The sequence below is a fragment of the Anaerobacillus sp. ABA4_114 genome (assembly GCF_056159065.1).
On the sequence record NZ_JBSWUM010000001.1, the window covers coordinates 1,322,780 to 1,437,142 of the forward strand.

127 protein-coding genes, 1 other RNA gene and 2 other annotated features (2 of these 130 only partly in view) are annotated in these 114,363 nt (G+C 41.2%); of the genes, 102 read left to right on the top strand and 26 right to left on the bottom strand.

Annotated features, from left to right (window positions below; all coding sequences use genetic code 11):
• The 3 genes in view from ACXAEY_RS06470 to ACXAEY_RS06480 are tightly spaced (each overlapping or abutting the next) and all read right to left on the bottom strand, a layout consistent with a single transcriptional unit that may run on beyond the window.
• Window positions 1-1,347, bottom strand: partial view of a DUF7305 domain-containing protein gene (locus ACXAEY_RS06470; protein ID WP_474810909.1) — the 5' portion only. It extends 420 nt beyond the left edge of the window; the window shows 1,347 of its 1,767 coding nt (coding positions 1-1,347); it begins with the start codon at window positions 1,345-1,347; its stop codon lies beyond the left edge, outside the window.
• Window positions 1,337-1,825 carry a prepilin-type N-terminal cleavage/methylation domain-containing protein gene (locus tag ACXAEY_RS06475; protein ID WP_474810910.1) on the bottom strand — a complete coding sequence of 163 codons (489 nt, stop codon included), beginning with the start codon at window positions 1,823-1,825 and terminating at the stop codon, window positions 1,337-1,339. The genes ACXAEY_RS06470 and ACXAEY_RS06475 overlap by 11 nt, the downstream gene beginning before the upstream one ends.
• Complete coding sequence (locus tag ACXAEY_RS06480; RefSeq protein ID WP_474810911.1) at window positions 1,806-2,249, bottom strand: type IV pilus modification PilV family protein; 444 nt, start codon at window positions 2,247-2,249, stop codon at window positions 1,806-1,808. The genes ACXAEY_RS06475 and ACXAEY_RS06480 overlap by 20 nt, the downstream gene beginning before the upstream one ends.
• Window positions 2,250-2,390: 141 nt before the next feature.
• Between ACXAEY_RS06480 and ACXAEY_RS06485 the strand changes: the two genes are divergently transcribed.
• The 29 genes from ACXAEY_RS06485 to pheA all read left to right on the top strand — a co-directional run bounded on the left by ACXAEY_RS06485 (window position 2,391) and on the right by pheA (window position 27,677).
• Complete coding sequence (locus ACXAEY_RS06485; RefSeq protein WP_474810912.1) at window positions 2,391-3,719, top strand: hypothetical protein; 1,329 nt, start codon at window positions 2,391-2,393, stop codon at window positions 3,717-3,719.
• Window positions 3,720-3,738: 19 nt separating this feature from the next.
• Window positions 3,739-4,512 carry a PRC-barrel domain-containing protein gene (locus ACXAEY_RS06490; protein WP_474810913.1) on the top strand — a complete coding sequence of 258 codons (774 nt, stop codon included), beginning with the start codon at window positions 3,739-3,741 and terminating at the stop codon, window positions 4,510-4,512.
• A 13-nt stretch (window positions 4,513-4,525) separates the two neighbouring features.
• On the top strand, window positions 4,526-5,908 hold the full coding sequence (locus ACXAEY_RS06495; RefSeq protein WP_474810914.1) for a VanW family protein: 1,383 nt from the start codon (window positions 4,526-4,528) through the stop codon (window positions 5,906-5,908).
• Window positions 5,908-7,566: a GspE/PulE family protein gene (locus ACXAEY_RS06500; RefSeq protein ID WP_474810915.1), complete on the top strand. Its 1,659-nt coding sequence runs from the start codon at window positions 5,908-5,910 to the stop codon at window positions 7,564-7,566. Before ACXAEY_RS06495 ends, ACXAEY_RS06500 begins: the two co-directional genes overlap by 1 nt.
• An 8-nt stretch (window positions 7,567-7,574) precedes the next feature.
• Complete coding sequence (locus ACXAEY_RS06505) at window positions 7,575-8,609, top strand: type IV pilus twitching motility protein PilT (RefSeq protein ID WP_474810916.1); 1,035 nt, start codon at window positions 7,575-7,577, stop codon at window positions 8,607-8,609.
• A 5-nt stretch (window positions 8,610-8,614) separates the two neighbouring features.
• A complete protein-coding gene (locus ACXAEY_RS06510) occupies window positions 8,615-9,823 on the top strand; it encodes a type II secretion system F family protein (RefSeq protein WP_474810917.1) in 1,209 nt (402 codons plus the stop codon).
• A 69-nt stretch (window positions 9,824-9,892) separates the two neighbouring features.
• Complete coding sequence (locus tag ACXAEY_RS06515) at window positions 9,893-10,333, top strand: prepilin-type N-terminal cleavage/methylation domain-containing protein (RefSeq protein WP_474810918.1); 441 nt, start codon at window positions 9,893-9,895, stop codon at window positions 10,331-10,333.
• A gap of 91 nt (window positions 10,334-10,424) precedes the next feature.
• A complete protein-coding gene (locus ACXAEY_RS06520) occupies window positions 10,425-11,177 on the top strand; it encodes a prepilin peptidase (RefSeq protein WP_474810919.1) in 753 nt (250 codons plus the stop codon).
• A gap of 18 nt (window positions 11,178-11,195) precedes the next feature.
• Window positions 11,196-12,203 carry a type IV pilus biogenesis protein PilM gene (gene pilM / locus ACXAEY_RS06525; RefSeq protein WP_474810920.1) on the top strand — a complete coding sequence of 336 codons (1,008 nt, stop codon included), beginning with the start codon at window positions 11,196-11,198 and terminating at the stop codon, window positions 12,201-12,203.
• Window positions 12,187-12,771: a hypothetical protein gene (locus ACXAEY_RS06530; protein ID WP_474810921.1), complete on the top strand. Its 585-nt coding sequence runs from the start codon at window positions 12,187-12,189 to the stop codon at window positions 12,769-12,771. The genes pilM and ACXAEY_RS06530 overlap by 17 nt, the downstream gene beginning before the upstream one ends.
• Window positions 12,764-13,513, top strand: coding sequence for a hypothetical protein (locus tag ACXAEY_RS06535; RefSeq protein WP_474810922.1), 750 nt, complete (start codon window positions 12,764-12,766; stop codon window positions 13,511-13,513). The genes ACXAEY_RS06530 and ACXAEY_RS06535 overlap by 8 nt, the downstream gene beginning before the upstream one ends.
• A 121-nt stretch (window positions 13,514-13,634) precedes the next feature.
• Complete coding sequence (locus ACXAEY_RS06540; RefSeq protein WP_474810923.1) at window positions 13,635-14,636, top strand: hypothetical protein; 1,002 nt, start codon at window positions 13,635-13,637, stop codon at window positions 14,634-14,636.
• 229 nt (window positions 14,637-14,865) lie between these two features.
• Complete coding sequence (locus ACXAEY_RS06545) at window positions 14,866-15,456, top strand: Maf family protein (protein WP_474810924.1); 591 nt, start codon at window positions 14,866-14,868, stop codon at window positions 15,454-15,456.
• 22 nt (window positions 15,457-15,478) lie between these two features.
• Window positions 15,479-16,168, top strand: coding sequence for a RadC family protein (radC, locus tag ACXAEY_RS06550; RefSeq protein WP_474810926.1), 690 nt, complete (start codon window positions 15,479-15,481; stop codon window positions 16,166-16,168).
• A 101-nt stretch (window positions 16,169-16,269) separates the two neighbouring features.
• Complete coding sequence (locus tag ACXAEY_RS06555; RefSeq protein WP_270179450.1) at window positions 16,270-17,310, top strand: rod shape-determining protein; 1,041 nt, start codon at window positions 16,270-16,272, stop codon at window positions 17,308-17,310.
• 19 nt (window positions 17,311-17,329) lie between these two features.
• Window positions 17,330-18,208: a rod shape-determining protein MreC gene (gene mreC / locus ACXAEY_RS06560; RefSeq protein WP_270179449.1), complete on the top strand. Its 879-nt coding sequence runs from the start codon at window positions 17,330-17,332 to the stop codon at window positions 18,206-18,208.
• The gene (gene mreD, locus ACXAEY_RS06565) at window positions 18,205-18,726 is read left to right on the top strand and encodes a rod shape-determining protein MreD (RefSeq protein ID WP_474810929.1); all 522 of its coding nucleotides are present in this window, start codon (window positions 18,205-18,207) and stop codon (window positions 18,724-18,726) included. Before mreC ends, mreD begins: the two co-directional genes overlap by 4 nt.
• 65 nt (window positions 18,727-18,791) lie before the next feature.
• A complete protein-coding gene (gene minC, locus ACXAEY_RS06570; protein ID WP_474814750.1) occupies window positions 18,792-19,466 on the top strand; it encodes a septum site-determining protein MinC in 675 nt (224 codons plus the stop codon).
• Between the two features lie 19 nt (window positions 19,467-19,485).
• Window positions 19,486-20,286 carry a septum site-determining protein MinD gene (minD, locus tag ACXAEY_RS06575; RefSeq protein ID WP_270179447.1) on the top strand — a complete coding sequence of 267 codons (801 nt, stop codon included), beginning with the start codon at window positions 19,486-19,488 and terminating at the stop codon, window positions 20,284-20,286.
• A 123-nt stretch (window positions 20,287-20,409) separates the two neighbouring features.
• Window positions 20,410-21,144 (top strand): peptidoglycan DD-metalloendopeptidase family protein, encoded by a 735-nt coding sequence (locus ACXAEY_RS06580; RefSeq protein ID WP_474810931.1) that lies wholly within the window; start codon window positions 20,410-20,412, stop codon window positions 21,142-21,144.
• Complete coding sequence (locus ACXAEY_RS06585) at window positions 21,144-21,971, top strand: M50 family metallopeptidase (RefSeq protein WP_474810933.1); 828 nt, start codon at window positions 21,144-21,146, stop codon at window positions 21,969-21,971. The genes ACXAEY_RS06580 and ACXAEY_RS06585 overlap by 1 nt, the downstream gene beginning before the upstream one ends.
• A 33-nt stretch (window positions 21,972-22,004) precedes the next feature.
• Entirely contained in the window at window positions 22,005-23,153 is a 1,149-nt protein-coding gene (locus ACXAEY_RS06590; protein WP_474810935.1) for a ribonuclease E/G, read from the top strand.
• A 73-nt stretch (window positions 23,154-23,226) separates the two neighbouring features.
• Window positions 23,227-23,302, top strand: a sequence feature (ribosomal protein L21 leader region).
• 12 nt (window positions 23,303-23,314) lie between these two features.
• Entirely contained in the window at window positions 23,315-23,623 is a 309-nt protein-coding gene (gene rplU / locus ACXAEY_RS06595) for a 50S ribosomal protein L21 (RefSeq protein WP_224878599.1), read from the top strand.
• Window positions 23,624-23,634: 11 nt separating this feature from the next.
• Window positions 23,635-23,967 (top strand): ribosomal-processing cysteine protease Prp, encoded by a 333-nt coding sequence (locus ACXAEY_RS06600; protein WP_270179443.1) that lies wholly within the window; start codon window positions 23,635-23,637, stop codon window positions 23,965-23,967.
• A 13-nt stretch (window positions 23,968-23,980) separates the two neighbouring features.
• Window positions 23,981-24,271 carry a 50S ribosomal protein L27 gene (rpmA, locus tag ACXAEY_RS06605; RefSeq protein WP_224878597.1) on the top strand — a complete coding sequence of 97 codons (291 nt, stop codon included), beginning with the start codon at window positions 23,981-23,983 and terminating at the stop codon, window positions 24,269-24,271.
• Window positions 24,272-24,451: 180 nt separating this feature from the next.
• Window positions 24,452-24,985, top strand: a complete 534-nt coding sequence (locus ACXAEY_RS06610) for a Spo0B C-terminal domain-containing protein (RefSeq protein WP_270179442.1) — start codon at window positions 24,452-24,454, stop codon at window positions 24,983-24,985.
• Window positions 24,986-24,994: 9 nt separating this feature from the next.
• Window positions 24,995-26,278, top strand: a complete 1,284-nt coding sequence (gene obgE / locus ACXAEY_RS06615) for a GTPase ObgE (protein WP_270179441.1) — start codon at window positions 24,995-24,997, stop codon at window positions 26,276-26,278.
• Window positions 26,279-26,354: 76 nt separating this feature from the next.
• Window positions 26,355-26,804 (top strand): ACT domain-containing protein, encoded by a 450-nt coding sequence (locus ACXAEY_RS06620; protein ID WP_270179440.1) that lies wholly within the window; start codon window positions 26,355-26,357, stop codon window positions 26,802-26,804.
• Between the two features lie 9 nt (window positions 26,805-26,813).
• On the top strand, window positions 26,814-27,677 hold the full coding sequence (pheA, locus tag ACXAEY_RS06625; RefSeq protein WP_474810940.1) for a prephenate dehydratase: 864 nt from the start codon (window positions 26,814-26,816) through the stop codon (window positions 27,675-27,677).
• Window positions 27,678-27,750: 73 nt separating this feature from the next.
• Here pheA and ppdK read toward each other — a convergent pair whose 3' ends face one another.
• Both ppdK and ACXAEY_RS06635 read right to left on the bottom strand, forming a co-directional pair.
• On the bottom strand, window positions 27,751-30,417 hold the full coding sequence (gene ppdK, locus ACXAEY_RS06630; RefSeq protein ID WP_474810942.1) for a pyruvate, phosphate dikinase: 2,667 nt from the start codon (window positions 30,415-30,417) through the stop codon (window positions 27,751-27,753).
• Window positions 30,417-31,235, bottom strand: coding sequence for a pyruvate, water dikinase regulatory protein (locus ACXAEY_RS06635; RefSeq protein WP_474810944.1), 819 nt, complete (start codon window positions 31,233-31,235; stop codon window positions 30,417-30,419). Before ACXAEY_RS06635 ends, ppdK begins: the two co-directional genes overlap by 1 nt.
• A 336-nt stretch (window positions 31,236-31,571) precedes the next feature.
• Here ACXAEY_RS06635 and ACXAEY_RS06640 point away from each other — a divergent pair, with 336 nt between their 5' ends.
• On the top strand, window positions 31,572-32,804 hold the full coding sequence (locus ACXAEY_RS06640; RefSeq protein WP_474810946.1) for a threonine synthase: 1,233 nt from the start codon (window positions 31,572-31,574) through the stop codon (window positions 32,802-32,804).
• Window positions 32,805-32,807: 3 nt separating this feature from the next.
• Here the strand turns inward: ACXAEY_RS06640 and ACXAEY_RS06645 are convergent, their stop codons facing one another.
• Window positions 32,808-33,323, bottom strand: a complete 516-nt coding sequence (locus tag ACXAEY_RS06645; RefSeq protein ID WP_270179435.1) for a CBO0543 family protein — start codon at window positions 33,321-33,323, stop codon at window positions 32,808-32,810.
• 200 nt (window positions 33,324-33,523) lie between these two features.
• Window positions 33,524-34,063 carry a 3H domain-containing protein gene (locus ACXAEY_RS06650; protein ID WP_474810948.1) on the bottom strand — a complete coding sequence of 180 codons (540 nt, stop codon included), beginning with the start codon at window positions 34,061-34,063 and terminating at the stop codon, window positions 33,524-33,526.
• A 261-nt stretch (window positions 34,064-34,324) separates the two neighbouring features.
• Between ACXAEY_RS06650 and safA the strand changes: the two genes are divergently transcribed.
• The 11 genes from safA to yajC all read left to right on the top strand — a co-directional run bounded on the left by safA (window position 34,325) and on the right by yajC (window position 44,158).
• On the top strand, window positions 34,325-36,121 hold the full coding sequence (gene safA, locus ACXAEY_RS06655) for a SafA/ExsA family spore coat assembly protein (protein ID WP_474810950.1): 1,797 nt from the start codon (window positions 34,325-34,327) through the stop codon (window positions 36,119-36,121).
• Between the two features lie 181 nt (window positions 36,122-36,302).
• Window positions 36,303-37,001, top strand: coding sequence for a hypothetical protein (locus ACXAEY_RS06660; RefSeq protein ID WP_474810952.1), 699 nt, complete (start codon window positions 36,303-36,305; stop codon window positions 36,999-37,001).
• Between the two features lie 76 nt (window positions 37,002-37,077).
• Window positions 37,078-37,704, top strand: a complete 627-nt coding sequence (locus ACXAEY_RS06665) for a YhcN/YlaJ family sporulation lipoprotein (RefSeq protein WP_474810954.1) — start codon at window positions 37,078-37,080, stop codon at window positions 37,702-37,704.
• A gap of 113 nt (window positions 37,705-37,817) precedes the next feature.
• Complete coding sequence (locus ACXAEY_RS06670; protein WP_474810956.1) at window positions 37,818-38,567, top strand: YebC/PmpR family DNA-binding transcriptional regulator; 750 nt, start codon at window positions 37,818-37,820, stop codon at window positions 38,565-38,567.
• A 92-nt stretch (window positions 38,568-38,659) separates the two neighbouring features.
• Window positions 38,660-39,202 (top strand): BofC C-terminal domain-containing protein, encoded by a 543-nt coding sequence (locus tag ACXAEY_RS06675; RefSeq protein ID WP_474810958.1) that lies wholly within the window; start codon window positions 38,660-38,662, stop codon window positions 39,200-39,202.
• A 590-nt stretch (window positions 39,203-39,792) separates the two neighbouring features.
• Window positions 39,793-40,395: a Holliday junction branch migration protein RuvA gene (ruvA, locus tag ACXAEY_RS06680; RefSeq protein ID WP_474810960.1), complete on the top strand. Its 603-nt coding sequence runs from the start codon at window positions 39,793-39,795 to the stop codon at window positions 40,393-40,395.
• Between the two features lie 12 nt (window positions 40,396-40,407).
• Complete coding sequence (gene ruvB, locus ACXAEY_RS06685; RefSeq protein ID WP_270179427.1) at window positions 40,408-41,406, top strand: Holliday junction branch migration DNA helicase RuvB; 999 nt, start codon at window positions 40,408-40,410, stop codon at window positions 41,404-41,406.
• Between the two features lies 1 nt (window position 41,407).
• On the top strand, window positions 41,408-41,605 hold the full coding sequence (locus tag ACXAEY_RS06690) for a DUF2905 domain-containing protein (RefSeq protein ID WP_270179426.1): 198 nt from the start codon (window positions 41,408-41,410) through the stop codon (window positions 41,603-41,605).
• A 64-nt stretch (window positions 41,606-41,669) separates the two neighbouring features.
• A complete protein-coding gene (gene queA, locus ACXAEY_RS06695; protein WP_474810963.1) occupies window positions 41,670-42,716 on the top strand; it encodes a tRNA preQ1(34) S-adenosylmethionine ribosyltransferase-isomerase QueA in 1,047 nt (348 codons plus the stop codon).
• On the top strand, window positions 42,713-43,855 hold the full coding sequence (gene tgt, locus ACXAEY_RS06700; RefSeq protein ID WP_270179424.1) for a tRNA guanosine(34) transglycosylase Tgt: 1,143 nt from the start codon (window positions 42,713-42,715) through the stop codon (window positions 43,853-43,855). Before queA ends, tgt begins: the two co-directional genes overlap by 4 nt.
• Window positions 43,856-43,894: 39 nt before the next feature.
• Complete coding sequence (yajC, locus tag ACXAEY_RS06705; RefSeq protein ID WP_270179423.1) at window positions 43,895-44,158, top strand: preprotein translocase subunit YajC; 264 nt, start codon at window positions 43,895-43,897, stop codon at window positions 44,156-44,158.
• Window positions 44,159-44,200: 42 nt separating this feature from the next.
• Here the strand turns inward: yajC and ACXAEY_RS06710 are convergent, their stop codons facing one another.
• Window positions 44,201-44,587: a TIGR04086 family membrane protein gene (locus tag ACXAEY_RS06710; RefSeq protein ID WP_270179422.1), complete on the bottom strand. Its 387-nt coding sequence runs from the start codon at window positions 44,585-44,587 to the stop codon at window positions 44,201-44,203.
• 135 nt (window positions 44,588-44,722) lie between these two features.
• Here ACXAEY_RS06710 and ACXAEY_RS06715 point away from each other — a divergent pair, with 135 nt between their 5' ends.
• Together ACXAEY_RS06715 and ACXAEY_RS06720 are read left to right on the top strand one after the other, a co-directional pair.
• The gene (locus tag ACXAEY_RS06715) at window positions 44,723-46,006 is read left to right on the top strand and encodes an ArsB/NhaD family transporter (protein WP_333489723.1); all 1,284 of its coding nucleotides are present in this window, start codon (window positions 44,723-44,725) and stop codon (window positions 46,004-46,006) included.
• A 93-nt stretch (window positions 46,007-46,099) separates the two neighbouring features.
• On the top strand, window positions 46,100-46,771 hold the full coding sequence (locus tag ACXAEY_RS06720; RefSeq protein ID WP_270180599.1) for a DUF421 domain-containing protein: 672 nt from the start codon (window positions 46,100-46,102) through the stop codon (window positions 46,769-46,771).
• Window positions 46,772-46,828: 57 nt separating this feature from the next.
• On the opposite strand, the gene spoVB is transcribed toward ACXAEY_RS06720, so the two are convergent.
• Complete coding sequence (gene spoVB / locus ACXAEY_RS06725; RefSeq protein WP_474810967.1) at window positions 46,829-48,382, bottom strand: stage V sporulation protein B; 1,554 nt, start codon at window positions 48,380-48,382, stop codon at window positions 46,829-46,831.
• A 121-nt stretch (window positions 48,383-48,503) separates the two neighbouring features.
• On the opposite strand from spoVB, the gene ACXAEY_RS06730 reads away from it, so the two are divergent.
• The 6 genes from ACXAEY_RS06730 (at window position 48,504) to ACXAEY_RS06755 (ending at window position 52,981) form a co-directional block, all read left to right on the top strand.
• On the top strand, window positions 48,504-48,989 hold the full coding sequence (locus tag ACXAEY_RS06730) for a COG2426 family protein (protein WP_270179419.1): 486 nt from the start codon (window positions 48,504-48,506) through the stop codon (window positions 48,987-48,989).
• Window positions 48,990-49,008: 19 nt separating this feature from the next.
• On the top strand, window positions 49,009-49,275 hold the full coding sequence (locus ACXAEY_RS06735) for a post-transcriptional regulator (RefSeq protein ID WP_474810969.1): 267 nt from the start codon (window positions 49,009-49,011) through the stop codon (window positions 49,273-49,275).
• 104 nt (window positions 49,276-49,379) lie between these two features.
• Window positions 49,380-50,684 (top strand): protein translocase subunit SecD, encoded by a 1,305-nt coding sequence (gene secD / locus ACXAEY_RS06740; RefSeq protein WP_474810971.1) that lies wholly within the window; start codon window positions 49,380-49,382, stop codon window positions 50,682-50,684.
• Window positions 50,674-51,594 (top strand): protein translocase subunit SecF, encoded by a 921-nt coding sequence (gene secF / locus ACXAEY_RS06745; RefSeq protein ID WP_270179416.1) that lies wholly within the window; start codon window positions 50,674-50,676, stop codon window positions 51,592-51,594. Before secD ends, secF begins: the two co-directional genes overlap by 11 nt.
• Window positions 51,595-51,694: 100 nt before the next feature.
• Window positions 51,695-52,597: a cation diffusion facilitator family transporter gene (locus tag ACXAEY_RS06750; RefSeq protein WP_270179415.1), complete on the top strand. Its 903-nt coding sequence runs from the start codon at window positions 51,695-51,697 to the stop codon at window positions 52,595-52,597.
• Window positions 52,598-52,636: 39 nt separating this feature from the next.
• Window positions 52,637-52,981 (top strand): LapA family protein, encoded by a 345-nt coding sequence (locus ACXAEY_RS06755; protein ID WP_474810974.1) that lies wholly within the window; start codon window positions 52,637-52,639, stop codon window positions 52,979-52,981.
• Between the two features lie 625 nt (window positions 52,982-53,606).
• Here ACXAEY_RS06755 and ACXAEY_RS06760 read toward each other — a convergent pair.
• The gene (locus ACXAEY_RS06760; protein WP_474810875.1) at window positions 53,607-54,884 is read right to left on the bottom strand and encodes an IS110 family RNA-guided transposase; all 1,278 of its coding nucleotides are present in this window, start codon (window positions 54,882-54,884) and stop codon (window positions 53,607-53,609) included.
• A 355-nt stretch (window positions 54,885-55,239) separates the two neighbouring features.
• Here ACXAEY_RS06760 and recJ point away from each other — a divergent pair, with 355 nt between their 5' ends.
• The 4 genes from recJ (at window position 55,240) to dtd (ending at window position 60,917) form a co-directional block, all read left to right on the top strand.
• Window positions 55,240-57,591: a single-stranded-DNA-specific exonuclease RecJ gene (gene recJ / locus ACXAEY_RS06765; protein WP_474810976.1), complete on the top strand. Its 2,352-nt coding sequence runs from the start codon at window positions 55,240-55,242 to the stop codon at window positions 57,589-57,591.
• Window positions 57,592-58,104: an adenine phosphoribosyltransferase gene (locus tag ACXAEY_RS06770; RefSeq protein WP_270179412.1), complete on the top strand. Its 513-nt coding sequence runs from the start codon at window positions 57,592-57,594 to the stop codon at window positions 58,102-58,104. It begins immediately after the preceding gene.
• Window positions 58,105-58,272: 168 nt separating this feature from the next.
• Window positions 58,273-60,453: a RelA/SpoT family protein gene (locus ACXAEY_RS06775; RefSeq protein WP_270179411.1), complete on the top strand. Its 2,181-nt coding sequence runs from the start codon at window positions 58,273-58,275 to the stop codon at window positions 60,451-60,453.
• A gap of 20 nt (window positions 60,454-60,473) precedes the next feature.
• A complete protein-coding gene (gene dtd, locus ACXAEY_RS06780; protein WP_270179410.1) occupies window positions 60,474-60,917 on the top strand; it encodes a D-aminoacyl-tRNA deacylase in 444 nt (147 codons plus the stop codon).
• A gap of 38 nt (window positions 60,918-60,955) precedes the next feature.
• On the opposite strand, the gene ACXAEY_RS06785 is transcribed toward dtd, so the two are convergent.
• Entirely contained in the window at window positions 60,956-62,392 is a 1,437-nt protein-coding gene (locus ACXAEY_RS06785; RefSeq protein ID WP_474810979.1) for an N-acetylmuramoyl-L-alanine amidase, read from the bottom strand.
• 143 nt (window positions 62,393-62,535) lie between these two features.
• On the opposite strand from ACXAEY_RS06785, the gene ACXAEY_RS06790 reads away from it, so the two are divergent.
• From ACXAEY_RS06790 to ssrS, 4 genes are all read left to right on the top strand, one after another.
• Entirely contained in the window at window positions 62,536-62,709 is a 174-nt protein-coding gene (locus ACXAEY_RS06790) for an RNA polymerase subunit sigma-70 (RefSeq protein WP_270179408.1), read from the top strand.
• A 119-nt stretch (window positions 62,710-62,828) separates the two neighbouring features.
• Window positions 62,829-63,051: a binding site (T-box leader), on the top strand.
• 71 nt (window positions 63,052-63,122) lie between these two features.
• Window positions 63,123-64,409: a histidine--tRNA ligase gene (gene hisS / locus ACXAEY_RS06795; protein WP_474810980.1), complete on the top strand. Its 1,287-nt coding sequence runs from the start codon at window positions 63,123-63,125 to the stop codon at window positions 64,407-64,409.
• On the top strand, window positions 64,406-66,193 hold the full coding sequence (aspS, locus tag ACXAEY_RS06800; RefSeq protein WP_474810982.1) for an aspartate--tRNA ligase: 1,788 nt from the start codon (window positions 64,406-64,408) through the stop codon (window positions 66,191-66,193). The genes hisS and aspS overlap by 4 nt, the downstream gene beginning before the upstream one ends.
• 78 nt (window positions 66,194-66,271) lie before the next feature.
• Window positions 66,272-66,455, top strand: a non-coding RNA gene (gene ssrS / locus ACXAEY_RS06805) — 6S RNA.
• Window positions 66,456-66,516: 61 nt separating this feature from the next.
• Here ssrS and ACXAEY_RS06810 read toward each other — a convergent pair.
• Together ACXAEY_RS06810 and ACXAEY_RS06815 are read right to left on the bottom strand one after the other, a co-directional pair.
• Window positions 66,517-67,197: an RsfA family transcriptional regulator gene (locus ACXAEY_RS06810; protein ID WP_474810984.1), complete on the bottom strand. Its 681-nt coding sequence runs from the start codon at window positions 67,195-67,197 to the stop codon at window positions 66,517-66,519.
• 153 nt (window positions 67,198-67,350) lie between these two features.
• The gene (locus ACXAEY_RS06815; RefSeq protein WP_474810986.1) at window positions 67,351-68,694 is read right to left on the bottom strand and encodes an AAA family ATPase; all 1,344 of its coding nucleotides are present in this window, start codon (window positions 68,692-68,694) and stop codon (window positions 67,351-67,353) included.
• 142 nt (window positions 68,695-68,836) lie between these two features.
• Here ACXAEY_RS06815 and ACXAEY_RS06820 point away from each other — a divergent pair, with 142 nt between their 5' ends.
• From ACXAEY_RS06820 to ACXAEY_RS06905, 18 genes are all read left to right on the top strand, one after another.
• A complete protein-coding gene (locus tag ACXAEY_RS06820; RefSeq protein ID WP_270179403.1) occupies window positions 68,837-69,544 on the top strand; it encodes a YczE/YyaS/YitT family protein in 708 nt (235 codons plus the stop codon).
• Window positions 69,477-69,896, top strand: coding sequence for a cysteine metabolism transcriptional regulator CymR (cymR, locus tag ACXAEY_RS06825; protein WP_270179402.1), 420 nt, complete (start codon window positions 69,477-69,479; stop codon window positions 69,894-69,896). Before ACXAEY_RS06820 ends, cymR begins: the two co-directional genes overlap by 68 nt.
• 43 nt (window positions 69,897-69,939) lie before the next feature.
• Window positions 69,940-71,082, top strand: coding sequence for a cysteine desulfurase family protein (locus ACXAEY_RS06830; RefSeq protein WP_474810988.1), 1,143 nt, complete (start codon window positions 69,940-69,942; stop codon window positions 71,080-71,082).
• A gap of 46 nt (window positions 71,083-71,128) precedes the next feature.
• A complete protein-coding gene (gene mnmA, locus ACXAEY_RS06835; RefSeq protein WP_270179400.1) occupies window positions 71,129-72,244 on the top strand; it encodes a tRNA 2-thiouridine(34) synthase MnmA in 1,116 nt (371 codons plus the stop codon).
• Between the two features lie 105 nt (window positions 72,245-72,349).
• Window positions 72,350-73,018, top strand: coding sequence for a tetratricopeptide repeat protein (locus ACXAEY_RS06840; protein ID WP_270179399.1), 669 nt, complete (start codon window positions 72,350-72,352; stop codon window positions 73,016-73,018).
• A 26-nt stretch (window positions 73,019-73,044) separates the two neighbouring features.
• On the top strand, window positions 73,045-75,318 hold the full coding sequence (gene recD2, locus ACXAEY_RS06845) for an SF1B family DNA helicase RecD2 (RefSeq protein ID WP_474810991.1): 2,274 nt from the start codon (window positions 73,045-73,047) through the stop codon (window positions 75,316-75,318).
• Between the two features lie 129 nt (window positions 75,319-75,447).
• Window positions 75,448-75,636 (top strand): hypothetical protein, encoded by a 189-nt coding sequence (locus ACXAEY_RS06850; protein WP_270179397.1) that lies wholly within the window; start codon window positions 75,448-75,450, stop codon window positions 75,634-75,636.
• 22 nt (window positions 75,637-75,658) lie between these two features.
• Window positions 75,659-76,723, top strand: coding sequence for an AI-2E family transporter (locus tag ACXAEY_RS06855; protein WP_474810993.1), 1,065 nt, complete (start codon window positions 75,659-75,661; stop codon window positions 76,721-76,723).
• A gap of 361 nt (window positions 76,724-77,084) precedes the next feature.
• Entirely contained in the window at window positions 77,085-79,718 is a 2,634-nt protein-coding gene (gene alaS, locus ACXAEY_RS06860; protein WP_474810995.1) for an alanine--tRNA ligase, read from the top strand.
• A 77-nt stretch (window positions 79,719-79,795) separates the two neighbouring features.
• The gene (locus ACXAEY_RS06865) at window positions 79,796-80,059 is read left to right on the top strand and encodes an IreB family regulatory phosphoprotein (protein WP_270179395.1); all 264 of its coding nucleotides are present in this window, start codon (window positions 79,796-79,798) and stop codon (window positions 80,057-80,059) included.
• A gap of 9 nt (window positions 80,060-80,068) precedes the next feature.
• On the top strand, window positions 80,069-80,488 hold the full coding sequence (ruvX, locus tag ACXAEY_RS06870; RefSeq protein WP_270179394.1) for a Holliday junction resolvase RuvX: 420 nt from the start codon (window positions 80,069-80,071) through the stop codon (window positions 80,486-80,488).
• Window positions 80,489-80,500: 12 nt separating this feature from the next.
• Window positions 80,501-80,785 carry a DUF1292 domain-containing protein gene (locus tag ACXAEY_RS06875; RefSeq protein WP_270179393.1) on the top strand — a complete coding sequence of 95 codons (285 nt, stop codon included), beginning with the start codon at window positions 80,501-80,503 and terminating at the stop codon, window positions 80,783-80,785.
• Between the two features lie 189 nt (window positions 80,786-80,974).
• Window positions 80,975-82,132 (top strand): endolytic transglycosylase MltG, encoded by a 1,158-nt coding sequence (gene mltG / locus ACXAEY_RS06880; protein ID WP_270179392.1) that lies wholly within the window; start codon window positions 80,975-80,977, stop codon window positions 82,130-82,132.
• An 82-nt stretch (window positions 82,133-82,214) separates the two neighbouring features.
• Window positions 82,215-82,856 carry an O-methyltransferase gene (locus ACXAEY_RS06885; RefSeq protein WP_270179391.1) on the top strand — a complete coding sequence of 214 codons (642 nt, stop codon included), beginning with the start codon at window positions 82,215-82,217 and terminating at the stop codon, window positions 82,854-82,856.
• Window positions 82,857-82,917: 61 nt separating this feature from the next.
• Window positions 82,918-83,553 (top strand): uridine kinase, encoded by a 636-nt coding sequence (gene udk / locus ACXAEY_RS06890; RefSeq protein WP_224878548.1) that lies wholly within the window; start codon window positions 82,918-82,920, stop codon window positions 83,551-83,553.
• Window positions 83,554-83,637: 84 nt separating this feature from the next.
• Window positions 83,638-84,114, top strand: a complete 477-nt coding sequence (gene greA, locus ACXAEY_RS06895; protein ID WP_270179390.1) for a transcription elongation factor GreA — start codon at window positions 83,638-83,640, stop codon at window positions 84,112-84,114.
• Between the two features lie 116 nt (window positions 84,115-84,230).
• The gene (locus tag ACXAEY_RS06900) at window positions 84,231-85,946 is read left to right on the top strand and encodes a peptidoglycan D,D-transpeptidase FtsI family protein (RefSeq protein WP_474810999.1); all 1,716 of its coding nucleotides are present in this window, start codon (window positions 84,231-84,233) and stop codon (window positions 85,944-85,946) included.
• A 95-nt stretch (window positions 85,947-86,041) separates the two neighbouring features.
• Window positions 86,042-86,698 carry a YrrS family protein gene (locus ACXAEY_RS06905; RefSeq protein WP_474811001.1) on the top strand — a complete coding sequence of 219 codons (657 nt, stop codon included), beginning with the start codon at window positions 86,042-86,044 and terminating at the stop codon, window positions 86,696-86,698.
• A gap of 47 nt (window positions 86,699-86,745) precedes the next feature.
• On the opposite strand, the gene ACXAEY_RS06910 is transcribed toward ACXAEY_RS06905, so the two are convergent.
• Window positions 86,746-86,952, bottom strand: a complete 207-nt coding sequence (locus ACXAEY_RS06910; protein ID WP_474811003.1) for a YrzA family protein — start codon at window positions 86,950-86,952, stop codon at window positions 86,746-86,748.
• 170 nt (window positions 86,953-87,122) lie between these two features.
• On the opposite strand from ACXAEY_RS06910, the gene ACXAEY_RS06915 reads away from it, so the two are divergent.
• From ACXAEY_RS06915 to ACXAEY_RS06940, 6 genes are all read left to right on the top strand, one after another.
• Window positions 87,123-87,761: a class I SAM-dependent DNA methyltransferase gene (locus ACXAEY_RS06915; RefSeq protein WP_474811005.1), complete on the top strand. Its 639-nt coding sequence runs from the start codon at window positions 87,123-87,125 to the stop codon at window positions 87,759-87,761.
• A gap of 19 nt (window positions 87,762-87,780) precedes the next feature.
• Complete coding sequence (gene mtnN, locus ACXAEY_RS06920) at window positions 87,781-88,485, top strand: 5'-methylthioadenosine/S-adenosylhomocysteine nucleosidase (protein ID WP_474811007.1); 705 nt, start codon at window positions 87,781-87,783, stop codon at window positions 88,483-88,485.
• On the top strand, window positions 88,478-88,945 hold the full coding sequence (locus tag ACXAEY_RS06925) for an S-ribosylhomocysteine lyase (protein WP_474811009.1): 468 nt from the start codon (window positions 88,478-88,480) through the stop codon (window positions 88,943-88,945). Before mtnN ends, ACXAEY_RS06925 begins: the two co-directional genes overlap by 8 nt.
• 12 nt (window positions 88,946-88,957) lie before the next feature.
• Entirely contained in the window at window positions 88,958-89,881 is a 924-nt protein-coding gene (locus ACXAEY_RS06930; RefSeq protein WP_270179383.1) for a PLP-dependent cysteine synthase family protein, read from the top strand.
• A 2-nt stretch (window positions 89,882-89,883) separates the two neighbouring features.
• Window positions 89,884-91,017 carry a bifunctional cystathionine gamma-lyase/homocysteine desulfhydrase gene (locus ACXAEY_RS06935; RefSeq protein WP_270179382.1) on the top strand — a complete coding sequence of 378 codons (1,134 nt, stop codon included), beginning with the start codon at window positions 89,884-89,886 and terminating at the stop codon, window positions 91,015-91,017.
• 107 nt (window positions 91,018-91,124) lie between these two features.
• On the top strand, window positions 91,125-91,349 hold the full coding sequence (locus ACXAEY_RS06940; protein WP_270179381.1) for a YrhC family protein: 225 nt from the start codon (window positions 91,125-91,127) through the stop codon (window positions 91,347-91,349).
• 61 nt (window positions 91,350-91,410) lie between these two features.
• Here ACXAEY_RS06940 and ACXAEY_RS06945 read toward each other — a convergent pair whose 3' ends face one another.
• Both ACXAEY_RS06945 and ACXAEY_RS06950 read right to left on the bottom strand, forming a co-directional pair.
• Window positions 91,411-92,100 carry an OmpA/MotB family protein gene (locus ACXAEY_RS06945; RefSeq protein ID WP_270179380.1) on the bottom strand — a complete coding sequence of 230 codons (690 nt, stop codon included), beginning with the start codon at window positions 92,098-92,100 and terminating at the stop codon, window positions 91,411-91,413.
• The gene (locus ACXAEY_RS06950; protein ID WP_270179379.1) at window positions 92,097-93,638 is read right to left on the bottom strand and encodes a hypothetical protein; all 1,542 of its coding nucleotides are present in this window, start codon (window positions 93,636-93,638) and stop codon (window positions 92,097-92,099) included. Before ACXAEY_RS06950 ends, ACXAEY_RS06945 begins: the two co-directional genes overlap by 4 nt.
• Window positions 93,639-94,122: 484 nt before the next feature.
• On the opposite strand from ACXAEY_RS06950, the gene ACXAEY_RS06955 reads away from it, so the two are divergent.
• The 9 genes from ACXAEY_RS06955 to ACXAEY_RS06995 all read left to right on the top strand — a co-directional run bounded on the left by ACXAEY_RS06955 (window position 94,123) and on the right by ACXAEY_RS06995 (window position 98,294).
• Entirely contained in the window at window positions 94,123-94,269 is a 147-nt protein-coding gene (locus ACXAEY_RS06955; protein ID WP_270179378.1) for a hypothetical protein, read from the top strand.
• Window positions 94,270-94,297: 28 nt separating this feature from the next.
• On the top strand, window positions 94,298-94,444 hold the full coding sequence (locus ACXAEY_RS06960) for a hypothetical protein (RefSeq protein WP_270179377.1): 147 nt from the start codon (window positions 94,298-94,300) through the stop codon (window positions 94,442-94,444).
• A 108-nt stretch (window positions 94,445-94,552) separates the two neighbouring features.
• Window positions 94,553-94,684, top strand: coding sequence for a YrzI family small protein (locus tag ACXAEY_RS06965; RefSeq protein WP_474811014.1), 132 nt, complete (start codon window positions 94,553-94,555; stop codon window positions 94,682-94,684).
• Window positions 94,685-94,842: 158 nt separating this feature from the next.
• On the top strand, window positions 94,843-95,694 hold the full coding sequence (nadE, locus tag ACXAEY_RS06970) for an ammonia-dependent NAD(+) synthetase (RefSeq protein ID WP_474811016.1): 852 nt from the start codon (window positions 94,843-94,845) through the stop codon (window positions 95,692-95,694).
• A 174-nt stretch (window positions 95,695-95,868) separates the two neighbouring features.
• Complete coding sequence (locus ACXAEY_RS06975) at window positions 95,869-96,309, top strand: hypothetical protein (RefSeq protein WP_270179374.1); 441 nt, start codon at window positions 95,869-95,871, stop codon at window positions 96,307-96,309.
• 94 nt (window positions 96,310-96,403) lie between these two features.
• Window positions 96,404-96,850 (top strand): hypothetical protein, encoded by a 447-nt coding sequence (locus tag ACXAEY_RS06980; protein ID WP_474811018.1) that lies wholly within the window; start codon window positions 96,404-96,406, stop codon window positions 96,848-96,850.
• A 93-nt stretch (window positions 96,851-96,943) separates the two neighbouring features.
• Window positions 96,944-97,099 (top strand): hypothetical protein, encoded by a 156-nt coding sequence (locus tag ACXAEY_RS06985; RefSeq protein ID WP_270179372.1) that lies wholly within the window; start codon window positions 96,944-96,946, stop codon window positions 97,097-97,099.
• A 124-nt stretch (window positions 97,100-97,223) separates the two neighbouring features.
• Window positions 97,224-97,937 (top strand): RNA polymerase sporulation sigma factor SigK, encoded by a 714-nt coding sequence (gene sigK, locus ACXAEY_RS06990; RefSeq protein ID WP_270179371.1) that lies wholly within the window; start codon window positions 97,224-97,226, stop codon window positions 97,935-97,937.
• A 111-nt stretch (window positions 97,938-98,048) separates the two neighbouring features.
• On the top strand, window positions 98,049-98,294 hold the full coding sequence (locus ACXAEY_RS06995) for a WYL domain-containing protein (RefSeq protein ID WP_474811020.1): 246 nt from the start codon (window positions 98,049-98,051) through the stop codon (window positions 98,292-98,294).
• A gap of 40 nt (window positions 98,295-98,334) precedes the next feature.
• Here ACXAEY_RS06995 and ACXAEY_RS07000 read toward each other — a convergent pair whose 3' ends face one another.
• On the bottom strand, window positions 98,335-99,084 hold the full coding sequence (locus ACXAEY_RS07000) for a GDSL-type esterase/lipase family protein (protein ID WP_270179369.1): 750 nt from the start codon (window positions 99,082-99,084) through the stop codon (window positions 98,335-98,337).
• Window positions 99,085-99,195: 111 nt separating this feature from the next.
• The gene (gene yfkAB / locus ACXAEY_RS07005; protein WP_474811021.1) at window positions 99,196-100,305 is read right to left on the bottom strand and encodes a radical SAM/CxCxxxxC motif protein YfkAB; all 1,110 of its coding nucleotides are present in this window, start codon (window positions 100,303-100,305) and stop codon (window positions 99,196-99,198) included.
• Window positions 100,306-100,487: 182 nt separating this feature from the next.
• Between yfkAB and ACXAEY_RS07010 the strand changes: the two genes are divergently transcribed.
• A complete protein-coding gene (locus tag ACXAEY_RS07010; RefSeq protein WP_270179367.1) occupies window positions 100,488-100,664 on the top strand; it encodes a YjcZ family sporulation protein in 177 nt (58 codons plus the stop codon).
• A gap of 49 nt (window positions 100,665-100,713) precedes the next feature.
• Here the strand turns inward: ACXAEY_RS07010 and mnhG are convergent, their stop codons facing one another.
• Genes mnhG through ACXAEY_RS07040 form a run of 6 tightly spaced genes read right to left on the bottom strand, consistent with a single transcriptional unit; the run spans window position 100,714 to window position 105,965 of the window.
• Window positions 100,714-101,064 (bottom strand): monovalent cation/H(+) antiporter subunit G, encoded by a 351-nt coding sequence (gene mnhG / locus ACXAEY_RS07015; RefSeq protein WP_270179366.1) that lies wholly within the window; start codon window positions 101,062-101,064, stop codon window positions 100,714-100,716.
• Window positions 101,045-101,335 (bottom strand): Na(+)/H(+) antiporter subunit F1, encoded by a 291-nt coding sequence (locus tag ACXAEY_RS07020; protein WP_270179365.1) that lies wholly within the window; start codon window positions 101,333-101,335, stop codon window positions 101,045-101,047. The genes mnhG and ACXAEY_RS07020 overlap by 20 nt, the downstream gene beginning before the upstream one ends.
• Window positions 101,332-101,808, bottom strand: coding sequence for a Na+/H+ antiporter subunit E (locus ACXAEY_RS07025; protein ID WP_270179364.1), 477 nt, complete (start codon window positions 101,806-101,808; stop codon window positions 101,332-101,334). The genes ACXAEY_RS07020 and ACXAEY_RS07025 overlap by 4 nt, the downstream gene beginning before the upstream one ends.
• 5 nt (window positions 101,809-101,813) lie before the next feature.
• Entirely contained in the window at window positions 101,814-103,292 is a 1,479-nt protein-coding gene (locus ACXAEY_RS07030) for a Na+/H+ antiporter subunit D (protein WP_474811023.1), read from the bottom strand.
• Window positions 103,285-103,623 (bottom strand): Na(+)/H(+) antiporter subunit C, encoded by a 339-nt coding sequence (locus tag ACXAEY_RS07035; protein ID WP_270179362.1) that lies wholly within the window; start codon window positions 103,621-103,623, stop codon window positions 103,285-103,287. The genes ACXAEY_RS07030 and ACXAEY_RS07035 overlap by 8 nt, the downstream gene beginning before the upstream one ends.
• A complete protein-coding gene (locus ACXAEY_RS07040) occupies window positions 103,623-105,965 on the bottom strand; it encodes a Na+/H+ antiporter subunit A (RefSeq protein WP_474811025.1) in 2,343 nt (780 codons plus the stop codon). The genes ACXAEY_RS07035 and ACXAEY_RS07040 overlap by 1 nt, the downstream gene beginning before the upstream one ends.
• A 177-nt stretch (window positions 105,966-106,142) precedes the next feature.
• On the opposite strand from ACXAEY_RS07040, the gene ACXAEY_RS07045 reads away from it, so the two are divergent.
• Window positions 106,143-106,595: a hypothetical protein gene (locus tag ACXAEY_RS07045; protein ID WP_270179360.1), complete on the top strand. Its 453-nt coding sequence runs from the start codon at window positions 106,143-106,145 to the stop codon at window positions 106,593-106,595.
• Between the two features lie 39 nt (window positions 106,596-106,634).
• Here the strand turns inward: ACXAEY_RS07045 and sda are convergent, their stop codons facing one another.
• The gene (gene sda, locus ACXAEY_RS07050) at window positions 106,635-106,778 is read right to left on the bottom strand and encodes a sporulation histidine kinase inhibitor Sda (protein WP_270179359.1); all 144 of its coding nucleotides are present in this window, start codon (window positions 106,776-106,778) and stop codon (window positions 106,635-106,637) included.
• A 348-nt stretch (window positions 106,779-107,126) separates the two neighbouring features.
• On the opposite strand from sda, the gene ACXAEY_RS07055 reads away from it, so the two are divergent.
• From ACXAEY_RS07055 to ACXAEY_RS07090, 8 genes are read left to right on the top strand one after another with little or no spacing between them, the layout of a single operon-like run.
• Window positions 107,127-107,642 carry a YqeG family HAD IIIA-type phosphatase gene (locus tag ACXAEY_RS07055; protein WP_442865077.1) on the top strand — a complete coding sequence of 172 codons (516 nt, stop codon included), beginning with the start codon at window positions 107,127-107,129 and terminating at the stop codon, window positions 107,640-107,642.
• Between the two features lie 2 nt (window positions 107,643-107,644).
• Window positions 107,645-108,754 (top strand): ribosome biogenesis GTPase YqeH, encoded by a 1,110-nt coding sequence (gene yqeH, locus ACXAEY_RS07060; protein WP_474811028.1) that lies wholly within the window; start codon window positions 107,645-107,647, stop codon window positions 108,752-108,754.
• 10 nt (window positions 108,755-108,764) lie between these two features.
• The gene (gene aroE / locus ACXAEY_RS07065; protein ID WP_474811030.1) at window positions 108,765-109,604 is read left to right on the top strand and encodes a shikimate dehydrogenase; all 840 of its coding nucleotides are present in this window, start codon (window positions 108,765-108,767) and stop codon (window positions 109,602-109,604) included.
• Window positions 109,604-109,894 carry a ribosome assembly RNA-binding protein YhbY gene (gene yhbY, locus ACXAEY_RS07070; protein WP_474811032.1) on the top strand — a complete coding sequence of 97 codons (291 nt, stop codon included), beginning with the start codon at window positions 109,604-109,606 and terminating at the stop codon, window positions 109,892-109,894. The genes aroE and yhbY overlap by 1 nt, the downstream gene beginning before the upstream one ends.
• A 14-nt stretch (window positions 109,895-109,908) precedes the next feature.
• Window positions 109,909-110,475, top strand: a complete 567-nt coding sequence (locus ACXAEY_RS07075) for a nicotinate-nucleotide adenylyltransferase (protein WP_270179354.1) — start codon at window positions 109,909-109,911, stop codon at window positions 110,473-110,475.
• A complete protein-coding gene (gene yqeK / locus ACXAEY_RS07080; protein ID WP_270180597.1) occupies window positions 110,468-111,055 on the top strand; it encodes a bis(5'-nucleosyl)-tetraphosphatase (symmetrical) YqeK in 588 nt (195 codons plus the stop codon). Before ACXAEY_RS07075 ends, yqeK begins: the two co-directional genes overlap by 8 nt.
• Window positions 111,042-111,395: a ribosome silencing factor gene (gene rsfS, locus ACXAEY_RS07085; protein ID WP_270179353.1), complete on the top strand. Its 354-nt coding sequence runs from the start codon at window positions 111,042-111,044 to the stop codon at window positions 111,393-111,395. Before yqeK ends, rsfS begins: the two co-directional genes overlap by 14 nt.
• The gene (locus ACXAEY_RS07090; protein WP_474811035.1) at window positions 111,396-112,130 is read left to right on the top strand and encodes a class I SAM-dependent DNA methyltransferase; all 735 of its coding nucleotides are present in this window, start codon (window positions 111,396-111,398) and stop codon (window positions 112,128-112,130) included. It begins immediately after the preceding gene.
• A 77-nt stretch (window positions 112,131-112,207) separates the two neighbouring features.
• Here ACXAEY_RS07090 and comER read toward each other — a convergent pair whose 3' ends face one another.
• Complete coding sequence (gene comER, locus ACXAEY_RS07095; RefSeq protein WP_270179351.1) at window positions 112,208-113,044, bottom strand: late competence protein ComER; 837 nt, start codon at window positions 113,042-113,044, stop codon at window positions 112,208-112,210.
• 108 nt (window positions 113,045-113,152) lie between these two features.
• On the opposite strand from comER, the gene ACXAEY_RS07100 reads away from it, so the two are divergent.
• The gene (locus ACXAEY_RS07100; RefSeq protein ID WP_270180596.1) at window positions 113,153-113,740 is read left to right on the top strand and encodes a helix-hairpin-helix domain-containing protein; all 588 of its coding nucleotides are present in this window, start codon (window positions 113,153-113,155) and stop codon (window positions 113,738-113,740) included.
• 68 nt (window positions 113,741-113,808) lie between these two features.
• Window positions 113,809-114,363: the 5' portion of a ComE operon protein 2 gene (locus ACXAEY_RS07105; RefSeq protein ID WP_270179350.1), read on the top strand. The gene runs 12 nt beyond the window's last position; 555 of the gene's 567 nt are visible here — the first part of the coding sequence; its start codon is at window positions 113,809-113,811; its stop codon lies off the right edge, out of view.

Consider the following 114,363-nt stretch of genomic DNA (forward strand, 5'->3'; position numbering starts at 1 on the left):
TGCTTTCAATGTAGAGTATTGGATGTTTACATCACCTTTGACGTAAATGATTGCGTTAAATTCTACTTCGGCATTTTCAATTGATAGGTCTTCTTCCACAAAATAAGTACCGCTGATTTTTAATTTGTGCTTATTGTTACCATTATTTGAAGAGTAGTTTCCAATGGTTAGATTTTTTCCAATGTAAGCTCCATTTTTAATTGAAATAGAATTAAATGAAGACGAACTCCCAGATATAAATAGATTTCCATGAGTGCTAAAACGTTTGAAAGAATTATTACCAGTAAGGTAAAGATTGTTAAAATAGCTCTTCCAGAAGTAGTAATAATAGAAAGGATAAACATTACTATTTGGCATATTTTGATTACTAATCGTTGAATCTGAATATGCTTTGTGAGTAATAACTTCTCCATTTATCAAATTATCAGTCAAATCATATTTAAATGCACTTGCTCTTTCGTTAATATCAATTGGATCTCTTACTGGTTCTCTTTGTTCAATAAGAGGATAATCATTACCTAAAAAAGCACTATTTGCTTGAACCGTTTTATAAATATTATTTGTAGAGAAATCAGAGTTTAAGTTTGTAATATGATTACTATATTTGGGTTCACTTGTAAATTTATATATGCTTCCTCCTAACACCATCTTTGCTTTTTTTGAAGGCCCAGCCACACTCTTATTGATAGGGAGGAATGTATCGATCCAGTAATCGGTACTACCATAGCGAGCGTATCCCTGATCTGTTGTAATGAGATTACCATCCACGAGTAAATCTCCAGTTATGTCTACAGCACCGTGTAGAAATAAATTCCCTTCTCCTTGAACATCACAGCCTTGAACCCGCGGGCAAAGCTGGTATGCTCCGATTGCATATTTTAAAACTTCAGGGAATGAGTCAGGTCCAATTTCTAGTGTTTTCGTGACTGTTTTCACTTCGTTGTTTACTGTACCTGTACTTTCGACTTCGATTAGACGTCTTAGCACATTAGAAGTAGCTGATACATTCGTAATTTTTGCAGATGATTCCCCGGTATCATGGTTCAAGATAGTTGGATCCTTATAATTTCTTACCGTTCGATCGATCAATCTTGTAAAATCATCTTGCTGAAGTCCACTTGACCCGAGCCCTTTTCTCAAATCAGCTTGTATTGATTGAACGAGTTCGTCGACTCCTTTCTCTGCTACGAACGTTGCCTGTACATCGTCTTCCCGAAGTTCAGTCCGTTTTGTTCCGTTAACTGTTGCGCTAAGTAGAGATAAACCGAGAACAGTGAAAATCAATGTGACGAGTAATACTAGGACAAGGCTTGACCCACGTTCTTCTAACAATTGTTTAAGGTTCATCTGTACCCTCCGTAATAAGACCTATTTCGCTTATGAGTGTTAGTGGTTTAGCATGGTCAGTCGTTTTATCTTTAATTGTAATCCTGATTTGGAAATTACCTGAAGATGTTTCTTCAATAGACGACCCAGCTAGATCAAACGATGAAGCGTTTAAAGCAGTTCCGTTCAATAAGGCGTTCCCATTCTTAAAACCTATCGTAGTGGATTTGTTGATCGTAAGGATATACGTTTCTTTGTCTGGGTCGAAAGTTCTCGATGTAATTTCATTTTCTTTTACTGGGTAGAGCGTATTGATGAATGACGTCATCACGATATCAGCTTCATCACGGAATGCTGCTTCGGCACTGATCTTTTGATATGAATGAAGGCCATTAAACAAAAAAGCATAAATTGCTAATGAGACGATGGATACAAGAACGAGTGTGATGAGAAGTTCTGGGAGAGTTAGTCCTTTCGTATTACGGAGATATCGCAGCATGTTTAACGTACCCTTCTACTGAAGTTTCGATCGTTGGCTTCTTAGCCAACGTAACATCGACGCGGACGTCAATTAAATCTATTTCTTGTTCATTTTTATCCTGTGAAACAGAAACATTGATCGTATATTCATGGTTATTTATCTTAACTTGATAGTTTTCACACGATGGTTTTGATCGGTTTATACAATTTTTATAATTGTAAGGACCACCCGTTAGCCCATCAGTTATGTATGTGTCGGGTGATAGCTGAATTCTTTCGAGCGTAGCTCGTGCAAGATTTACAGCTACTAGTTTTTGATTGTTGTAGGAGGATATGGTGTTTGATTGGTTAAAAAAAGACGAAGCTACTAGTACGACAGACGTTAACAGTGTCAGAGAAACCAAAACTTCTATTAACGTAAATCCGTTATCGTTATTAAGCAATTTCCAAATACCCCCAATAAAAGAAATGATTAATTAATCAGAGTAATGTTTCCAATTCTTTAATACTATTATACAATAAACTACATAAATTTCTTTTTAATGTTAGATTTTGATAATATTTTTATTTTAGGAGGTGAGCCAGTGGATTATTTGTTGGCTTTAGTTGGGGGAGGCTTGCTTTTACTACTTTTGATGGTTACACCACTAGGAATCACACGTGCGCAACGTTTTGTTGTTGCGGGAATGGGCTCGCTATTAAGTCTACTTCTACTCGTGTTTAAATCGATTTATCCACTTCCAATGGCGATCTTACTAGTTATTCTTGTAGCGATGGTCATCATGTATGGCTTATGGAAGAAAGCGCATCATCTGTTGATCTCTTCAGATGGAAATAAAGAAGTATTAGAAGACTACTATAGTCGCTTGGATGTAGTAGAAGAGAAAGATTCTGATACGGAGCTAGTAAACAGTGAGTCAGAAGTTGTCGATGAACAAAGTGATGACCTTTTTCTAGAAGAAATCGATTTTGCTACATCTGAAGATCCTGAGGACATTGAAGGTGCTGACTCAGAGCACGTACTAGAAGAGACTGAATTACTAGAGGAAGAAAGCTTAGATCAGTCTAATATAGTGGACCGTGACAAAGATCTAGAATCTGATGCATGGCAGGACTTTGAAACAGAAGAAGGTTTTGCAGAGGAGGAGGCACACTCTGCAGAGGAATTATTGGAAAACATAGATGATGAATCACAGTTACTTATTGATAGTGAAGAAGTAGAAAACGACGAGGAAGTTGAAGAGATTGAAGGTATCGATTTCTCACTTAGACTCGAATCTGCCTTAGGCGATGAGGAGAATGACGCTACATCTGAAAGGCAGCAAGATGGAACAGATCAGAAAGCTTCTGGTCATTATTCTGAAGTTTCAGATAGTGTGCATCTCTTCGAATTCGATTCAGAGGAAGAGGTTGTTGGTGAAGTTGAAGATGAGAAAAACCCTCAAGAAGTTGACTTTGAAGGGATAATTAAAACAGAGACTTTTGAAGAGCTTGAAGGCGATGAAGAGCCATTAGACGAAGCAATTGAACATGCTCATGCTGAAGAAGAAAGCGTTCTGGAATTCAAGGATTCGTTAAATGGTTTTGAAGAAGCAGATACTGTGGATGAAGATGCGGAAGATCCTTCGGAAGAAATTGCTGGGCAAATCGTAACAATACTACGAGAACAAGCGAGATTTCTTAAGGACAGTGGAAACATAGAGGGCTATATCGATGTCACGGAACAGCTTCTAAGTTCACATTTAACAGATGATATCTATTTTGCAGTCGCAGCAGAATATCGAGAGTTTCTTATTGAAGAAAACGAATGGATGAAACTAAATAAACTTTTAGACGATATGAAGCAACGATGTGAATACCCAATCTTACTTGAAGAAATAAATTACTTACAATCGTTATACAAACAAAAATGAAACAGGTGTGTGATCAAGGATGAAGAAAAGTAATCAAATCGTAGGACTCCCAATTATTAGTATCGAAAGTGGCTCGGAAATCGGGCATGTTAAATCACTCGTTGTAAATGCTGCTGATAAATCGATCGATTTCTTAACAGTTGACCACCCAGACTGGGATGTTAGTGTAAAAGCTGTACCATTCCGCAAAGTCATTGGAGTTGGAGAGTACGCAGTTATGATCGAAGAAGAGAAGTCGATCTTTGATCTGTCTGAAATACCGATCGCAAACGAACTGGTTAAGAAAAAAATCAGTATTATTGGAACGAAGATCATCAACAGGAAGGGTCAGTTCCACGGAGAAGTTAGCGAGTATTTAATAGATGACAATACAGGGAGAATCGTCAGTCTCCAGTTCGATTCAAATGAATCAGAACAGTTTTTATCAACAGAGCATGTGATTACGTTAGGAAAAGATCTTGTGATCGTTGCAGAAGAGGCAATCGGTCATATCGTGACAGAGCCTGAAGAACTTCTCGACGGGAAGAAGACGTACTCATCTGAGAATTATTCAACGCAACCTAAAGAAGAGCTTCCAAAGGAAAAGGAAGAGCTACCTGCTGCAGAGGACAACGGCTTTAAAGAAAAGCAAATCGCAATTCTTGAAGGTAAGAAGTTGCTGAAAGATATCTATACTCCTTCAGGTGAACTCTTGTTTGAAGAAGGCAGCATTCTTACGAGAGGGGAAATTGAAAAAGCGCAGGAAACTGGTGTAGGTGTTGTGGTGGAAATGTCGATGCATGTATCAGGATAGAGGGGCGAAGTAAATGAGTTCTGAAACGAAGAAGGGTTTACTGAAAACTGCCGGTCTAATAGTCTTTTCAACTCTATTTGTTACGTCTTTTTCATTGTTAGGCTCGTTTACGTATGACGCAGCATTAGGTGAAGATACGTTGCCACCGGACGCATTGATCGGTAGTGTGTCAGTGTCAGGGCTAGAACCTCAAGAAGCAAGCGCAAAATTGACCGAATTGACTGAGGAATGGAAAGCATCTCAATTACTCTCTTTACGCTATGACGACCAATCAGTTCCACTTACAGGAGATATTTGGGAATTCCAAATCGATCAGACCGTACAAGAGGTTGCTCAAACGGAATCTAGTGATGTACCCCTTTACGTCTCGATCAACCAAGAGTTGCTGCAATCCAAAATGGAAGAGCTCGCAGTAGATCCCGCGAATTTTAGTATGGAGCTGCTGACGGAAGTGCTGATCGGCTATGCAGCTACACTTGAAAGTGATGACATTCCGATCGATCTATCGAACTATTATTCAGTAACGAGTGAAGTAGAGGAAATTTTCAAAAGTGAAGTGAAAGGCACATCTGAATTAATTCTTGTTCCAAGTCTTGTAGAAGAAATTGGTTCAGTGACGATAAAACCTGAAGAAAACTTTTCAGTACAACAAGTGTTAGCGAATGTAGGTGTGACGGATAAAGCAACTGATAGTCTCAACTTGTTTGCTTCAGCAATTTTTGAAGTTATCCTTCATACGAATTTTGAAGTGCTAGAAAGGCATACGACGCTCAACATACCGACCTACGGGGAACCAGGCGTGAATGCGGCTGTGAATGTTTCGAATCGAGATCTTGTTTTTTATAACCCTAATCCTACAAGCTACACGCTTCGGTTCGATTGGGAAACAGATACGCTGATCGCAACATTAACTGGTCCAGCGTTTCCACTGCAGTTTAGACCAAAAGTAGAAGAAGACATTTTATCACCTGACACGATCATTCAATACTCTGCATCTTTAAGTGGCAATAATAAAACGATCGTTGAAGAAGGAGAAAATGGTCTTTTGATTAAAACGTATCGAGAAACGCTTGATCAAGATGATCGTGTTATCAAATCGGAAAAGATACTAGAAGATTTTTATCCTCCTGTACATCGAGTTGAGAACAGAGCATATCCTGAACCTTCTACGCCTTCAGGAACTGACCCTTCTGGTAGCGGCAGTCAGGATGGAAGCGGCGAGCCTAGTAATGGCGAGGAACCTAGCGGTGGTGAACCAAATAGCGAAAATGATAGTGGAAGTGTTAACAGCTCAGGGGCATCAGAGAACAATGGTTCAGGAGAAAATAGTGGAGAGGAGGATGAAGAAAAGGGTGAAGTAATGAAGGGATTAGAATACAAGAGGGAGGGAGATTGATGAGACAAACAAAGAAAAGACTAGGTGATCTCCTTGTTGATTCCCGCTTCATCACGAGAGAGAAGATCGATGAGGTTCTCTCTCAAAAGCCTAAAGGTATGAAACTAGGTGACGCACTCATTGAACAGGGAATCCTTACAGAGCAGCAGCTCATCGAGGTACTCGAGTTTCAACTTGGCGTCCCACATGTGAGTTTATACAATTACCCGATCGAAACAAATGTGATCGACATCGTCCCAAAAGATATCGTAAAGAAATATAACCTTATCCCACTTAAAATTGAAGACGATAAACTGTATGTGGCGATGACTGACCCAATGGATTTCTTTGCAGTAGACGACCTTAGACTTTCTACAGGCTTTTTAATCGAGCGAACGATCGCAACAAAAGATGATATCAACCGAGCGATAAGCAAATATTATGAGATCGACGACTCAATGGATGAATTGTTAAGCGACTTGCCTCGAGCTGAACGAGAGGAAGATCAAATAACTGACGAAGATTCTCCAGTCGTGCGACTAGTAAATCAAATCATCCAGTTCGCAGTACAAAATAGAGCAAGTGATATTCACTTTGATCCACAGGAAACAAAATTGCTCATTCGCTATCGAGTGGATGGTCACCTCCGAACCGAAAGAAGCCTTCCAAAGCATATGCAAAATGTTCTTACTGCCAGGGTAAAGATTATTGCAAACCTCAACATTACGGAATCAAGAGTGCCACAGGACGGTCGTATCAAAATCAACATCAACCATAAACCGATCGACCTCCGTGTATCCACATTGCCAACCGTTTATGGAGAAAAGATCGTTCTACGTGTTCTTGATATGAGTAGTACGTTAAATCAATTGGGGAAGCTAGATTTTCATCCGATTAACGAAAAGCGGTTTCGAAAGATGATCGAGCAACCGAATGGCATTATCTTAATCACAGGCCCTACTGGTTCAGGTAAATCATCGACATTATATGCAACGTTAAACCATTTGAATCAGGAAGAGACAAACATCATCACTGTGGAAGATCCGGTCGAATATCGGTTAGAAGGAATTAATCAGGTTCAAGTGAACGGTGCCGTTGGGCTGACGTTTGCTAAAGGGTTGAGGTCGATCTTGAGGCAAGACCCTGACATCGTGATGGTGGGGGAAATTAGAGATGCTGAAACGGCTGAAATCTCTGTTCGAGCATCGCTTACTGGTCACCTCGTATTGAGCACGCTTCATACGAACGATTCGATCGCAACGATTGCAAGATTGATCGATATGGGTGTCGAGCCGTTCCTTGTAGCTGCTTCTCTCTCTGGAATCGTTTCACAGCGTCTCGTTAGACGTGTGTGTAAAGATTGTCTTCAACGGGAAGCAGCAACTGAGCGAGAGAAAGAGATATTCAGAAAAAGAGGTATCACAATTTCAGAAATATCGCGTGGACAGGGCTGCGGAAACTGCAATATGACCGGCTACAAAGGAAGGATCGCTCTTCAAGAGGTGCTCGTGATGGATGATGTTATTCGTAAGAAAATCATGAACAATGAAGACATGAGCAGTATTCGTCAATATGCGATTAAAAAAGGAACAATATTTCTGATCGATGATGGATTATTAAAAGTGAAGCAAGGGTTAACAACAACTGAAGAAATACTACGCGTTGCTTTTAAAGAGTAGGTGATGGTATGAAAGAGCAAATGGATAAGCTATTACGAGCTGCATGTAAGCTAGGGGCCTCCGATGTCCACTTAACGATCGGAGTTCCTCCTATCCTAAGGATTCATGGTGATTTGAAGCGTTATGGAAGTGAACCGCTTGAGCCAAGCACAACTGAAGAAATGGCGAGGCTATTGATACCAAAAGAACAATGGGCAACGTTTAAAGAAAATGGTGATTTAGATTTTTCGTATAGTTTAAAAGGCGTTTCAAGGTTCAGGATCAATGCTTTCCATCAAAGGACAAGCATCAGTCTCGCCATTCGTGTCGTTCCGTCTGTCATTCCTTCTCTAGAGAGCATCCATGCTCCAGAAATTATTAAGAAGCTCTCACTGAAACCTCAAGGGTTAATCTTAGTAACTGGACCTACAGGGTCAGGGAAGTCAACGACCCTTGCTTCAGCGATTAACTTCTTGAATCACACTGTTCAAAAGCATGTCATCACTCTGGAAGATCCGATTGAATACCTTCATAAGCATCGCAACTGTGTCATTGATCAACGGGAGATCGGGGCTGATGTTAAAAGCTTTGCAAGCGGCCTACGGGCAGCGCTCCGTCAGGACCCTGACGTTGTTCTTGTAGGAGAGCTTCGCGATCTTGAAACGATCCAAACAGCAGTAACAGCGGCAGAAACGGGTCACCTTGTGTTTGGTACGCTACATACAAGTAACGCTGGCGCAACGGTGGATCGAATCATCGACGTCTTTCCTCCTAGCCAGCAGCCGCAGATTCGAATTCAGCTCGCTTCCGTGCTCGTGGGGATCATTTCTCAACGGTTGTTTCCGACAGTTGATAAAAAGTCACGAAGGCCTGCTTTTGAAGTTCTTGTAAACAATCCGGCGATCGCGAACTTGATTCGTGATAGCAAAGTCTATCAAATTCCGAATGTATTACAAACTAGCAAATCGACAGGAATGGTAGAGTTATCAAGTTCGATCAGAACCCTGATCAAAAACGGTGTGATATCAAAAGAAGCTGCTGATCCTTATTTACAGGGGGAATAATGGCTATGAGCCAATTTCAATATGTTGGTAAAAATATGAACGGCAGAGTAAAGAAAGGCAATTTAACAGGAGCATCGAAGCGAGACGTGATCCTGCAGCTAAAAGACAAAGGTATTGCGGTGATGGAGATTCAAGAAGTTGAGCCGTCACTTCTAGCGAAAGACATCACGATAGGCAATCCTGTAAAGCTTAGGGATTTTGTCGTATACCTGCGTCAGTTCGCAACCTTACTACGAGCAGGGGTTTCAATCGTAGACTCAACAGGCATACTAGCTCAGCAAACGGAGAGTAAAGCGTTGAAGCACGCGCTTCAAGACGTAGAGATTGAGCTCAGGGGAGGAAACCCATTCTCTCAATCTGCTGCTAAGCATAAAAAGGTTTTTCCGCCGATGTTTATTAACATGATCTACGCAGGAGAAGTAAGTGGAAGTCTGGATAACGTGCTTGACCGTCTTGCGGTGTATTATGAGAAGCAACATAAAACAAGGCAAAAAGTCCTTTCTGCAATGACATATCCCGTCATAGTTGGATTCCTTGCAATAGGTGTGGTTATTTATCTATTAGCATTTGTTGTACCAACTTTTGCTGACATGCTGCAGCAATTAGGTGGGGAACTTCCGGGTATTACTAAATTTGTGTTAAGTGCGAGTGAGTTTGTAAAAGTTTTCTGGTGGATGATAATTATGGTTCTATTGTTAATATTAGGATTTATTTCTATAATTCGTAATAAACCATCTAGTAAGTATTATTTTGATTATGCTATACTTAAAACACCGATATTCGGGAAGATTTTACAGAAAGCGACGATGGCGCAGATGACGCGAACATTAAGCTCCCTATTCTCGAGCTCGGTCCCCATTCTGCAGTCGATTTCGATTGTGGAAAAAGTTGTAGGGAATGAGGTGGTGGTCAGAGTATTGCGTGAATCTAGAACATCGCTTGAACAAGGGAAGCGCTTAACAGAGCCGTTCAAGCAGCACTGGATCTTCCCGCCTCTCGTAACGCAAATGATTGCGATCGGAGAAGAATCAGGTTCACTAGACGCGATGCTTGCCAAAGTAGCAGACTTTTATGAAGATGAGGTAGAAAACGCGACAGATCGGTTGAAAGCATTGATCGAACCTCTGATGATTGTGTTTCTAGCAGCGATCGTAGGTGTGATCGTACTGTCTATCATCGTTCCGATGTTTGAGATCTACAACAATGTGGGGTAGAAGAAGTTTACTAGTTTTAGACATCATTGTTCTTATACATAATTATTATAATTTTTAGGGGGAAATTGGATGTTAAAACGCTTTTTAAAAAATGAAAAAGGTTTAACGTTGATCGAGCTTTTAGTTGTTATCGTTATTCTTGGTATTATTGCTGCAATTGCGATACCGGCGATAGGTTCATTAATCGATAACTCAAAGCGTGATGCTCATTTAGCAAACGCAGAACAGATGGCAAGTGCGGCTCGAATGGCTATTGCACAAGATGGAACTGGAGATAAAGATTTTACAATGACTGAGCTTATAAACATGGGTTATTTAGAAGCAATACCAGAGTCTCCGGGTAACTTGGGAGCATATGACGCTGGGACTTCACAAGTCGTAGTTGATAGAAGCGTAGATGATGATGGGAACCAACAGACCACGTATACAATTACTCTTGAAGGAGCAGATGGTCAGTATTTATCCGGTTTGTTGACTGAATTAGATAGAGATTCTGTAACTTTAGAGTAGTTGATTAGATAACCCTCCCTCGGAGGGTTATCTCCTTATTAGAACCGATTCATTAACAATTAATAAACTATTTCGATAGAGGATGGAACGTATGGGGGTCGTATTACATAGTTATTTATTCATAGTTGGCCTTGTACTGGGGTCATTTTTTAATGTTGTGGGACTAAGGATACCTGAGAAGCGTTCGATCGTTACTCCTCGCTCGTCATGTCCATCTTGTCAGCGCGTGCTCACACCAATCGAGTTAATACCGTTTTTTTCTTATCTTATACAAAAAGGGAGATGCAGAGGCTGTTCAGCTAAGGTTTCTCCACTATATGCCGGTGTTGAACTCACAACGGCATGTCTTTTTACGATCGCACCGCTCCTGGTGGGATGGTCAAAAGAGTTGCTTATCTCATATGGACTCATTTCACTTTTAATCATCATCTTTGTTTCGGATCTCACATACATGCTGATACCAGATAAAGTGCTACTTTTCTTTGGCGCTTACTTTATTCTGACACGAATTTTTGTACCGATGACGCCATGGTACAGTCCGTTTGTAGGCGCTGCGCTTGGTTTCTGTCTATTACTCCTCATCGCCATCGTGAGTAAAGGTGGGATGGGAGGCGGAGACATTAAGCTTTTCGCCGTACTCGGACTCGTTTTTGGTTATCAAGACCTGTTGATCGTTTTCTTTTTCTCTACCTTATTTGGAACGATTTTAGGAATTGGAGCTATCGCTACGGGTAAAGCGAAGCGAAAGCAGCCGATTCCGTTCGGTCCGTCGATCGCGCTCGGTGCTCTACTCACATATTTTTACTCAGAAAAAATCATAGATTGGTATATTAGTTTTCTGTAGTGACAGGGGGAAAGATAAATGAACTTTTTGGGATTGAAGCCTCAAACAAAACAAATTAGCCTTGCCCTGTATGATCACGTAATCCGTATGGTTGAGGTCAATAAAGGTGACATGTCACTTCGTACATATCATGAACAGTTCTTACCTGAAGACATTATTAAAAACGGGAAGATCATCGAACGAGATACGCTAAAAGATATCCTCATAGAATGTGTGGAAGAGTGGGGGATAAAAAAGAAAAAAGTACAGTTCCTCGTTCCTGATACCTATATGGTGCTTCGAAATGAAAAGATTCCGCTTACGGTCTCAGATGAAGAAATAAAGGGCCATCTTTACTTAGAAATGGGTTCGAGTATCAAACTTCCATTTAGCGAAGCGGTTTTTGATTATGAGCTCGTACGAACAACAGATGAACATAAAGAGATTTTATTGTTTGCCGCTCCGGAGAGTATCGTAACTGACATATCAACTCTATTAGAATCAGTATCCCTACGTCCAGAGGCTGCAGACGTGACGGCTCTATCTCTATATCGACTCTATTATCACCATGGACTCATCGATCAGTATGAACCTACCCTCGTTATCCATGCAGGTATTCAGGCGATGAACGTTAGCGTTTTCTATAATCATCAACCTGCATTCATCCGACAAATCTTAATGGATACTCCTTACTCGATGTGGGAAGTTCATTCGACTTCAAGAAGATCTGAAAGCTTAAAATGGTCTGGAGAACGAGATGATTTACAGGAGAAAATAGAAGAAAGCATTGCAGAGATCGAGCGGGTCATCAACTTCTACTACTATTCGATGAATCGGAGTGGAAAAACGATACAATCGGTTTTCTTATCAGGCGATTTTCCTGAAATCGATCTTCTTAACTTACGGTTAGAAGAAACGTTAGCGATTCCAGTTAAGAGCGAAACGAAAAGTGAAATCAAAGATGAAGATGGACTCGTGTTGCCGATGAAGTATTATACCGCGATGGGTCTTGCTTTGAAGGGGTGCAGTGATGCTGATCGAGATTAATTTACTCCCTAAGAAAACAAGACGATCTTTTTCTTTCATTTATATTCCTATCTCTGTTGCAACGGTATTACTAATTACCTTTATTATTTTTTTAGTCAACGCGAATCAATTGAACAATGAGCAAGCTGAGCTGGAACAAAAGCTTGAACGTTCGAACGAGCTCTTATCTGTCATGCAAGGGGACGATTCTGAAATCGTTAGCTCTGCGGATACGTTACAACAGTATGTTACTTGGCTAGATTCGATTGAGTTTTCTACGGTAAAACTGTTAGATGATCTAGTAGCTAGACTTCCTGAACGTGGATTTTTCATGGAATATGCTTTTGATGGTGATGAAACGGTGACAGTCACCGTTCAATTCGATCAGATGAAGGAAGTTTCTCAATACCTAAATGCTTTGAACGAATCTGTGAATGTTACGTCAGCTAGTGTTCTTACCGTGCAAACGGCTCAGCTAACCGAAGAAACGGAAGAAGACAGCAGAATTTTACCGAGGTACGTAACGGATTATAAAATCGTTATTAACAAAGAAAACCTAAGAGCGGAAGAGGAGGAGACCGATGGATAATCGCACACGTAATCTCTTAACATTAGTCGGTCTACTGATCCTTGTTCTCGGTGTAACAATGTTTTACTTCTATAGTGTTGCCCCTAAAAAGCAGGAAGTGAATAGGTTGGAAAGGCAGGTTGAACAGAACGAGGAACTTATAGAACTTCTCCAGGAGAAAGAAGAACAAAAGGTCGATGCGTTCGACACGACGCTATTACAGCGTAAAGTTCCCGTTAAACCGTTGGTCGATCAATTTATTCTCGACTTGAATCGCGCTGAGCTTGTATCGAAAAGCAGCATCCATCAATTGGACTTCGTTGATGATGTACTGAACACTGAAGAATTTTCGGAGGAAGGCGAAGAAGAAGCTGCTGAAGAAAGCACAGAAGAAAATGATATTCCAGAGGAACCAGCTGTAGCTCTTCCAGAAGGTATTCAAGCGGTTGACGTTAGCATGGAGATGACTTCTGACAACTACCCTTCTTTAAGAAAGTTTCTTCTCTCGATCGAAGAATTGCCTCGTATGGCTCTTATTAGCGGATTAACGTTTTCTGGAAAATCTGAGTCGATCCTTCCTGCAGATGAAGAGAACTTAGATGTTGCCTATATCGCGAATGTTGCAACTTTTTACATCCCTACATTAACGGATCTTGCTGAACAAACGCCGTCCATCGATTATCCAGAGCCTTCCGATAAAGATAATCCATTGTATGAAACGGTTGAAGAGGAAGAAGATGAGCAAGAATCCGCTTCAGAATAAAAGGAAGCTGCCGAACTGGCGGCTCTTTTTTATGCTTTGAAACAAATCTAGTAAGTCCTGTTCTAGCAAATCTCCCCATTTCATAGACTATAGTACAAGCCGCTAATGAGGGGGTAACGATATGAAAGATGGTAGAACCATTTCGATTCGTTTTAATGGTGAGAACAAGGATTGCAATCCTGAACTGCATAAAGAAGAAAGTGCAGCTGCTGAGGAGAAGGAATTTGAGTGGATTCTTCCTGAGCGAAGAGATTCGAAGAAGGTGGTCGACTTAAAGAAGCTTCAGCTTCAAAAGAAGAAACCTAGCGGGAAAAAACAAAAGCATATGTTGCCACTACGAAGGAAAAAGAAGAAGCAAAGAATAGTCTCAAAACCAATGGTCATACACAAGAATGTCATGATTTCAGTTGCCTCAGCGGTATTTTTAGGTGTGATGTTCGGGTTCATCTTATTGATGGTGTTCTCAGGAAATGAGAATGCTGCACCGGTAAGTGGGAGTACGACAGAGGTTCCTCCCAAAGCGGCAAATGTAAATACAGAAGAGCTGTCACTAAATCTTAAAGTTGTTCAGTCAGGCGTTTACAGTACAGAAGAATCTGCGCTAGAATTCCAGCAGAGACTTAAGGATAATGGGTTTCCGGCAGCAATTATTAATAGTGATAACTATTATTTACTGATCGGCGTATCTCAAACGACGGAAGGTCAGAACGCTCTCGCTGGTTATTTTGAGAATAAAGGGGAAGACGTTTACGCAAAAGAATGGAACATCAATGCGGAAGCCGTAAATGTATCAGAGGAAGGTGCTTCTCATTTAAAAGAAGGAAAAGAATTTATTGAACAGTTGGTGGCGATGGATCTAAATGGGTTAACTGATGAAGAGTTAACGGATGAGATGATAAAGAACGCAGAAGGCAGGTTAACCGAATGGAGTGAGAAGACCCCAGACATAGACGGGTGGACAAAAGGAGGAGGAGGAGAGGAGCTAGTCACCTCATTGAACGGTGCTCTTAATGAGATGAAAGCGTACACCTCTAATGAAACGATCTCATCTCTTTGGTTAGCCCAACAGCATTTACTAGATGCACTTGTGTCTTATCAGGAATTGGTTGATAGCCTTAAATAAGCACGTGTTTGCGGAGTAAAGGATTTAAATGTAGGATAAAGGGGTAGCTAGTCATATAAAGTTAACGATATTGGAAATAAAATGCTTTCTTATGCACATACAATGACGGAAACACACGAAAATTGTAAAGGAACGTCAAATTTTAAATTGTGGAAAGAAAAGGGATTTGATAAGCTGTTATCAAGCCCTTTTCCCACTTGTGAATCATTTACAAAAAAGGGTGGTATATATGAAGCACCTCGTTTTAGCCTCAGGCTCTCCGCGAAGAAAAGAACTTCTTGAGCAAATGAACCTCACTTTTGATATAATCGTAAGTCGTTTTGAAGAGCACATCTCACTTTCTGTTACACCGGCTGAACTCGTAGAACAACTTGCTTATGGTAAAGCGAGTGAAGTGTTTAACAGAACCCAGGATGCAGTGGTATTAGGATCTGATACAGTCGTCACGCTAGATGGTGACGTGTTAGTAAAGCCGGATAACCGCGAGCATGCGAGGCAGATGCTTACGGCTCTTTCAGGCCGTACACACACGGTTTATTCAGGTGTATCAATCTTATCAGAAGGTCAGCATTCCAGCTTTTCTGTTGCGACTGACGTTACATTCTGGGAATTAACTGATAGTGAGATCTCTCAGTATCTTGATACAGACGAGCCTTACGATAAAGCGGGAGCTTATGGGATTCAGGGCTTCGGTGCCGCCTTTGTTAAATGCATTCAAGGAGACTACTATAGCGTGGTTGGGCTTCCTATTTCTAGAACGCTGCGTGAACTCGCGGCTTTTGGAATTGTTCCAGAGATTCAGCATAAGTCAGACAGATAGATGAATCCAGGGAGGAAGCGTGTTGTTAAAAACACCACTATTAATTCGTGACTACCCAGAAGACGAACGCCCGAGAGAGCGTCTGATCAAGGGTGGTTCAGAGGTATTATCAAATCAGGAACTCCTTGCTATTGTTCTTAGAACAGGAACGAAGCAGGAGTCCGTCCTTGAATTATCTCATCGCATCATTCAACATTTCGAGGGGTTGCGCCTTTTGAAGGATGCGAGCATTGAGGAATTGACTTCTTTAAACGGTGTAGGACCAGCAAAAGCAGTTCAACTTATGGCTGCAATCGAACTTGGAAGGCGTGTAAGTCGTCTACAGCAAGAGGAACGCTACACAGTGCGCTCACCTGAAGATGGTGCGAACTACGTGATGGAAGATATGCGATTCTTATCACAGGAGCATTTTGTTTGCATTTATTTAAATACGAAGAACCAAGTTTTACATAGAAAAACAGTCTTCGTTGGCAGCTTGAATGCTTCGATCGTTCATCCGAGGGAAGTGTTTAGAGAAGCGTTTCGTCGATCAGCTGCATCGCTCATCTGTTTTCACAATCATCCGAGCGGTGATCCGACACCTAGTCGTGAAGATATCGAAGTCACGAAAAGGCTAGCTGAATGTGGAAAGATGATCGGCATCGATGTGCTCGATCATATTATTATTGGGGATCAAAAGTTTATTAGTTTAAAAGAAAAAGGGTATGTGTAAAACATCTCATTATGACACGTTTTCCCACTACCGTTTTCAATACTGATGCAGTATAATCATATTTATGAGTTTTGCTTGAACTGAAGGGAGATTTAACATAAATGTTTGGTGGATTTTCAAGAGATATGGGTATAGATTTAGGTACAGCGAATACGCTGGCTTATGTGAAAGGCAAGGGAGTAGTTGTACGTGAGCCGTCTGTAGTAGCGCTTCGTACGGATACAGGTTCAATCGAAGCTGTCGGTAATGATGCAAAGAATATGATCGGACGTACGCCTGGAAATATCGTAGCCCTAAGACCGATGAAGGATGGCGTTATCGCAGATTTCGAAACAACAGCGACGATGCTTAAATATTTTATTAAACAAGCTCAGAAGAATCGTTCTGTGTTTGCACGTAAACCGAATGTGATGGTATGCGTACCTTCTGGAATCACTGCGGTTGAAAAACGTGCAGTTGAAGATGCGACTCGTCAAGCGGGAGCACGCGAGCCGTACACGATCGAAGAACCATTCGCAGCCGCGATCGGTGCTGATCTTCCTGTGTGGGAACCTACAGGAAGCATGGTCGTAGATATTGGTGGAGGAACAACAGAAGTTGCGATTATTTCTCTTGGTGGAATCGTTACGAGCGAATCGATCCGCATCGCTGGAGATGAGATGGACGAGTCCATCATTCAATACATCAAAAAGACGTATAACCTTATGATCGGTGAGAGAACTGCAGAGCAATTGAAACTTGAAATCGGATCTGCTGGTTCAACAGAGGGAATCGAAGCGATGGATATCCGTGGACGTGACCTTGTGACAGGTTTACCTAAAACGATCAGCGTTTCAGCAGAAGAGGTGTCTGGAGCACTTAACGATACGGTCAACAGCATTATCGAAGCTGTAAAAGTAACCCTTGAAAAAACACCGCCAGAGCTTGCAGCTGACATTATGGATCGTGGCATCGTTCTAACAGGTGGAGGCGCATTGCTTCGAAACCTTGATCAGGTGATCAGTGATGAAACGAAGATGCCAGTCATCGTAGCTGAAAACCCACTAGAGTGTGTAGCGATTGGAACGGGTCGTGCACTTGAAAATATTCATCTGTTCAAATCAAGAGCTGGGATTACGTCCCGATCATCAAAACAGAAGTAGTTAGAAGGTGTTGTAAGGCATGCCGCAATTTTTTTCGAATAAAAGACTAATTGTTCTACTTGTCAGTATTATCGTTCTTGTGGCACTTATCGGTACCTCAATGAAAGAAAGAGATGCTTTGACGATACCAGAACAATTCTTCAAAGATTCAGTTGGTTGGCTTCAATCCGTCTTCTATAAACCCGCTAATTCAGTAGCGGGTTTATTTGAGAGTGTTGGAGAAATGAAAGATATGTATGAAGAAAACAAACTCTTGAAATCTAGATTGAATGAATTTGTTGCACTTTCTGAAGAGCTGAAAGAAGTAAAGCAGGAAAATGCTGAGCTCAAAAATGAGTTGAATATCGATCCCTCAACAGGGATATCTAACTATCAGACATTCCATGCGAACATGATCGCGCGTTCACCAGATCGGTGGAATGATTTATTGACGATCGATAAGGGTAAGCAAGATGGTGTAGAAGCGAATATGGCTGTGACGACACCAAAGGGCTTGATCGGCAAGATCAAAAACGTTCAGCCGTTTTCTTCCACTGTTCAACTTGTAAGTGATGTCGACCGAACAAACCGAATCGCTGCGATGACGCAGGAAGATAAGAATGTATTTGGTACGATCGAAGGGTATGACTCCGAAAAAGACATGTTGATCTTTGCTAAGATTCCGGTCGATACAAAAGTGAAAAAGGGCCAAACGGTGATCACTGCAGGAAATGGTGGGATCTTCCCAAGAGGAATCGTGATCGGTGAGATCATGGATGTAGAAACGGATAACGTAGGAACAACTCAAACTGCTTACGTTAAACCTGCAGCTGATTTGTACGATATCAACAACGTGATGGTCATCGACAGAGGAGCACAAACGGTTACGCCTTCATCTGAAGAAGGTGATGAAGAATGAAGCAGCTTCTTCTATCTGGAACGCTCTTCGTTCTTTTCCTCATCGAGGGAACCGTATTTCAAGTCTTTGCACCAGAGCAGTATGATTTAGAGTTTCAGCTGATACCGAGATTTGTAGCAGTTGTTGTGCTTTTGGTAGGTATGTATTTATCTCCTATGTTCGGAGTAATCTTTGGGGTGATCTTCGGGTTACTACATGATTTGATATACACTGATCTTGTCGGTGTGTATATTTTTGGAATCGCAGTCAGTGCATACATAATTGGATATCTTGCGAAGGTGTTCCATTTAAATTGGTTTATTTCGCTTGTACTTGTTTTACTTGGCTTTACTATGTTGGAGTTCTATGTTTATGAGCTGTTTTCGTTGATTAACATTACGAACCTTTCATTTAACTCTTTCATCCATGACCGTTATTTGCCCTCTTTGATCTTGAATGGTATTTTTATGCTCATTGTTTACTTTCCTGTGAAGCGTTTGCTGGAAGAATTGTCGGAAAGCCGTAGACAAGAAAATTAGGCCGAAAAGAGGATTTTCCTCTAGCTACGTTGAAATATTCTATGTTGAGGTGAATGAAATTGGCTATGGCACAAAAACAATCACAGCATTATGTCACGATAAAAGGTACGAAAGATGGCTTGAATTTAATATTAGATGATTCTTGCGCCTTTCGTGATGTCATAAATGATCTTGATGACAAACTTTCCGCTCGTCATATACAACAAACGGAAGGACATACGATTACTGTTACCATCAAAGTAGGAAATCGATACTTGACGGCTGAACAGGAAGAAACGCTACGAGATCTTATTCAATCCAAACAAAATCTTGAAGTTGATCGAATCGATTCCAATGTTATTTCTCGTGATGAGGCGGAAGAAGAAAGGAAGCGGACGACTGTTAAGTCCGTCGCAAGAACTGTACGTTCGGGTCAAATTTTAGAAGTAGAAGGAGATTTACTTTTAATAGGAGATGTTAATCCGGGCGGTACTGTGATGGCTGGGGGGAATATCTTCGTGATGGGAACACTTCGAGGAATCGCTCATGCTGGAGCATACGGTAATACGGATGCAGTTATCACGGCGTCTTTATTAAAACCTTCCCAACTAAGAATAGCAGATTTAATTAGCAGACCACCTGATCAATCAGGCATTACAGATGCAGAAGCAGAATGCGCATACATTAAAGAGGGTACGGAAATAAGCGTAGATCGCGTTCAAATACTAACTAAAATTAGACCGAATTTGACAAGGTTGTAGACAGAAAGGGGAATGTTGTGTGGGAGACGCTATAGTAATCACTTCCGGAAAAGGAGGCGTGGGGAAAACCACGACTACAGCAAACATCGGAACAGCTCTTGCACTAATGGGCAAAAAGGTATGTCTAGTTGATACGGATATCGGCCTTCGAAATTTAGATGTAGTGATGGGGCTTGAAAATAGAATTATCTATGATCTCGTCGACGTCGCTGAAGGCAGATGCCGACTTCACCAAGCTTTGATCAAAGACAAGCGTTTTGAAGCGCTGTATATGCTGCCTGCCGCTCAGACGAAGGATAAGTCGGCCGTGCAGCCGAAGGAAATGAAGAAGATCATCGAAGAGTTGAAGCAAGATTACGATTACGTTCTTATCGATTGTCCTGCGGGAATCGAACAAGGATTTCAAAATGCGATTGCTGGAGCAGATAAGTCTGTTGTAGTAACAACACCGGAAACATCTGCGGTTCGCGATGCTGACCGTATTATCGGCCTTCTTGAGAAAGAGGAAGGCATCGAGGCACCAAAGCTTGTTGTTAACCGCATTCGAAACCATATGATGCAGAGTGGTGAGATGCTCGATGTGGATGAGATCGTTTCGATCCTCGCAATCGATCTTTTAGGAATTGTCGGTGATGATGATACCGTTATCCGTGCCTCCAACAAAGGTGAGCCCATCGCACTCGACCCAAGTTCGAAAGCTTCTATCGCATATCGTAATATCGCTCGAAGAATTCTTGGTGAATCTGTGCCCCTTCTTTCTCTTCAAGAAGAGAAAGGTGTGCTTACAAAAGTAAAGAAATTCTTCGGAATGCGTTCATAAGAAACCGGCCATCGTGCCGGTTTTTTTGTTGGTGTCTTACCTCTCTTCTGTATAAATCCAATGACATAACCCCTCCGGACAAGTCATAGACTGAATACTACGGCTAGGAGGGAGGGGTGAGCGATGGGAAGGGATATAAATGAGGTCAGAAAGCGACTAAATGCAAGGAAGAAACATCGTCATCCGGTGAGGTCGACATCGCATAGCGAAAGAAATGGGGAGCAACCGCATTTCCATCAAACAGAGGTGACCTTTCATCCGTTATTTAATAAGCAGGCGTTTCTCATACGAGCTATGATTTCTGCTTGTTTGTTTTTAGGTGCAGGCATATTATTTAAATCCGAAAGTGAAAAGCTTCTACCAGTTAAGGGATATGTAACGAATATGATGGAGACTGAATTTCAGTTTGCAATGGTGAGAGATTGGTATGAAGGGAAGTTCGGTAATCCTGTTGCTTTGATCCCAGACGGGAAGGATACGACGACGGCGGGCGAAACACCTGTTTTTGCATTACCTGCAAATGGGAAGGTTCTTGAAGATTTCCAGTCCACTGGTAAAGGCATCATGGTAGAAACGGTCTTAAGTACAGAAGTAGAAGCCATCAATGCGGGTGTGATCACCTATGCTGGTGAAAAAGAAGGAATCGGCAATACGGTTGTCATCCAACATGCTGACGGAAGTGAATCTTGGTATGGCATGTTAGAGTCAGTCGATGTCTCATTATATGATTTTGTGAAAACAAAAGATAAATTAGGAAATGTGACGAACTCGGAAGATGGTAAAACAGGTACGTTCTATTTTGCAATAAAACAGAACGAGGCTTTCGTTGACCCTCTTCAAGTTGTCCCAATCGAATAATGCTTCGAAAGCTGACTATTCATCCGTTGTTTTGGGTCACAATAGGATTAGCGATCATAACGGGCAGATTCAGGGAGGTCATTTTACTCTTTAGCATCGTATTCATACACGAAATGGGTCATGCAGTGACTGCGAATTATTTTCGTTGGCGAATAAACAAGATTGTCCTCCTCCCGTTCGGTGGTGTAGCTGTTGTAGATGAGCACGGTAATCGACCCATCTATGAAGAGTTTCTCGTGATCCTTGCAGGACCATTGCAGCATGTATGGATGATTGGTGCAGGATTTCTCATCTTTGAGGCTGGAATGATCACCGAATCTCTGTTCGACCTTTTTTTGTTTCACAATATGATCGTTTTATTATTTAACTTGCTGCCTATATGGCCGCTGGACGGTGGAAAATTATTGTTTTTACTTTACACGATCCTCTATCCGTTTAAGGTTGCTCATCGATCGATGATCTACTCATCTGCACTGTTTTTACTCGTTCTTATCCTTATTACAAGTCTCTGGTTTCCTGAACAGCTGAGTTTGTGGATCGTGATGAGCTTTTTAGTCGCTGCACATATAAAAGAGTGGAAGCACCACCCTTATATTTATTTCCGGTTTTTACTCGATCGGTATACTAGGGTGTATGAGGGAAAAGAAGCAACGCTTTCTGTGATGCCGAATATGAGATTGAGTGAAGTTCTCTCGAAGCTATACAGAGGGAGACGGTACACGATCACAATAAAAGAACTCGATGTGTGTGCAGATGAAAAAATGCTGCTAGAAGCCTATTTCCAAAAAAATCAGCTAAGATGTGCAGTCGGTACACTTTTCAGATAAACTAAAGAAAACGATCAAAGGGTGTAAAAAGGAATGCAGTTACTTGTTCTTGAGAAAGACGATTCGAGAGTAGTCGCTATTCAAAAGGAAGGCGACTTCATCGACCTATGGATTGAGAAGCATAATCGTTTCAAACCATCGCAGGGCGATATTATTCTTGGTGTCGTCAATAATGTGGTAAAGGGAAAGAACGCAGCTTTTGTTTCGCTTGGAGGAGGAAAGCCAGGCTTATTGAACGGAAGTGAAACGATAAAAGCGCAGAGGAACAAGACAGTCGGCGAGACACCTCCGGCTGTTTCTGATTTTTTAGAAGTCGGACAGGCTCTTTTAGTTCAAGTAAAGCATGAAGGGTATGATCGGAAAGGTCCTCTCGTCACCGAGCTCATTCATTTAGCGAGTGATACATTGGTTTATATGCCTTATGCAGGCTACTCTGCTGTGGCAAAGTCTATCAAAGATAGAGATGAATTGTTATCGATCGCAACAGACCATTGCGTTGGTGAGGAAGGCGTCATCTTCCGTACGAAAGCAAAAGAGTTGAGTGCTGATCAATTGGTCGAAGAGCTTACATATAAAAGGAATGAATGGAAAACAATTTTAGAGAAAGCATCTAGTAGGAATCCGCCAGCAAGAATTGTGAAATCGAATGACAGACTTGAAAAGCTATACCCGCTCGATCGGATAGATCGAGTGGTGACGAATTCATCAAACGCTGCTGACGAGTTCAAACAACTTGGGTTCAATCCAAGTCTTATTGAGGTTGATGAAAGTCACACTAACATAAGACTACTGAAGGAAACGGTAGCTGAACTTTCACGATCAACCGTGAAGGTAGGAAAAGCGTTCGTTCATATCGAGTCGACTAGCGCCCTTACTGCAATCGACATCGACAGCGGGGGAGCGGCTTTTCAATCTATTGAAGAAACGCATAAAAGTGTAAACGAAGCTGCTATCCTTAAGATCTTGGAACAAATTAGATTAAGGAATATCTCTGGTACGATCCTGATCGATCCGCTCCCCATAGTAGAAAGTGACAAGAATGAGCTGTTACAACTTCTAAAAGAAGCCGCCAAAACGGACTCGAGAATGGTGGTAGGAGGCTTTACGAAATTTGGTTTGATCGAGCTTCAGAGAAAGAAGGATGGTTTGCCGTTTCATAAGCTTTTGTTAGAGCTTGATTAACTCGAAATAATCGCATTGACACGGTATTTTCAGCTATGGTATGATTTAGTGGTTAGTTCGTTTGGAAGCACCCAAAGAGCTACAACCGCTCAAAATCAGGTTTCTAAGCTAGTGTTCTAGCACCTGTAATGGCGAGTCTGAGTATTAGAGGAGGTGCACGTATGTACGCAATTATTGAAACTGGTGGTAAACAAATCAAAGTTACTGAAGGTCAGGAAGTTTACATCGAGCTTCTTAACACAGAAGCAGGTGAAACTGTTACTTTTGACCGTGTGCTAATGGTAGGTGGAGATGACGTTAAAGTTGGTTCTCCTATCGTAGAAGGCGCTACTGTAACTGGTAAAGTTGACAAGCATGGTAAAGGTAAGAAAATCACGGTTTATAAATATAAGCCAAAGAAAAATTACCGTCGTAAGCAAGGCCATCGTCAGCCTTACACAAAAGTAGTCATTGACAAAATCAACGCATAAGGGTTACTGACATGATTCGTTTCAAAGTGAAACGCGATTCTCATGACAGAATCATTTCATTTTCTCTCTCTGGACATGCAGATGCTGGACCACATGGTTATGATATTGTGTGTGCTGGCGTATCTGCTGTAACGTTCGGGGCGGTTAATGCAATTGAATCCCTTTGTGATGTAGAACTCATAATTGACATGGAAGATGAAGGGGGCTATCTCAGTTGTACAGTTCCTGCTCGTTTAGAGCAGCGTACAGATGAGAATGTTCAACTTCTTCTTCGAGGAATGGAAGTTTCTATTTCCTCAATTGCCGAAGAATACGGTAATCATATTCAAATCACTCACACATAGGAGGTGGGACATTATGTTGAAAATGAACCTTCAGTTTTTCGCATCCAAAAAAGGTGTAGGTAGTACGAAGAACGGTCGTGACTCAATCTCCAAGCGTCTTGGAGCTAAGAGCGCAGATGGCCAAATCGTATCCGGTGGCTCTATCCTTTTCCGTCAGCGTGGAACTAAGATTTATCCTGGTACAAACGTTGGCCGCGGTGGAGACGACACTCTATACGCGAAAATCGATGGCGTTGTTAAGTTTGAGCGCCTTGGACGTGACCGTAAACAAGTAAGTGTATATCCAGTTGCGAAAGAAGCGTAAGCAGCTAAGAAAAACTCTAACCGTTCGGTTAGAGTTTTTTGATACGATAGACTTTAATAACGAACAGTCGAGTGACGATGCACGATGAAAAACAACTAGGGATCGATTTCTTTTGAAAACAATATGAAATGCAATTATTGTTATAATGAAGGAAATGGATAGAGTATTGGGAGTGCAAATATGTCTAAAAATTGGAATACCTTTGAAGTACTGCGCCATTCTCGACATGATTGGTTGAATCGTCTGCAGTTAATCAAAGGGAACCTGGCCCTCGATCACATAGACCGAGCTAAGGAAATTATCGAAGAGATTATTATCCAGTCAAGACAAGAAGCAAAATTATCGAATTTAAATGCCCCAAAACTTACAGAATATATACTGACGTTTAACTGGTGTAACCATTTATTTCAGTTGGATTTTGAAGTCATCGGGGATGAATACGATATATCTAGCTATGAAACAGAACTGATTGAATTAGTTGCTCGGTGTACAGAAGCGATCGAAGGACAGGTGACCTATCCTGCAGATCATCACTTACTGTTGACGCTTCAGCTGTATCATGAAGAAATTCATCTAGTTTTTGATTTTCAAGGTGAGTATGCTAATTCACAAAAGCTCAAAGATGAATTCGAGAATTTTGAAATCAAAAGTGCTCATCTGACTCGATTTGAACACTCAGAAAATGAGCTTGTAAGCACGTTTTTGATTAAATGAGGTGAAAGAATGTTTGTAGATCAGGTCAAAATATTTGTAAAAGCTGGCGATGGCGGAAACGGCATGGTAGCTTTTCGTAGAGAGAAATATGTACCAGACGGTGGACCTGCCGGAGGAGATGGAGGAAAAGGCGCAAGCGTCATCTTCGAAGTTGAGGAAGGTCTCCGTACTCTGATGGACTTCCGTTATAACCGTCACTTTAAGGCAAAGACTGGTGAACATGGTCGTTCGAAGAACCAGCATGGCCGTGGTGCTGAAGATATGGTCGTTAAAGTTCCACCTGGAACGGTCGTTTCCTATGCAGATACTGGTGAACGAATTGCTGACTTAACTGAGCACGGTCAACGCGCTACAATTGCAAGAGGTGGTCGTGGAGGCAGAGGAAATACAAGGTTCGCTTCTCCATCAAATCCTGCTCCAGAGCTATCAGAGAATGGAGAGCCGGGAGAAGAGAGAGAAGTTACTCTTGAATTGAAGGTCCTCGCAGACGTTGGTTTAGTAGGATTCCCAAGTGTAGGGAAATCGACGTTATTATCAGTTGTTTCCGCAGCAAAACCGAAAATCGCTGCTTATCATTTTACAACGATCGCACCGAACCTAGGTGTTGTCGATACGAAAGATGGACGTAGTTTTGTAATGGCTGATCTTCCTGGACTTATTGAAGGTGCACATGAAGGTGTTGGCTTAGGACATCAGTTCCTAAGACACATCGAGCGTACGCGCGTTATCGTTCATGTCATCGATATGTCAGGGATGGAAGGCAGAGATCCATTCGAAGATTATGAAAAAATTAACGAGGAACTAAAACAGTATAAGATGCGTCTTATGGAACGTCCTCAGATTATCGTTGCGAACAAAATGGACTTGCCTGATTCTGAAGAGAATCTGAAGATCTTTAAAGAGAAGCTTCAAGAAGACTATCCGATCTATCCGATCTCAGCAGTTACAAGACAGGGGTTACAAGAACTCCTATTTGAAATTGCAGATAAGCTAGAAACGACGCCTGAATTCCCGCTCGACGAGGAGAAGGAAGAAGAAAGCAGAGTCGTTTACCGTCATGAGAAAGAAGCGCCTGATTTCTATATAACGCGTGATGACGACGGTACATTTATTGTGAACGGTCCTCGTATTGAACGACTCTTCAAGATGACAGACTTTGATCGTGAAGACAACGTTCGCAGATTTGCTCAACAAATGCGTAGCTTGGGCATTGATGAGGCATTGCGTGAACGAGGAGCGGAAGATGGAGACGCTGTTCGGATCCTTGAGTTTGAATTTGAGTTTGTAGATTGATCTAAGCAGAAGACTGTCCAAGTGGGCGGTCTTTTTTGCAAATCTACTTGTGATTAGGAGAGAGGTGAAAGAAGTAATGAGTAATGGCGAGAAAAACTTTTTCTTAGTACGTGAAGACGTCTTATCCGATTCCATGCTAAAAACACTTAAGGCTAAGCTGCTGCTCGAAAGTGGCGCTGCAGATTCTGTTAGAGAAGCGATCGATCAAGTAGGGGTGAGCCGAAGTGCTTTTTATAAATATCGGGATACGATCCTTCCATTCCATACGATGATCATCGAACAGATCTTCACGCTCTCGATTCACCTAGAAGATCGCTCAGGAGCTCTATCTAACGTTTTGAGCACCGTTGCATCACTTGGGTGCAATATCCTTACAATCAACCAGACGATACCTCTTCAAGGATACGCGACAGTTATCTTAACGATGGAAATAGGAGAATCAGACTTGCAATTGAATAGCTTAATCGATAGAATCAAACAGATTGAAGCTGTGAACAATGCAGAAATTATTGGCTCAGGAGCATAGGGGGAAGACATGAAAAGTCAATCGAAAATTGGTTTTTTAGGTCCTGAGGGGACCTTTACTGAAATCGCTGCTAAAACTTTGTTCGAAAAAGAAGATAGAATACCGTTTCCTACGATCAAGACTTGTCTTGAAGCGGTTGAAGAAGGTCGTATCGATTATGGAGTCGTGCCATTAGAAAACACGATTGAAGGCTCCGTCAATATGACCCTCGATCTACTGTCTCAACAAGTTTCACTTCCTATAGTAGGAGAGCTTGTACTACCGATTCGTCAGCATTTACTCGTCTTACCAGAACTAGAGAATTTGAGTGATATCAAGACGGTTCAATCCCATCCTCACGCCATTGCTCAATGTCATCATTTTCTTCAACACGCACTTCCTGAAGTTGAATTGAAGAATGTTGCTTCCACGAGTGCAGCGGCTGAGTTTGTAAGGGATTCAGGTGATACTCGTGAAGCTGCCATCGGAAATGATCTTGCTGCCGAAAAATACGGATTAAAGATAGCGAGGTCGAACATTCACGATACAGAAGATAATGATACTCGTTTTTTAGTCGTACATAAAACACCTGAACCATTACCGAGGACGTCCCTTTTTAGAGAAGATCGGGTCACGTATAAGATTATTCTGCCGTCCGATTATCCAGGTGCTCTTCATCAAGTGCTTTCTGCATTCGCATGGAGAAACCTCAACTTAACGAAAATTGAGTCCCGTCCGATGAAAACGGGCCTTGGGAACTACTTCTTCATTATCGATGTCGAAAGACCGAACAAAGAAATCTTGTTAAAAGGCGTAATGGAAGAGATTAAGGCATTAGGAATCGGAATCTCAGTGCTAGGTGAATATCCTTGTTTTGTAGTCAATGGGAAATAAAAAGGCAAGAGGGGAGCCCCTCTTGCCTTTTGTTTTTCTTAAGATTTCGGTGAAGTTTTCAATACTGTACTAGTTAATTGTATTGAAGACTCTTATTATTCTCCTTGCGGATGGTAGCCTGTGCGGCCGCAAGCCTTGCGGAAGGAACGCGGAAAGGTGAGCAGCTTACATAATCCAATCCCTTTTGGAAACAGAAATCGATCGACTCCTTTTCTCCGCCATGTTCTCCGCAAATTCCCGTTTTTAAAGTAGGTTTTGTTTTCCTTCCTAGTTTGACACCGTTTTCTACTAATTTTCCAACGCCGTCCTTGTCTAGTGAGACGAACGGATTTTTAGGGAGGATGTCGCTTTCCACATAATGTTGGAGAAACTTGCCTTCTGCATCATCTCGACTAAAACCATAGGTTGTTTGTGTGAGGTCATTCGTTCCGAAAGAGAAAAAGTCAGCTTCTTCTGCAACCTGGTCGGCTGTTAGTGCAGCACGAGGGGTTTCGATCATCGTGCCAACAAGATAGTTAAATTCTTGACCTGTTTCTTCCTGCAGCTTATTCCCAATCGTGACCACGAGCTGACGCATCTCTTTTAGTTCGTTCACATGGCTCACTAGTGGAATCATGATTTCAGGTTTCACACTTATTCCCTTTTTTATCACGTTTGCCATCGCGTTAAAAATAGCGATAACTTGCATTTCATAGATTTCAGGGTGGATCATTCCTAAACGACAACCACGATGTCCTAACATCGGGTTAGATTCCTCCAATACTTTCACTTTTCGGAGGAGATTTTGTTTCTCTCGTAACTCGTTTGAGTCTGGATCCGTAAGTTGTAGCTTAGTCACCGCAACAAGAAGCTCTTCTTTGTCTGGTAAAAACTCATGCAGCGGTGGGTCTAATAACCGTACTGTAATGGGGTGGCCCTGCATCGTTTCAAAAATTCCTTCGAAATCCTCTTGCTGCATAGGGAGGAGCTTTTCAAGTGCTTCCTTCCGTTCCTCAGTTGTTTCAGAGAGAATCATACTTCTTACAGTAGGAATGCGTGAAGCATCCATGAACATGTGCTCTGTACGGCAAAGTCCAATGCCTTTCGCTCCAAAATCGAGTGCTTTCTTTGCATCGATTGGATTATCTGCATTCGCTCGTACTTCCATATTTGCTTCTTCATCGGCCCAACGAAGCAGTAATAGGAAATCGTCAGATAGCTCAGGTTCGATCATCGGAATTTCACCGAGAAAGATGTGACCTGTTGAGCCATCGATCGTAATGGTATCTCCTTCATGAACGGTTGTGGAGCCTACCATAAATTGCTTCGCCTCAAGATTTATTTTTAATGAATCACATCCGCATATACAGGCTTTTCCCATCCCTCGAGCTACGACAGCTGCATGGCTCGTCATGCCACCTCTGCTCGTAACAGTAGCTTGAGCAGCCACGATTCCATGAATATCATCAGGTGTCGTTTCAGGACGAACGAGGATGACTCTTTCTTTATTCTTTGATCGAACCTCAGCTTCATCCGCATCAAAAACGACGATTCCTGTGGCTGCGCCTGGGGAAGCAGGCAAGCCGGTCGTTAACTGGCTACTCTTATGGTTAGGATCGAGGCGGTGGTGCAGAAGCTGACTTAGCTGTTCAGGATCGACACGTAACAGTGCTGTCCGTTGATCCATAATCTTTTCCTTTACCATTTCTACAGCAATTCGAATCGCTGCTTGAGCAGTTCTTTTTCCTGTTCGCGTTTGAAGGATAAATAGTTTTCCACGTTCAACAGTAAACTCAATGTCCTGCATATCTTTGTAGTGATCTTCTAATAGGTTGCACGTATCTACCAATTGCTTAAACACATCAGGCATTTCATCTTTTAGGGTGGAGATCGGGCGTGGAGTACGGATCCCTGCAACGACATCCTCGCCTTGCGCATTGATTAAATATTCTCCATAAAGCTTTGACTCTCCAGTGGATGGGTTGCGGGTAAAAGCAACGCCAGTTCCAGAATCTTCTCCCATATTTCCAAATACCATGCTTTGAATATTAACAGCTGTCCCAAGATGACCCGGTATGTCGTGGAGGCGGCGATAAAGGACTGCACGCTGATTGTTCCATGAATCAAACACGGCATCGATCGTAAGGAAAAGTTGGTCCTTTGGATCTTCAGGAAAGCTTCTGTTCGCTTGTTGACGTACAATTGTTTTGAATTCTTCGATCACTACTTTCCAATCTTCGGCTGTTAGTTCCGTATCAGATTGGTATTCTTGTTTTTCTCTAAAGTCTTCTAGCAGATGCTCAAAATGGTAGTGATCAACATCTAGCACGACGTTGCTGAACATTTGAATAAAGCGACGGTAAGAATCATAAGCGAAACGAGGATTATTTGTAAGTTCTGCCATGCCTCTTACTGTATCATCGTTCATTCCGAGATTGAGTACAGTGTCCATCATCCCTGGCATCGAATGAACAGCTCCTGATCGTACCGATACGAGGAGAGGATTGATCGGATTCCCAAATTGTTTATCAGTCTTGTTTTCAAGTGTTTTTAATGCTTCTAATACTTGTGATTTGACTTTAGGAGAAATCGTTTGTTCGGCATCATAGTAGGCTCTGCAAGCGGCAGTAGATATTGTAAAACCGTACGGTACGGGCAATCCGATACGCGTCATCTCTGCTAAATTTGCTCCCTTACCGCCGAGTAGTTCCTTGCCGCCATTTTTGGAATGATCAAATAAGAATACAAATTTGTTGTCCATTATTTAAAGCTCTCCCTTTTATTAATGATGGATAAGATAATATCAGCTGTCTCTTCAATCGCTTTATTAGAAACATCGATCACTGGACATCCTATTCGTTTCATAATGTTTTCAGCGCTTGTCATTTCATCGAAGATTCGATCGAGTGATGCATAGTTGGCTGAGTTTGTTAAACCAAGACTTTTTAATCGTTCTTTTCTGATCTCATATAGTTTCTCAGGTGAAATCATCAACCCGATGCATTTCTTTCTTGGTACATTAAATAATTCTTGAGGAGGAGGAACTTCTGGAATGAGCGGTATATTCGCTACCTTATATTGCTTGTTGGCTAAGTACATTGAAAGTGGGGTCTTCGATGTTCTAGACACCCCTACTAACACGATGTCTGCATGCTTTAGTCCCCAAACTTCCTGACCATCATCGTATTTTACAGCAAACTCAATCGCTTCCACTCGCTTAAAATAGTCCTCGTCTAGCTTCCGCATTTGTCCAGGTTGACGACGTGGCTCTATATTAAATTTCTTTGTGAAGGCGTCTAACAAAGGTTGCATCAAATCAACAACGACCACTTCTTCTTGATGTGCTTTTGCGTCTAGATGGTGCTTTAAATCCTCTAAAACGATCGTGTAAGCGATGATGGAATTACTGTACTTGGACGCAGTAATAACATTGTTAATGTCCTGTGTGTTCTCTACATAAGAAAAGTGTTTAATATTGACTTCTCGGCCAAAAAATTGGCTAGCTACAGCTTTCACCATTATATCGGCGGTTTCACCTACGGAATCAGATACAACATAGACCGTTTCCTTATTCGTCACTATCAATCTCCTTATCTCTTAGAATTTAAATTCGTATGGACTAGAGTTCTATGTATAGAAAATAACAAACTAATGTGTCACTATATAATTATAAAAGATTTAAATATAGTGTAATAATTATTATATAGTATAACACTATTAATAGTTTTGTGTATCCTAAAAGTCAATTGGTTTTCAATAATATTTAATGTTCAATCATTTATGCGTAATAAATATAGGGGCTAATATATTTCCTTATAAAAAATTTGTTCAATAGAACTGTAAAAATCGTTCTGTTATACTTGGTTATACTACTTATGTTCAGAAAATTCAAATAAAATTACTGGAGGATAATCGATGAAATACAGTTTTGTTTCTCATTTGTACTGTCCAAAGTGTGGTAAGAACTATGACACAGAGGATCAAAATCAGCTATGTAAATGCGGATCGCCGTTACTTGTTGCGTATCATATGGAAGAGCTTAAGAAAGTGTTGCGTCCTGAGCACCTTAATGAACGTCGCCCTGATTTATGGCGTTATCATGAGCTACTTCCTGTCAAAAGGGAGGAGAACGTCGTATCACTAGGTGAAGGCATGACTCCTATCATTAAGATGGATGTCATAGGAAAAGACATGAACATTCCAAATCTTTATATGAAAGATGAAGGCCTTGTGCCAACCGGTTCGTTCAAGGCAAGGGGGGCAGCGGTGGGTGTCTCAAAAGCAAAAGAAGTGGGTGTGACGGAGCTTGCGATGCCAACGAACGGAAATGCTGGGGCAGCCTGGTCGCTTTACTGTGCAAGAGCAGGTATTTCATCTACGATCGTCATGCCAGTTAACGCGCCGGAAGTAACAAAAAAGGAGTGCCTTGCGGCGGGTGCGAACCTTTTTCTTGTCGATGGACTAATCGGTGATGCTGGGAAAATCGTTGCAAACGCTGTGAAAGAGTATGGAATGTTCGATGCTTCAACCCTTAAGGAGCCGTATCGGATAGAAGGGAAAAAAACGATGGGGCTCGAGATTGCTGAGCAGTTTCATTGGGAAGTGCCGGATGTCATTCTTTATCCTACAGGTGGCGGTGTGGGGTTGATCGGTATATACAAGGCGCTTAGGGAGTTGCAAGAGCTAGGGTGGATCGATGAAATGAAAATGCCGAGACTCGTCGCTGTTCAAAGCGAAGGGTGTGCTCCAATCGTGAAAGCCTGGGAGGAAGGACAATCTTATGCAGAACCGTGGCAGGATGCCTCAACGATAGCCTTTGGAATTAACGTTGCGAAAGCGCTAGGAGATTTTCTAATTCTTGATGCGATTAGACAGACGGAAGGGTGTGCGATATCGGTTAGTGAAGATTCTATCATGAGTGAGTTGAGGACGGTTTCATCTTTTGAGGGCGCATTCGTATGTCCTGAAGGTGCGGCGGCGTTCGCAGCAGCGAGAGCCCTTCGTGAGCAAAATTGGATTAAGGAGAATGACAAGGTTGTCATACTGAATACAGGAGCTGGAATTAAATATCCTAATACGATTCAAGGAGATAGTAATGTGTTGCATCCAGAAGAGGCCTTAGTAATGGACAAGGATGTATCTCGTTAAAAGCTATCTCATTTTTACAAGCGGCACTTCAAAAATCATACATAACATTGCGATAAAAACGAAGGAAAGCACCCAAGTGAAGATCGGGTGACGCTGGTGCAGCGGGATAAAGGTAAACGTCGTCACGTTAAACAAAATCGACCACCATAATGACCAATCGTTATTGTATACAATATAATCTACCTGTAGAACGATCGCTTCAAGACCTGAGAAGATGCCCACCCACACGAGAAAACGGATCAATCGCTTTTTGAAGGAAGTTGGGTAGTTTGTTAAATAAATTAGGACGACAACAGGAAACTGAGTGAAAATGATCCAGAAATCAAGAAGTGTGTGATTAGGAAAAACACCCGTCACATCTTCCCACTCCCATGTCGGGTACTCGTATGTAATGACGTTATAAAGCACCGCATTGATGACCATATAAAGCATTGTTGGGTAGTACCGCTGCCAGTTCTTCCAGTCTCCGTAGCGGATGGAAGCTAGAAGAAAGAGTGCCGAAACAAAAATTGATATCATGATCTTCGCCTCTTAAACTCGTCGTTGCTTTTAGTATGCTCGAAAATAGAATCGATAGTAAATTATTTACAAATAAGCTTCGTGCAAAAGAGGCTGATCATCGGATAGGTATTTAAGGATTTGGAGTATTACGATTTGTATTGAAATAGCTCGGGGCACCCTTCTACAACAGGGTGCCCCTCATAAAAATATTTTTGCTCTTACTCCAAAAGGAAACCCTTTTTACGCAATGCGTTACAAACAGCTTCAATTTGTGCTTCGGAATTTGCTTCGATCGTGTGAAGGTGGATACCTGAAGTTAGTTCAGAAAGTAAAGAAGCATTTGTAGCAGATAATCTTGCCATGAATTGATCAGCCTCAAGTCGATTGCTTACAAACAGTGAAGCCTGTAAATCCCCATATAAAGGGTGTTCAACCGTTACGTCCTTAACCGTACCGCCATTATCTACGATTGTATAGAGTTCTTCTTTCGTTTCTTCATGAGAATGTTTGCATGCTACAATACGTTTTGTTCGTTCGTTTTGTTTATTGTTTTCAAACATCACATAGCCTTGTGATGTTGCTATGATCGGTTCATTTCTAGCTTTTAAAAGGGATATATCTTGAACGATTACTTGACGACTCACATTTGTCTTTTGTGATAAGTCGCTCCCAGTAAGCGGTCGATCAGCCTCTTGTAACCACTTTTTAATCAGTGAGCGCCTATCTTCTCCTAATATCTTTTCTCCATCTTTTGGCAAAACGAATACCCCTTTCTATCTAGTTCACCTTTATTATAGCTTCCACCATCATTAACTTGAATAAAAAATTGATGATACTATTATAGATAACTTATTTCGAAGAGGAAAGTGCTTATTTTTTTATACACGATACATATGAAAAGCCCTCACGGCATATTTATGTCATGACCTATGCCTAAAAAAAGGTAGCAATCTGCCTAGTAGTGCATACACTGTACTGAATTTCAATGTACTGACTTTGTACAGGAGGGAGTTTTCATTTTGAAAATACATGTCGTTCAAAAAGGCGATACGTTATGGAAGATCGCTAAGAAATACGGCGTAAATTTTGAAGAGCTAAAAGCTGTAAATACGCAGCTGAACAATCCTGATATGATTATGCCAGGTATGAAAATTAAAATACCTTCAGGAACAGTTCCTGTTAAAAAGAAAGAAATGCAAATGAAGAAAAAAGAGATGTTCAAGAAGAAAGAAGCACCTAAACAGGTGAAACCAAAAGAAAAACCATCTATTAATATGCCGATCAATAATGAATTAAATATGGGTCTTAATATGAATATCATGCCTGAGAAAGAAAAACCTAAACAAGTAAAGCCTGAAATGAAGAAACCGGAAGCGAAAAAACCAGAAGCGAAAAAGCCTGCAGCAAAGCCTGAGAAAAAAGCAAATGAAAAGGCAGCAAAGGGAAAAGCTGAGAACTTATTTTATCCAATGAGTGACGAAGAAGTGTTGAGTGAATTTGAATCTTCCTCAGGAATGGGGATGCCTGCACCTCCAAATGCCAACCTCGGAAATGTAGCAGGTGCTCAAAAGGGTAATGGAGGCTATCCAGGATCCGTAGCCGGAGCACAAATGGGGCAAGGGAACCAGGGCTATCCGAATTCAGTGGCAGGAGCGTATATGAATCATGGAAATCAAGGTTATCCGGGATCCGTAGCCGGAGCACAAATGGGGCAAGGGAACCAGGGCTATCCGAATTCAGTGGCTGGCGCATATATGAATCACGGAAATCAAGGTTATCCGGGATCCGTAGCCGGAACACAAATGGGTCATGGAAACGAAGGTTATCCAGGATCTGTGGCAGGAGCGTATATGAATCACGGGAATCAAGGTTATCCGGGAAATGTAGCCGGAGCACAGATGGGTCATGGAAACCAGGGTTATCCAGGATCAGTGGCAGGAGCGCATATGAATCACGGGAATCAAGGCTATCCAGGGTCCGTAGCTGGAGCTCAAAAAGGGAACTATTATGACGACATGGAAAGTGATGGTTCAGACGTAGCCGGGGCATATGAGGGCAATAACGGTTACCCAGGCTCAGTTGCTGGCGCATACCAAGGGAATAATGGGTATCCAGTAGCCGGAGCGCATATGGGCAATAATGGCTATCCAGGCTCTGTAGCAGGAGCGCATTCACCTAATCAGCAATTGGCAGGAGCTTATGGAAACAACGGTTACCCTGGTTCTGTAGCTGGTGCGCATATGGGTAGCAATAAAGAAAATTACTCCGGAGACATGGAAAGTAGTAACGGAATGGATGTAGCAGGAGCTTATGGAAACAATGGCTATCCAGGCTCAGTAGGAGGTGCTTACGGAAACAACGGTTATCCTGGAGCGGTAGCTGGTGCACACCAAGGTCCGAATGCGAATATGCCTGGTTATCCTTCCGTAGCGGGAGCACAGATGGGGAACCAGGGCTATCCAGGATCTGTTGCAGGGGCGTATAACTCTGGCAATCACCAATATCCAGGAGCAGTAGCTGGGGCGCAATCTCCATATGCTAATAAAGCGAATGAAGAATATCCAGAAGCAGTTATGGGCGCACAAGGAGGATATCCTAATCAAAACGTAGCTGGAATGATGTCCCCTTATCCAAATCAACCGATGGTTTCCCCTTATCAACAGCATGACTGTGGGTGTGGATCTCAGGTTTCTCCATACCAGCAAATGCCTTACGCAAACCCTTACTATGGGAACGCGAACATGGTGCAAGGAGCAAACAAAGCACCCATGATGGATTATATGGATATGGAAAGTAGCTATGCTGAGTCACGATAATCATCACGAGGAGCGTATCCTGCAAGGGATACGTCCTTTTTTTCATTCGATAACCTGTGTTAATTCAAATGTTTGCCGTGGTATAACTCATAATGGAAAGAATGTCTTCATAAAAGGAGCTAAAAGATATCAAACTGTATTGAAGCAGGTTTTGCTTTCACAAAAGTGTCCATTTTCGTTTATGAAAATTGTTCCTTTTGAGGATGGTGAATGGATAAAAGCTAGCGAAGGTCTCTTTTGGATTTGTACGTTAGCTGAAGATGGAAGCGCCCTTGATTACTCAAGAGTTGAAGAAAGAAAGCTTGCTGTTGAAAAGCTAAATCACTTTCACAAGGAATCATATGGTTTAAGAGGAGACGGTTTATTTCTCGTTTCATTGAAGAGAAAATGGATGAACAGATTGATGAAGTTTGAAGAAAGTGTACAAGGTGAAAATAAACTGATTAAGCTCTATACGAACATTGGGCGTCACGTTCTTGAAGAAATGGATGACGAATTGACTTACTTTGAGAATAAGGCGTTTGAAGAGGGTTGTATCGTTCATGGAGATCCTGCACATCATAATTTTATCTATAACCGAACGAAATTGATGCTGATCGACGGTGACCTCGTATCATACGCACCAAGAGAATACGATTACTTACAATTGATGATTAGAATGCTTCCTTTTAGCGAGTGGTCTCTTGATGAGTGGTTTTCTTATAACATCCCTAGTATCGAAAATATCTTGAACAACCCAACTTTTACAAAACTCCTTGCTTTTCCTGCAGATTTTTATCGTGAGTGGCTTAGCGATCCTGAAGGAAGAGATGAACTTATACGAAAGACACACGTTGAATATGATAAGAGATATCCAGCTATGCTACGCCTTTTGAGTTAGTCCCTTTCTTGCCAAGACATAACAGATTAATTTGGAACACCTCCTGCCATGCTAATAATGAAAGGAGGTATTTCAAATGAAAAAAACAGTAGTGACACTCTCCACATTGATGCTTGCTGGAGGTCTAATAGGGTGTACAGCAGATAACGAAGCTATGGACACACGTTATAACGATTCGGGTCGACCAATCGGTTATTATACGAGTGAAGATAATAATAACGATTATCGTGAAGGTGCATTTACTGACATGATCGACAGAGATTATGCCAATGGTGTAAAAGCTCCCGATGAGAAGCAGATCGATAAGCGTAATGGTTTGAATGGTCCTGGGTACATGCGAAACGGCGAGGATTATTCTGGTTATGATAACAACCTTTCACAGCGACTCGCAGATCGCATCGAGAAGCTTAAAACTGTCGAAGATGCGCGTGTCATCGTGTATGGAGATCAAATCATGATCGGTGTTGAAACGAACAGAGACGACCGAGAAGCTGTTAAAGATCAAGTTCGTAGTGAAGTAGCAAAGCTCGCGAAACAAAAGAATGTCTCGATCTCGACTGATAATGACGTTGTCAAAAGAATGGGCCGTGTTGATGATCGCCTCGAAAATGGTGACGGGTTCGAAGAAGTTCAAGCAGACGTTAACGGCATTTTAAATGACATTTCGAGTGCAGTTCAACGTCCGTTTCAAAACAATAGATAATATAAGAAGAACAGGGTTCTCCCTGTTCTTTTTGTATGATTCCGTTTAGTTTATCCACCTGATTTCATGTGTTATAGTATATGGACGAAATCAGTAGGAAGGGGATATTGACGATGGCAGGACATTCGAAGTGGAAAAATATACAACGAAGAAAAAATGCTCAGGATGCAAAACGTGGTAAAGTATTTATGAAGCTTGCGAAAGAGATTTTTGTTGCAGCCAAACAAGGTGGTGGGGACCCTGAGACAAACCCAGCCCTTCGATTAGCTGTTGATAAAGCAAAATCCTCGAACATGCCAAATGACAATATCAATCGTGCGATAAAAAAGGCTACTGGCGATTTAGATGGTGTTAATTATGAAGAGATCGTCTATGAAGGGTACGGTCCTGGCGGTGCTGCTGTAATGGTCGAACTCTTAACAGACAATAAAAATCGAACAGCTGCAGAAATTCGTCATGCGTTTAGTAAAAACAAAGGCAACATGGGCGAGAACGGATGCGTAGGTTTTTTATTCGATCGTAAAGGACTGTTTGTTATCGATCGAGCTGAAAATGATGCAGATGCTGATGAGTTGATGTTAGAAGTAATCGATGCAGGAGCAGAGGAAATGGAGACCCATGAAGATTCATTCGAAATCTATACTGATGCACAGGAGTATCAAGCAGTAAAGGAAGAGCTTGAGAAGAGAAATATTATCTTTTCGTCTGCAGAAATTACGATGATTCCTCAAACATACGCTCCTCTTGGGGAAGAAGATGGAGTCGATATGTTAAAACTGATCGACATGCTCGAGGATAATGACGATGTTCAAGAGGTATATCATAATGCTGAGATAAGTGACGAGGTATATGAGAAGTTTTGAAGAGCTACATGGTGATGTAGTTCTTTTTTTTGTACATATTATCTTCACTGCTGGGCACGCTAACAGAATCTAAAAGAAAGGTGCTAAAAATTGTGAAAAACCTATTCGGCTTTTTAGTAGTGCTTATTCTGATTATGGGTTCTTTGCCAGCACATGTACTGGCGGTTGAAAATGCCCAGAGTGAGCGTGAATTTGATGAAAAGCATTATCATATGAATGGACCTATGGTTATTGAAGTAATCCTAAGAACTAACTATGCAGATGGAGTTTCCACGGAGCAATCCATTCAAAAAACCGTCTGGTCTATGGAAGATTTCTGGAGTGAGTATGCGGGATGGCAGCTTGTTAACCAAGATCACGGTAAAATGGTCTTTGAACGCAAAATTGAAGATATTTCCCCGGCTATGAAGGAGAATGGTCATTTCGGACTTACAGATGATGGCGTTCTCACGATTTTTGAAGGAAAGCCAGATGAACAGAAAGTCATACAAACGTTCTTTCAAATCGACGTTGGTAAAGTAGAAAGCTCCAGACTTAAGGAGCTTGCTGAAGGTATTCCGATAGAGTCCTGGTATAACTTTGAAGACATGCTCCATACGTTTTATAAAATAAAGAAATCACAACCTGTCCGTTAGGATGGGTTGTTTGATTTTTAGAGTGAAATGTGAGACTCGCAGAAACTCCGATAATTCTCTCTTTCAACAGAACGCAAGTGTTCTATTTCAAGAGTTCCAATATCTCCGTTTCTAAACGCTCACCTACACTTTTCATGCCTAAACGCCCTCTTCCGCTTTTCATGTGATCCAGCTGCAGAGGGCAGGTCCTCGATCGCTTCACCCTTCAACCTGAACACAAAGAACGTGGTCATTTTGAAGGGCTCCAGCCCTTTTCGGACCTAATCGCCCTCTTCCGCTTTTCGTATGATCCAGCTGCAGAGGCCAAATACTCCGGTAGTTTCGAAATGTAGATTGAGACAAAAAGCGTCTCATTCTACATTCCTCCAACTCCCTGCGTATTTAAACGGCCTCTTCCGCTTTTCTTGTGATCCAGCTGCAGAGGGCAGGCTCTCGATCGCTTCACCTTATCAATTGAACACAAAGGGCGTGTTCATTTGATAAGGCTCCAGCGCTTGTCGAGCCTAATCGCCCTCTTCCGCTTTTCTTATAATATGATAAAATAAAAAGATATAGAAATGCATGTTCGTATGCGATGGGGAGAGAGTTTTTTGATTGAGTATATTAAAGGTAATGTTGAATATATAGATACTGAGTATATTGTTATCGAATCGAATTCGATTGGGTATAAAGTTTATTGTGGAAATCCTTTTACGTTTCAGAGGTATAGGGGGCAGTCTATTCAGATTTTCACGCATCATTATGTGAGGGAGGATCTGATTGCGCTTTATGGTTTTCCGACGAGAGAAGAGCGTCTTTTGTTTGAGAAGCTTTTGAATGTTTCAGGTATCGGTCCTAAGGGAGCGCTTGCGATTTTAGCTACAGGTGAGCCTGATAAAGTAGTTAGTGCGATCGAGTTAGAGGATGAGAAGTTCTTGACGAAGTTTCCAGGTGTCGGGAAGAAAACAGCTCGTCAGATCATACTTGATCTGAAAGGAAAATTAAAAGGATTCGGTGAGCCGCAGGAAGGTCTTTTCGCTGTGGAAGAGACAGAAGAAGATGGTACGCATGAACTTGAAGAAGCCATCGAAGCTTTGAAGGCACTTGGCTATGCTGAACGAGAAATTAAGAAAATAAAGCCTGGGCTTCAGGAAGAAGTGCTTTCGACAGATCAATATATTAAAAAAGCGCTTCAGCTTATGCTGAATCGTTAAGGAGGGGTCATAGTGGAAGAACGCATTCTATCAGGTGAGCAGGTCGGTGATGACTCATCCGTAGAATATAGCCTCCGTCCGCAGCGATTAAGTCAGTACATAGGTCAGGAGAAGGTGAAGCGTAATCTAGAGGTGTTTATTGAAGCGGCGAAAATGCGCGAGGAGCCACTAGATCACGTATTGTTATATGGTCCACCAGGACTTGGGAAGACGACTCTTTCTGCAATCATAGCAACTGAAATGGAAGTGAATCTCCGGACGACGTCTGGTCCAGCGATTGAGCGACCAGGAGATCTTGCTGCCATTTTAACGGCACTTGAACCTGGAGACGTTCTTTTTATCGATGAGATTCATCGCTTGCCGCGAAGTGTTGAAGAAGTACTGTACCCTGCTATGGAGGATTATTGTCTTGATATTGTTATAGGAAAGGGTGAGACTGCAAGATCGGTGCGTCTTGATCTCCCGCCTTTCACATTAGTTGGGGCAACGACGAGAGCTGGACTCTTAACTGCCCCTCTTCGTGACAGATTTGGAGTACTCAGTAGATTGGAGTACTATCAAGAGGATGAATTGCAAACAATACTCATGCGTACTGCTGATATCTTTGAAGTTGAGATGGATGAGGAAGCAGCTGTAGAGCTCGCTAGAAGATCACGCGGTACTCCTCGTATCGCCAATCGTCTTTTGAAGCGGGTAAGAGACTTTGCCCAAGTAAAAGGAGATGGAGTTATCTCGCTTTCCCTTTCTACTCAAGCATTAGAGATGATGCAGGTCGATCCTCTAGGACTTGATCATATCGATCATAAGCTTCTACTGGCTATCATTGAAAAATTCCGGGGTGGACCTGTTGGTGTCGATACGATCGCTGCTACGATCGGAGAAGAAAGTCATACGATCGAAGACGTTTACGAGCCGTATCTAATGCAGATCGGTTTCTTGCAGCGTACGCCAAGGGGACGCATGGTCACGCATCGCGTATATGACCATTTTGGGTTGAAGGAGCCTGAATAACATGGAGATTTCAAAGCTTTTTATTACGCTAGGAATCGTCTTTCTTGTTATTGGAGTGCTATGGTCATTCATTGGGAAGATGCCAGGCGATATCGTGATTAAGAAAGGAAATACAACGTTTTTCTTTCCGATCGTCACGTCGATTGTCGTGAGTGTCTTGCTTTCGCTTCTCTTTTTTATAATCGGCAGATTTCGATAATGGATGAAGCTATGGTAAGATCGATTGGTGGAATAGATATTTTTGAAGAACAGTGGTGAAATAAATGGACGTTAAAGATTTTGATTTTGAACTCCCTGAACATCTTATCGCTCAGACTCCATTGAAAGAGCGTGCTAAATCACGTTTGATGGTGCTTGATCCTGCAGCTGAAAAGATGGCCCACCGTGAGTTTTTAAATCTAGAAGAATATATTAAGCCAGGTGACTGTCTAGTATTAAACGATACGAGAGTTATGCCTGCAAGGTTATATGGTATGAAGGAAGAGACAGGAGCTAAGATGGAAGTTCTTCTTCTAAAGCAAATTGAAGGAGACCGATGGGAAACACTTGTAAAGCCTGCAAAGAGGGTGAAGCTTGGAACAAAGCTTACGTTTGGTGATGGCAGGTTAGCGGCTGAGTGCGTGGAAACATTGGAGCACGGAGGACGTGTCTTCGAATTCGATTATGATGGTGTTTTCTATGAAGTGTTAGACCAGCTTGGCGAAATGCCGCTTCCGCCGTATATTACAGAAACATTGGATGACCAGGATCGCTACCAAACTGTTTTTGCCAAGCATCGTGGTTCCGCCGCAGCTCCTACTGCCGGCCTTCATTTTACTGAAGAGATGTTATCGATGCTTGAAGAGAAGGGTGTTCACATTGCCTTTCTAACGCTTCATGTTGGGTTAGGTACGTTCCGACCGGTCTCTGTTGATAATATTTATGAGCATGAAATGCACGGTGAGTTTTATCAACTAACAAAAGGAACGGCCGATCTATTGAACCGAGTGAAAGAGCAAGGCGGTCGTATCATTTCTGTTGGAACAACTTCGACTAGAACGCTTGAAACAGTTGCTTCTAATCATAACGGTGTATTTGAGGAATCTTCTGGATGGACGGATATCTTCATTTATCCAGGGTATGAATTCAAAGCCATCGATGGATTGATCACAAACTTTCATCTGCCGCAATCCACGTTGATCATGCTCGTCAGCGCACTTGCAGGAAGACAGTTTGTTTTGTCTGCTTATAAAGAAGCGGTCGAAGAACAGTACCGTTTCTTTAGTTTCGGTGACGCCATGCTGATTTTGGAAGGGAGTTTGAAAGAATGACGGAACCAATCCGCTACGAATTAATAAAAACATGTAAACAAAGTGGTGCCCGCTTAGGGAAACTCCACACACCTCATGGAACGTTTGAAACACCGATGTTTATGCCAGTCGGCACACTTGCGACTGTTAAAACAATGAGTCCTGAAGAATTAAAAGAAATGGGCGCTGGGGTTATTTTGAGCAATACATATCACCTTTGGCTACGCCCAGGACATGATATTGTGAAAGAAGCTGGTGGTCTGCATAAGTTTATGAATTGGGACGGACCGATTCTTACCGATTCAGGTGGCTTCCAAGTGTTCAGTTTAAGCGATCTAAGACAGATTGAAGAAAAAGGCGTTCATTTTAGAAATCATCTTAGCGGTGAAAAGCTTTTCCTTTCCCCAGAAGGAGCGATGGAGATTCAAAACGCGCTAGGATCTGATATCATGATGGCTTTTGATGAATGCCCTCCATATCCTGCTGAATATGACTACATGAAGAGCTCTGTAGAACGGACAAGCCGTTGGGCAGAAAGATGTATCGCTGCTCATCAAAGAAAAGATGTTCAGGGCTTATTCGGTATTGTTCAAGGTGGAGAATACGAGGATCTTCGAAAGCAAAGTGCAGAAGACCTTGTGTCACTCGACTTCCCAGGCTATGCGGTCGGAGGTTTATCTGTTGGTGAACCGAAGGATGTCATGAATAGAGTGCTTGATTTTACGACGCCTCATTTGCCAAACAATAAGCCAAGATACTTAATGGGTGTTGGTTCTCCCGACTCCTTGATTGATGGAGCGATCAGAGGAATCGATATGTTTGACTGTGTGCTGCCAACTCGTATTGCGAGGAATGGTACATTGATGACGAGCAACGGTCGTCTCGTAGTCCGAAATGCTAAGTATGCTAGAGATTTCCGTCCTCTAGATGAGAATTGCGACTGTAATGTTTGCAGGAACTACTCTAGAGCGTATATTCGCCATCTCATAAAGGCGAATGAAACGTTTGGCTTCCGATTAACGACTTACCATAATCTTTATTTTCTGTTAAACTTGATGAAGCAAGTTAGGCAGGCGATTATGGATGACCGTCTCCTAGACTTTAAGGATGAGTTTTTTGAACAGTACGGATTTAATTTGCCTGGTGCAAAAAACTTTTAATCCATAGATTGCATCATTGCTAGAAAGGGGTGAAATGTTTTGGGATCAACTTTAACGAATTTAATTCCGCTAATTTTGATGTTTGCAATTTTCTATTTCCTATTAATTCGTCCTCAACAGAAGAGACAGAAGAAGACTAGAGAAATGCAAGCGAGCCTTGAAAGAGGGCAAAAGGTTATTACGATCGGTGGTATGCATGGAATCATCGATGCAATGGATGAAGGTACGATTACAATCCGCACTACTGATGGAACAAAGGTAGTCTTTGATCGTGCAGCCGTACGTGAGGCCATTACTGAATAATAGCATCAAAAAATAGCGTCCCATTGTGGACGCTATTTTTTATTACGATTGTGCCCGGCTGCCTCGCACGTTTACTCCAATGATTCCACCGAGGGTACATACACCGAGATATCCTGCATGAAAGACGAGTTGTTCTGTGTCCATTGTAGATCGATATCCTAGATACTGAACAAGAAATAATAGCACCATATACATAAGTGCAGTTCCTAGACCAAGCATCCACCCACGCTCTCCGCCTTTTCCTCCTGAAATAAAACCTCCGATAAAGAATGCAATGACTGTTGCTGTAATCACGATAGGAGCGATGCCTTGTTCGGATACTGAAGTAAAACGAAGAATAAGAGAAAGCAGTACGCTTGTTGCGAGAACCATCGTTACAATTGTGATCATCCCTGATCCCATCGCGCTGAATGCGTGTTTTGACCTCATCATAATCCCCCTTTTTTATATGAATGGTTTGTACATTCTATTCACACGTTCTTCATTTAGAAGTCAATCATGATTTAGGACAGCCCGTCATACGATTATAGAAAGTAGCTAGGAAAGGGGCAGCAGGGATTGGATATGAGTGTAGCACTGATTATTTTTGTTCTTGCTTATATAGGGATCATCACTGAGAAAATAAACAGAGCCCTGGTTGCCTGCGGAGGCGGATTGTTGATGCTCCTAGCAGGGATATCAACGGCTGATGAAGCATTTATGAAGCATATAGATTGGAATACGATCGCGCTTTTATTCTCGATGATGATTCTCGTTTCGATCACAAGCCAAAATGGAATTTTCGAATACATTGCGATTCAAATGGCTCAAAAGGTAAAGGGTCATCCTCTTCCCCTATTAGCAGTTGTAGGGATTTTAACTGCAGTTGGTTCAGCGCTTCTCGATAACGTAACAACAGTTCTTCTGCTCGTTCCAATTATTTTAACGCTTACACGAATATTGAAAGTAACCTCTATGCCATTTTTGATCACAGTCATACTTTCCTCAAACATAGGAGGAACTGCTACATTGATCGGTGATCCGCCGAACATCATGATCGGTCAGGCTGTAAAACATCTAGATTTCAATGATTTTCTCTTTAACCTCGCTCCTATCGTAGGAGTCATCTACGTAGTCATTATTTCTGGTCTTTTGCTTTTCTACAAAAAGCGGCTTGTCGTTGATGAGGCTCACCGTAAAGCATTAATGAAGGTGAACCCTGAGGATTACTTGAAAAAAGGACCACTGCTTGTAAAATCTTGTGTCGTACTAATCATGACCATTGTGGGATTTTTGCTTCATCCGATCCTTCACACAGACCTTACGAACATTGCAATGGCTGGAGCAGTACTACTCCTTCTCATTACTCAAAATGACCATAAGGTAGAAGAAGTATTTTCATCGATCGAATGGGTCACTCTGTTTTTTTTTATTGGGTTGTTCATTCTCATCGGTGGGTTAGAAGAAGTAGGTATCATTGATGAAATTGCGAGAGCCATCTTGCTTTATACAGAAGGTGACATGCCGAAGACATCGATCATCATTTTATGGGGATCGGGAATCTTATCTGCATTTCTCGATAATATCCCATTTGTAGCAGCGATGATTCCCGTCATAACAGAGTTCTCTGGATATGGGATGACGAATCTAGATCCGCTCTGGTGGTCGCTTGCACTTGGTTCTTGTCTTGGAGGGAATGGTACGTTGATTGGTGCTTCAGCGAATGTTGTGGTTGCGGGACTTGCAATGAAAGAAAACCATGAGATCAAGTTTGTACACTTTTTATTGATAGGACTTCCAGTTGTGGTTGTGTCACTACTCATTTCAACTGTTTACATTTATTTCAGATACTTACTTCCCTTTTACTAAAGGGGAGTTTTTTTTGTTTCCATTACCTTCCTTTATGTCGTGTGGATCCACTGGTCACACTAAGTATAAGAAAGTGAAAGGAGGCGATCTATGATGGAGTATTCAACGATGATCCTTAGAACACTGGTTTTGTATTTTGTTATCATACTCGTTTTTAGGATAATGGGTAAGCGAGAAATCGGCCAACTGAGTGTTCTAGATTTTGTGATCTCCATCATGATCGCTGAGCTTGCTGTGATGTCTATAGAGGATCCGAGTACGCCTATGATCAGTACTTTCATTCCAATCAGTGTGTTAGTTATTATTCAATTGATTATGGCACTTGTTTCTTTGAAGAGTGAAAAGATACGAGAGATTGTAGATGGAAAGCCTACGGTTCTAATCGAAAAGGGGAAGATCGATGAGCATGAAATGAAGAAGCAGCGCTATAATTTTGACGATCTCCTCGTCCAGCTTAGAGAAAATAATATTAGTTCCGTATCAGATGTTGAATTTGCCATTTTAGAACCGACTGGAAAACTCTCAGTTATCAAAAAAGACCAACAGGACACTGGTGATGAGGACTCATTCAGTTCGCTTCTGCCACTCCCTTTAATACTTGATGGAAAAATTCAGGGCGAGCATCTAGAGCGTTTAGGGAAGACGGAATTATGGCTTCGTCAGGAGTTGAGGAAAGTAGGTCAGAGGAATCTAAAAGAAATTTCGTTTTGTTCTCTTCATAAGAACGGAAATTTTTTTATCGATATGAAAAACGAGAAAAAGTAACCACAGAGGTTACTTTTTTATTTGGAGGTTTGATATCATTTGTAAGTGGCAGGGGTGTTAATGAACGTATTTTCCTATGACTGGCAGACGTCTAAGGTCATTTCTGTTGATAAGACCTAGTAGTAATAATAACAGGGCGTAAACAATCGTTGTAGAAATGATCGCAAAGATCGATCCAGGTATATCTGAAGGGGCATCGATCAACACTTTGTAGAAGAGGTGACCTGCATAACTTGCAAGAATGATGCTCGCGACGCCTTTCAAAACATCACTGACAACAATTGAAAACCCGATTGCTTTTACAAGTGTTGCAAAATGAAGAAGCGTTACGAGTAAAATTCCGATTACAATCCCAAGTGCAGCACCCATTATTCCTAGTTCCGGTCTGCTTGCTAAGAAGAAGATAGCAGCTAATTTCACCGCAGCACCGATAAAACTGTTAATCATAGCAGCCTTGGCTAAATCAAGTGCTTGTAATGCGGCGGCGAGTGGTCCTTGAAAATAGAAAAAGAAGAAGAATGGCGCCATCACTTGTACATAGATCGCAACGTGTGGGGCATCGTACATAATTTCAAGAAGTGGTTTCGCAAAGATATACATAATAACGACTGATAGCCCTCCTGCGACCATCGAGAGCCGTATCGCCTGACTTAAGCGGTGCTGAATTTGCTTATATTGTTTCTGAGCGTAGGCTTCACTGATGGCAGGGACTAGGGAGACTTGTAGAGAGAACGTTATAAAAGTCGGAAGAAAGAGGAGTGGAATGGCGAGCCCTGCTAAGTTTCCGTATTGTCTTGTAGCGATTGTTGTTGCTAAACCCGCTATTGCAAGACTGCGCACTACGATGATCGGTTCAAAGAAATATGAGAGAGATCCTATGAGCTGACTGCCTGTTGTCGGAAGAGAAATGGCCATGAGGTCCTTGAATGTTTTTCTTCCACCTTTCAAGTAGGAAAAGAAATTATTTCTTATTTTGATCCTCTTCTTCATCTTAAACATGGAGAACATATAGAGAAGTGACGCTAGTTCCCCTAAAACGACTGAGATCATCGCACCTGCAGCAGCAAACTCAACACCATAAGGCAAGAATGCCCCGGTAAGTATGGCGACTAAACAGATTCGAACGATTTGTTCGATCACTTGCGAGTATGCTGAAGGACGCATGTTTTGTAAGCCCTGGAAATAGCCACGAAGCACAGATGACATCGCAACGATCGAAACGACTGGTGCGATCGCAATCAGTGGATAGAATGTACGTTCATCTGTGAAGAATACCTTTGATAGAACAGGTGCGGCTAGTACCATAATCGTGGTGAACACGATACTCAATACGGCAGTTACAGATAAAGATACGATTAAGATGCGCTTGATCTTTTGCCTGTCACCTTCCGCATCTGCTTCTGCTACCATTTTCGAAATGGCTACAGGGAGTCCAAGTCTTGTTAGAGTAATCGTGAGGATGAGGGTAGGAACCGCCATCATGTATAATCCTACTCCTTCATCCCCCATGACTCTATACATAACGATACGATTGATGAACCCGAGAATCTTGGTGATCAACCCGGCGAATATGAGTAAAAGTGTGCCTCGTAAAAAGGTTTGCTTCGACATAAGTAAACCTACTTTCCATGCTTAGTATCCTTGCGAAATTATAGAAAAGCCTAGATATTTTTTATCACTATGTATATGCTTAGTAGGGGACAAAGCATGACAGGCATATGGGAGTGTTTTAATGAAAGACGAAATTAAACAATTTGTAGTAGAGAACCTCGATTTCCTTCCTCAAGAAGCGATCGTGGTAGTGGTTTCTGCCCTTCCAATCCTTGAACTTAGAGGCGGAATACCACTGGCGTATACATTTGATATCCCGTTCTGGGAAGCGTTTTTTCTCAGCTTATTCGGGAACGCATTGCCAATCATTCCGCTACTACTTTTATTCAAGCCGCTCAGTAATTGGTTGATGAGGTTTGGATGGTACAAGCGATTTTATGAGTGGTTATATCAACGTACGTTAAATAAGAGTAAAAATGTTGAGAAATATGGAGCGATAGGACTTATTTTATTTACTGCCGTACCTTTGCCTACTACAGGTGCTTATAGTGCTTGTGTGGCGGCTTCTTTATTTGCGATACGGTTTAAATATGCTTTTATTTCAATCTTAACTGGTGTAATCATTGCTGGCCTCGGTGTAGGTGCAGCGATTTATTCAATTTTTTAATAGGAGAGGAGACTGAAGGATGGAAGAGTGGAAGAACGAAGTATATCCTGCACTTGAAAGTAAGAGAGACGAGTTTCACCTATTAGGCTATGATAGGGCCACGATTGATGAGATCTGGAGTTGTCTCCTTGCACGATTAGAACGTAACAATGACAATGAAGAAATTAAGGTTCACCAATTAGTCAATGACATTATGAGGCTTTCTCCAAACGAGTATATGAACTGGTTGACTATTCACGCCTACAAAGGGACAGGCTGGATTAGTGAAGAAGAAGCGCATAATTAATCGAAAATTGACAGAAAAATCTATATTTCGGTATAATATGTAGTATTATGGCATTTTAACCTACATACGTTATTGCTGGTGGCTTAGAGAGGAGTTTTTATTCCATGGTAAAAAAAGGCCGGATAGTTACGTTCTTTTTAATTGTCCTTCTGCTAGGAGGACTGATTGGAACGACGGTCCTAGGAGTGACTAAAGACATTAAGCTTGGTCTTGATCTTCAAGGGGGCTTTGAAGTTCTATATAAGGTAGAGCCTGCTGACGATGGACAAGAACTTAGCAAAGACTTGTTGAATAGTACTGTAAGCGCACTTTATAAAAGGATTAACGTTCTTGGTGTATCAGAGCCTCGAATCACTATTGAAGGTGAAGATCGCATACGAGTTCAGTTAGCTGGTGTAAAAGATCAAAACCAGGCGCGTGAGCTTCTTTCTACACAGGCTGAGCTAACGTTCAGAACTGTAGAAGATGAGGAGAAAATGGGCGGAGCGGATCTAAAAGAAGGAGCTGCGAAAGTAGTCTTCCAAGAAAATCAGCCTGTCGTTCAGGTAGCTTTAAAGGATCCACAACAATTCGCAGAGATTACACGAGAAATCATGCAGAAGCCTTTTCCGGATAACAGATTAGTCATCTGGTTGGATTACCAAGAAGGTGACTCCTACAAAGAAGAAGCGCAAAAGCCCTCTGATGAGCAAAAGTTTATTTCCGATCCTTCCGTAAATGAAGTGCTGTCTCAGAATACAGTGATTATTTCTGGACCACCTTTTACAATTGAAGAAGCTGAGAATTTAAAGGAACTATTGAATGCTGGATCGCTTCCTGTAAAGCTTGATGAGATTTATTCAACTTCGGTAGGAGCACAGTTTGGAGAACAGTCACTCGATAAAACCGTAATTGCTGGTTTCATTGGAGTCGGTTTAATCTTCTTATTCATGCTTTTCTATTACCGTTTCCCAGGTATGATCGCGGTGATCACGCTGAGTGTCTACATTTATCTAATCCTTGTCGTGTTCAACTGGATGGGAGCAGTTTTAACACTTCCTGGAATCGCTGCATTAATTCTTGGAGTGGGGATGGCCGTTGATGCAAATATCATCACGTATGAACGAATAAAAGAAGAAATTCGCGCAGGTAAATCAATGATGTCTGCATTTAAAGCTGGTGGAAGACGATCGTTCACTACGATATTCGATGCGAATATCACGACATTGATCGCTGCTGGCGTATTGTTCGCGTACGGTACTAGCTCTGTAAAAGGGTTTGCTGTCATGTTGATCACAAGTATCATCGTAAGCTTTTTGACTGCTGTTTGGGGTTCACGAATCCTACTCGGACTGTGGGTCAAGAGCAGGGCGTTGAATAAGAAGCCCGGACTTTTTGGCGTGAAGGAGAGTGAGATCGATGAGCTCTAAAATAAGAAATATTGATTTTGATTTTGTGAAACACCGTAATAAATTCTTTATGATTTCACTTGCCCTCATTGTACTTGGAGGTCTCGTGCTTGCGATTTTTGGTCTGAATCTTGGTATTGATTTTTCCAGTGGCTCTCGTGTCGACATCATGTCCAACGAGACGCTAACTACTGAAGAAGTCACCTCTGAGTTGGATAGTCTAGGGTTTGATCCTGAGTCCGTAACGCTTGCTGGTGGAGGAGATATGGCTGTTGCGGCTTTCAAAGATGAACTAGAGAAGGAAGAAATCGGTGAGTTGAAAAATCACTTTACTGAATTGTACGGTGCGGAACCAAACGTAAGCACCGTTTCTCCTGATGTGGCGGTCGATCTAGCGAAGAACGCATTCATCGCAGTTGCGATTGCTTCTGTAGGGATCATTATTTATGTTGCGATCCGATTTGAATGGCTGCAAGGTGTTGCGGCGATCGTAGCACTTTTTCACGATGCGTTCTTTATTATCGCGATTTTCAGCTTGCTGCAGATCGAGGTTAACATTACATTTATTGCAGCTGTTCTAACCATAGTGGGTTATTCGATCAACGATACGATCGTTACGTTCGATCGGATTAGAGAGAATATGAAGTTAGAAAAGAAAGTAAAAACGTTTGAAGATGTCGCTAGGGTAGTAAACAAAAGTCTCGTTCAAACACTAGCTCGCTCGATCAATACAGTATTGACCGTCATCTTTGCAGCAGCAGCACTAACGATTTTCGGAGGAGAAGCGATCCGTCCGTTTGCGATCGCATTGCTGATCGGACTTGTTGCTGGAACGTATTCCTCTCTATTCATTGCCTCTCAACTTTGGGCAGTTTGGAAAGGGAAACAATTGAAAAAGAAGAAGTTCTCAACGGCTACAAATGAAGCTTAGAGAGTAAAAGCCATGGCTATGCCATGGCTTTTACAATCGTTTGTTTTGGATTGAATTCTATGGAAAGGCTATAGTGAATAGGCATAATAGGGGTGAAGGTATGAATAAAGAAGAACGTTTTCAAAAAGCCGAGGTAGCAGCTCTTATTGGAATAGTCGCAAATATAATTCTAGCTGTTCTAAAAGGAGTGATCGGATACATATCGAATAGTCGAGCGTTGATTGCCGATGCTGCCCACTCTGCTTCTGATGTTGCAGGTTCGTTCGCTGTTTTAATCGGATTAAGGGCTGCAAAACTTCCTCCTGACCGAGATCATCCTTATGGTCACGGTAAAGCTGAATCTATTGCCGCAATTATCGTAGCAGTATTGCTTCTCCTAGTTGGAGTTGAAATCGGTATAAGCTCAGGGAGAGCTTTATTTGCACCTATAGAAGCCCCAGGTCAACTAGCGCTTTATGCTGCAATCATTTCAATCGTCACAAAAGAAGTCCTTTTTCGCTATAAATACAGGTTAGGCAAGAAGATAAACAGTGATGCGCTTATTGTGAATGCATACGAGCACCGTTCGGATGTCTATTCTTCGATCGCTGTTCTGATCGGGATAACAGGGGCACTTCTTGGCAGTTTTTTCAATATGCCTTGGCTTGTTTATGCGGATCCTGTAGCGGGTATATTCGTCTCCATACTGATTGGAAAAATGGCAGTTAAGCTAGGTTTTGAGTCGATCCATACGACTCTCGACCACGTCTTACATGATGAAGATACGACTCACTATATAAAAGCGATCAAAGAGATGCCGGGGGTTCTTAACCTTGATGAGTTTTATGCTAGGGAGCACGGTCACTATGTCATTATTGATATCAAGCTTGGAGTAGATCCTAACATCACTGTAAAAGAAGGTCATGATATAGGAAAAGCTGTCAAAGATCATCTGTTAGAACAAGAAGAAGTCCATGATGTGCTGGTTCATATAAATCCTTATGAACCAAAGGAAAAAAGTTAATTGAAAAGAATAGACTTTTAATATGGGGAGGTTGAAACGATGAAGGGACAATGGGGACTGGTTGTTGCTCTTATTTTCGCATTGATTATAGCTGTATTTTCGGTGGTAAACGTTGATCCGGTTCAAGTAAATTATGTTTTCGGTACGTCTGAATGGCCGCTCGTGCTTGTCATTCTTGGTTCCGTTTTAATGGGAGCAATTCTCGTACTGGGGTTTGGAATGGTGAAGTACTACAAACTCAGTAGAGAAGTGAAAAGGCTTCGTAAAGAAAATCTTGCTCATTCAGAGCAACCTACACAAACACCTCAGCCAGAGGATACGCCTCCTGCTGAAAAAGTGGAGCCTGTAGACACTCATTCTAAGACTGAATCTGAGAGCAAATAGTAAGGACTCCTAAATATGCAGAGGTTTCGCAGAATGTTGAAAACTCTCAAGGGATCTGTTAACGAAGTGTTCCGTACATGTCGCATGTTGGGCAAGAGTCCTGGAGTCCATCATCCTTTAGCTTTATTTCGTGTTGTAAAAAGGTATTTTAGGTTGGGTAGACTTTCTTAATATGAGGCGGATAAAGTTCGTTAGCATATTAGATCGGAAAGTTTTATTTCATATAAATGTATTCTAGTAGGAGTGAAGACCTCTTGACTCCCTCCGGAAATGTTGATGTACCAGTGTTTAATAGGGTTAAAAATCTTTTTAAATTTCCCTGTAGGAACTAAGTCCCTACAGGGAATTCCTTATTTAGGAATATAAGGAAGTGGATGACGTGTTAACCTGCTGATCCATGTAATTTTTTTACAGAAATATATATGTGCACATTTGATCTCTGCTTGCTTATGAGGACGAACCCTCCCATGTCTCTTGACGTCATGCGTCTACATTCCTTCGTTAGGTCTCATCATAAGGCAGAGGCCGGCATTATTCTCCCGTATGAACTCTAGGTTGAAAGTCAAGATCTGCGCCAGCTTCTCTGTGTCATGCCTATGTGTTTGATCGAGCTTAAAAGTAGTCGCTACGATACGTTTTTAAGACAGTGGAGGTCATTCCTCATTCTATCTTCTCGAAAGTATACATGGTGGTTTGAAAGACCGAAAAAGATCTTAAGTAGCTTGCTGCATAACACAACCATCGCTTCCTTCTTTTTCAGAGGATTTTCCTTTCTCGAAATATAATACGAGTACAAATCAAAGAATACAGGGTTATTTTGAAGTAAAGGAAGAACAGCCTTGTAGAGGAGACTCCTCAACCTTTTCCTCCCTCGTTTGGATATTCTCTTTTGCCCCCTATGCTTACCAGAAGAGTTCTCACGTAATGTTAATCCCGCTAGCTTAATGAGTTGGCGTGGATTTTCATATTGTGTAAAGGATCCGGTTTCGGCAAGTAAATCAACAACCGTGTTTTCGCTAATTCCTGGAATAGAGACTAGGTACTCAAACTCGGTCATTTCTTGGGCTAATACAGATAAGCGCTGATTTAACTCTTCGAGCTGATCTTTGAGGAAGGTAAAACGATCCATCAAGCTATTTATTTCAAATCGTCCCATCTCTATACCATTCGTAACCCCAATAGAGTGCTCAGCTAATCGCTGTAGCTTCTCAATTTTCTTTTGAGACGGCGCATAGAGGCCTGCCTTGTCCTTATATACATTCGCAAGTTCTTTCGAACTTACTCCAACGATATCTTCTGGTAAAGGCGTATGTTTTAAGATGGCGCAAGCCAGCTGGCCAAAGCTTTTAAAGACCGTCGAAAATTCGGGGAAGTATTGATCCTGCCAACGAATCATTCGATTCTTTAATCTAGCTTGTTCTTCTTTTAGTTGCCATCTCAACGTAGATCCTTTCCTTAATTCAGCTTCAACGCCATCAGGTATTCTAGGAAAACTAAAGTGGCCACCTGTAATGAGCTTCGCTATAATTCTTGCGTCTTTTTTATCATGCTTTGTCTGAAGATTATCATCAAATTCTTTCGTTCGGTGGACGTGCATTGGATTAACGACCACAAAAGGAACATCATAATCTAAAAGAAACGAAGCTAGATTTAGCCAGTAATGACCTGTAGGTTCAAATCCAACTAAAATCTTATCTTTCTTATATTGCCGAAGTAAGCTATGAAGTTCATGATACAAGGAATGAAACCCATCCTCGCTTTGTTTGAACTTGAAAGGTTGATTTAATTCCCTCCCGCGATCATCAACTGCGCACGCATAATGAGTGTGTTTCGCGATGTCGATGCCAATGACGAGAGTTTGATTTGTCACTTGATTTAATCGTTGATTCCGTTTATTATCCAAAAAGAGCCCTCCTTTTGATGATTGTACTTTGGTTAGGTACGAATGCATCATAACGGAGGGCTTTTTTGTATGCAATAGAGGATTCCTTTTCTGACAGGAATTCTCCCGTGGTCCAACGGGCGTTCGAGACTCGGAGGGGACGGTTTTTGTCCGCTTTGAGGCTCGGGCGTTCGTCCACAGGAAAGCAAGAGGGATTCAAACTCCTACGGCATAGGGACAACAATATTCTGGATGTTCCCATATTGAGAACCTCTGCATATGCAGAGGTTTTTTGTTGATATAAAAGATTCATTCCCTAAACCTATGGTCAAATTTACGATAACTATATATAATAGACTGGTTAAGAGGTGATTCGATGTTAAAGTCTAAAACACGCTGGAAGCTAGCTGAATCGGATGAATCTAGCATCGATCAGCTCCAGAGTGAGTTAGGGATATCACGACTTGCTGCCTCTCTATTAGTGAATAGAGGGATTCAAAGTGTTGAGAAAGCCCGGAAATTTTTATATAAAGAAAATTTATCATACCATGATCCCTTTTTGATGGATGGAATGAAGGAAGCGGTTCAACGAATTAGAGAAGCCATTACGAATCAAGAAAAGATCCTGATCTTCGGCGACTATGACGCTGATGGAGTAAGTAGTACTTCTGTTCTTATCTATACCTTCAAAGAACTTGGAGCGGACTTCGACTACTATATTCCGAATCGGTTCACAGAAGGATATGGTCCTAACGAAGCTGCATTCCGAAGAGCAAAAGAAGAGGGTTATGACTTAATCGTAACGGTTGATACAGGCATTTCAGGTGTACATGAAGCTGAGGTTGCTAAAGAAATCGGAATCGATCTGCTCATCACAGATCACCATGAACCACCCCCCGTTCTTCCAGATGCCCTGGCGATTATCAATCCGAAGAAACCTGAGTGCAATTATCCGTTTAAAGGACTTGCTGGTGTTGGTGTTGCGTTCAAGTTAGCACAGGCGCTTCTTGGTCGAATACCAGGTCACTTGCTCGAAATTGCGGCGATGGGTACGATCGCCGATTTGGTTCCCCTACAAGATGAGAACCGATTGATAGCGAGCGAAGGAATCCGTGCCCTTCAGCATTCTGATAAAGCGGGAATAAAAGCTTTATTAGAAGTATGCGGTTTGAAGGGTCAGGAGCTTAATGAAGAACACCTTGGCTTTGGAATCGGTCCTAGATTAAATGCGGTGGGTAGACTCGAGCATGCTGGCCCGGCGGTTGAATTATTAACGACCGAAGACTATGAATATGCTAAGCAGCTTGCTGAAGAGATCGATTCATTAAATAAAGCACGTCAAGAACTTGTGAATACAATGACAAAAGAAGCGATAGAAGAAGTGGAGATGAATTACCCACTAGATGACAATCGCGTGCTGATCATTGCTCGTGAAGGGTGGAACCCTGGCGTTATCGGAATTGTCGCTTCCCGTCTAGTCGAGAAATATTATCGTCCTACCATCGTGATGAGTATCGATCGTGAAAAAGGAGTAGCGAAAGGCTCTGCCCGAAGTATCGAAGGATTCGATATGTTCATGAATCTATCCGAATGTCGAGATATTCTTCCACATTTCGGCGGACATCCGATGGCTGCAGGCATGACCATCGACTTAGAATATCTAAACGAGTTAAGAAGCAGACTGAACATACAAGCAAACGATAGCCTAACAGAGGCTGACTTAACGCCACTCACGAAAATCGATCTGCATTGCGGGATCGATGATATTTCCCTTGAGACGATTGAGGAGATGAATTTATTAGCTCCGTTCGGAGTAAGTAATCCGAAACCAGTCGTCATGCTAAAAGACGTGAATTTGGCTCAGATCAGAAGAATCGGTAGTCAAGAAAATCATTTGAAGGTTTCCTTGAAAGAAGGAGAATCGACACTTGATGGGGTTGGTTTCAACTTTGGTTATGTATTTGAAGAGATCGCTTCCCGTGCAGCACTTTCCGTTATTGGTCAGCTCTCTATAAATGAATGGAACGGATTAAAGAAGCCTCAAATTTTCGTTCATGATTTAGCTGTAGACGAATGGCAGCTTTTTGATTATCGAGGGATACGAGATCTCAGTAAAAGGTTAGAAAACCTCCCGCTTGAGAAACTTACGATGATTGCTTTTAGAGAGTCCACCGTTAGTAAACTAGGAATTCAACAATGGGAAGATTATGTGGTGCAGAACCCTCTTGAAGAAGAGTTATCCTTCGAGAATAACTATGTGATGTTGCTAGACCTACCTTATGTTGAAGAAGATCTTATCGAGCTTTTTCGTAAAGGTGGTATTCCAGAGAGAACGTATGCTGTATTTGAGCATGAGGAAGATCATTTCTTTTCAACACTTCCATCACGAGATGATTTTAAATGGTATTATGGATTTTTAATGAAACGGGGAAGCTTCCATTTGAAAGATGCCGAAAAGCTTGCAAAGCATAAAGGGTGGTCAAAGGAAACGGTCAACTTTATGTCACAGGTGTTTTTTGAGTTGAACTTTGTTAGAATGGAAGACGGACTTATTTCAATAAATCCACAATCTGTAAAAAGCGAACTTACTTCTTCTAAAACGTATAAGAGCAAACTTGAACAAGCTAAGCTCGAAAACGATTTTTGCTATTCATCTTATCACGCTTTGAAAAGTTGGTTCGATCGATCAGTAAATTGTTTCAGTAGCACTGAGGAGGCCATTAAATAAATGAATTACAAAGACTATATTGCAGTAGTTGAAGATTACCCTAAAGAAGGGATCCGCTTTAAAGATATTACCCCACTCATGCAAAATGGTGAGGCGTACAGAGGCGTTGTTAACGACATCGCTGATTTTGCAAAGGATAAGAACGTAGACGTTATCGTTGGACCAGAAGCACGTGGGTTCATCGTCGGATGTCCTGTTGCTTATATTTTAGGTATTGGATTTGTTCCTGTACGTAAAGAAGGTAAGCTTCCTCGAGAAGTTGTTAAAGTGGACTATGGACTAGAATACGGAAAAGACGTACTAACGATTCATAAAGATGCGATCAAACCTGGTCAGAGAGTTCTAATCACTGACGATCTACTCGCTACTGGCGGTACGATCAACGCTACGATTGAACTTGTTGAAAAGCTAGGTGGAGTTGTTGTTGGGCTTGCGTTTATGATTGAACTTTCTTACCTAGAAGGACGTAAGAACCTAGATCGCCATGACATCTTTACACTAATGACTTATTGATCACCATAGAGTGTCCGAAACATCTTTCGGGCACTCTTTCTCTTTAAAAACATGTGTGTCCACTTGTTTCCATCAATGAAAAGCGACATATTTTTCTTTATTACTTTACATGCAGGCTATTTTTAACGATAATAGAAGCTATATACCAACAGTAATTAAGGTGATTTCATGACCATAGAAGAGGTAATGCAAAGAGCGAAGCAGTATTTGTCGGAGGAAGATTTGTCCTTTGTACAAAGAGCTTACGAATACGCACGTGACTCACATGAAGGCCAATACCGTAAATCAGGTGAACCCTATATCATTCACCCGGTCGAGGTGGCTGGCATTCTTGTGAATCTTGAGGTTGACCCCGTAACAGTAGCTGGCGGGTTTCTTCATGATGTGGTTGAAGATACAGATGTAACCCTTGAAGAAATTTCGAACGAGTTCAGTCCAGAACTTGCTATGCTCGTTGACGGAGTAACAAAACTTAAGAAAATTAAATATAAATCAAAACGAGAGCAGCAGGCTGAAAATCACCGTAAGATGATGATCGCGATGGCTCAAGATATCAGGTGTATTTTGATCAAGCTTGCTGACCGTCTGCATAATATGCGAACGCTTAAGCATATGCCGAAAGAAAAGCAATTACAAAAAGCAAACGAGACGCTTGAAATTTTTGCTCCTCTAGCCCATCGATTGGGTATTTCGACGATCAAATGGGAGCTTGAAGATACGGCTTTACGTTATTTAAATCCTCAACAGTATTATCGTATTGTCAATCTCATGCAAAAGAAACGAGAAGAACGAGAAGGCTTCGTTCATGAGGTAGTTGGGGAAATACAAGATCGTGTTCAAGAAGTTTCAATCGATGCTGAGATTTCTGGACGTCCAAAGCATATTTACAGCATCTACCGAAAAATGACGAAACAGCACAAGCAATTCAACGAGATCTATGATCTACTAGCTGTTCGAATCATCGTAAATAGTATTAAAGACTGTTATGCGGTTCTTGGAATCATTCACACGTGTTGGAAACCTATGCCTGGTCGATTCAAAGATTATATCGCAATGCCTAAAGCGAACATGTACCAGTCTCTTCACACAACGGTTATCGGTCCGAAAGGTGATCCTCTTGAGGTACAGATCAGAACATCAGATATGCACAAGGTGGCGGAGTACGGTATCGCTGCACACTGGGCATACAAAGAAGATAACGATAGTGCAGTAAATAGTTCTTTTGAGAAGAAGCTATCTTGGTTCAGACAAATTCTTGAATGGCAAAATGATGTTTCGAATGCTGAAGAATTTATGGAGTCTCTTAAGATCGATCTTTTTAGTGATATGGTGTTCGTATTCACACCAAAGGGTGATGTGATCGAGCTTCCAACAGGTTCCGTCCCACTTGATTTTGCTTATCGCATTCACACTGAGATAGGAAACCAGTGTATCGGTGCTAAAGTGAATGGAAAGATGGTTCCGCTCGATTACAAACTAAAGACTGGTGATATCGTAGAAGTTCTTACGTCTAAGCATTCGTACGGACCTAGTAAAGATTGGTTGAAGATCAGTCAGAGTTCTCATGCTAAAAACAAGATTAAGCAATGGTTTAAGAAAGAAAAACGTGAAGAAAATGTTGATAAAGGCCGAGAGCTTGTAGAAAAGGAAATCAAGGGGCACGGTTTTGAACTTAAAGAAGTATTAACTTCAGAAAACATTGCCAATGTCTCAAATAAATTTAATTTTACAAGTGAAGAAGATATGTATGCAGCTGTAGGCTATGGTGGCATCACTGCAGCTCAAATCGCTACAAGACTTACGGAAAAAGCGAGAAAAGAAAAGACGAAAGAGCAAGAAGAAGAACTTGCGCGTTCCATTATCGAAGGGAAAACGCACTCTCCTTCTCAAGCACCAAAGCGTGCGGAGTCTGGCGTAAGGGTTAAAGGGATCGATAACTTATTGATTCGTCTATCTCGATGCTGTAATCCCGTCCCTGGAGACGATATCGTAGGATATATCACGAAGGGGAGAGGTGTATCCATTCATAGAAAAGATTGTCCCAACGTGAACGAAGATAACGCGAAGGAGCGACTTTTAGAAGTTGAATGGGAAAGTCATTCACCAAAAAGTTACAATGTAGATATCGAGATCAGTGGGTATGACCGAAGAGGGTTGCTGAATGAAGTTCTACAAGCTGTTGCAGAAACAAAGACAGATATGACGTCTGTTTCAGGACGTTCTGATAACAATAAGATGGCTACGATCAGCATGACGGTATCGATTCGAAATACCGCACACCTTCAAAAGGTTGTTGAACGTGTGAAGCGTATTCCGGATATTTATGCTGTTAGAAGAATCATGCAATAGCGTAAGAAAGGGAGTTCATAATGAAAGCTGTCGTACAAAGGTCAAAGTATGCGTCGGTTACAGTGAATGAAGAAGTTGTTGGTGAAATCGAATCAGGACTTGTTGTTCTGCTCGGTGTGACGCAAGAAGATACGGAAAAAGACGCTGCTTACTTGGCTGACAAAATAGTTAACCTTCGTATATTTGAAGATGAAAATGACAAGATGAACCTCTCTCTTAAAGACACTAGTGGTTCACTTCTATCGATTTCTCAATTCACGCTTTATGGGGATTGCAGAAAAGGAAGAAGACCTAACTTCATGAAGGCTGCAAAACCTGATGAAGCAAACGTTCTATACGAGAAGTTTAATGAGCTTGTCGTTGAAAAGGGAGTAGAGGTACAATCCGGTGTGTTTGGAGCGATGATGGACGTTCAGTTAACGAACGATGGACCGGTTACTCTTATCATTGATAGTAAGGAATAATAAAGCAGCAGGGCTAGTCCCTGCTGCTTATTTTTGTATTATCGGTTTTTATTAAGATAAGTGATGATACCGTTCGCAACGTTAGAGGTCATCGTTGCTTGATAATCGTTTTTGTTGATCTGCTGTTCTTCAAATGGATTTGACAAGAAGCCTAGTTCTAGTAGAACAGAAGGTGACGAATTATTACGTAGTACATAGTAATTTCCAAATCGCACGCCTCTGTCTCTAAGGCTGTTTGTATCAGCGATTTCCTCATGAATACTTGTAGCGAGTGACTGATGATGCTCATGATAGTAATACGTCGTAACACCACTTGCTGTAGGATCCACAGTGCTGTCGTAATGGACGCTAACGAATGCATCTGCCTGGTAGCGTTCAGAAAGCTCAGTACGTTCAGAAAGCGGCACATAACGATCGCCATCTCTTGTTAAGATAACGCGAATGCCAGCATCTTTAAGCTTTTCAGCAATCGTTTTAGTCGTTCGAAGCGTTATTAATTTTTCATATGTGAAAAGTCCTAGTGCTCCACTATCATGGCCGCCGTGGCCCGCATCTAATACGACAGTTTTTCCACGAGAATGGTTCGTACGAAGACCGAGCGAGGACCCTGTTGAGACGATCCAATCGGCGACAAAGGCAGTGGTCCCGTCCTGTAATGAGATTTCATACCATTCCTTTTCTTTTCCTACAATTTTGTATCTCTCATCTTTAGAACCTTGTAAAACAACGGGAAAGTCGATTCCGGGACCACTTCTAATGTTTGTAGAATGATAAAGTAACGTAAGATAGCTAGATGCAATGCTTTTAGACGTGTTGATTAAATACGTAGAATCGACCCAACCAGACTCACCGTTGCTGTATTGAATCAAGCTCCAGTCTCCTGATCGTTTCAGCTCAGAAACGACGGTACCCTCTGGTAGCTGAGTCAGAATGCTATTTTCTAAACCTGGTTGATCACGTACATTTAAGATTGAAGCAGCTACTTCTTTTTTTAAAGGTGTGGAAGATGCTTCTGTATCAGAAGAGCCTTCGATTAGCCATGTAGCCACCCACCCGATTCGGTCACCAAAGTGAATGGCTGTCCAATTACCTTCTGTTTCTGATACACGCCATTTTTCCCCCGGTTTTGTACTACCGATCACACTGTGGCCTTCACCTGGACCTGATCTTATTTGTAGATCAGATACAGTAGACTCAATCATCGCTATAGATTCATTAAGCTGAGCGGTATCGATCAACCATCCAGCAATCCAACCTTCACCAGTATCTAACTCTACTTGTAACCATTCACCTGAACTCCCTGTTATCGGTAGCGCATCACCGCTATGTACCTGTTTAAGAACGGGAGAAGAAAGCGATGGACCAGAACGAACATTGATTGTTTTTGTTATTTCAGCTTTCTTTTCAGCTGATACGTGAGCAGGGAGTTGGAATACTAGCAGTACTAACAAAAATACATAAACGAAATATTTCAACTTGCAACTCCTTTCCTTGCCTCTACAATTTTCACATATTGCGATATTTCTTTATCGGTCAAAAAGAATCCTTCGTGAAGTTGTAAATATCATATTTTTTGGTGAAACTAGTATAACACTTCATAAAAAAAGGATGATAACAGTTGAGATCAACGAATAAAGAAATGATGAACGTTACGAATCCTCAACCAGAATTTGGCGTCGATTTTCATGATTTTTTACAGAAAGAGCAATGTCTATCAAATATGGAATTAGCAGAAGAATTCGGGCTATCCCTAAAAAGCATCAAAATCATGAAACAAAAAATGAAGCGATAGACATGGTTTTACTAATGACAGTACAATATAACGATGGTGTAGATCTTTAACACTAAAAAATAGGCTTGACAAAAAAATCATGGACTCGTATGATAGAAAACAATTCAGTAAATAGATACGTTGCTCCAATGAGGGAGAAAAGTAAAAAATGATAGGATCTTCAGAGAAAGAATGTCGTAGGCTGAGAACATTCTTGATTCCACATTTTTGAAAGACACTTCCTGGGATTGTTTCCGAACAGACTGCTTAGTAGGGAACAACGTTTACAGGCGTTAACTGTTAAAGCGGAAGGAATTAACTCCTTCTATTAGGGTGGCACCGCGGGTAACTCTCGTCCCTGAATGTATATTCAGGGATGGGGGTTTTTTTTAGTCCCAAATTTTGGACTAGTTACGATTTAAGGAGGAGAAAAAATGGGTTTTCACATTCCAAGAGGTACACAGGACATACTACCTGGTACATCTGAGCTTTGGCAATATATAGAAGAAAAGGCAAGAGATATTTGTCGTAGATATAATTATCATGAGTTACGTACACCGATCTTTGAGCACACTGAATTGTTTCAACGAGGTGTAGGAGATTCAACGGATATCGTACAAAAAGAAATGTACACATTTGAAGATCGAGGTGGAAGAAGTCTTACACTTCGTCCTGAAGGTACTGCATCCGCTGTTCGAGCGTTCGTGAACAATAAGATGTTCGGGGTACCAGAACAGCCAGTCAAGCTATATTACATCGGACCGATGTTTCGATATGAGCGTCCTCAATCGGGAAGAATGAGACAATTTGTACAGTTTGGTATTGAGGCGATGGGAAGTAACGATCCTTCAATTGATGCTGAAGTTATCGCATTAGCGATCGATTTTTATAAAGAGCTAGGATTGAAAAACCTCAAGCTAAACTTGAATAGTCTTGGTGACACAGAAAGTCGTGAGGCACACCGTAATGCTTTGATGGCTCACTTTGAACCTCGCATCGGTGAATTTTGTAGCGATTGCCAAAATCGTCTAGAAAAGAATCCTCTTCGAATTTTAGATTGTAAAAAGGACCGTGATCATGAACTAATGGCAACTGCGCCTTCAATTCTTGACTACTTAAACGAAGAATCAGAACAGTATTTCAAGAATGTGAAGAAAGCATTAGATCATATGAAAATCGATTACGTTATTGATGAGCGTCTTGTAAGAGGGCTCGATTACTATAACCACACTGCATTTGAAATTATGAGTGAGGCAGAAGGCTTTGGAGCGATCACGACACTTAGCGGCGGTGGACGTTATAACGGCCTTGTTGAAGAAGTGGGAGGACCTACAACGCCAGGAATTGGGTTTGCGATGAGTATCGAACGCTTGTTGATGGCACTAGAAGCAGAAGGGGTAGAACTTCCTGTCGAAAAAACGATCGATTGCTATGTCGTTACGATGGGAGAAGAAGCACAGGCAATTTCAAATGGTCTTCTTCATGAATTACGAGGTGCTGGACTATCTGCTGAACGCGACTACCTCAACCGGAAAATGAAAGGTCAGTTCAAAGCAGCTAACCGATCGAATGCAAAGTATGTGGCGATCCTTGGTGATGAAGAGATTCAGAAAGATGAAATCACCATTAAAGAAATGGAAACGGGAGATCAGGAAGCAGTGCGCTTATCTGAGATAACTTCTTACCTAACAAAGAAATTGAAGGAGGAAACGGGAGAATGATTGGAAGAAGCCATGATTGCGGCAAAGTCCGTGAGAGCCATGTAGGCGAGAAAGTTGAGATAAAAGGATGGGTGCAAAAACGTCGTGACCTCGGCGGGTTAATCTTTATCGATTTCAGAGATCGTTCCGGAATCGTCCAGGTTGTTTTTAATCCTGAAGTTTCGAAAGAAGCACTTGAGTTAGCTGAAAAGGTGAGAAGTGAATATGTTCTTGCCATTACAGGTACAGTCGTAGAGCGTGCAAAGGAAACAGTAAACCCGAATATTCCGACTGGTGCAGTTGAGGTTCATGCTGAAAAGCTAGAAATATTAAATGCTGCAAAGAACCCACCGATCGCTGTTTCAGATGACGTTGAAGTTGGAGAAGACATTCGATTAAAGTATCGTTACCTTGATCTCAGACGTCCAGTAATGCAAGAAACGTTTAAGCTTCGTCATCGTACAACAAAAGCGATCAGAGATTTTCTCGATCACAATGAGTTCTTAGAAATTGAGACACCGATGCTTACGAAGAGCACACCTGAGGGTGCACGTGATTATCTTGTACCGAGCCGTGTTCATGACGGGGAATTCTACGCCCTTCCACAGTCACCACAGTTGTTCAAACAGCTTTTGATGGTTTCAGGTTTTGAACGTTATTATCAAATCGTTCGTTGCTTCCGTGATGAAGACCTTCGAGCTGACCGTCAACCGGAATTCACACAGGTGGATATTGAGACGTCGTTCCTACCAAAAGAAGATTTGATTTCTATGATGGAAGAGATGATGGCTCTTGTGCTTAAAGAAACGAAGGGTGTAGAGCTTCCTACTCCGTTCCCTCGCATGACTCATGCTGAAGCAATGCGCCGATACGGTTCAGATAAACCGGACACGCGCTTTGGAATGGAATTCGTGGATGTTTCAGATCTAGTCAAAGACTCGTCATTTAAGGTGTTCTCTGGAGCTGTAGCTTCCGGTGGTGCAGTGAAAGGAATCAATGCTAAGGGTGCTGCAGGTAATTATTCACGTAAAGACATCGATGCATTGACTGAATATGTAAAAACATACAAAGCCAAAGGACTTGCATGGTTGAAGGTTGAAGAAGAAGGTTTGAAAGGACCTATTTCTAAATTCTTTGATGAAGATATGTCTAGTAAACTGATTGAAGCTTTTGAAGCTGAAGAGGGAGACCTCTTACTATTTGTAGCTGACAGTAAAACTGTCGTTGCAGACTCCCTTGGTTCATTACGATTAAAGTTAGGAAGAGAGCTTGGATTGATCGATGAATCTAAATTCAACTTCCTTTGGGTCATGGATTTCCCTCTAATGAGTTATAACGAAGAATTAGATCGTTACTTTGCAGAGCATCACCCGTTCACAATGCCACTTCAAGAGGATCTGCACCTTCTAGAAGAGGAGCCTGGTAACGTTCGTGCTGATGCTTATGACCTTGTATTGAATGGGTATGAACTTGGTGGTGGATCTCAGCGTATTTACCAAAGAGATATTCAAGAGAAGATGTTCCGTGCTCTTGGCTTTACGAAAGAAGAAGCTAAGAAAGAATTTGGTTTCTTACTTGAAGCGTTTGAATACGGTACACCTCCACACGGTGGAATTGCATTTGGATTAGATCGTCTCGTGATGCTTCTAGCTGGAAGAAACAACCTTAGAGATACCATTGCATTTCCTAAAACGGCAAGTGCGAGCTGTCTCTTAACTGAAGCGCCATCACCAGTTAGTGAAGAACAGCTAAACGAACTGAACCTTGAACTTAAGAAAAAACCAGTAACAGTTGAAAAGGATTAAGAAACACTAATAATTACCTAGTAGTCCTTTATTGAAATCAGTTATAAGGTTTGCTATAATTCAATTACAAGTTAACGAAGAGTCCTGAAGTGTACGTTTACTTCCATAATAATTTGAGCCAACACTTTTACAACGGGAGCCTGATTCTTTCTATTCCGAGTAAATGCCTCGTAAGCTGAGGACTTACAAAGAATAGAATAAGGCACCCACCTGCCAATGCAGGTTCAAAATTTATGGAAAGGACGGCACAGTTGGGGCTCTTCATTTTTTATGCCAAAAAACAAAGCAGCAGTTCATCATGAACTGCTGCTTTTTTAATTCATTTATCTAGCAAGTTTTTCAAGGTTTCCGTTTTTATCCATCTTGAATGCAGGACCTGCTGCAAGCTCTTCGGATTCATTGAGAACTACCATTCTTCTTGCTCGATCCATAATTTGAATCAGAGACTGATAATCTTCCTTCATTACCTGTTGCTCATTCTCAAGCCTTTTTACTTTTTGGTGAAGAAGAGCGTTTTCTTCTACGAGATCCTTATTTTCTAATTCTAGTTTTTGCATTTCAGATTGAAGTCTGCTAGTCGAATACTGAGAATGCTCCATATTTGTAAGGTAAGTAATAATGTCACGCATCGTAAGCTCAGTAGGTTTTTCTGTTGCACTAGGTCTTTCGTTTGGAACCTTAGCAGGTTGGATGACTTCACTGTATTGTGGAACCTGAGTTGTTTTCTCTCTTACAGTATAGTCGGTTTTGTATTCAGCTGGCTGTCTACGCTCAGCGCGCTTCATTTCTTTCCTTTGCTTTTTCGCAAGCTTTAATGCTTGCTCATAGCGTTGACGAACGATCGCGTTCCATCTAAAGCCGACTGCTGCTGAGGTACGACTTAGGCGATCTCCTACTTCTTCGAATGCATTTAACTGTGTGCTTCCTTCACGAACATGACGTAGTACTGTTTCAGCTAGCATTAAATCGTCTTCATGTGACCAGGCATCTTGTCTAACTTTCATATTGGCTCAACCCCTTTATATTCTGTAAACTTCATAGCATTTTTTGAAAGTAATCATAGCTTTGCCAGTATGAAAGAATTTATACAGAAGACTTGTAAATTTAAGGTAGATTGATAAAAGGTAGAAAGAAAACAGCAGTGCGGTGCACTGCTGTTACGGTTTCTTACTCTCTGATTTGATACGTTCATTAAAATAGTCTAACCTTTTCTGGACGGTTCTTTCGTGGCCGCGCTCGGTAGGTTTATAGAACGTTTTTCTTCTCATGTGATCCGGAAGATACTGTTGTGGAACATATCCGCCAGGGAAATCATGAGGATATTTGTAGTCGATTCCATGGCCGAGTTCTTTCGCGCCTTTATAATGGGAATCTCTTAAATGCACAGGAACTGTCCCTGTCTTTTCTTTCTTTACAGCTTCTAAAGCAGAGTCGATACCTTTGATGACCGCATTGCTTTTTGGAGCGGTTGCTAGGTAAAGGGCAGCTTCAGCTAACGGAATTCTGGCTTCTGGCATCCCTAAGAACTCAACGGAATAGCTGGCTGCATGTGCAACGAGAAGTGCGTTAGGATCTGCTAATCCGATATCTTCTGCTGCATGAACATAGAGCCTGCGAGCAATGAAGCGGGGGTCTTCACCGGCATAGATCATTTTTGCTAGCCAGTATAGAGTAGCATCTGGATCTGAACCTCGTATACTTTTAATAAATGCCGAAATCGTGTCGTAGTGGTTATCACTATCTTTGTCATATTGAAGAACTCTTTGTTGAATCGATTCTTCCGCGATTGCAAGCGTGATAACAAGTTTTCCATCTTCGTTAGGCGAAGTTGTCAATACGGCGAGTTCTAATGCATTTAATGCAGTTCTTGCATCCCCGTTCGCTACATCCACGATATGTTCTAGTGCTTGATCTTCTATATGAAGCGAATACTTGCCATATCCTCTGACGTCATCGTTGATCGCCTGAAGAAGAACACGTTTTATCGTTTCATCCGTTAGGTGTTCAAAACGGAAAAGTCTTGATCTAGACAGCAAAGCTGGATTGATTTCAAACATCGGACTCTCAGTCGTCGCGCCAATTAGAACGACAGTTCCATCCTCAACATATGGAAGGAGTGCGTCTTGTTGTGATTTATTGAATCTGTGAATTTCATCGATGAACAGGACCGTTCGTTTGTCATCGAGCTTAACGCGCTCTTTCGCCTCGGTTGATAGTCTTCTAATATCGGAAACCCCAGAAGTAACGGCGTTCAATTGCTCGAAGTGTGCAGCAGTCGTGTTCGCGATAATGCGAGCAAGAGTCGTTTTCCCAGTTCCAGGTGGACCAAAGAAAATCATCGGTGTTAGCTGATCAGCTTGAATGGCTCTTCTCAAGAGTTTTCCTTCACCTATTATATGATCTTGACCAATAAATTCCTCAATCGTCCGTGGGCGCATTCTGCTAGCTAGAGGACCTGATAGCGTGTTTTTCTGTTTAGAAGAATAATCGAATAAATCCATCGTACATCCGCCCTTTCATAGATAGTTGAAACATACTACATGGTTTTTGGAAATGCAAGAAAAACCCTTTCGTGCTATAATAGCGAAGGTTTACTAACAGAATCGGCCATTAATGACTAAAAAGCAGGTTAAGAGGGATAAAATGAAGACGTATAAACAAGTGTTGGCTGAATTCTGGATGAGTTGGAGCGTTTTCGTAGCCGGCTTGCTCGTTATGACTTTTGGTATCGCACTCATGATTAAAGCGGAAGCTGGGAGTGCTCCATGGGATGTATTTCACATTGGATTGTACCACCAGGTCGGTCTTTCTATCGGAACATGGTCGATCATCGTAGGATTCTTAATCATAGCAACAACTGCTTTTATGGAAAAAGAGTGGCCAAAAGCAGGCGCATTTCTTAATATGCTCTTAGTCGGAATCTTTCTTGATTTTTACTTATGGCTTCCTATATTAAAAACACCAGACCATCTTCTAGGTCAGCTCATTATGTTAGCATTTGGAATCGTAGTGATGGGATATGGCATCGGTCTCTATATAGCAGCAGACAAAGGTGCGGGTCCAAGAGACAGTTTAATGCTCGTATTAACAAAAAGAACTGGCTGGAAGGTACAACATATTAGACTATCAATGGAAATTATCGTACTTGCGCTCGGATGGTTAATGAAAGGACCAGTTTCGATAGGGACACTTCTCTTTTGTATCTCGATTGGTCCAATCGTGGGTTATTCACTACCACAATGCAAGTACCTAGTAGCTCGATTGACGGAAAGAGGGATTAGAAATGAAGATTTCAACAAAGGGAAGGTACGGGTTGACTATTATGATGGAGTTGGCAAAAAAGCACGGTGAAGGGCCAACTTCATTGAAATCAATCGCTAGAAGCAACAATCTTTCAGAACATTATCTTGAGCAGCTTATTGCACCGTTACGTAACGCAGGACTTGTGAAAAGTGTGCGCGGTGCATACGGAGGCTATATTTTATCGAAAGATGCTTCAACGATTACAGCTGGCGATATCATTCGCGTTCTTGAAGGTCCAATCAGTCCTGTAGAAGTCATGGATGATGAAGAACCAGCAAAAAGAGATCTTTGGCTTAAGATTCGAGATGCCGTTAAAGATGTATTAGACTCCACAACACTCCAAGATCTTGCGACATATGAAGGTGAGGGAGAGCAGGACAGTTACATGTTCTACATCTAATGAAGAATACGGGTTAACTACCGTTTATAGAGGTGAAGGTTACATGAAAGCAATTTATATGGATCACGCTGCAACATCGCCGGTTCACCCTGATGTGATTGAAGTCATGACGGCTTCTCTTCACAACGATTTCGGGAATCCTTCTAGTATTCATCAGTTTGGGCGGAAGACGAGACATGCTCTTGATGAAGCAAGAAGTAGTATTGCAAAAAGTATCAATGCACATCCGAATGAAATCGTATTTACAAGTGGTGGGACCGAGGCAGATAACTTAGCGATCATCGGTACTGCAAAAGCGAACGCGAACAAAGGAAATCATATCATTACATCAGCAATCGAACACCATGCTGCACTTCACGCATGTGAGTCTCTTGAAAAAGAAGGGTTCGACGTCACATACTTATCAGTCGGTGAAGATGGACGTATCTCGATCGAAGAGTTAAAAAATGCAATTCGAGATGAAACGATTTTAATCACGATTATGTATGGAAATAATGAAACGGGTACGATCCAACCAATAAAAGAGATCGTACAAGTATCAAAAGACCACACCATCCCATTCCATACAGACGCTGTACAAGCTTATGGTCTGATCGACCTCGACGTCAAAGAGGTTGGAATCGATATGCTTTCGGTTTCTTCTCACAAAATTAACGGGCCTAAAGGTGTCGGATTTCTTTACATTAAAGAAGGTATTTCCATCGCTCCGTACTCACATGGAGGAGAACAAGAGCGCAAAAGGCGGGCAGGAACAGAGAATGTTCCAGGAATCGTAGGTTTGCAAAAAGCAGCTGATTTAATACGATCCGATCGTGAAGAAAGAATCGCTCTTTACCATAAGATGAAAGAAACGATGATTGCTATTTTTGAAGAAAACTCGATCGAATACGAGCTCAATGGTGATCAAGTGCATAAACTTCCTCATGTTGTAAATATCAGCTTTAAGGGTGCTAGTGTGGAGCCGATGTTGATGAATCTTGATTTAGCTGGAATCGCAGTCTCAAGTGGTTCTGCATGTACAGCAGGCTCCCATGAACCATCTCATGTTTTAAAAGCGATGTTTCATGATGAAGAACGTGCTCAAACGGCAATTCGCTTTAGCTTTGGGTATGGTAATACGGTTGAAGATGCAGTAAGAGCGGCGGAAGAAGTCGTAAAGATTGTCAATCGATTAAAGAAGTTATAAAATAGTTTCGACACAACGTTTGTGTTAGTAAAAAGGAGGTGCAACCATGACAGCAAAAAAGCCAGAAGATACGCGAGTCGTGGTTGGGATGTCCGGAGGTGTTGATTCATCTGTTGCAGCGCTTCTATTAAAAGAACAGGGCTACGATGTAATCGGCATTTTCATGAAGAACTGGGACGACACCGACGAGAACGGAGTTTGCACAGCTACGGAAGATTATAATGATGTTATCCGTGTATGCAACCAGATTGGCATTCCTTACTACGCAGTAAATTTTGAGAAGCAATACTGGGATAAAGTATTTACTTATTTCCTAGATGAATATAAAGGTGGCCGTACACCAAATCCTGATGTGATGTGTAATAAAGAAATCAAGTTCAAAGCGTTTCTTGAACATGCGATGACGTTAGGTGCAGACTACCTTGCAACAGGTCATTATGCTCAGGTAGTAGAACGCGATGGTGAAGTGAAGATGCTTCGTGGCATCGATAACAATAAGGACCAAACGTACTTCTTAAATCAGTTAACACAAGAACAGCTTTCTAAAGTGATGTTTCCACTAGGTGGAATCGAAAAGAAAGAAGTTCGCGAAATTGCTGAGCGCGCAGGTCTTGCAACAGCCAAGAAAAAAGACAGCACAGGAATTTGTTTTATTGGGGAAAGAAACTTCAAAGAATTCTTGAGCCAATACTTACCTGCTCAACCAGGTAAGATGGAGACTCTGCAAGGCGAGGTCAAAGGGAAGCATGATGGTCTCATGTACTACACGATTGGTCAAAGGCATGGTCTTGGAATCGGTGGTGAAGGCGAGCCATGGTTTGTTGTAGGTAAAAACCTAGAAGACAACGTGTTGTATGTTGATCAAGGTTTCCATAATGAGAAGCTTTATTCCGATTCTTTAATCGCTGTAAATTCGAGCTGGGTATCAAACCACAAGATCGATGAACCTCTGAAATGCACAGCTAAATTCAGGTATCGTCAACAGGATTCAGGCGTCACCGTCACAATGTTGGACGATGATCGATTGAAGGTAACGTTCGATGAGCCAGTTCGTGCGATAACGCCAGGACAAGCCGTCGTTTTCTATGATGGTGATGAATGTCTAGGTGGAGCAACGATTGACCAAGTGTTCAAGAACGAAACTGAACTCACATACGTGTAATCACAGCCTCATTTCCATTGTGAAATGAGGCTGTTTTATAGGTGCGATAGATGCGCAAAGATATGCTACACTAGAAATTAAGGTTAAATATAAGGAGTTTTTGTCATGAGTAATAAAAATGAACAAGCGATCAAAGCAATGAATGATGGTGAACTAGAGAAAGCTGTAACACTTCTTTATGAAGCGATCGAAGAAAGTCCGAATGATCCAGTAGCTTACACGAATGTAGGAAATCTGTTGGCACAAGCTGGTGAGCTTGAACAATCCGTTAAGTTCTTTGAAAAAGCGATCGAACTAGATGATACCCAAGCGACAGCTTACTACGGAGCAGGAAATGCTTTTTTCCAACTCGAACAATATAAAGATGCTGCAGATATGTACCAAAGTGCAATTCAAAAGGGTCTCGATCAAAGCGATGTGCATTTTATGATCGGTCAGTGCTTTATGATGCAGGATGCCATGCGCCTTGCACTTCCATTTTTCCAACGAGCGACAGAGCTAAATGAAGCTGATACGGAAGCTCGATTTCAATATGCAATGTGCTTAGCACAAGAAGGAGCGGTTGAAACGGCGCTACCTCAGTTTGAAAAGGTTGTGAAGGAAGAACCAGAACATGCAGATGCGTGGTTCAACCTCGGTGTTAGCCATGCCTATCAGGATGATGCGAATGAAGCTTTGAAATGCTTTGACCGTGCTCTAGAAATTCAGCCGGATCACCTTTTGGCAGGAAACGGTAAGAAGCAGATGGAAGCAGTGCTAAACAATAACGAATAAATTCAGGTTATTGGGGAGAAGTTTACATGGTTCAGGTTCAGGAAGAGAAAGGATTCATAAAAGGTAGACTCATACAGATGATCTTTTTTAATGAAGATAGTTTGTATGGAGTTGCGAGACTCCGGATCGATGCTACGAACGAAAATTACGACGAAAGAGAAGTCGTTGTCAACGGCATGATTCCTAGGCTATTAGAAGACGAAACCTATGTCTTTTATGGTCGTTTTACTGACCACCCACGCTATGGCAAGCAGTACGCGATCGATTCTTTTGAACGTAAGCTTCCAGAGTCGAGGTCGGGGCTCGTACAATATTTATCGAGCGATTTATTCAACGGGATAGGGGAAAAAACGGCTGAGGCTATCGTCGATACGCTTGGCGATCAGGCGATCTCAAAAATAATGAGAGATTCATCCATCCTAAGTCAAGTTCCGAAGCTGTCAGAGGAGAAAGCAAAAACCCTCTATGAATCTCTCATGGAACATCAGGGACTTGATCAAATTATGATCAGGCTTACTGAGCTAGGTTTTGGTGCAAAACTTTCTATGAAGATCTTCAAAGAATATAAACAGGAAACCCTTGAAATCGTTGAGAAAAACCCCTATCAGCTGATACAGGATGTGGAAGGAATCGGTTTTAGAAGAGCGGATGAACTAGGTCGGTCGATTGGAATCGAAGGAAAGCATCCGGAACGAATTCGAGCAGCTTGCCTTCATACGCTTAATGAGCAAACACTTCAGGAAGGACACGTGTACCTTGAATACGATGCTTTAATCAAGTCTGTAGATATGCTTTTAGGTGAAAAGATAGACGAAGCGGATGTCTCTAGAGAGCTTATTTCACTTTATGAGGAGGATAAGCTAATCCTAGATCGTGAGAGAATCTATCTCCATTCCCTCTATTATGCAGAAAAAGGTTTGGTTTCCGGAATTAATAAACTTATGACTCAAACGGAGTACGAAGATGCTTTTCCTGAATCCGAATTCTATCGAGCGCTTGGCGATTTTGAAGAGCGTCTCGGTATACAGTACGCACCTTCTCAAAGAGAGGCTGTTCAAAGAGCAATTTCTTCCCCTTTTATGATCCTAACCGGAGGTCCTGGTACAGGGAAAACGACTGTTATTAAAGGAATTGTTGAAATCTACGCAGAACTTAATGGGCTTTCGTTGGAGCTTAAAGATTACTCGAAAGAAAAACCATTTCCTGTATTGTTAGTCGCTCCAACCGGAAGGGCGGCGAAACGAATGAGTGAAGCGACAGGTCTCCCTGCTTTCACAATCCATAGACTTTTAGGTTGGAAAGGTGAAGCGGGGTTCGAACATGACGAAACGAATCCGGTTGAAGGCCGGCTCTTAATAGTCGATGAAGTATCGATGGTCGACGTATGGCTTGCTAACCAACTTTTTAAATCGCTGCCTGAACACATTCAAGTCGTTATAGTAGGTGATGAGGATCAGCTTCCTTCCGTTGGCCCAGGGCAAGTATTGAAGGATTTGATTCATTCTGAAGCAGTACCAGTCTGTAAGCTTACGGATATTTATCGTCAAGCAGAAGGTTCTTCTATCATTCAACTTGCTCATTCTATAAAAGATGGCGTTCTACCAGAGAAGTTTAGTACGCCTACACCCGACAGGAGGTTCTTCCCTTGTAATCAACAGCAGATTATCGAGGTTGTATCACAAGTGTGTGGGAATGCTCTGAAAAAAGGATACTCTCCTAAAGACATTCAAGTTCTAGCGCCGATGTACCGTGGCACAGCCGGGGTAGATCGGTTGAACGAAGAGCTTCAGAAGTTGTTCAATCCGCCGTCAGATCAACGCCGAGAGCTTCCACATGGAGATCTTGTATATCGTGTTGGCGATAAAGTGCTTCAACTTGTCAATAATCCAGAAGAGCATGTTTATAACGGCGATATGGGTGAAATTGTATCGGTGTTCTTTGCAAGAGAAAATACAGAAAAGCAAGATCAACTCGTCGTTGCTTTTGATGGACAAGAAGTTGTATATGAACGCGGAGATTTTAATCAACTCACACATGCTTACTGTTGTTCCATTCATAAGTCACAGGGGAGTGAATTTCCGATTGTCGTATTGCCTGTCGTTAAAGGGTATTACCGTATGCTCAGAAAGAACCTCATCTATACTGCTGTAACGCGAAGCAAAGATTACTTAATAGTTTGTGGTGAAGAGCAGGCGATCAAGCTCGCGATTCAAACAGAAGATGATCAAATAAGGAACACACGACTGACTGAAAAACTACAAGAGACGCTTATTCCTCCGATGGAGATGAATGAAACATAAGAGAAGCCGATGGTGATCGCCATCTGGCTTTTTTTGTTTTTCGAAATTCCTACTGCCTGTATAGAACCATGTTGAAGTGGACAATATGGTAGGTATCTCTATGAATTGTTATACAGGAGGTTGAAACCTTTGGAATGTCCGAATTGTAAAAGTAAAAACATAGGTAAGATCGGTGCAAACCAGTTTTACTGTTGGAATTGTTTTGTTGAAATGTCGGTCGTGAAAGGAATGCTTTCTCTTCATCAGGTTGAGGAAGATGGGTCTTTAACGTCATTAGATGATCTGTTCGAAGACTATGATATGCGAATAGAAATGTAAGCAAAAGCAGGAGGGAGTGGATATGAAGAAAGAATGGAACTTTAATTGGGTCATCTATTTAACTACTCTCCTGCTCGCTTTTTTGTGCATTTATGTGTTTTTAAAACTTGCGCCGATTTGGAAGCCGATTCTTGATGTGATCGCGGTCCTTTTAGTGCCGTTTCTCATTGCATCACTCATCACCTATCTGCTGCATCCAATCATTGAAAAGATCCATAAAGAAGGTCTTCCTAGGTCACTAGCGGTCCTCTTAATCTATCTTTTGTTCTTTGGAGGGACTGGTTTCGCAATCTTCAAAGGTCTACCTCATATTGTGAAGCAGTCACAGGAGCTGATGGAAAACGTGCCGGTTTTCATGGAGATGTATCGTGAGGCGGTGCATCGCATCTATGACTACACCTCATCCCTACCACCCGCACTTCAAGATAAAGTGGACCAAGCTTTCAGGGATGCTGAAGAAGCGGTAAACCAAACACTCTCACTTGGAATTAAACTAGCGAAGAAGCTTTTGAGTTCCTTTTTTGTGATCATGATCATTCCTTTCATCGTATTTTACTTGCTAAAAGACTTCGAAACATTAAAAAAAACGATGTGGAAAATTATGCCTTTAAAATGGAGGGAGCCGGGTAAAGAGCTAGTAATTCGAATCGATGAATCGCTTGGTAACTATATTCGAGGACAATTTTTCGTCATCACTGTACTTGGTGTGCTTGCCGTTATTGGTTTCTGGCTAATCAAGTTACCATACGCGATCTTGCTCGGAATCATCGTTGGTATCACAGATATCATTCCATACTTCGGTCCGTTTCTTGGAGCAGCACCGGCTCTTCTCATCGCATCTACAGTGTCGATGAAAATGGCGATTATTACGCTAGTCGTTATTCTTGTCCTGCAATTTATTGAAAGCAATATTCTATCTCCATATATCGTAGGTAGAAGCCTTCATATTCATCCGGTCATTATTATCTTTGGACTGCTCGCTGGTGGTGAAATCGCAGGCATAATAGGGCTGATTCTAGCAGTACCTGTACTGGCTGTACTAAAAGCTTTAATCCTATATAAAAATGAACGCGAAGCAAACCATTGACAAACGATTCTTTCTTTGACTATAATAACCGCAGAACATGATGCAAACACAATGACGGACCGAGTATGCTGATTATCGCTTTACGGGTATGAAGATATCCATCAGAGAGAAGCTCCAAGGCTGGAAGAGCTTCAAAGTGAGACAGCAGAACGCTAATCCTGAGTGCGGTTTAATCTCCGCCGTCTCAACCACGTTACGGTTGCTTGAGGTGATAGGCATAGCCTATAACCAGGGTGGTACCGCGTGAGTATATGATAGCTCTCGTCCCTGATTTATATCAGGGGCGGGAGCTTTTTGTATGGTTCTGCCCAAATGATTAACGATCACGAACAGTTGCTTAAGAAAAAAGGAGGATTTCATGATGAAGAATTTAACTTCAGCTGATGTAAGACAAATGTTCATAGACTTTTTCAAAGAAAAGAGTCATTCCGTCGAGCCAAGCGCTTCCCTCGTTCCGCACGAAGATCCAACGCTGCTTTGGATTAACAGTGGAGTAGCAACACTAAAGAAATATTTTGATGGTCGCGTTACTCCTGATAATCCAAGGATCGTTAACGCACAAAAGTCGATCCGTACGAATGATATTGAAAACGTTGGGAAAACTGCCCGTCACCATACATTCTTTGAAATGCTCGGTAACTTTTCGATTGGAGAGTATTTTAAAGAAGAGGCAATCGAATGGGGTTGGGAATTCTTAACGAGTAAAGATTGGATCGGTTTTGATCCAGAAAAGCTATCCGTAACCATTCATCCAGAAGATGATGAGGCATTCACGATTTGGAAAGAGAAGATTGGTTTACCAGAAGAACGCATCATACGAATCGAAGGGAACTTCTGGGATATCGGTGAAGGTCCGAGTGGTCCAAACACTGAAATCTTTTATGATCGTGGAGAAAGTTATGGTGAAGACGATCCAGAGGAAGAGCTATATCCTGGGGGCGAAAACGAACGTTACTTAGAAATTTGGAACCTTGTATTTTCACAGTTCAACCACAATCCTGATGGAACATATACACCTCTTCCTAAGAAAAACATCGATACAGGGATGGGGCTTGAGAGAATGGTGTCCGTTATTCAGGACGCAAAGACGAACTATGATACCGATCTTTTCATTCCAACGATTCGAGAAACTGAACGAATGGCAGATGTCAGCTATGGTGAAGCTAAAGAGTCTGACACAGCATTTAAAGTCATCGCAGATCACATTCGTACTGTAACATTCGCAATTGGAGACGGAGCGCTCCCTTCAAACGAAGGAAGAGGGTATGTGTTAAGACGACTTCTTCGTCGTGCGGTTCGTTTTGCGAAGCAAATCGGCATCAACCGTCCTTTCATGTATGAGCTTGTCCCTGTGGTTGGAGATATCATGGTTGAGTTTTATCCAGAAGTTAATGAAAAGCAAGACTTCATTCAAAAGGTCATTAAAAATGAAGAAGAAAGATTCTACGAAACGTTGAATGAAGGACTTGCGATTCTTTCTCAAATTATTAAAAAAGGGAAAGAGAGTGGAACTACCGTTATTTCTGGAAGTGATGTATTCCGTCTGTATGATACGTACGGCTTCCCTGTTGAACTTACGGAAGAGTATGCAGAAGAAGAAGGAATGGAAATCGACCGTACTGGGTTTGAGAAGGAAATGGAGATGCAGCGAAAACGTGCACGTGAAGCGCGTCAAGACGTTGGCTCTATGCAAGTTCAAGGTGGAGCACTTGGTGATCTTTCAGTAGCAAGTGACTTTGTGGGATATGATGAACGAACAGCTGAAACAGAAGTTGCAACGTTGATCAAAGACAAAGAAGTAACGGAGGAAGCAACAGAAGGAGACGAAATTCAACTCATCCTCAGCAAGACACCATTCTACGCTGAGAGCGGTGGTCAGGTTGCAGATCCAGGTGTCATCCGCGGAGAGGGAGTACTCTTACGTGTTAAAGACGTGCAAAAAGCTCCTAACGGACAACACGTTCATACAGCTGTTGTTGAGTCAGGTTCAATCAAGACAGGTTCTAAAGTAACTGCTGAAATAAATCCAACGAGCAGAGCTTCGATCGTTAAGAACCATACAGCTACCCATCTTCTTCACCAGGCTTTAAAAGATGTACTTGGTGAACACGTTAATCAGGCAGGATCTCTTGTTGGATACGAGCGACTGCGCTTTGACTTCTCTCACTTTGGACAAATTTCAGCTAGTGAATTAGAGGACATCGAAAAGAGAGTAAACGATCAAATCTGGGCAAACATCCCAGTACAAACGATGGTGAAACCGATAGACGAAGCAAAAGCAATGGGTGCAACTGCGTTGTTTGGAGAGAAGTATGGTGATACTGTCCGAGTTGTACGTGTAGGAGACTACAGCTTAGAACTATGTGGTGGTACACATGTTCAGAACACTGCTGAAATCGGCCTGTTTAAAATCGTTTCTGAAGCGGGAATCGGTGCAGGTACGCGTCGTATCGAAGCAGTTACAGGTGAAGGTGCATACCAAGCCCTCAATTCACAAGTTGGCATTCTTAAAGAAACAGCTAATCTGTTAAAGTCAAACTTGAAAGATGTACCGTCTCGTACCGAGTCGTTACTATCCCAAATTCGAGATCTTCAGCGTCAAAACGAATCACTCACTTCGAAGCTAGCTAATGTAGAAGCGAAACAGATGTCTACTGAAGTACAGGAAGTCGATGGAGTAAAAGTGGTAGCTAAACGTATTGATACTGACATGAATAACTTGAGAACGATTGTAGATGATATGAAATCTCAGCTTGGTAGTGTTATTGTAGTACTTGGTAGTGGTGCTGATGGAAAAGTTCAACTAGCTGCAGGGATCACAGATGATCTTGTAAAAGAAGGATATCATGCAGGAAAACTAATCAAGGAACTAGCGACTCGTTGCGGTGGTGGCGGCGGTGGACGCCCTGACATGGCACAAGCTGGAGGAAAAGATCCGGAAAAGCTCGATGAAGCGTTGGCTTACACAACAGAATGGGTGAAATCCATTTCCTAATTAGGTTTCAGTAGTGTACAATGAGATTTAGAGGAACAGTTACGATTCTAGTGGGATCGTGGAAAGAGGTGTAAGGAATGAGTTCAATGGACAAAACAATGAAATTCAACTTTCCAGATGATGCAGATAATCATGATGTCCAGGAAGTTTTACTCACCGTTTACGGCGCTCTTCAAGAAAAAGGTTACAATCCGATCAACCAGATCGTGGGGTACCTCCTTTCTGGGGATCCGGCTTACATTCCTAGACATAATGATGCGAGAAGCTTAATTCGTAAGCTTGAGCGCGATGAGTTGATCGAAGAGCTCGTCAAGTCGTATCTTACACACAACCAGAGATAAGGAGACAGCATGAAAACACTTGGTTTAGATGTTGGCACGAAAACGATTGGCGTTGCAGTAAGCGATCTGATGGGGTGGACTGCGCAGGGTCTAGAAACGGTAAAGCGTGATCCGGATCAACCAGATGTAATACCTGAACGGTTAATGGATATCATAAACGGGAATGAGGTTAGCAAAATTATTGTTGGCCTTCCCAAAAATATGAATGGTTCGATTGGCCCTAGCGGTGAAGCTTGTATGGAGTTTGCTGATCGTTTAAAAGAAAGCACAGATCTTCCTGTAGAAATGTGGGATGAGAGGTTAACGACAGTTGCTGCTGAGCGAATGTTGATCAGTGCCGATGTGAGCCGTAAAAAGCGAAAAAAAGTTATCGACAAAATGGCTGCTGTTATGATCCTTCAAGGATATTTAGACAGCAAGCAAATTTAATGAGGTGAAAACATGGAGGAAAAAGAAAGAATTATCATTCCAGATGAAAACGGAGACGAGCATTTATTCCAGGTACTATTCACATTTGATGTGGAAGAGAACGGAAACTCTTACTTAACAGTCGTTCCAGCTGATCAAGCTGATAGCGAAGATGAAGTTGAAGTTTACGCGTTCCGTTATGAAGAAGAAGACAATGAAGATCGTGACTACAAACTATTCCCAATCGAGTCTGATAAAGAATGGGAAATGGTTGAAGAAATGTTGAACACGTTCTCTGAAGAAGAGGACAACGAGTAACATATCAAAGGCCGCCGATGAATGAATCGGCGGCCTTTTACATTATTGGGAAGTTTTTATAGCTTAAATAGACAAAAGGCTACAAAGTGTAACGGTTACCTAGTATAATACAAATTGGAAATTTTTTTGAGGAGCGGTAGGGCGAGTCGATCTATAGTATAATGGGAACGAGTGAAGGGGGCAGAGGCGTTGTCAGATTATAAAGAACAATACAAAGAGAATTTATTAAAACGCCAAAATGAGAATAGAACTGTAAGAAAAGTTGTATTTATCATTTTGTTACTACTTACGATTACGATGGCAGCTGTTATTACAGGTGGTTATTTCTACATAAAGAATACGTTACAGCCAGTTGATCCCGATAGCGAAAAGCAAAAAGCTGTCTCGATTCCAATTGGCTCATCAACTTCATCGATTGGTGAAATTCTTGAGGAAAAAGGGATCATCAAAGATGGAACAGCATTTCGCTATTATGTGAAATATAAGAACGAAAGCGGGTTTCAAGCTGGTGATTATGAGCTTTCCCCATCTATGACGATGGATGAGGTTATTTCAAAGCTAAAAAGTGGAAAAGTGATGAAAGAATCAGTTGCTAAAATCACTCTACCTGAAGGAATTTGGATTGAGGATATTGCCGCTCGTATCGGTAAAGAGCTTGATATGAAGCCTGAAGAAGTTATCAAAAAACTAGATGACGAAGAGTATTTAAAGGCCCTGATCAATGAATATTGGTTCCTGACTGATGAAATCTTAAATGAAGACATCAGACATCCGCTAGAAGGCTATTTATTCCCGGCTACCTATGATTTTGAAGAAGAACCAACAGTAGAACTTGCTGTTAAGAAGATGCTAGAGAAAACAGAAGCTGTGTTAGCATCCTATCGAAGCGATGTCGAAAGTGGCGAACTTTCAATTCATGAATTTATGACGATGGCATCACTGATAGAGGAAGAAGCATCAGCGAAAGCCGACAGAGAGAAGATTTCTGCTGTGTTTAGAAATCGTATGGAGCAAGGCATGCTACTCCAAACAGACCCTACCGTCATTTATGCTAGAGGAGAACAGTCCGGTGAAATCACCCAGAGTGAACTTGATGCGAATTCGCCATATAATACGTATCAAAAGAAAGGACTTCCAGTAGGTCCGATCGCAAATCCAGGTCAATCTTCGATTATTGCAGCAATTGAACCTGATCAGACTGATGATCTCTATTTCTATGCTCGCCCTAATGGGGAAACCATCTTTTCTGAGACGAATGCTGAGCACAATAAAGTTCGAGCGAAATATGACGAGGAATGGGATGAGTATTACAGAAAGAAAGAAGAAGAGGAAGCTAATTCAGAATAAGTTTCAGGGAATGGTAAGTACGACTACCATTCCCCTTTATTTTGTGATAAAATAGTTCGGGCTACATGAAGGAGGAACGTGGATGATATCCGATCATGTTGAACAATATTTGGAATCTTTACGACCAAAAAGGGCAGAATTGATAGAAGAGATGGAGCGATATGCACGAGATCATCACATTCCGATCATGGAACAGACGAGTCTTGCTGTTATGCTTCAGGTGATGTCTTTTCTAAACCCTGACCGCATTCTTGAAATTGGTACTGCGATAGGTTATTCTGCAATCCGTATGGCTGAAATGATGCCAGAGACGGAAATTGTAACGGTGGAGCGCGATGAAGCCCGCTATCATGAAGCAGTTTCCAACGTTGAAAAAGCAGGTTACGCTCATAGAATTAAGATTTTGTTTGGAGATGCGTTTGAGCTATCGCAAGAGTTAAAATCGCATGGGCCATATCAATCACTTTTCATAGATGCTGCAAAAGGACAGTACAAACGTTTCTTTGATGAGTTCTATGGTAGCTTGCAGCCTCAAGGAGTCATTTTCTCAGATAATATTCTGTTCAGAGGAATGGTCGCTGAAGAAGAAATTGAAGAAAAACGATTTCGTTCTATGGTGAAAAAGCTTCGTGAATATAACGAATTTCTAATGTCGCATCCTTCTTTGGATACGACGATCTATCCAATCGGTGATGGATTAGCAGTAAGTAAGAAAAACTCATGATGAAGGAGAAACCGGCGTACAGCTGTACGAACGGTTTTTCTATAATAGAAAGGGAAGGATTATGGTTAATAGACCTGTTGTAATTGGTGTTGCCGGGGGTTCAGGTTCAGGCAAAACTACCGTAACGAGAGAAATTTTTAAGCAGTTTGCTGATCAATCGGTATTAGTAATCGAACAAGATTCTTATTATAAAGATCAAAGTGAGAAATCTATGGATGAACGACTTGATACCAACTATGATCACCCACTCGCTTTTGACAATGATTTACTTATTCAACATGTAAAGGAATTAATGTCTTATAATTCCATTGAAAAACCTGTCTATGACTATACAGTTCACACAAGATCTGATAAAATTATTCCTGTTGAACCAAAAGATGTCATTATTTTAGAAGGTATTTTGATTTTAGAAGATGAGCGTCTTAGAGACTTGATGGATATCAAGCTGTTCGTTGATACAGATGCAGATATCCGTATTTTAAGAAGAATGGTTCGAGATATAAGGGACCGAGGTCGTACCCTTGATTCGGTTGTTGAACAGTACACTTCTGTTGTACGACCGATGCATTTACAATTTATCGAGCCTACTAAACGCTATGCAGATATTATAATCCCAGAAGGTGGTCAGAATCGTGTCGCGATCGATCTTATGACGACCAAGATTCATACCATTTTAGAGGACAAAGCAATGCTATAACGAATTAATGAGGTAATAAATACCTCTTTTTTTCATACAGTTTATTACGACTGATTGCCCTTAATTGATGAAGGAGTGAACAAAATGGCAGACGACAAAAAGTATTATATGACCAAAGATGGTAAAGAAAAGCTCGAGCAAGAACTTGAGCATCTAAAGACAGAGAAAAGAAAAGAAGTAGTAGAGCGTATCAAAGTTGCTCGTAGTTTTGGAGATCTTTCTGAGAACTCTGAGTACGACGCAGCAAAAGATGAACAAGCATTCGTTGAAGCGCGAATCACTACTGTAGAAAATATGATTCGTAACGCTGAAATTATTGAGGAAGATCAAAGTGCTTCCAATGTTGTAACGATCGGTAAGCGAGTGAAATTCGCGGAAATTCCTGATGGAGATGAAGAGGAATATGTCATCGTAGGAAGTGCTGAAGCGGATCCGTTCGAAGGTAAGATCTCAAATGATTCTCCTATGGCTAAGAGCCTTCTTGGCCGTCAGATCGGTGAAAAGGTTAACGTACAAACACCAGGTGGAGAAATCCGCGTTGAAATCTTAGAAGTGAAATAAGGAACCTGAAAAGGACGGCCGACCGGTCGTCCTTTTCTTTTTGGTTCTGCTTAGTACAAACCTCCTTGGGTTTGAAATGCCTTAGAAGAGGCGAGACTCTTACTGAGGTGAAGTGTATGGGGGTTCGAAGAATAACGATTGTCGCAATTCTTTTCCTTTTATGTTTTGGATTACTTATAGGACGCTTAGTTCAGATTCAACTTATCGATACGAATTCTTTTTCAAATCATGAAGTTAATCTTGTAGAAGCAAGTATAAATCAACGTACGCAGTCGTTTATTTTAAGTGATGGGAGAGGGACTCTACTCGACCGTAATGGTGAGCCTATGAGAGGTTCAATTCCATCATTGATTCTTTTTCCTTTCTTAAGTGAAAGAGAATGGCCGATCGATCAAGTTTCAGAATTAATTGATGTTCCTCCAAGTGAACTAAACAAAGCTTTGCAAGGTAAAACACAGCCTTTCAGATTAGATAAAACACTCACGAAGAGTGAAATGGTGAGCATAAATGATCTTAGAATACCAGGGGTTTACGCAGTCTATCAACCAGAATCGAAGGATCGATTAGCTAGTCATTTAATCGGAAGTGTCCGGACGAATCCAGAATTAATAAAGTCTAAATACCCTGAAAAATGGAACGAAGGGTTGGTGGATCAGCATACAAGGCTCGGAATTTCTGGTTTGCAGTTAGCTTTTGATCCTTTTCTAATCTCTGAAGGGGAGTCCAAGCTCTTGTATCACGCAGACCGTAAAGGTAATCCATTGCTTGGCCTAGATGTAAAAATGTTTACAAATGCTGACTCTTTCTATCCTCTACAAGTGAAAACAACGGTAGATACAGATCTTCAACAGAAGGTAGAAAATGCTCTAGATCAAACAAAAATTACGAATGGGGGAGCTGTCTTACTCGATATCAAGAATAGTAATGTCCTTAGCATGGCGAGTAGACCAAACTTTAACGAAGATGATCCTTTAGGGGATGGTGCTACAAACAAAATGGTGAAAGGCTTCTTCCCTGGATCCGTCTTTAAAACAGTCATTCTCGCTGCAGCCTATGAAAATGGTATTTCTAATGAAAGGACGTTCGATTGTGATCGAAATGTTTATCGAGATGGTCCTGAAAAACGTGAACTTGGCGTACTAGATCTCAAAAGTAGTTTCGCAGCTAGCTGCAATGCAACGTTTGCCATACTCGCTGAAGAATTACTTGATAAAGATCCTGACGTCATCGAGAAAACCGCTGAAAAACTCGGTATTTCAACAACTGTAGGGTGGACCAATACACTCTATCACTATGAGGGTTTTCAGCAGTTTCCTGATGAATCAAAGCCCGTTTTCTTTGCGAATGAAAAGGATAAGCGCATCAGAAAGGCAATAGATCAAACGGCGATCGGACAGTTAAACGTAAAAGTAAGCCCTTTATCATTAGCAAACATGATGGCTACAATTGCCAGGGGCGGCGATGCAAAGCAGGTTAGAGCTGTTTCGGATATTCTCTATCAAAATAACACTACTTTTTTAAGCTTTCAGGAAAAGAAGCTTACCAGCAAAACCCTTTCATCTGACGTCGTTGGTGATCTTCAAAATGCTTTAAGAGAAGTAGTTGTGAGCGGAACAGGAAGATCATTTCTCGCTGACCTTCCAGTAGAGGTTGCTGGTAAATCAGGTACTGCAGAACCAGGCGGAAATGCGGACTATGATTATCAATGGTTTGTTGGTTATTTCCCATATGATGAACCACGGTACGCATTAGCAGTCGTAGATTTTGAAAGAAAAGATAAGGAGTACAAGGCATATGAAGCGTTTGGAAAGATTGTAAACACCTTATACTAGAAAATTTTTGGTTATAGAAGGAAAAGTCAAGCCTTAAACGAATCCTCTAGAGATGGTAGAATATGAGCAACAGTTAAATAGAGGAGTGGATGAACGTGAAATCACGATATAATGCTCGTCATTCAAAAAGAAAACAAAATATCATTTTAAACAGTCTTATTGGAATAGTAGGAGTAGTCATCCTTATTCTTATTGTAAATATCTTTTTTAATGGCGATAATACCGAACCAACTGCTGGGGAGGAAACAGCCTCTACTGAAGCAACTCAATCCGAATCAAACAATAGCAACACGGAAGATGCAGTTACTTCTGATGAGGCAAGCGATTCAGCAACAGATGAAGAAACTAACGATGACGCTAGTAATGAAGAAACTAAGAACGAAGAAGATTCTCAAGATGACAAAGAACAAAATGACGAAAACGCTTCTGAAGAAGAGGAAGCTTCTAACGAGTCCGGTGAGGTCAATCTAGAAGGACCATGGCAACCTGTAGGAACATCTCAAGACAGTAGTAATCACGTATCAAGCTATGACAAAGGTAGCGTTGACTGGAACGAAAAGCTAGATGCTGTTGAGACAGTAGTCGGCTATCCTAAGGAAGAAATGGTCGTCATTTGGATGGAGAACAACGGGAGTCCACAAAAATCTAAAGCTACCGTGACAAAAAAAGGCGGCGATGGGACGCAGTATGTCGTTGAACTAGAATGGGTCGATGAAAAAGGCTGGAAACCTGTCAGCGCTAAAGTAAAATGAATATGAAGAAAGGGAGCAGATCTCATGATTGAGGTCCGCTCCCTTTTTTATTTTGCTTTAAAATGTACTACGGCTGAATAATAGGGTCTGCCTGTTTTTTCGTTTGTTAACACCTGGTGCTGAACATGGTGAACGTGTAGCATCAAAGCCCGGTTGTTATCGATTTGATCTTGGATTTTCTTCTCGAGATCTTCAAGGGAAAACGACTCGAAAAATTCCACTTTGTCATCAATTCGTTCAAGAGAAAATTCCATCTTTGTCTCTCCTTTTCTTAATCCATCCTTCGCAATTTATAATTTTACACCTTAAGAAGAAAACTGACAAATTGATATGTAAAAAGGTTTGTGTTAAATTAGAACCATAAAAGCATATTATTCATACCTTAATACTATGAATTAAATTATGAAAGCGATGTGAAGATATAATGGGGAGAGAATTCATTGATTTGTTTGAGCGGTGGGCTGACTCTTATGATACGACCGTATCAGGTCAGGACGAAGAGTATCGTGATGTATTCAAAGGATACACTCAAATACTCGCTTCTGTAGCTCACGCATCTGTGGGTAATGTGCTTGAGTTTGGGGTAGGAACAGGTAATCTCACTGCTATTCTATTGGATAAAGGGTTAAGTGTGACTGGTGTGGAGCCGTCCAAAGCGATGAGAGACAAAGCTAAGGAAAGGTTCCCGAAGTTAACGCTTTTAGATGGGGATTTTCTAGATTATCCAGAGCTTGGACATTCGGTTCAAACGATTGTGAGTACGTACGCGTTCCATCATTTGACCGACACTGAAAAGGAAGAAGCTATTCACAAATATAGCCAACTACTGAGTGAGAATGATAAAATTGTATTTGCAGACACGGCATTCCAAAATGAGGATGCTAGGACAAAAATGCATGAAAAAGTAAAGTCACAGGGGTATTTGAATTTACTTCAAGACTTACAGACGGAATATTATACGACTATTCCGGTGCTAGAAGAATTATTTAAGAAAAATGGATTTGAGGTAGCTTTTACTCAGTTGAACGATTTTGTTTGGCTGATAGAAGCGGTCAAAAAATGAAACTGTAAAGGAGTACGTCATGAAGATCGGTATTATTGGAGCTATGGAAGAGGAAGTTAGAATTTTACGAGATCGCCTGGAGAACAGGAAGGAACATACCATTGCAAAATCTGAATTCACAACTGGTGAAATCGATGGGCAAGAAGTTGTTCTCTTAAAATCAGGAATCGGTAAAGTGAACGCAGCGATCGGTACAACGTTATTGAACCAGCTATTCGAACCAGATTACATCATAAACACAGGGTCAGCTGGGGGCTTTAATCCTGATTTAAAGGTTGGCGATATCGTAATTTCAAGTGAAGTTCGCTACCATGATGTGGATGCGACCATATTTGGTTATGAATATGGGCAAGTTCCGCAAATGCCGGCTCTTTATGAACCAGAAAAAATGCTTGTTGAAGCAGCAGAGAGAAGCGCAGAAAAAGTCACAGAGCATCAAGTCGTGAAAGGATTAATCGCAACCGGCGATTCCTTCATGAACGATGCAGTAAGAGTTGATTACGTAAGATCACGTCTTAAGAATCTCGATGCTGCTGAGATGGAGGCGGGTGCAATCGCTCAAGTTTGCTATCAGTTTAACACGCCATTCGTTGTGATCCGTTCTCTCTCAGACATCGCTGGAAAAGAATCGAATATTTCCTTCGAACAGTTCCTTGAGACAGCATCGATTAACTCAGCTAACTTGGTATTAAATCTTGTAGAGGAGTTGAAGAATATTGGCTAACAAAATGAACGTAGAAAGTTTCAACCTTGATCATACGAAAGTGGCAGCACCATATGTGAGACTTGTAGGCGTCACAAAAGGTCCTAAAGGTGATGAGATTTATAAATACGATATTCGATTCAAACAACCGAATAAAGCTCATATGGAGATGGCGGGTCTTCACTCGATCGAGCACTTGATGGCAGAAAACATTCGTAATCACTTAGATAACGTTGTTGATATAGGACCGATGGGATGCCAAACAGGCTTCTATCTTGCTGTTCTAAATCACTCTGACTATGATGAGATTCTTAGTGTACTTGAAAAAACGTTGAATGACGTTTTAGCAGCGGAAGAAGTCCCAGCTTGTAATGAGGTACAGTGTGGATGGGCTGCAAACCATAGCCTTGAAGGTGCTAAAGAAATTGCAAACGAAATGCTTTCACATCGTGATGAATGGCATGTCGTTTTCGCAGAATAGTGAGACTTTTTGATGGATATTTATAATAATGTTCATGAGCTCGTAGGCCGTACCCCGGTCATCGAGCTCCATCATTTTGATATTCCAAAAGGTGTTCGATTATTTGCAAAGCTAGAGTTCTATAATCCAGGAGGAAGCATTAAAGACCGGCTCGGACAGGAACTCTTACAAGATGCAGTTGAAAACAATAGAATTCAGCCAGGTGGAACATTTATTGAACCTACAGCTGGAAACACAGGAATCGGACTTGCGCTAGCAGCTGTGAACAGAGGGTATACAGTGATGTTCGTCGTACCTGAAAAGTTTAGTATCGAGAAACAAGATTTAATGAGTGCTCTTGGTGCTCAGATCGTTCATACACCGACTGAGTTAGGGATGAAGGGGGCAATTGCAAAGGCGAAAGAGTTGCATGAAGAAATACCAAACTCATATATGCCGCAGCAGTTCGGCAACCCTGCTAATCCTGAAACGTATTACAAAACCCTTGGTCCTGAACTTTGGAAACAGCTTGACTGTGAGCTTGACGTATTTGTAGCGGGAGCAGGAACCGGCGGTACATTCATGGGTACGGCGCGCTATTTAAAAGAAAAGAATCCACACGTTAAGACTGTGATCGTAGAACCTGAAGGATCGATTCTTAATGGCGGAGAATCAGGGCCTCATAAAACAGAGGGGATCGGAATGGAATTTCTTCCTGGATATATGGATGATTCCTACTTTGATAGCATTCATACAATTACAGACGAAGTTGCATTTCGACGAGTTAAAGAACTTGCAGAGAAAGAAGGATTGCTCGTAGGTAGCTCTTCTGGAGCAGCTTTAGAAGCAGCCCTTATCGAGGCGAGTAAAGCAGAACCTGGAACTAACATTGCAACAATTTTTCCGGATAGTAGTGAACGATACTTAAGTAAAAAGATTTACCAGGGAGGCATTTAGGTATGAAGCCGAAAACGAAACTAATACATGGTGGGATTACAGGTGATCCCCAAACTGGTGCAGTGTCTGTACCAATTTATCAAGTAAGTACGTATAAGCAAGAAGCGGTTGGTAAATTCAATGGCTACGAGTATTCTCGTACAGGAAACCCAACTCGTCACGCTCTAGAAGAGCTCATCAAAGACCTTGAGAACGGTCATGCTGGCTTTGCATTCGGCTCAGGTATGGCGGCTATTACATCAGTCATGATGCTGTTTAACTCAGGCGATCATGTTGTAATGACAGACGATGTTTACGGTGGAACATACCGTGTGATGACGAAAGTATTAAATCGTCTAGGCATCGACTCCACGTTTGTAGATACAACAGATCTTTCTGCTGTTGAAGAGGCGATTAAACCAAACACGAAAGCCGTTTTCATTGAAACTCCTACGAATCCGTTGTTGAAAGTAACAGACATTCGTAAAGTGTCAAATAAGGCTAAGGAACACAATCTCCTTACGATTGTAGATAATACGTTTAATACACCGTACTGGCAGAATCCAATCGACCATGGTGCTGACATTGTGCTTCATTCTGCTACTAAGTATTTAGGTGGACACAGCGACGTCGTTGCTGGATTGGTCGTTGTAAATTCACAAAGCCTTGCTGAAGAGCTCCACTTTGTTCAAAACTCTGCGGGTGGAATTCTTGGACCTCAAGATTCATGGTTATTGATCAGAGGTTTGAAAACACTTGGCGTACGGATGGAAGAGCACGAGAAAAATACTGCGAAGATCGTTCAATTCCTTAGCGAGCATCCAGATGTAGAGAAAATCTACTACCCAGGATTGAGCACACACCCTGGAAACAACATTGCTGTTAACCAATCAAGAGGTTTCGGTGGTATGGTTTCCTTTGACATTGGAAGTGCGGAAAAAGCTGATGAACTTCTTAGTAAAGTAAAGTACTTTACGCTCGCAGAAAGTTTAGGTGCTGTCGAAAGTTTAATATCAGTTCCAGCGCGAATGACGCATGCATCCATTCCTAAAGACCGTCGTGATGAACTAGGCATTACAGAAGGACTCGTCCGTATTTCTGTAGGTCTTGAAGATGCAGAAGACTTGATTGAAGATCTTAAGAATGCACTAAGTTAACGTTGAAATCCCCTTAACTAAGGGGATTTCCTTTTATTTGGAAATAGTTACATACCTCGTAGTACACACTTCTATGCTAGACTAATAGTGTGAGAGGTGATCGCATCATGAAAGAACTTCAAAATAAGATGACAGACTACAAACGTTATGCATTTATTTTATTGAGTTTAAGTGTGTTTCTGTATATCGGTTCTTTTCTTCCTATGGAAGGGAAAACAGATGAAAAAGTCTTGATCTTGACTGGTGGAGGATTTCTACTAGTAGGTATCGCGCTGTTTTTCTATTCGCGTGCGATTGCCATACAGAAAAAAATAAACGATCTAGATACTTGAAACGAAACGTCAAAAAGGCCTAGTTTATTTAAACTGGCCTTTTTTTATTTCTTATATTCTATTAATAGGTCATGATATCTTTTAAGCGCCCTTGCCATTTCTCGTCATCAAGAATGATTTGAAAGGATATTCGCCTGTTCTTTTGAAATGCATCAGCTGTTGTTCCTTCTACGATCGGTTTAAATTCAGAATAGCCAGTTGCACCTAGATATTTTGCATAATCCGTCCTCGCAAGCTTCGGATTAGCCTTCATGAGCTCTTTCACGACTGCAACCGATCGATCTGCTGATAGCGTCCAATTATCATAAGGAACTTTATCCGTATGACCTTCGATTAAGATGATGTACAGGTACTGACTGATGTCTTCCTCTTCTATTAAACTTGCGAAAACATCTGCGAGTTCGTTTAATACTACTTTACCTTCTGGACTAACTTCTGCACTCCCCGTATCAAAAAGAATGTCCCCTTCAACGGAAATCGTATTGTTAGGGCCCCTTACGATCTTATCTTTCCCAACGTTCTCTTCTAACTGCTGCTCAATAAGGTCGCTGATATGCTTTTTAACGTCAGCTACTTTCGCAAGTTCCTGCTTCATAACGGTTTGGTCATAAGCATCATAAATCATTTGAACGAACGCTATGATCGCAACGAATAGCATGACAAGCACAATCATCGCCATCATATCAGCGAAACTGGGCCAATAATGCTCTTCTCCGTTTTCAGATTGAAACCGCCTCTTTCTACCTTTCATCGGTTATCACCGATCATTCGAGAGTGAATTTGTTGTTGAGCTGCTGATTGCCTTCGAAGTTGATCTTCATAGGCCCGAAGCTGGAGCTGATACGATTCAGATAGGTGATGTTGAATATCTTTTAATTCTCTTGCAAGTCCTTGATAGAGAGAATCCATACTGTTTGAAAGAGATCTTAGTTCATGTTGCAGCGGCTGATCTTTTTGATCTCTCTCCATCTTATACATAATCGGTTCGAGCGCTTCACGCTTGATTTTATCGATTGCTGTATACCAAGCTTTTTCAAGCTGGGAGACAGATTCCGCAAAGTCTTGAGATGCTCTGCCATACTGGTTTTGTTTTTCTTGATAGCGATAATACCACTCGTCTTGTGCCTGGTGGACCCTTCGCTCTAAATCTTCCTGTGATGATTGGTAACGTTGCATCTGTTCATCTAATCCACGTAAAAAATGCTGTCCAGTTTCTTCAGATTTTTTCTGCGTTTCTTTTATTAAATGATCAGATCGCTGAACGAGCTGTTCAAACTTTCTCTGACCGTTTTCATGATGTCTTGAAAGAGATTGAAGCTGAGAGTCTAGCGTTTTCAGCTGACTAGATAATTCTAAAATCCCCTTGTTTGCTTTTTCCTGTACACCATCTAGCTGGGTGAATGACCCTTGTAATTTATCAGAAAAAGATTCTAAAGTAGATGTACTTTCTGCAAATTGATCTGTGTATTTTCGCTGTGAGGTAAGGATAGCATGAACATCCTGCATCGCTTTTTCTAATCCAGCTGTAAAGTGAATCATGCTAGAGGAGAAGTCTCCTAGCGTTTCTTGGAAACTATCCTCAATTCGCCCTGCAAGCCTATCTAGGATACGTTCCATTTCATCATGAGGCTTTTCCTTGCTTAAGCTAGCATGTAAGTTATGGTCGAGGAGAGCTTCACAGTCTGAAATAATTTTATCAAGGTAATAAGCAGTCGTTCTTCCACCAGTAAGAACGCCATTTTGAATGAGGGTAAGAAACAGCGCATTCCCAATTCCTGCGATACTCGTTACAAAAGCTACGCTCATACCTTGGAACGGACTTGAAATCGCAGCGATAACAGATGCGAGGTCTAAGTTCGCATCTTCAGGTTTCTGTGATAAGAAGAGAAGTGTTTCTTGCATGGAAGCGATCGCGATCGTTAATCCAATAAATGTTCCTAGAATTCCAATGATAATAGAAGTTGGGGGCAGCTGCTGCATGAATCTCATCATTCCACCTGCAGGTACTCTGACTAAGCCAAAAATTGCAACAGATTCCTTGTAAAAATGCTTTTCAATTAAAGCCTGTGTATTGATGGGGGATATTCCTGCAAGGTGGTATGCTTTATACTCTTCGATCACCTTTTGAATCCACGGTGCTGCATACGTATTCGAATCGATCTGCATCTCAGAATTTTCAATATCTCGTAACCATTTTTTCATCTGAATGGCGATTTGAACAGTTGCTGTCACGCCAAGAACAGCCAAGAAACCGATAATAGCGAGGACAACAGTTGTCACGTTAAGCATGTACTCACCTCCGCTTTGTATAAGTGTATGTCCGTGTTAATAGAACTTTCATGGTTTCTTCTTTCAGATTCATTGTCGAAAATAAGTATATATTGTCGTAAAATAATATTTTTGCGAAATAATCAGGTAATTTAGTAAAAAAGGTTTACAAAACCATAAGACATCGATATACTAACCCTTGAAATCATTACAAAAAAAGGAGGTCGAACAAAATGATGGAAATGACAAAAGCAATCGCAGGAACTAAATATGCATCTTTCAAAATGGTTCGACCGGCGCCTATCAAGTAGGCATCCTTTTTATGAATTGGATATAAAGCCGCAGGTCGATCTCCTGTGGTATGAGTATATGTGCCGCAGGTAAAAGCCTGCGGCCTTTTTGTGTCCAAAATTTGAGAGGAGGAAAAGCGATGATGAAGTGTTTAGCAGCAAAGAAAAGGAAAAAGTGGGTCCCCTGAATTTTTATGTGAAAGGAGGTCGTTAGCATGGTACCATTCCATTTATTGATCATTACTAGAGTAAAGAATTTCATTGAACCAAGTCTCAGTTCAGAACTTCATAAGCGTGATATTCAACGCCAAGTAACTGAAAATGAGATGAAAGCAAGTCGAACTGGTTCAATATGGCTGTAATTAAAAAACACATTAAGGAGAAATGATCATGTTAACGATAAATTTATTGTTTATAAAAGTTGGAATTACAATTCAAGAGAAAACGATCCAAGAAGAGATTCATTATCAACAACTAAAAGAAGACAGAAATAATCGTGAAACCCATGTCTTGGGAAAGCAGCCATGGCTATTCTAATACGTTGAGAAAGGACTGAATGTTTGTGGTGAATGGTTTAGGACAGACAATTTTAAAATGGATGGCAGTAGAGAAAGGCTTAACCTAACAGTTCGAGGAGGATTTATCATGACCTTACAATTATTATTCATAACCGTTACGATAACAAAGAATCATAGAACATTAAGTCAAGAGTTAGATGAGAGAAGAAAGCGTGAACTCATCGAGAGTATTGAATATAAGAAGAGTTTTTACATCTAAACACTGGTCAAAAGGCAGAACGGTTCAGTTCTGCCTTTTTGAGTATATTAAGGAATATAGAGCAACTTCGTTTTGAAAATAAGGTTGTGGGTATTGATAACAATAAGACATTGTATAAGAATAGTATTACTGGATGAAAAACATGATCTTTTTCGCCAATGAATTTATCAACATTAGGAGTGAGGAACTTGAGAGAACTTCAGAAACAGATTGTAGATGAATTAGGTGTACAGCCTTCCATCGATGTTAAAGAAGAAATGGAAAAACGAATTACCTTTTTGAAAGATTACGTTAAGAAAAGTGGTACGACAGGTTTTGTTCTTGGTATATCCGGGGGACAAGATTCGTCACTAGCGGGGCGTCTCGCACAAATGGCCGTTGAACAGTTGAGAGAAGAGGGGACAGACGCATCCTTCATCGCAGTTCGTCTCCCGTATGGTGAGCAGAAAGATGAAGACGATGCACAAGCGGCTCTTAAGTTTATACAGCCTGATCAAACGGTGACGATCAATATCAAACCTGCTGTCGATGCTTCAGTATCCGCTTATCTTGAAGCTACTGGCAATGAGCTAACTGATTTTACAAAGGGTAATAACAAGGCCCGTGAACGGATGATTTCTCAGTATAACATCGCAGGTGATGAAAACAAGCTGGTCATTGGAACGGATCATGCAGCTGAAGCAGTTACTGGCTTTTATACGAAGTTTGGGGATGGTGCTTGCGATATCGCGCCACTGTTTGGTCTTAACAAACGACAAGGACGTGCCATTCTTGAACATCTTGGAATGCCAGAGCACCTCGTCGATAAAGTACCAACGGCAGATTTAGAAGATGATCGTCCCGCTCTTCCTGATGAAGAGGCCCTAGGAATTAGCTATAACCATATCGATGAATACTTAGAAGGAAAAGAGATTCCGGAGGATGCTGCGAAAACGTTAGAAAGCCATTACTTAAAAACGAAACATAAGCGAAATTTACCTCCAACCATTTTTGATAACTGGTGGAAGTAATCAGTAAAGATGACCCGAATAGGGTCTCTTTTTTTTTGTGTAATTTATATTGGGGGCATAAAGCTTAATTTGATTGGAAAGCATGTTCATAAAAATCTTTCTGCTACATAGGTTTCAAATAAGGTTGACCACATTAGTGCTTGAGCGCAAAGATTATATAAAGGGGCAATGAAATTGGCTCATTCAAAAGAGTACTATAACAATCTTGTAAAGAGTATTCTACAGATGCTTTCATTAACAACTACCGTTACAATTGAAGAACATTTCCCAGGGAACAGAAATATAGGTGGTAAGTTTTCGTTGAAATCAGGAGCGATCACGCTATACCTTGAAGAAATCAAACTTCAATGTATTCGTGTGCTAGGAACGGATGAGAGGATGGTCGATTATTTTAAAATTATCTTGGCTCATGAAATCGGTCATTCGGAAGATAAAGACTTAGAACAACTCGCCAAACGTAAGCAAGTAGCCAAAAGTAATTATGAAAAGCACCAGTTAGCGATAAAAATTGAAGACAATGCATGGAACTTTGCGAAAAAGGTGTTTCCAGAGCTTTTACCTCTTATAGAGATAATCATGGATCACTCCATGTCAATCTACAAGAAATCCAGTTAATTTGACAGAAAATTCTGTGTACAAAGCGTTGAGAAGCTGATAAAATAAAACAACATACCGTTGCCATAGCCTAGTGCGTAAAGGTGTGAAGGGCATGAAAGTAATCAAGACATACTACCCTAGAGTTAAGACAATCGAAGTGTTTATGTTCCTTGTTTATATGATCGTTGTTTTATTTGGCACTGCACTCCTGTGGGTCAAAGGTGATTTAACTGTTGAAAGATGGCAAACGTTTATCATGATTGGATTTATTTATATCGCATTCTGTGTATTGTTGAGCGTCTGTATCCGTACGCAGCGAATTGAACTGACAGAGAACGGAATGCACCACAAATTATTCGGTTTAAATCGAAGGGTCGTCGCCTTTTCTTCTGTGAAAAGAGTGACGTTTGGAAAAGTGAATGGCTCACTTGTCATAGCAATCGAGAAACATTTTGATAGGAAAACCACTTACGTCCCGTATATTCCATTTGAACAAGATTGGGATGAAATCGTCTCTTATATCAAACAGAAGAATAAGAAAGCGATCATTGCTATCTAAACGTCCATATGGGCGTTTTTTGTTATAATCTCGACATTCGGTAACATGTTCTTACCTTAAAGAATAGACTGCCATAAGCGAGGTGGGGCACTGGTGGAATGGTTTGAGATTGTTGGTGTTGCTTCTGTTGTGACAGGTTTAACGTTTATTCGTTTAAAATATGGTCGTAATTCAAGGCATTACCGCTATTTAAGGGAGGAGTATATGTCGGAAAAATGGTCAAGAGAAAGAAAAGCTCATCGAGATTAGTGAAAGTATGCTAATCCGGTGAGCTTTTTACTTTTTAAGGAATTGAAAATGGACAGACACAGCAGCCTCGACCTATACATAAGCTTAAGATAAGGTGTAAGCCCACCATATGGGAGGTGAGTATGTGTCGTTACTGGCAGCACTTGCTTACTTGTGTAAGGAAGTCCTTTTCTTCGTCTCATTTGTTAAAAACAACGCTTTCCCACAACCCTTGTCAAAAAAGGATGAAAGAAAGTATTTAGAATTAATGGCCCAAGGAGATGAAGATGCTAGAAATCGATTGATCGAGCACAATTTACGTCTTGTAGCCCATATTGTAAAAAAGTTCGAGAATACCGGAGAAGATCCGGAAGATCTCATCTCCATCGGAACGATCGGTTTGATCAAAGCAATCGAGAGTTATTCGACCGATAAAGGAACGAAGCTTGCTACCTATGCAGCTAGATGTATTGAGAATGAAATCCTAATGCATCTACGCGCTCTTAAGAAAACAAAAAAAGATGTCTCCCTTCATGATCCGATTGGTCAGGATAAAGAAGGAAATGAAATTTCGTTAATCGATGTTTTAAAGGCAGAAACAGAAGATATCGTTGACCTCATACAGCTAAATATGGAAAAGCAAAAAATATATGATTACATTCATATATTGGATGAAAGAGAGAAAGAAGTAATCGTAGGTAGGTTTGGTTTAAATCTAGAAAAAGAGTTGACCCAAAGAGAGATCGCAAAGAAGTTAGGGATATCAAGAAGCTATGTATCTAGAATAGAAAAGCGTGCGTTGATGAAACTGTTTCATGAATTTTATCGCAACCGAAAAGAAAAAGGAAACGGTGCATAGCCTGCCATTTGGCAGGTTTTTTTATGAAGTAAAAATTGGAAAGTGAAAACTGTTGATAAGAACAAGTGTTCTGCATATAATATGAACATAGGAAAAGAAGGGGGAAGTGTCATGTTCAAGGTATTACAGAACTGTCTTCAACGTCACCTCTCAGTCGACATGATCTATATGACTTCAGAACAAATGATCACAAAGCGCACGGTTACACTATATAAACTATCCCAAAATGAAATTAAAGGGTACTGTCACTTAAGGCGAAGCATTCGCACTTTCAAAGTGGATCGCGTTCTAGCTGTATATCCAACTATGGCACGGATCACAAAAAAGTACGGCATACAAAAGACAAGTCTCAGGTAAAGTACCTGAGACTTGTCAAATCATACTAACTCGTTTACTTTTACTCGACTGCTTTCTCATTCGTATTGTATGTGCTCAATATTTTCCTCGTCCAAACCTTATAACCTTCACCGTTAAGGTGTAGTCCATCAAAGGTGTACTCTTTGTTTAGTTGACCATACTTTAGAAAATCAGGGTGTAAGTCTAGATAGTGATAGTCATACAAACGTGTAAGGTTCTTTATTTGCTCGTTCAACGTCGTTATATCTTTGTTTCGAACGTTGTGCTTCGTTAGGTTCCTATTGATAGGAAGAATACTTTGCACGTATACAGTAGTGTTTGGAGATTGTTTTTTTAATAGATCTAGAATGTATTTATAATTGGCTTCAATTTTTTCTATCGATTGTCCAGCGATCATATCATTGATTCCGATCATGATATACAATCGTTCAGGGTTAGCTTTTGTGATCTCATCGATTCGGTTGATCACTCCTGTCGTCGTATCACCTGCTATGCCTCTGTTTAATACCTGATGGTCACTTAGCGCCTCCCCCCATTCATAATAATCCGTCAGGCTATCTCCTAGAAAAATCGTTTCACTTTCTTCATGCTTATACGAATCATAGATGCTTTTCTTCGTTTGATAATATTTTGTGTAATAAGTAATATTTTTCTTTTTAGATTCAGAATCATTTTCAGGCATCTCATTCGCATTCGTACGAATGAAATTTGATTGATTCTCAGCAATCAAAAGCAGAAGAGCTAATGCACAAGTAATAAATGTAAGGATGAATAATCTTTTCTTCAACATAATCACGCTCCTATAGAGTACGATAGCCATTATACCCTTTCTTCATCCAACTGAAAGGAAAAAGAAGACTTTTTTTATGAAAATAGTAAAAAAACCCCCCTGGATAGGGGGTTATAATGCAATGTGTGACTCTCTTGTTAGAAAGTCGACGTCTTTGTAATAGGAATCCTTCACGAGTAGGTTAGGACCGAGACACTTTACTGCAGGGCAATGACAGCTAACGGACTTAGCAATCTTACTATCTTGCCATTTCTGATAAGCATCATTTAAGTTTGTATGTTTAATATTCCCTAAAGGAGGCGTGTCTCCAAAGTCTGTTACGATTATATCTCCATCGAATATATTCATGTTAAGGCGTGACCGACCATCAGGATCATTTCTAACCGTAACATTAGGTTCAGCGTATAAGCGCTCCAAAAGCTTTAAATCCTCTGGATTCGAACTACATGGATAAAATGGCAGTGTACCGAACAATAACCATACATTTGGATCTTTATGATCCAGTAGTCTGTGAATGCCTTCTCGAATTTCTTCTAAGGAGGCAATATCAAGGTCTGAAGCGAAATCTGATGGGTACATAGGATGAACCTCATGCCTTTGACAACCCATATCAGCAATTTGCTTGTGAATCGCTTCAATATTAGGTAAGGTTCTACGATTGATCATCGTTTCAGCAGAAACCAACACGCCATTTGACGTTAAATCTTTGGCGTTCTCAACCATCCGATGAAAATACGCTTCACGTTGTGCTATGGTCGGTTTTTTATCCATAACTGCAAAGCCTATGTCTGTAAAATCATCTATGCTTCCATAGTTATGAGAGATATGTAAGACATCAAGATACGGTAAAATTTTATCATATCGTTTACGATCTAGCGTTAAGTTTGAGTTGATTTGTGTCTTCGCTCCTCTGTCATGTGCATACTTCAGAAGAGGGACCACATAATTCTTCACGGACTTCATCGATAGCATAGGTTCTCCACCGGTAATACTTAGCGCCCGAAGTTGTTCCACTTCATCCAAACGATCTGTTAAGAGCTGTAGTGGGAGTGGATCTGGATCTTTCGGTTGCAATGTATAACCCACTGCACAATGTTCACACCTCATATTGCAAAGTGTGGTTGTTGTTAATTCAATGTTAGAAAGGACCTGCGTCCCGTGTTCTTCTACGTCCATATAAGCTTCCCACGGGTCATTTGTGGGGGTTATGGTTGTTCTCATTGGATTCGACCCCTTTTTTCATTAAATTGCTGTTTCCTTCATTGTAGAACAATATGCAATATAAAAATAGCCACTTCAAGGAATTCAGAAAACTCCGCTAATCCCTATACAATAATGACAAACTCTACATAAGCTATCATATCTAGGGTGGAGTAGGTATTAAAGAGTGAAGGAGGGGGAGCATGAGTTACGGTTACGGTTATGGTTGCGGATACCCAGGGTACGGTTACCCATATCCACCGTATCCTTATCCAGGCTACGGCGGTTACTTTGCATTAATTGTTGTTCTTCTAGTATTGCTACTGGTTATTGGTGGAGGATATTACTACTATGCGAATTTTTACGGAAGAAAGTATTGATAGGTGACCACCTATCTATTTTTTTTATAAAAAAAACAAACACTCGAGGTTACCCTCTTGTGTTTGTTTTGTTGGAGGATGATTTTAAATCATCTCTCGTTGTCTTTTCCCAAAGAGGGACCCCTTTTTGGTAAGCTGCTCTAGAAATCATATGACCAGAAACAGGAGCTGTCATGAGGATAAAGATAATCCCAAGAACCAGTTTCCCACTGACCATATTTTGTTCAATCCAGAAAAATAGAAAGGCAGCGATCAAAATTCCGGCGACGCCTAAGGTAGCACTTTTTGAAGCTGCATGAAGGCGCGTGTATACGTCAGGTAAACGAAAGACACCTAGGGCTCCAGAGAAAAGAAAAAACGTTCCGATGATCAAGATGATACTAATCACGATTTCTTTCAATGATAACACCCTTTTCTAAGAATTTAGCAATCGCTACAGTACCTATGAAAGCAAGTATCCCTATTAGAAGGATAATGTCATTAAAATACTGGGTCTCAAGCTTAATAGCAAGAATACCTGCGATCGCCATAAGGTTAATGCCGATCGTATCAAGTGCTACAGCACGATCTGGATTTGAAGGCCCTTTGATCGCTCTATATAAAAGAAAGAGTGTTGAGATTGCGATAACCACTATACATAGCGTTGACACTGTTGATAAAAGTGAGGTCATCTTGTCACCTCCATGATTGCTTTTTCGAAGGTTCCTTTAATTTCTTTAATCACTTCGTCAGCATCAGGCGCGTCCATTGCATGTACATAGATAAACATGTTGTCAGGAGAAACTGAAACAGAAAGCGTTCCAGGTGTTAACGTAATTAAATTCGCTAGCATCGTGATCTCCCAATTTGTTCTTACTTCGATCGGGACAGCGATAATTCCAGGTTCCATCTTTAGCTTAGGACTATATACAAGCTTCACAACTTGTATGTTAGCCATAATAAGCTCTTTGATAAATAAGAACAACAGCTTGACGATTGACCATAGTCTGTAGAAATAGAAACGATCGGGAATGAAGCGCTCCATCAGTAGCAGTAGAACGATTCCTGATAAATACCCAATAAAGAATGTGCTGAATGAATAACTTTCAAACAAAAACATCCATAAAACAGCGATGATCAAGTTAATAATAATTTGAATTGGCATGCCATCTACTCCTTCATCACCGAATCAATGTAGTTGATTGGATCTATCAATTGATCTCCAATCGTTTGAACGGTTGGGTAAAAGAATTCTGCACCAATCCCAAGCAGTACAGTAAAGAACAATAGAAATGCAGCGGGTGCTACTTTTTTGCGAATCGATATGCTCGGAACGCTTTCAAGTTTGTCTTCTCCCCAAAATCCTTTGATAAAGATTTTGATGATTGAAATAAGGATGAGCAGGCTAGTCAAGAGACCGATGACTGCAACAACGTAATGTCCTTCTTCAAAAGCACCTCTTAGAATCAGTAGCTTTCCTACGAATCCACTAAAAGGAGGTAGTCCTGCTAGCGCAAGTGCTGCGATGAAGAACAACCAGCCGAGCACAGGTTGGTGTCTGATCAACCCGCCCATTTTTCGTAAGTCGGATGTGCCGCTGTAAGCAGCCATGGCACCTACAAGTAAAAATAATGCTGCTTTAATAATCATGTCGTGGACAAGGTAGTAAATAGATCCCGCTAAGGCAGTAGTGGAAAACAAGCCAATACCAAGAATCATATATCCTACTGCCGGTATGATGTTATAGGCTACGATCAATTGAATATTGTTTGTTGACAACGCACCGATCACACCGAATACCAATGTGAATGCAGCTAAAAGGATGAATAGCTGATGCGTAAACGTAAGCTCGTAAACGAAGATCAGTGAAAACACTCTTAGTATTGAATATACCCCTACTTTTGTTAACAAAGCTCCAAATAGAGCTGAGATCACAGTTGGAGGGACGGTATATGATTTTGGTAGCCAGAAATATAAAGGAAATAATGCCCCTTTAGTGGCAAACACAAGAAACAGCAGAATAGCAATGGTCGTAAGAATGCCACCTTGCTCAACTTCCCCAACACGTTCTGCTAACTGAGCCATGTTTACGGTACCTGCAACTGCATAGATGAAGGATACTGTCGTTACAAACAAAATCGATGATAACAAATTGACAATGATGTATTTAAATGACTCTCTAAACTGCTCTTTCGTTCCCCCAAGAACAATCAATCCGTAAGATGCAATCAGCAGAACTTCAAAGAATACGAACAGGTTAAACAAATCTCCTGTAAGAAAGGCACCACTCACACCAGCGATCAAAAGCTGAAAGAGTGGATAGAAATAAAACCTTTCTCTTTGCTCATCAAGTGAATGAAACGCATAGAAGGCGCAGGCTGTCGCAACGATATTAGCAGTTACGACAAGTACCATTGCAAGTGGATCTGCTACAAGGACGATTCCATAAGGTACAGTCCAATCTCCTGCTTTTAATACGAGTGTGCCATTTTGCACAACTTCGTAGGCGACCGCTGAAACAGCAATCAAGTTTACGATTACCATAACCTTCGTAATCATTCTTACGATAGCAAGTTTACTGTTGAAAAACACAAGAAAAATTCCGGTCAAAAGTGGAAGTAATATTGGCAATATGACTAAGTTACTCATGTTCGTTTCCCCTTAATTTCTCCATATTATCCGTTCCGTTAGTTTGATACGCACGATACGCTAGCACGAGAAGAAATGAAGTTACGCCGAAACTGATTACGATAGAAGTTAAGATCAACGCCTGTGGTAGCGGGTCGGCATATTTCGTTACGTCTTCAGTTAATATGGGGGGATTTCCACGGTTAAGTTTCCCCATCGTAATAATGAAAAGGTGAGCACCGTGCGACAATAAAGCAGTTCCAATAACGATCTTTAAAATTTGCTTTTGAAGCATCATATAGACCCCTGCTGTAAAAAGTAATCCAGCCAGCACGGACATAATAATTTCCATTATTCATTTCCCCCCTTCTTGTTCGGACGTAGTTTGATCATTGTGAAGATACCGATCGCAGCGAGACCTAGTACAAGAATTTCAAGCAATGTATCGAGACCACGGAAATCAACAAGAATGACGTTTACAATGTTGTCTCCTCCACCGAGTTTGTAAGAATTTTTGATGAAGTATTCAGAGATCGGTTCAAACATTTTCGTGCTATGAGAAGCAATTCCGATCAATGTTACGATCACACCAACTGAAATAGAGATCACCCAGTTTACAACCTTCGTTCTTGACGGAGTTTTCTCCTTATTAAGATCAGGAAGGTGATAGAAACAAAGTAAGAATAGTGCTACTGTTACGGTTTCTACGATAAGCTGAGTTAAAGCTAGATCGGGTGCTCTGAAGAACACAAACAGTAACGATAACCCATAACCTACAATACCTAGAACTAGAATTGCTGCTATTCTGTTATTCATAAAGATTGTTCCAAAAGCTGCAACCGCCATTACGACGGCAATCATTACTTCAGGCACGGCAATAGGTGCGAGGTCATCAGTTGATAAGTTAAAACCACCTGTTACGCTCATTGTGACTGCTAACAATACTACTGAGAAAGTAAGAATATAAACAAGGTAATGTCTTAGCGATCCGGTCATATATCGATTCGTTACCTTCTTAGAACCCGTCTCTAATCCATTCATAAATGCGTCAAACACTTTTGCTGCAGACATTTTACCAGGGAGAATATCGTATACTTTTTCCCATTTTGTTCGTGTTAAGTACAATATTGTTCCAAAAACAAGAACAGCTAAACTCATATACAATGCAGTGTTATTAATTCCATGCCAAAATTTAATATGGGGGTCGACCGCTTTCCCTGTGATCGAGTCAACCATAGGTGCTAGTAATGATTTACCAAAAACATCTGGTACGATTGCGATGATAACGACAAGTGCTACTAATATCATCGGAGAGATCAGCATACCGATTGGAGCTTCATGAGGCTGCTTTTCAAGTGTATCTCTCTGTTTTCCAGTGAATGTACGGAAGAACAGCATTACAGAATAGATAAACGTAAATATACTTCCTCCAACTGCAAGATAAGGGAAGAACGGTGCAACCGATTCTACGATTGGAGAAGAATGTTTAAAGAGAGATGCTTCGAAAAACATTTCCTTACTTAGAAAACCATTGAATATTGGTAAAGGGAATCCAGCCATTGAAAAAGCTCCAAAGAATGCAAGAGTAGCTGTGATCGGCATAAACGTAAATAGCCCACCTAGCCTACGTATATCTCTTGTCCCTGTTTCATGATCAACGATTCCTGCAACCATAAAGAGACTTCCTTTGAACGTTGCATGGTTAAGGATATGGAACACCGCTGCTAAGATGGCTGCTTTTGTCCCAAACCCAAGCATAGCCATGATCATTCCTAACTGACTGATGGTTGAGTAAGCAAGAATGGCTTTAAGGTCTGTTTTTCTAACAGCCATATAGGAACCCCAACATAAAGTCAGAAGTCCAAAGCCACTAACGATTAGAAAGAAAAGGTCAGTACCCGCAAAGACAAGGCTCAACCTTGCTACAAGATAGATCCCTGCTTTTACCATCGTGGCGGAGTGTAGGAAAGCACTTACCGGTGTTGGAGCTTCCATCGCATCTGGTAGCCAGGTATGAAATGGGAATTGCGCTGACTTCGTAAAAGCTCCTAACAGAACTAATATTAAGATGAATGAGAATAATGGTGACTCAACGATGAGATCAGCATTTTCAATGATTCCTCTAATGCTAGTTGTCCCTGTAAGATCAGACATGAGCAAGAACCCACCGAGCATTGCAAGACCACCAAAGACCGTAATAACCATTGATTTCAATGCACCAGCAGTTGACTTTTCACGCTGGTACCAATAGCCGATCAATAAGAAAGATGAAATACTAGTTAGTTCCCAGAACGTGTAAAGTACGAACAGATTATCTGATAGAACGACGCCAAGCATTGCTCCCATAAATAATAGAAGGTAAACATAAAAATGGCCAAGTTTTTCCGCTTTATTTAAGTAATAGATGGAATACAGAACAACGAGCGATCCGATTCCGGTAATCAGAAGCGCGAAAAATAGGCCAAGACCGTCGATATAAAGTGTGACGTTTACACCTAGTGAAGGAATCCACTCAAACGTTTTTAGAGTATGTACACCTTGTAATACATTTTTGATAAAAGTTAAAAAATACCCGAATAGTAAAATCGGCACTGCTAAAACAAACCATCCTAAGTGGACTTGTTTAACGCCCCGATAAATAAACGGGATGAAAAACGCTGCCAAAAAAGGAAGCAAGACAGCTGCATGAAGCATTCTATAAAACCCTCCCTAATTAAAGCTCACTATGAAAAAGTTCAAATGAACTTATTTTGCAATACCTCAATTGTAATCAAAAATCGACTCATTTTTCAACTTTTCATGCTCGAAAAATAACTTTACCGTATAAGTTTTCCAAACTTCGCCGATTCTATTTGCGAAAGGAGACATCTAATGATAAAATCCATATTTATTCTTACACTCATTTTTATCGGCGTAGTAGGGTGTGAATCAATATATGAAAGTAGTGATCCGACTCCCTATGGTTCGAGAGAATATTATCGAGTTGTTGACATTGAGCCAATCGGTGCAGCAATTTGGGAGGAAATGAATCTATCTAATGCATTAGCATCAATCAAACATCAGATAAAAAACGAAACAACAGTTAAAGATGTCGTTGTTTTGACGCATAATGAACAGGTCGTTGTAGCGCTTAAACCTTATGCGTATGATAGGGGCAAGATAGGAGATTTGCTTTCTAAGTATGACGGGGTGTTTAAGGATCAGGGGATGAATGTTGCGTTACTTACAGCTCCGAACCACTATCGTAAAGCAAAGCAAATGATGAGGTCAGAAGAGATCGATAGCGAGATCTGGGAATCTGAGTGGGGAGAATTCTTTCGTTAAAAACAAAAAACCAACCTTATAAGCTCAAGGCTGGAACAGTTAAACTCTTAATAATGTGACCTTTTCATTAAGACTTCTTCTCTCGATCTCTTTTTGGATTAATTTAATGAAGTCACTGCTTAGTTTAAGCTCTCTAGCTTTTACATAGGATTCGATCAACAGATCATCAGATAATTTTTCCAACAAGGCACCTCCTAATAATCTGGTTATTTTAACCGTTCATTCCGCATATAGTGTATGTGGATCTTTTATTTGCAGTTAGCTTACCACGTATGCACAATCAGAACAACCGTTCCGTTATCCACAGTTAATCGTGGATAAATTGTGGGTATATTGTTTATATACTTCAAATATTCAATAAAATGATGGTGGATTATGTGTATAAGGTTATCCACAGGCTGCCATTTTTACAAAATTTGTCGAAAAGTTTTAGTGATCATTCAAGATTTAGTATAGCCGGAATAGAAGGTTGTTGTACCTCTTGAAATTATTGATACAATAGGAATGTCATAAATACTAGGAGTGTTGCAATTGTTTAATTCTTTGTTACCTGATGAACATGTAGAAGATATATACCAAATCAAACCTGAGGCTCTTAAAAAACGAGGGGTTAAGGGGATCATTACTGATCTGGATAACACGCTTGTGGAATGGGACAGGCCCGATGCTACTCCAGAGTTATTAAAGTGGTTCAGACAGATGAGTGATGAAGGCATCATGGTTACAATCGTTTCAAATAATAACAAGAGTCGTGTAGAGAAGTTTGCTTCTCCAACTGAGATTCCATTTATTTATGAAGCGAAGAAACCAATGACGAAGGCTTTCCGAAAAGCCTTAAAGGATATGAAGATTGCCCCTGATGATGCTGTGGTCGTAGGAGACCAAATATTTACTGATGTACTTGGTGGTAATAGGATGGGACTTCATACTATACTTGTTGTTCCAGTAGCTAAAACTGATGGAGTTTTAACAAGGTTCAACAGAAAAATGGAAAGTGCATTCCTTTCTTGGATGAAACGCAAAGGGAAGATAAAGTGGGAGGAATAAGGTTGGAAAACGAAAGAATTATTTGTGCCGGATGCGGTGTTACTATACAAACTGAAGATAAAGAGGCATTGGGATATGCACCTCCATCAGCTTTACAACGTGACGTTGTGATATGTCAGCGTTGTTTTCGTCTGAAACACTATAATGAGATTCAAGATGTATCCCTTACAGATGATGATTTCTTGAAGATACTGAACGAAATTAGTCAAACCGATGCATTGATTGTAAAAATCGTAGACATCTTTGACTTTAATGGAAGTTGGTTACCAGGTATCCAGCGCTTTGCGGGTAACAACCCGGTATTGCTCGTAGGGAACAAAGTAGATCTATTACCAAAATCAACAAACAAGACGAAGTTGATTAAATGGATGCAGGGCAGTGCGAAAGAAAATGGTTTAAAGCCTTCCGAAGTGAAGTTGATGAGTGCTGCTAAAGGTGAAGGGGTAATGGATGTTGCTACTGAAATAGACCGTTTACGTGAAGGTAGAGACGTCTATATCATAGGGTGTACGAACGTAGGTAAATCAACATTTGTGAATAAACTGATTCAGGAATTTGGCGGCGACACTGAACAAATGATTACGACGAGCCAGTTCCCTGGTACAACACTTGATCTTATCGATATTCCTCTTGATGATGGAAATACGTTATACGATACTCCTGGAATCATCAATCATCATCAGATGGCCCATTTTGTCGATGCTGAGGAATTAAAGCTGATCAGTCCGAAAAAAGAAATCAAGCCAAAGGTGTTTCAGTTAAACGAAGGACAAACATTATTCTTTGGTGGGCTTTCCCGACTAGATTTCGTTGAAGGCGGACGTCAGTCCTTTATTTGTCATGTCTCGAACGATCTTTATATCCACCGCACTAAGACAGAGAAAGCAGATGAATTGTATCGCGACCACCTTGGAGAGTTATTGTATCCCCCTGGTGAAAAAACGAAGCATGAGCTCCCTGCACTTGTTGGTCATGAATTAAAGATCAAAGAAGATAAGATGGATATCGTCTTTTCAGGTCTTGGATGGGTTACCGTTTCAGGAAAAGGATCGACTGTAAAAGCATATGCGCCTGAAGGAGTAGGGATCTCGATTCGAAATTCACTAATATAGGAGGATCGCTATGGGGAAACTATTTGGACTAGTCGGCCATCCTCTTGGCCATTCGATGTCTCCTCTCATGCATAATACTGAATTTAAAGAGCTCGGGTTGCCGCATCACTATCAACCGTTTGATCTGAAAAAGGAAGAGCTTGAAGAAGGTATTAAAGCATTGAGGTTACTTGGAATCGAGGGATTTAATGTAACGATCCCTCATAAAGTGTCGATTATTCCTTTATTAGATGAAGTCGAACAAGAAGCGATGGAAATTGGAGCGGTCAACACGGTTTATCGGAAAGGCGACCTTCTGATTGGAGCAAACACAGATGGTCAGGGCTACCTTCAATCCTTGCTAAAGCTTATAGGAGAAGATAGTCTCATAGATAAAAAAATATTAGTGGTTGGCGCGGGTGGAGCTGCTAGAGCGGTTGCAGTATCCATTTCAAGATCTGGTGTAGGATCGTTAACGATCGCTAATAGGACGTTAGAAAAGGCTGAAGAGTTATGTAGGGTTTGTAGTACCTATGCAGATGTGAACGCCATACCGCTCGACACTGCGAGCTCATCTTTAGAAACTTACGATATCATCATCAACACGACGTCGATTGGCATGAGTCCAGAAACGGATCGCGTTCCGTTGCCTGTTAAAGGTATTAAAGATGGGACCGTTTTGAGTGATCTAATCTATAATCCACTCGAAACGCTCTGGCTCACTCAAGGAAGAGAACAAGGTGCTATTACTGCAAATGGCATTTCGATGTTTGTTGAGCAAGGTGCACTAGCATTTGAAAAATGGTTAGGAATCAAACCAGATCGATACAGAATGCAGGAAACCGTTTTAAGAAAGTTAGGAGGACTATAATGTTAACAGGAAAGCAAAAACGATTTTTACGTTCAAAAGCACATCATTTAAATCCAATTTTTCAAGTTGGTAAAAGTGGAGTGAACGAGAATATGGTGCAGCAAATAGAGGAAGCCCTTGAGGCTAGAGAACTTATTAAAGTAAGCATCCTTCAGAATTGCGATGAAGATCGTGATACTGTAGGTCATGAACTTTCTCGTCAAGCTGATGCTGAGCTTGTTCAGATCATCGGAAATACGATCGTACTTTATAAAGAATCATCAGAGAACAAAGAAATCATTCTTCCATAATGGAGGACAAGAAAATGAGAGTTGGTCTCTTCGGAGGAACGTTCGATCCGCCACATATTGGGCATTTGACACTTGCTCAAGGAGTTCTTGAAGAATGTCAGTTAGATGAAGTGTGGTTCATGCCTACACACCTCCCACCTCATAAGGATGGAAAAGTGAGTGATAATCACCATAGAGCTGAAATGGTGCAGAGAGCAATCGAAGGTAATCCTTCTTTTAAAATCTCGTTGGTCGAGTTTGAAAGAAGCGGCCGTTCGTACACAGTCGATACAATCGAGATTTTAAAAGACAGCTACCCTGACATCGACTTTCACTTTATCGTCGGTGGCGATATGATAGAGGATTTGCCGAATTGGCACCGGATTGATGATCTATCTCAAATGATTTCTTTTATTGGTGTCAACCGTCCTGGTTATGAGCCTGGTAACGAGATGAAGAACGTAAGGTTGATCGATGTTCCTCAGATTGACGTTTCCTCTAGTTTGATTAGAAGTGCAATCATATCTGGTAGAAGTGGACGGTATATGCTGACTGAATCAGTACGGAATTATATCGTTAGGATGGGATTATATGATGAATAGAGAAGAAGCATATAAGCTTGTAAAACCTCACCTAACTGAACATCGGTATGAACATACGATAGGTGTTACGAATACAGCGGTCGAGCTAGCAGAGAAGTATGGTGCAGATGTAAGAAAAACAGAAACCGCTGCAATATTCCATGACTATGCCAAGTTTCGTCCAAAAGATGAAATGAGGCAGATGGTGGTAGATTTTGGCTTGCCTAAAGATCTTCTTGATTACTCGACTGAACTCTTACATGCCCCAGTTGGTGCTATCTTAGTGAAAAAGGAAATAGGGATTAAAGATGGAGAAATCCTAGATGCCATTCACTATCACACTTCAGGACGTCCAAACATGACGTTGATTGAGAAGTGCGTTTTTCTAGCCGATTATATAGAACCGGGGCGGAAATTTCCTGGGGTGGAAGAAGTGAGAGAGTTAGCAACAGTTGATCTTGATCAAGCGATCGTACAATCCATTAAAAACACGGTAAACTTTTTGATGAAGAAAAATCAACCAGTTTATCCTGCGACGTTCGAGACGTATAATGATCTTGTCAGGCCAAGAGAGAAGGGAGAAACAAATGGAAGAAAATAACATGATTACGTTGGCTGCAAAAGCAGTAGATGACAAACGTGCAGAAGATATTATCGCTTTAAATATGAACGGTATTTCATTGATTGCAGATTATTTCTTAATCTGCCACGGAAATTCTGAAAAGCAAGTACAAGCAATCGCAAAAGAAGTGAAGGATCAAGCTCTTGAACAGGGACTGGAAGTGAAGCGACTTGAAGGATATGAGCAAGCACGCTGGGTGCTTGTCGACCTAGGATCCGTTATCGTCCATATCTTCCATAAAGATGAGCGAAATTATTACAATCTAGAAAAACTCTGGGGAGATGCACCACATCTACCTTTAAATGAAATTTTAGCGTAAATGGTTTCGTACGAACAAATTTCATATGTTTATGATCGTCTAATGGAAGACGCTCCTTATGACAAGTGGCTTGAATTAGTTATGAACGAGCGGTCTAGAGGAAAAGTCTTGGACCTTGGTTGTGGGACAGGTGAATGCTCAATACGGCTTGCAGAAAAAGGGTATGATGTTACAGCTGTAGACCTCTCAGAACAAATGCTATCTGTTGCTCATGATAAAGCCATGAGGAACAATGTGAACGTTCATCTGATTCAACAAGATATGCGGGAACTAGAGACAAATGAACAGTACGATGTGATCACGATCTTTTGTGACTCATTAAACTATGTTGTTGAAGAAGACGGGGTGAAATCCACTTTCCAGAGAATCTATAATCATTTAAAACAAGATGGAATCTTATTGTTTGATGTACACTCGTTGCATAAGATCAACGATCTTTTTGTGGGTCAGACGTTCGCAAGCAATGACGAGGACATCTCATTTATATGGAATAGTTTTTCTGGAGGGGAAACAGGCTCAGTCGAGCACGATCTTAGTTTCTTTTTGGAAACCGATGAAGGTTTATACGAGCGTTTTGATGAATTGCACGTACAACGAACGTTTCATCTTGAGGAATACACTAGATGGCTAGAAGAGTCTGGATTTAGTGATATAAAGGTCACCGCTGATTTTTTAAATCACACTCCTACAGATACCTCTGAGAGAATATTTTTTAAAGCATGTAAAAAAGGTTGATTTCAAATGAAATCAACCTTTTTTGTACTTGTAGAAGGACTTCATTTATAGAAGTCGAATATAAATGGTTGCTGTACTTAGTTTTGCCTCGTCTCCTCTTTAAACTGCGTTTTAATCACTTTGCGATCTTCATCGAACTTTTTATGCGTACTTTGAATCACATGATTGAACATTTCACCGGTTTCATTTTCAAGCACTTTTAACCCTTCCCCAGTAACTCCTCCTTTAACAGTCACCTTCTTCTGCAGTGTTTCCAATGAGTAATAGTCCTTTTCGAGAAGCTTTCCCATTCCAATCAGCATTTCAGTCGTTAAAATCGTAGCCTGTTCTCTGGATATTTCTGTTTCTGAGACAGCACCATCAATGAATTTTTTAAGTAAGTAACTTAAGAATGCCGGGCCACAGCTTGCGAGATCTGAAGATACTCTTGTGACTTCCTCTTCGGTCTCGATAGGGGTCGAGATTTGTGACATAAGATACATGAGCTTTTCTTTGTTCGCCTCAGAGCATCGATTACTAAACGTAACAAGTGAAGCTCCGCTAAGAGCTCTATTTGTAATGCTTGGAATCGCTCTTGCAACATCACATGAAACAAAGGTTTCTAATTCCCTCACTTGGATGGGGCTCGTTATGGAGACGACAAGCTGATCTTCTTTCAACTCATTTCGGATACTTTTTAGTAATGGGAAATATTCATGCGGTTTAACACAAATAAAGATAATTTCTGAATTTCGAATGATCTCTTCATTGTTTTGAGCTACGTGGATTCCTTTGTACTGTTTCTTTAAAGAATGCGCTTTTTTACTTGTGCGGTTGATGATCATAAGTTGTGAAGGCTTTACTGCGCATGAGTCAATAAAGGAAGATATTAGGATCGTGCCCATATTCCCGGTACCAATCACCCCGATTTTCAATTACTTCCCCTCCTTCCACACGCATTTCTCCTAAATAGATATGATGGCTCCACGCATTTTATGTTTGTTGAACATTAATTAGAAAGGAATGAGCATTCGTTGGAATTTGTGAAAAGTCTTTCTCATCGTGAAAAAGGTATAATCGGGATAGCGATCGTTGTGGTACTTATCAGCCTGTTTCTTATCTATAGGTCAACGTCTACAGAGAATGAATCCTATTTTGAAGAGACAGAGATCAAAGAAGAGAAGGTCGAAGCGGAACCTCAAGTTGAGGAACTTCCCTACATAATGGTAGATGTGAAAGGAGCGGTCGTTAAACCAGGTGTATACGAGGTTAAGAATGATGCGAGGATCAAAGATATCATCACTCATGCAGGGGGGTTTTTGAAGGATGCAGATCAAAATCAGTTAAATTTAGCTGGAAAAGTGGTAGATGAAATGATGATTTATGTACCAGTAAAGGGAGAGGTAAGTGCGCAAATACCATCCCAAAATGATGAGAACAAGTTAATATCGATTAATTCTGCTAGTTTAGAAGAACTGCAGGAACTACCTGGAATAGGTCCAGCAAAAGCGGAAGCTATTATTGCATTTAGAGAAGAACAAAGCTTTACTGTAATAGAAGACCTCAAACAAATCAGTGGTATTGGTGAGAAGACCTTTGAGAAATTAAAGGATTTAATAACTGTAAAATAAGTGTGATTGACGATAGAGCACAAATCGCTCAAACTAAACGGTAGAATAAAGAACTTAGGGGGTATAACATGAATCGAATTTCGTGGGACCAGTATTTCATGGCCCAAAGTCATTTGCTTGCATTACGGAGTACGTGTACTCGATTGACAGTAGGGGCTACGATCGTTCGAGATAAGCGGATGATCGCAGGCGGCTACAATGGATCTGTATCAGGTGGGGTTCATTGTATCGATGAGGGCTGTTATGTGATAGATAACCATTGCGTGAGAACCATTCATGCAGAAATGAATGCAATCATTCAATGTGCTAAATTCGGTGTTCCAACAACCGGGGCAGAAATCTATGTTACCCATTTTCCTTGTATACACTGTTGCAAAGCAATCATTCAAGCTGGTATAAAATCTGTCGTTTACGCTACAGACTATAAGAACCACCCTTATGCGATTGAATTGTTTAAAGAAGCTAACGTACAAGTTCGACAGGTTGAACTTGAAGAGATGATTTTAGAGCAGAATAGTCAAGAAAAGTTAGATCTAACGGCTGAACTACTAGGGAAATTAACGGACGCAGGTTTAAGTTCTGAAGAGGTAAGGCCTTTATACGAAAAAGCGTCAAATCTCTAT

Coding starts and splice junctions, on each gene's coding strand:
- ACXAEY_RS06475 (WP_474810910.1), bottom strand. CDS start 1,825: ATGCTGCGATATCTCCGTAATACGAAAGGACTAACTCTCCCAGAACTT.
- ACXAEY_RS06490 (WP_474810913.1), top strand. CDS start 3,739: ATGAAGAAAAGTAATCAAATCGTAGGACTCCCAATTATTAGTATCGAA.
- ACXAEY_RS06495 (WP_474810914.1), top strand. CDS start 4,526: ATGAGTTCTGAAACGAAGAAGGGTTTACTGAAAACTGCCGGTCTAATA.
- ACXAEY_RS06500 (WP_474810915.1), top strand. CDS start 5,908: ATGAGACAAACAAAGAAAAGACTAGGTGATCTCCTTGTTGATTCCCGC.
- ACXAEY_RS06505 (WP_474810916.1), top strand. CDS start 7,575: ATGAAAGAGCAAATGGATAAGCTATTACGAGCTGCATGTAAGCTAGGG.
- ACXAEY_RS06510 (WP_474810917.1), top strand. CDS start 8,615: ATGAGCCAATTTCAATATGTTGGTAAAAATATGAACGGCAGAGTAAAG.
- ACXAEY_RS06515 (WP_474810918.1), top strand. CDS start 9,893: ATGTTAAAACGCTTTTTAAAAAATGAAAAAGGTTTAACGTTGATCGAG.
- ACXAEY_RS06520 (WP_474810919.1), top strand. CDS start 10,425: ATGGGGGTCGTATTACATAGTTATTTATTCATAGTTGGCCTTGTACTG.
- pilM (WP_474810920.1), top strand. CDS start 11,196: ATGAACTTTTTGGGATTGAAGCCTCAAACAAAACAAATTAGCCTTGCC.
- ACXAEY_RS06530 (WP_474810921.1), top strand. CDS start 12,187: ATGCTGATCGAGATTAATTTACTCCCTAAGAAAACAAGACGATCTTTT.
- ACXAEY_RS06535 (WP_474810922.1), top strand. CDS start 12,764: ATGGATAATCGCACACGTAATCTCTTAACATTAGTCGGTCTACTGATC.
- ACXAEY_RS06540 (WP_474810923.1), top strand. CDS start 13,635: ATGAAAGATGGTAGAACCATTTCGATTCGTTTTAATGGTGAGAACAAG.
- ACXAEY_RS06545 (WP_474810924.1), top strand. CDS start 14,866: ATGAAGCACCTCGTTTTAGCCTCAGGCTCTCCGCGAAGAAAAGAACTT.
- ACXAEY_RS06555 (WP_270179450.1), top strand. CDS start 16,270: ATGTTTGGTGGATTTTCAAGAGATATGGGTATAGATTTAGGTACAGCG.
- mreC (WP_270179449.1), top strand. CDS start 17,330: ATGCCGCAATTTTTTTCGAATAAAAGACTAATTGTTCTACTTGTCAGT.
- mreD (WP_474810929.1), top strand. CDS start 18,205: ATGAAGCAGCTTCTTCTATCTGGAACGCTCTTCGTTCTTTTCCTCATC.
- minC (WP_474814750.1), top strand. CDS start 18,792: ATGGCACAAAAACAATCACAGCATTATGTCACGATAAAAGGTACGAAA.
- ACXAEY_RS06580 (WP_474810931.1), top strand. CDS start 20,410: ATGGGAAGGGATATAAATGAGGTCAGAAAGCGACTAAATGCAAGGAAG.
- ACXAEY_RS06585 (WP_474810933.1), top strand. CDS start 21,144: ATGCTTCGAAAGCTGACTATTCATCCGTTGTTTTGGGTCACAATAGGA.
- ACXAEY_RS06590 (WP_474810935.1), top strand. CDS start 22,005: ATGCAGTTACTTGTTCTTGAGAAAGACGATTCGAGAGTAGTCGCTATT.
- rplU (WP_224878599.1), top strand. CDS start 23,315: ATGTACGCAATTATTGAAACTGGTGGTAAACAAATCAAAGTTACTGAA.
- ACXAEY_RS06600 (WP_270179443.1), top strand. CDS start 23,635: ATGATTCGTTTCAAAGTGAAACGCGATTCTCATGACAGAATCATTTCA.
- rpmA (WP_224878597.1), top strand. CDS start 23,981: ATGTTGAAAATGAACCTTCAGTTTTTCGCATCCAAAAAAGGTGTAGGT.
- ACXAEY_RS06610 (WP_270179442.1), top strand. CDS start 24,452: ATGTCTAAAAATTGGAATACCTTTGAAGTACTGCGCCATTCTCGACAT.
- obgE (WP_270179441.1), top strand. CDS start 24,995: ATGTTTGTAGATCAGGTCAAAATATTTGTAAAAGCTGGCGATGGCGGA.
- ACXAEY_RS06620 (WP_270179440.1), top strand. CDS start 26,355: ATGAGTAATGGCGAGAAAAACTTTTTCTTAGTACGTGAAGACGTCTTA.
- pheA (WP_474810940.1), top strand. CDS start 26,814: ATGAAAAGTCAATCGAAAATTGGTTTTTTAGGTCCTGAGGGGACCTTT.
- ppdK (WP_474810942.1), bottom strand. CDS start 30,417: ATGGACAACAAATTTGTATTCTTATTTGATCATTCCAAAAATGGCGGC.
- ACXAEY_RS06640 (WP_474810946.1), top strand. CDS start 31,572: ATGAAATACAGTTTTGTTTCTCATTTGTACTGTCCAAAGTGTGGTAAG.
- ACXAEY_RS06645 (WP_270179435.1), bottom strand. CDS start 33,323: ATGATATCAATTTTTGTTTCGGCACTCTTTCTTCTAGCTTCCATCCGC.
- ACXAEY_RS06660 (WP_474810952.1), top strand. CDS start 36,303: ATGAAAATTGTTCCTTTTGAGGATGGTGAATGGATAAAAGCTAGCGAA.
- ACXAEY_RS06665 (WP_474810954.1), top strand. CDS start 37,078: ATGAAAAAAACAGTAGTGACACTCTCCACATTGATGCTTGCTGGAGGT.
- ACXAEY_RS06670 (WP_474810956.1), top strand. CDS start 37,818: ATGGCAGGACATTCGAAGTGGAAAAATATACAACGAAGAAAAAATGCT.
- ACXAEY_RS06690 (WP_270179426.1), top strand. CDS start 41,408: ATGGAGATTTCAAAGCTTTTTATTACGCTAGGAATCGTCTTTCTTGTT.
- queA (WP_474810963.1), top strand. CDS start 41,670: ATGGACGTTAAAGATTTTGATTTTGAACTCCCTGAACATCTTATCGCT.
- tgt (WP_270179424.1), top strand. CDS start 42,713: ATGACGGAACCAATCCGCTACGAATTAATAAAAACATGTAAACAAAGT.
- ACXAEY_RS06710 (WP_270179422.1), bottom strand. CDS start 44,587: ATGAGGTCAAAACACGCATTCAGCGCGATGGGATCAGGGATGATCACA.
- ACXAEY_RS06715 (WP_333489723.1), top strand. CDS start 44,723: ATGAGTGTAGCACTGATTATTTTTGTTCTTGCTTATATAGGGATCATC.
- ACXAEY_RS06720 (WP_270180599.1), top strand. CDS start 46,100: ATGGAGTATTCAACGATGATCCTTAGAACACTGGTTTTGTATTTTGTT.
- spoVB (WP_474810967.1), bottom strand. CDS start 48,382: ATGTCGAAGCAAACCTTTTTACGAGGCACACTTTTACTCATATTCGCC.
- ACXAEY_RS06730 (WP_270179419.1), top strand. CDS start 48,504: ATGAAAGACGAAATTAAACAATTTGTAGTAGAGAACCTCGATTTCCTT.
- ACXAEY_RS06735 (WP_474810969.1), top strand. CDS start 49,009: ATGGAAGAGTGGAAGAACGAAGTATATCCTGCACTTGAAAGTAAGAGA.
- secD (WP_474810971.1), top strand. CDS start 49,380: ATGGTAAAAAAAGGCCGGATAGTTACGTTCTTTTTAATTGTCCTTCTG.
- secF (WP_270179416.1), top strand. CDS start 50,674: ATGAGCTCTAAAATAAGAAATATTGATTTTGATTTTGTGAAACACCGT.
- ACXAEY_RS06750 (WP_270179415.1), top strand. CDS start 51,695: ATGAATAAAGAAGAACGTTTTCAAAAAGCCGAGGTAGCAGCTCTTATT.
- ACXAEY_RS06755 (WP_474810974.1), top strand. CDS start 52,637: ATGAAGGGACAATGGGGACTGGTTGTTGCTCTTATTTTCGCATTGATT.
- recJ (WP_474810976.1), top strand. CDS start 55,240: ATGTTAAAGTCTAAAACACGCTGGAAGCTAGCTGAATCGGATGAATCT.
- ACXAEY_RS06770 (WP_270179412.1), top strand. CDS start 57,592: ATGAATTACAAAGACTATATTGCAGTAGTTGAAGATTACCCTAAAGAA.
- ACXAEY_RS06775 (WP_270179411.1), top strand. CDS start 58,273: ATGACCATAGAAGAGGTAATGCAAAGAGCGAAGCAGTATTTGTCGGAG.
- dtd (WP_270179410.1), top strand. CDS start 60,474: ATGAAAGCTGTCGTACAAAGGTCAAAGTATGCGTCGGTTACAGTGAAT.
- hisS (WP_474810980.1), top strand. CDS start 63,123: ATGGGTTTTCACATTCCAAGAGGTACACAGGACATACTACCTGGTACA.
- aspS (WP_474810982.1), top strand. CDS start 64,406: ATGATTGGAAGAAGCCATGATTGCGGCAAAGTCCGTGAGAGCCATGTA.
- ACXAEY_RS06810 (WP_474810984.1), bottom strand. CDS start 67,197: ATGAAAGTTAGACAAGATGCCTGGTCACATGAAGACGATTTAATGCTA.
- ACXAEY_RS06815 (WP_474810986.1), bottom strand. CDS start 68,694: ATGGATTTATTCGATTATTCTTCTAAACAGAAAAACACGCTATCAGGT.
- ACXAEY_RS06820 (WP_270179403.1), top strand. CDS start 68,837: ATGAAGACGTATAAACAAGTGTTGGCTGAATTCTGGATGAGTTGGAGC.
- cymR (WP_270179402.1), top strand. CDS start 69,477: ATGAAGATTTCAACAAAGGGAAGGTACGGGTTGACTATTATGATGGAG.
- ACXAEY_RS06830 (WP_474810988.1), top strand. CDS start 69,940: ATGAAAGCAATTTATATGGATCACGCTGCAACATCGCCGGTTCACCCT.
- mnmA (WP_270179400.1), top strand. CDS start 71,129: ATGACAGCAAAAAAGCCAGAAGATACGCGAGTCGTGGTTGGGATGTCC.
- ACXAEY_RS06840 (WP_270179399.1), top strand. CDS start 72,350: ATGAGTAATAAAAATGAACAAGCGATCAAAGCAATGAATGATGGTGAA.
- recD2 (WP_474810991.1), top strand. CDS start 73,045: ATGGTTCAGGTTCAGGAAGAGAAAGGATTCATAAAAGGTAGACTCATA.
- ACXAEY_RS06855 (WP_474810993.1), top strand. CDS start 75,659: ATGAAGAAAGAATGGAACTTTAATTGGGTCATCTATTTAACTACTCTC.
- alaS (WP_474810995.1), top strand. CDS start 77,085: ATGAAGAATTTAACTTCAGCTGATGTAAGACAAATGTTCATAGACTTT.
- ACXAEY_RS06865 (WP_270179395.1), top strand. CDS start 79,796: ATGAGTTCAATGGACAAAACAATGAAATTCAACTTTCCAGATGATGCA.
- ruvX (WP_270179394.1), top strand. CDS start 80,069: ATGAAAACACTTGGTTTAGATGTTGGCACGAAAACGATTGGCGTTGCA.
- ACXAEY_RS06875 (WP_270179393.1), top strand. CDS start 80,501: ATGGAGGAAAAAGAAAGAATTATCATTCCAGATGAAAACGGAGACGAG.
- ACXAEY_RS06885 (WP_270179391.1), top strand. CDS start 82,215: ATGATATCCGATCATGTTGAACAATATTTGGAATCTTTACGACCAAAA.
- udk (WP_224878548.1), top strand. CDS start 82,918: ATGGTTAATAGACCTGTTGTAATTGGTGTTGCCGGGGGTTCAGGTTCA.
- greA (WP_270179390.1), top strand. CDS start 83,638: ATGGCAGACGACAAAAAGTATTATATGACCAAAGATGGTAAAGAAAAG.
- ACXAEY_RS06900 (WP_474810999.1), top strand. CDS start 84,231: ATGGGGGTTCGAAGAATAACGATTGTCGCAATTCTTTTCCTTTTATGT.
- ACXAEY_RS06910 (WP_474811003.1), bottom strand. CDS start 86,952: ATGGAATTTTCTCTTGAACGAATTGATGACAAAGTGGAATTTTTCGAG.
- ACXAEY_RS06915 (WP_474811005.1), top strand. CDS start 87,123: ATGGGGAGAGAATTCATTGATTTGTTTGAGCGGTGGGCTGACTCTTAT.
- mtnN (WP_474811007.1), top strand. CDS start 87,781: ATGAAGATCGGTATTATTGGAGCTATGGAAGAGGAAGTTAGAATTTTA.
- ACXAEY_RS06930 (WP_270179383.1), top strand. CDS start 88,958: ATGGATATTTATAATAATGTTCATGAGCTCGTAGGCCGTACCCCGGTC.
- ACXAEY_RS06935 (WP_270179382.1), top strand. CDS start 89,884: ATGAAGCCGAAAACGAAACTAATACATGGTGGGATTACAGGTGATCCC.
- ACXAEY_RS06940 (WP_270179381.1), top strand. CDS start 91,125: ATGAAAGAACTTCAAAATAAGATGACAGACTACAAACGTTATGCATTT.
- ACXAEY_RS06945 (WP_270179380.1), bottom strand. CDS start 92,100: ATGAAAGGTAGAAAGAGGCGGTTTCAATCTGAAAACGGAGAAGAGCAT.
- ACXAEY_RS06950 (WP_270179379.1), bottom strand. CDS start 93,638: ATGCTTAACGTGACAACTGTTGTCCTCGCTATTATCGGTTTCTTGGCT.
- ACXAEY_RS06955 (WP_270179378.1), top strand. CDS start 94,123: ATGGTACCATTCCATTTATTGATCATTACTAGAGTAAAGAATTTCATT.
- ACXAEY_RS06960 (WP_270179377.1), top strand. CDS start 94,298: ATGTTAACGATAAATTTATTGTTTATAAAAGTTGGAATTACAATTCAA.
- ACXAEY_RS06965 (WP_474811014.1), top strand. CDS start 94,553: ATGACCTTACAATTATTATTCATAACCGTTACGATAACAAAGAATCAT.
- nadE (WP_474811016.1), top strand. CDS start 94,843: ATGAATTTATCAACATTAGGAGTGAGGAACTTGAGAGAACTTCAGAAA.
- ACXAEY_RS06980 (WP_474811018.1), top strand. CDS start 96,404: ATGAAAGTAATCAAGACATACTACCCTAGAGTTAAGACAATCGAAGTG.
- ACXAEY_RS06995 (WP_474811020.1), top strand. CDS start 98,049: ATGTTCAAGGTATTACAGAACTGTCTTCAACGTCACCTCTCAGTCGAC.
- ACXAEY_RS07000 (WP_270179369.1), bottom strand. CDS start 99,084: ATGTTGAAGAAAAGATTATTCATCCTTACATTTATTACTTGTGCATTA.
- yfkAB (WP_474811021.1), bottom strand. CDS start 100,305: ATGAGAACAACCATAACCCCCACAAATGACCCGTGGGAAGCTTATATG.
- ACXAEY_RS07010 (WP_270179367.1), top strand. CDS start 100,488: ATGAGTTACGGTTACGGTTATGGTTGCGGATACCCAGGGTACGGTTAC.
- ACXAEY_RS07020 (WP_270179365.1), bottom strand. CDS start 101,335: ATGACCTCACTTTTATCAACAGTGTCAACGCTATGTATAGTGGTTATC.
- ACXAEY_RS07025 (WP_270179364.1), bottom strand. CDS start 101,808: ATGCCAATTCAAATTATTATTAACTTGATCATCGCTGTTTTATGGATG.
- ACXAEY_RS07030 (WP_474811023.1), bottom strand. CDS start 103,292: ATGAGTAACTTAGTCATATTGCCAATATTACTTCCACTTTTGACCGGA.
- ACXAEY_RS07035 (WP_270179362.1), bottom strand. CDS start 103,623: ATGGAAATTATTATGTCCGTGCTGGCTGGATTACTTTTTACAGCAGGG.
- ACXAEY_RS07040 (WP_474811025.1), bottom strand. CDS start 105,965: ATGCTTCATGCAGCTGTCTTGCTTCCTTTTTTGGCAGCGTTTTTCATC.
- ACXAEY_RS07045 (WP_270179360.1), top strand. CDS start 106,143: ATGATAAAATCCATATTTATTCTTACACTCATTTTTATCGGCGTAGTA.
- aroE (WP_474811030.1), top strand. CDS start 108,765: ATGGGGAAACTATTTGGACTAGTCGGCCATCCTCTTGGCCATTCGATG.
- yhbY (WP_474811032.1), top strand. CDS start 109,604: ATGTTAACAGGAAAGCAAAAACGATTTTTACGTTCAAAAGCACATCAT.
- ACXAEY_RS07075 (WP_270179354.1), top strand. CDS start 109,909: ATGAGAGTTGGTCTCTTCGGAGGAACGTTCGATCCGCCACATATTGGG.
- yqeK (WP_270180597.1), top strand. CDS start 110,468: ATGAATAGAGAAGAAGCATATAAGCTTGTAAAACCTCACCTAACTGAA.
- rsfS (WP_270179353.1), top strand. CDS start 111,042: ATGGAAGAAAATAACATGATTACGTTGGCTGCAAAAGCAGTAGATGAC.
- ACXAEY_RS07090 (WP_474811035.1), top strand. CDS start 111,396: ATGGTTTCGTACGAACAAATTTCATATGTTTATGATCGTCTAATGGAA.